The 111,750-nt window shown below is 65.1% G+C and carries 102 protein-coding genes and 4 tRNA genes (1 of these 106 only partly in view); 64 read left to right on the top strand and 42 right to left on the bottom strand.

Annotation, left to right across the window (positions count from 1 at the left end; translation table 11 throughout):
• Nucleotides 1–94 precede the first annotated feature (94 nt).
• From BLR94_RS01980 to BLR94_RS01920, 13 genes are all read left to right on the top strand, one after another.
• Entirely contained in the window at nucleotides 95–1,105 is a 1,011-nt protein-coding gene (locus tag BLR94_RS01980; protein ID WP_084305748.1) for an aspartate-semialdehyde dehydrogenase, read from the top strand.
• Between the two features lie 146 nt (nucleotides 1,106–1,251).
• On the top strand, nucleotides 1,252–4,023 hold the full coding sequence (locus BLR94_RS01975; protein ID WP_084305747.1) for a motility hub landmark protein FimV: 2,772 nt from the start codon (nucleotides 1,252–1,254) through the stop codon (nucleotides 4,021–4,023).
• A gap of 36 nt (nucleotides 4,024–4,059) precedes the next feature.
• Nucleotides 4,060–4,908, top strand: a complete 849-nt coding sequence (gene truA, locus BLR94_RS01970; RefSeq protein WP_090423643.1) for a tRNA pseudouridine(38-40) synthase TruA — start codon at nucleotides 4,060–4,062, stop codon at nucleotides 4,906–4,908.
• Between the two features lie 53 nt (nucleotides 4,909–4,961).
• On the top strand, nucleotides 4,962–5,594 hold the full coding sequence (locus BLR94_RS01965) for a phosphoribosylanthranilate isomerase (RefSeq protein WP_084305743.1): 633 nt from the start codon (nucleotides 4,962–4,964) through the stop codon (nucleotides 5,592–5,594).
• Nucleotides 5,595–5,767: 173 nt separating this feature from the next.
• Entirely contained in the window at nucleotides 5,768–6,652 is an 885-nt protein-coding gene (gene accD / locus BLR94_RS01960) for an acetyl-CoA carboxylase, carboxyltransferase subunit beta (RefSeq protein WP_084305741.1), read from the top strand.
• Nucleotides 6,649–7,956: a bifunctional tetrahydrofolate synthase/dihydrofolate synthase gene (gene folC, locus BLR94_RS01955; protein ID WP_084305740.1), complete on the top strand. Its 1,308-nt coding sequence runs from the start codon at nucleotides 6,649–6,651 to the stop codon at nucleotides 7,954–7,956. The genes accD and folC overlap by 4 nt, the downstream gene beginning before the upstream one ends.
• Entirely contained in the window at nucleotides 7,940–8,596 is a 657-nt protein-coding gene (locus BLR94_RS01950; RefSeq protein ID WP_084305738.1) for an SPOR domain-containing protein, read from the top strand. The genes folC and BLR94_RS01950 overlap by 17 nt, the downstream gene beginning before the upstream one ends.
• Nucleotides 8,597–8,669: 73 nt before the next feature.
• Entirely contained in the window at nucleotides 8,670–9,236 is a 567-nt protein-coding gene (locus BLR94_RS01945; RefSeq protein ID WP_084305736.1) for a CvpA family protein, read from the top strand.
• A gap of 28 nt (nucleotides 9,237–9,264) precedes the next feature.
• Complete coding sequence (purF, locus tag BLR94_RS01940) at nucleotides 9,265–10,770, top strand: amidophosphoribosyltransferase (protein ID WP_084305734.1); 1,506 nt, start codon at nucleotides 9,265–9,267, stop codon at nucleotides 10,768–10,770.
• An 84-nt stretch (nucleotides 10,771–10,854) separates the two neighbouring features.
• Nucleotides 10,855–12,066: an O-succinylhomoserine sulfhydrylase gene (locus BLR94_RS01935; RefSeq protein WP_084305732.1), complete on the top strand. Its 1,212-nt coding sequence runs from the start codon at nucleotides 10,855–10,857 to the stop codon at nucleotides 12,064–12,066.
• A gap of 82 nt (nucleotides 12,067–12,148) precedes the next feature.
• Nucleotides 12,149–12,224 (top strand) — tRNA-Val (locus BLR94_RS01930).
• 35 nt (nucleotides 12,225–12,259) lie between these two features.
• Nucleotides 12,260–12,336 (top strand) — tRNA-Asp (locus tag BLR94_RS01925).
• Between the two features lie 93 nt (nucleotides 12,337–12,429).
• A tRNA-Asp gene (locus BLR94_RS01920) sits at nucleotides 12,430–12,506 on the top strand.
• A gap of 243 nt (nucleotides 12,507–12,749) precedes the next feature.
• Here the strand turns inward: BLR94_RS01920 and BLR94_RS01915 are convergent.
• Entirely contained in the window at nucleotides 12,750–13,679 is a 930-nt protein-coding gene (locus BLR94_RS01915; RefSeq protein ID WP_084305730.1) for a LysR family transcriptional regulator, read from the bottom strand.
• A gap of 122 nt (nucleotides 13,680–13,801) precedes the next feature.
• Between BLR94_RS01915 and BLR94_RS01910 the strand changes: the two genes are divergently transcribed.
• From BLR94_RS01910 to BLR94_RS01870, 9 genes are all read left to right on the top strand, one after another.
• The gene (locus tag BLR94_RS01910) at nucleotides 13,802–15,910 is read left to right on the top strand and encodes an acetate--CoA ligase family protein (protein WP_084305729.1); all 2,109 of its coding nucleotides are present in this window, start codon (nucleotides 13,802–13,804) and stop codon (nucleotides 15,908–15,910) included.
• A 1-nt stretch (nucleotide 15,911) separates the two neighbouring features.
• A complete protein-coding gene (locus BLR94_RS01905) occupies nucleotides 15,912–16,775 on the top strand; it encodes a MaoC family dehydratase (protein ID WP_084305727.1) in 864 nt (287 codons plus the stop codon).
• Between the two features lie 45 nt (nucleotides 16,776–16,820).
• Nucleotides 16,821–17,570: a beta-ketoacyl-ACP reductase gene (locus BLR94_RS01900; protein WP_084305725.1), complete on the top strand. Its 750-nt coding sequence runs from the start codon at nucleotides 16,821–16,823 to the stop codon at nucleotides 17,568–17,570.
• 85 nt (nucleotides 17,571–17,655) lie between these two features.
• The gene (locus BLR94_RS01895; protein WP_084305723.1) at nucleotides 17,656–19,044 is read left to right on the top strand and encodes an MFS transporter; all 1,389 of its coding nucleotides are present in this window, start codon (nucleotides 17,656–17,658) and stop codon (nucleotides 19,042–19,044) included.
• Complete coding sequence (locus BLR94_RS01890) at nucleotides 19,044–19,907, top strand: HTD2 family dehydratase (protein WP_084305721.1); 864 nt, start codon at nucleotides 19,044–19,046, stop codon at nucleotides 19,905–19,907. The genes BLR94_RS01895 and BLR94_RS01890 overlap by 1 nt, the downstream gene beginning before the upstream one ends.
• Nucleotides 19,904–20,755, top strand: coding sequence for an HpcH/HpaI aldolase/citrate lyase family protein (locus BLR94_RS01885; protein ID WP_084305719.1), 852 nt, complete (start codon nucleotides 19,904–19,906; stop codon nucleotides 20,753–20,755). Before BLR94_RS01890 ends, BLR94_RS01885 begins: the two co-directional genes overlap by 4 nt.
• Nucleotides 20,752–21,525 (top strand): enoyl-CoA hydratase/isomerase family protein, encoded by a 774-nt coding sequence (locus tag BLR94_RS01880; protein ID WP_084305718.1) that lies wholly within the window; start codon nucleotides 20,752–20,754, stop codon nucleotides 21,523–21,525. Before BLR94_RS01885 ends, BLR94_RS01880 begins: the two co-directional genes overlap by 4 nt.
• Nucleotides 21,526–21,561: 36 nt before the next feature.
• Nucleotides 21,562–22,758: an acetyl-CoA C-acetyltransferase gene (locus tag BLR94_RS01875; protein ID WP_084305715.1), complete on the top strand. Its 1,197-nt coding sequence runs from the start codon at nucleotides 21,562–21,564 to the stop codon at nucleotides 22,756–22,758.
• A 9-nt stretch (nucleotides 22,759–22,767) separates the two neighbouring features.
• Nucleotides 22,768–23,928, top strand: a complete 1,161-nt coding sequence (locus BLR94_RS01870; protein WP_084305713.1) for a CoA transferase — start codon at nucleotides 22,768–22,770, stop codon at nucleotides 23,926–23,928.
• Nucleotides 23,929–24,166: 238 nt separating this feature from the next.
• Here BLR94_RS01870 and BLR94_RS01865 read toward each other — a convergent pair whose 3' ends face one another.
• Nucleotides 24,167–24,346, bottom strand: a complete 180-nt coding sequence (locus BLR94_RS01865) for a hypothetical protein (protein ID WP_084305711.1) — start codon at nucleotides 24,344–24,346, stop codon at nucleotides 24,167–24,169.
• 306 nt (nucleotides 24,347–24,652) lie between these two features.
• Between BLR94_RS01865 and BLR94_RS01860 the strand changes: the two genes are divergently transcribed.
• From BLR94_RS01860 to BLR94_RS01840, 5 genes are all read left to right on the top strand, one after another.
• Nucleotides 24,653–25,471, top strand: a complete 819-nt coding sequence (locus BLR94_RS01860; protein WP_084305710.1) for an energy transducer TonB — start codon at nucleotides 24,653–24,655, stop codon at nucleotides 25,469–25,471.
• Between the two features lie 86 nt (nucleotides 25,472–25,557).
• A complete protein-coding gene (locus BLR94_RS01855; protein WP_084305708.1) occupies nucleotides 25,558–26,283 on the top strand; it encodes a MotA/TolQ/ExbB proton channel family protein in 726 nt (241 codons plus the stop codon).
• Between the two features lies 1 nt (nucleotide 26,284).
• Nucleotides 26,285–26,686, top strand: a complete 402-nt coding sequence (locus BLR94_RS01850; RefSeq protein ID WP_075929518.1) for an ExbD/TolR family protein — start codon at nucleotides 26,285–26,287, stop codon at nucleotides 26,684–26,686.
• A 143-nt stretch (nucleotides 26,687–26,829) separates the two neighbouring features.
• Nucleotides 26,830–27,762 (top strand): LysR family transcriptional regulator, encoded by a 933-nt coding sequence (locus tag BLR94_RS01845; protein WP_084305706.1) that lies wholly within the window; start codon nucleotides 26,830–26,832, stop codon nucleotides 27,760–27,762.
• Nucleotides 27,759–28,709 carry an alpha/beta hydrolase gene (locus tag BLR94_RS01840; RefSeq protein WP_084305704.1) on the top strand — a complete coding sequence of 317 codons (951 nt, stop codon included), beginning with the start codon at nucleotides 27,759–27,761 and terminating at the stop codon, nucleotides 28,707–28,709. Before BLR94_RS01845 ends, BLR94_RS01840 begins: the two co-directional genes overlap by 4 nt.
• A gap of 3 nt (nucleotides 28,710–28,712) precedes the next feature.
• Here BLR94_RS01840 and BLR94_RS01835 read toward each other — a convergent pair whose 3' ends face one another.
• The 4 genes from BLR94_RS01835 to BLR94_RS01820 form a co-directional block, all read right to left on the bottom strand.
• The gene (locus BLR94_RS01835) at nucleotides 28,713–29,366 is read right to left on the bottom strand and encodes a DUF6250 domain-containing protein (RefSeq protein ID WP_084305702.1); all 654 of its coding nucleotides are present in this window, start codon (nucleotides 29,364–29,366) and stop codon (nucleotides 28,713–28,715) included.
• A gap of 50 nt (nucleotides 29,367–29,416) precedes the next feature.
• A complete protein-coding gene (locus tag BLR94_RS01830; RefSeq protein WP_084305700.1) occupies nucleotides 29,417–32,170 on the bottom strand; it encodes an exo-rhamnogalacturonan lyase family protein in 2,754 nt (917 codons plus the stop codon).
• Nucleotides 32,171–32,262: 92 nt separating this feature from the next.
• Entirely contained in the window at nucleotides 32,263–34,509 is a 2,247-nt protein-coding gene (locus BLR94_RS01825; RefSeq protein WP_084305698.1) for a TonB-dependent receptor, read from the bottom strand.
• Between the two features lie 75 nt (nucleotides 34,510–34,584).
• Nucleotides 34,585–35,619, bottom strand: coding sequence for an ABC transporter substrate-binding protein (locus BLR94_RS01820; protein ID WP_084305696.1), 1,035 nt, complete (start codon nucleotides 35,617–35,619; stop codon nucleotides 34,585–34,587).
• A gap of 397 nt (nucleotides 35,620–36,016) precedes the next feature.
• Between BLR94_RS01820 and BLR94_RS01815 the strand changes: the two genes are divergently transcribed.
• Both BLR94_RS01815 and BLR94_RS01810 read left to right on the top strand, forming a co-directional pair.
• Nucleotides 36,017–37,222 (top strand): MFS transporter, encoded by a 1,206-nt coding sequence (locus BLR94_RS01815; protein ID WP_084305817.1) that lies wholly within the window; start codon nucleotides 36,017–36,019, stop codon nucleotides 37,220–37,222.
• A 241-nt stretch (nucleotides 37,223–37,463) separates the two neighbouring features.
• Nucleotides 37,464–38,531 carry an ABC transporter substrate-binding protein gene (locus tag BLR94_RS01810; RefSeq protein ID WP_084305694.1) on the top strand — a complete coding sequence of 356 codons (1,068 nt, stop codon included), beginning with the start codon at nucleotides 37,464–37,466 and terminating at the stop codon, nucleotides 38,529–38,531.
• A 49-nt stretch (nucleotides 38,532–38,580) separates the two neighbouring features.
• Here the strand turns inward: BLR94_RS01810 and BLR94_RS01805 are convergent, their stop codons facing one another.
• Entirely contained in the window at nucleotides 38,581–39,495 is a 915-nt protein-coding gene (locus tag BLR94_RS01805; RefSeq protein ID WP_084305692.1) for a LysR family transcriptional regulator, read from the bottom strand.
• 300 nt (nucleotides 39,496–39,795) lie between these two features.
• Here BLR94_RS01805 and BLR94_RS01800 point away from each other — a divergent pair, with 300 nt between their 5' ends.
• The 3 genes from BLR94_RS01800 (at nucleotide 39,796) to glpT (ending at nucleotide 43,281) form a co-directional block, all read left to right on the top strand.
• Complete coding sequence (locus BLR94_RS01800) at nucleotides 39,796–40,695, top strand: TauD/TfdA dioxygenase family protein (protein ID WP_084305690.1); 900 nt, start codon at nucleotides 39,796–39,798, stop codon at nucleotides 40,693–40,695.
• Between the two features lie 39 nt (nucleotides 40,696–40,734).
• The gene (locus BLR94_RS01795; protein WP_084305688.1) at nucleotides 40,735–41,634 is read left to right on the top strand and encodes a TauD/TfdA dioxygenase family protein; all 900 of its coding nucleotides are present in this window, start codon (nucleotides 40,735–40,737) and stop codon (nucleotides 41,632–41,634) included.
• A 300-nt stretch (nucleotides 41,635–41,934) separates the two neighbouring features.
• Nucleotides 41,935–43,281 (top strand): glycerol-3-phosphate transporter, encoded by a 1,347-nt coding sequence (gene glpT, locus BLR94_RS01790; RefSeq protein ID WP_084305686.1) that lies wholly within the window; start codon nucleotides 41,935–41,937, stop codon nucleotides 43,279–43,281.
• Nucleotides 43,282–43,515: 234 nt separating this feature from the next.
• Here glpT and BLR94_RS01785 read toward each other — a convergent pair whose 3' ends face one another.
• The 4 genes from BLR94_RS01785 to BLR94_RS01770 all read right to left on the bottom strand — a co-directional run bounded on the left by BLR94_RS01785 (nucleotide 43,516) and on the right by BLR94_RS01770 (nucleotide 48,175).
• Complete coding sequence (locus tag BLR94_RS01785; RefSeq protein WP_084305685.1) at nucleotides 43,516–44,328, bottom strand: ABC transporter ATP-binding protein; 813 nt, start codon at nucleotides 44,326–44,328, stop codon at nucleotides 43,516–43,518.
• Nucleotides 44,325–45,905 carry an ABC transporter permease gene (locus tag BLR94_RS01780; RefSeq protein WP_084305683.1) on the bottom strand — a complete coding sequence of 527 codons (1,581 nt, stop codon included), beginning with the start codon at nucleotides 45,903–45,905 and terminating at the stop codon, nucleotides 44,325–44,327. The genes BLR94_RS01785 and BLR94_RS01780 overlap by 4 nt, the downstream gene beginning before the upstream one ends.
• Before the next feature lie 159 nt (nucleotides 45,906–46,064).
• A complete protein-coding gene (locus BLR94_RS01775; protein ID WP_084305815.1) occupies nucleotides 46,065–47,117 on the bottom strand; it encodes an ABC transporter substrate-binding protein in 1,053 nt (350 codons plus the stop codon).
• Nucleotides 47,118–47,221: 104 nt separating this feature from the next.
• Nucleotides 47,222–48,175 (bottom strand): LysR family transcriptional regulator, encoded by a 954-nt coding sequence (locus tag BLR94_RS01770; RefSeq protein WP_084305681.1) that lies wholly within the window; start codon nucleotides 48,173–48,175, stop codon nucleotides 47,222–47,224.
• A 216-nt stretch (nucleotides 48,176–48,391) separates the two neighbouring features.
• Between BLR94_RS01770 and BLR94_RS01765 the strand changes: the two genes are divergently transcribed.
• From BLR94_RS01765 to BLR94_RS01755, 3 genes are read left to right on the top strand one after another with little or no spacing between them, the layout of a single operon-like run.
• Nucleotides 48,392–50,746 (top strand): TonB-dependent receptor, encoded by a 2,355-nt coding sequence (locus BLR94_RS01765; RefSeq protein WP_084305679.1) that lies wholly within the window; start codon nucleotides 48,392–48,394, stop codon nucleotides 50,744–50,746.
• A gap of 9 nt (nucleotides 50,747–50,755) precedes the next feature.
• Nucleotides 50,756–52,078 carry an arylsulfotransferase family protein gene (locus tag BLR94_RS01760; RefSeq protein ID WP_084305677.1) on the top strand — a complete coding sequence of 441 codons (1,323 nt, stop codon included), beginning with the start codon at nucleotides 50,756–50,758 and terminating at the stop codon, nucleotides 52,076–52,078.
• Nucleotides 52,079–52,130: 52 nt separating this feature from the next.
• The gene (locus tag BLR94_RS01755; protein ID WP_084305675.1) at nucleotides 52,131–53,873 is read left to right on the top strand and encodes an aryl-sulfate sulfotransferase; all 1,743 of its coding nucleotides are present in this window, start codon (nucleotides 52,131–52,133) and stop codon (nucleotides 53,871–53,873) included.
• Between the two features lie 182 nt (nucleotides 53,874–54,055).
• Here the strand turns inward: BLR94_RS01755 and BLR94_RS01750 are convergent, their stop codons facing one another.
• Nucleotides 54,056–55,426: an aminotransferase-like domain-containing protein gene (locus BLR94_RS01750; protein WP_084305674.1), complete on the bottom strand. Its 1,371-nt coding sequence runs from the start codon at nucleotides 55,424–55,426 to the stop codon at nucleotides 54,056–54,058.
• Nucleotides 55,427–55,542: 116 nt separating this feature from the next.
• Between BLR94_RS01750 and BLR94_RS01745 the strand changes: the two genes are divergently transcribed.
• The 7 genes from BLR94_RS01745 (at nucleotide 55,543) to BLR94_RS01715 (ending at nucleotide 62,004) form a co-directional block, all read left to right on the top strand.
• Nucleotides 55,543–56,829: a hydroxymethylglutaryl-CoA reductase, degradative gene (locus BLR94_RS01745; protein ID WP_084305672.1), complete on the top strand. Its 1,287-nt coding sequence runs from the start codon at nucleotides 55,543–55,545 to the stop codon at nucleotides 56,827–56,829.
• Nucleotides 56,826–57,707: a hydroxymethylglutaryl-CoA lyase gene (locus BLR94_RS01740; RefSeq protein ID WP_084305670.1), complete on the top strand. Its 882-nt coding sequence runs from the start codon at nucleotides 56,826–56,828 to the stop codon at nucleotides 57,705–57,707. Before BLR94_RS01745 ends, BLR94_RS01740 begins: the two co-directional genes overlap by 4 nt.
• A gap of 151 nt (nucleotides 57,708–57,858) precedes the next feature.
• Complete coding sequence (locus BLR94_RS01735; RefSeq protein ID WP_084305668.1) at nucleotides 57,859–59,097, top strand: CaiB/BaiF CoA transferase family protein; 1,239 nt, start codon at nucleotides 57,859–57,861, stop codon at nucleotides 59,095–59,097.
• Entirely contained in the window at nucleotides 59,097–59,555 is a 459-nt protein-coding gene (locus BLR94_RS01730) for an FAS1-like dehydratase domain-containing protein (protein WP_084305666.1), read from the top strand. The genes BLR94_RS01735 and BLR94_RS01730 overlap by 1 nt, the downstream gene beginning before the upstream one ends.
• A gap of 14 nt (nucleotides 59,556–59,569) precedes the next feature.
• On the top strand, nucleotides 59,570–59,968 hold the full coding sequence (locus BLR94_RS01725) for a hotdog family protein (RefSeq protein WP_208601321.1): 399 nt from the start codon (nucleotides 59,570–59,572) through the stop codon (nucleotides 59,966–59,968).
• A 117-nt stretch (nucleotides 59,969–60,085) separates the two neighbouring features.
• The gene (locus BLR94_RS01720) at nucleotides 60,086–60,622 is read left to right on the top strand and encodes a hypothetical protein (RefSeq protein WP_090423640.1); all 537 of its coding nucleotides are present in this window, start codon (nucleotides 60,086–60,088) and stop codon (nucleotides 60,620–60,622) included.
• Nucleotides 60,622–62,004: a tripartite tricarboxylate transporter permease gene (locus BLR94_RS01715; RefSeq protein ID WP_084305663.1), complete on the top strand. Its 1,383-nt coding sequence runs from the start codon at nucleotides 60,622–60,624 to the stop codon at nucleotides 62,002–62,004. Before BLR94_RS01720 ends, BLR94_RS01715 begins: the two co-directional genes overlap by 1 nt.
• 46 nt (nucleotides 62,005–62,050) lie before the next feature.
• On the opposite strand, the gene BLR94_RS01710 is transcribed toward BLR94_RS01715, so the two are convergent.
• The 4 genes from BLR94_RS01710 to BLR94_RS01695 form a co-directional block, all read right to left on the bottom strand.
• Entirely contained in the window at nucleotides 62,051–62,749 is a 699-nt protein-coding gene (locus BLR94_RS01710; RefSeq protein WP_084305661.1) for a pentapeptide repeat-containing protein, read from the bottom strand.
• Between the two features lie 127 nt (nucleotides 62,750–62,876).
• Nucleotides 62,877–64,301, bottom strand: coding sequence for an efflux transporter outer membrane subunit (locus BLR94_RS01705; RefSeq protein ID WP_084305659.1), 1,425 nt, complete (start codon nucleotides 64,299–64,301; stop codon nucleotides 62,877–62,879).
• 4 nt (nucleotides 64,302–64,305) lie between these two features.
• On the bottom strand, nucleotides 64,306–67,440 hold the full coding sequence (locus BLR94_RS01700; RefSeq protein ID WP_084305657.1) for an efflux RND transporter permease subunit: 3,135 nt from the start codon (nucleotides 67,438–67,440) through the stop codon (nucleotides 64,306–64,308).
• A 14-nt stretch (nucleotides 67,441–67,454) separates the two neighbouring features.
• Nucleotides 67,455–68,621 carry an efflux RND transporter periplasmic adaptor subunit gene (locus BLR94_RS01695; RefSeq protein WP_084305655.1) on the bottom strand — a complete coding sequence of 389 codons (1,167 nt, stop codon included), beginning with the start codon at nucleotides 68,619–68,621 and terminating at the stop codon, nucleotides 67,455–67,457.
• 188 nt (nucleotides 68,622–68,809) lie between these two features.
• Here BLR94_RS01695 and BLR94_RS01690 point away from each other — a divergent pair, with 188 nt between their 5' ends.
• The 3 genes from BLR94_RS01690 to BLR94_RS01680 all read left to right on the top strand — a co-directional run bounded on the left by BLR94_RS01690 (nucleotide 68,810) and on the right by BLR94_RS01680 (nucleotide 70,174).
• On the top strand, nucleotides 68,810–69,364 hold the full coding sequence (locus BLR94_RS01690) for a TetR/AcrR family transcriptional regulator (RefSeq protein WP_084305653.1): 555 nt from the start codon (nucleotides 68,810–68,812) through the stop codon (nucleotides 69,362–69,364).
• Nucleotides 69,365–69,488: 124 nt separating this feature from the next.
• Nucleotides 69,489–69,812, top strand: coding sequence for a helix-turn-helix domain-containing protein (locus BLR94_RS01685; RefSeq protein ID WP_084305810.1), 324 nt, complete (start codon nucleotides 69,489–69,491; stop codon nucleotides 69,810–69,812).
• Nucleotides 69,809–70,174, top strand: coding sequence for a hypothetical protein (locus BLR94_RS01680; protein WP_084305652.1), 366 nt, complete (start codon nucleotides 69,809–69,811; stop codon nucleotides 70,172–70,174). Before BLR94_RS01685 ends, BLR94_RS01680 begins: the two co-directional genes overlap by 4 nt.
• Here BLR94_RS01680 and BLR94_RS01675 read toward each other — a convergent pair.
• A complete protein-coding gene (locus BLR94_RS01675; RefSeq protein ID WP_084305650.1) occupies nucleotides 70,156–71,940 on the bottom strand; it encodes a bifunctional diguanylate cyclase/phosphodiesterase in 1,785 nt (594 codons plus the stop codon). The genes BLR94_RS01680 and BLR94_RS01675 overlap by 19 nt on opposite strands.
• Before the next feature lie 247 nt (nucleotides 71,941–72,187).
• A complete protein-coding gene (locus BLR94_RS01670) occupies nucleotides 72,188–74,275 on the bottom strand; it encodes a carboxy terminal-processing peptidase (protein ID WP_167359697.1) in 2,088 nt (695 codons plus the stop codon).
• 128 nt (nucleotides 74,276–74,403) lie between these two features.
• On the opposite strand from BLR94_RS01670, the gene BLR94_RS01665 reads away from it, so the two are divergent.
• Nucleotides 74,404–75,369 (top strand): NAD(P)H-quinone oxidoreductase, encoded by a 966-nt coding sequence (locus BLR94_RS01665; RefSeq protein ID WP_084305647.1) that lies wholly within the window; start codon nucleotides 74,404–74,406, stop codon nucleotides 75,367–75,369.
• Nucleotides 75,370–75,454: 85 nt separating this feature from the next.
• Here the strand turns inward: BLR94_RS01665 and BLR94_RS01660 are convergent, their stop codons facing one another.
• Nucleotides 75,455–76,159 carry an SDR family oxidoreductase gene (locus BLR94_RS01660; RefSeq protein WP_084305645.1) on the bottom strand — a complete coding sequence of 235 codons (705 nt, stop codon included), beginning with the start codon at nucleotides 76,157–76,159 and terminating at the stop codon, nucleotides 75,455–75,457.
• Between the two features lie 338 nt (nucleotides 76,160–76,497).
• Between BLR94_RS01660 and BLR94_RS01655 the strand changes: the two genes are divergently transcribed.
• Nucleotides 76,498–77,622 carry a beta-ketoacyl-ACP synthase III gene (locus BLR94_RS01655; RefSeq protein ID WP_084305643.1) on the top strand — a complete coding sequence of 375 codons (1,125 nt, stop codon included), beginning with the start codon at nucleotides 76,498–76,500 and terminating at the stop codon, nucleotides 77,620–77,622.
• A gap of 221 nt (nucleotides 77,623–77,843) precedes the next feature.
• On the opposite strand, the gene BLR94_RS01650 is transcribed toward BLR94_RS01655, so the two are convergent.
• Both BLR94_RS01650 and BLR94_RS01645 read right to left on the bottom strand, forming a co-directional pair.
• Complete coding sequence (locus BLR94_RS01650; RefSeq protein WP_084305641.1) at nucleotides 77,844–78,539, bottom strand: DUF2057 family protein; 696 nt, start codon at nucleotides 78,537–78,539, stop codon at nucleotides 77,844–77,846.
• 157 nt (nucleotides 78,540–78,696) lie between these two features.
• Entirely contained in the window at nucleotides 78,697–79,794 is a 1,098-nt protein-coding gene (locus BLR94_RS01645) for a porin (RefSeq protein WP_084305639.1), read from the bottom strand.
• A 381-nt stretch (nucleotides 79,795–80,175) separates the two neighbouring features.
• Here BLR94_RS01645 and BLR94_RS01640 point away from each other — a divergent pair, with 381 nt between their 5' ends.
• On the top strand, nucleotides 80,176–81,300 hold the full coding sequence (locus BLR94_RS01640; protein WP_084305637.1) for a GNAT family N-acetyltransferase: 1,125 nt from the start codon (nucleotides 80,176–80,178) through the stop codon (nucleotides 81,298–81,300).
• Between the two features lie 45 nt (nucleotides 81,301–81,345).
• On the opposite strand, the gene BLR94_RS01635 is transcribed toward BLR94_RS01640, so the two are convergent.
• Complete coding sequence (locus BLR94_RS01635; RefSeq protein ID WP_084305808.1) at nucleotides 81,346–81,609, bottom strand: DUF2790 domain-containing protein; 264 nt, start codon at nucleotides 81,607–81,609, stop codon at nucleotides 81,346–81,348.
• A gap of 1 nt (nucleotide 81,610) precedes the next feature.
• Between BLR94_RS01635 and BLR94_RS28140 the strand changes: the two genes are divergently transcribed.
• On the top strand, nucleotides 81,611–81,745 hold the full coding sequence (locus tag BLR94_RS28140; RefSeq protein WP_279615834.1) for a hypothetical protein: 135 nt from the start codon (nucleotides 81,611–81,613) through the stop codon (nucleotides 81,743–81,745).
• A 60-nt stretch (nucleotides 81,746–81,805) separates the two neighbouring features.
• Here the strand turns inward: BLR94_RS28140 and BLR94_RS01630 are convergent, their stop codons facing one another.
• From BLR94_RS01630 to BLR94_RS01620, 3 genes are all read right to left on the bottom strand, one after another.
• Entirely contained in the window at nucleotides 81,806–83,641 is a 1,836-nt protein-coding gene (locus BLR94_RS01630; RefSeq protein WP_084305635.1) for an ABC transporter ATP-binding protein, read from the bottom strand.
• Nucleotides 83,642–83,796: 155 nt separating this feature from the next.
• Nucleotides 83,797–84,351 (bottom strand): peptidylprolyl isomerase, encoded by a 555-nt coding sequence (locus tag BLR94_RS01625; RefSeq protein ID WP_084305634.1) that lies wholly within the window; start codon nucleotides 84,349–84,351, stop codon nucleotides 83,797–83,799.
• 85 nt (nucleotides 84,352–84,436) lie between these two features.
• On the bottom strand, nucleotides 84,437–85,363 hold the full coding sequence (locus BLR94_RS01620; protein ID WP_084305632.1) for a LysR family transcriptional regulator: 927 nt from the start codon (nucleotides 85,361–85,363) through the stop codon (nucleotides 84,437–84,439).
• 76 nt (nucleotides 85,364–85,439) lie between these two features.
• Here BLR94_RS01620 and BLR94_RS01615 point away from each other — a divergent pair, with 76 nt between their 5' ends.
• From BLR94_RS01615 to rarD, 3 genes are all read left to right on the top strand, one after another.
• A complete protein-coding gene (locus BLR94_RS01615) occupies nucleotides 85,440–85,754 on the top strand; it encodes a 3-phosphoglycerate kinase (RefSeq protein WP_084305630.1) in 315 nt (104 codons plus the stop codon).
• A gap of 145 nt (nucleotides 85,755–85,899) precedes the next feature.
• Nucleotides 85,900–86,499, top strand: a complete 600-nt coding sequence (locus tag BLR94_RS01610) for an FMN-dependent NADH-azoreductase (RefSeq protein ID WP_084305628.1) — start codon at nucleotides 85,900–85,902, stop codon at nucleotides 86,497–86,499.
• A 253-nt stretch (nucleotides 86,500–86,752) separates the two neighbouring features.
• Nucleotides 86,753–87,655, top strand: coding sequence for an EamA family transporter RarD (rarD, locus tag BLR94_RS01605; protein WP_084305626.1), 903 nt, complete (start codon nucleotides 86,753–86,755; stop codon nucleotides 87,653–87,655).
• Nucleotides 87,656–87,679: 24 nt separating this feature from the next.
• On the opposite strand, the gene BLR94_RS01600 is transcribed toward rarD, so the two are convergent.
• Nucleotides 87,680–88,315 (bottom strand): LysE family translocator, encoded by a 636-nt coding sequence (locus BLR94_RS01600; protein ID WP_084305624.1) that lies wholly within the window; start codon nucleotides 88,313–88,315, stop codon nucleotides 87,680–87,682.
• Between the two features lie 369 nt (nucleotides 88,316–88,684).
• Here BLR94_RS01600 and BLR94_RS01595 point away from each other — a divergent pair, with 369 nt between their 5' ends.
• Entirely contained in the window at nucleotides 88,685–90,037 is a 1,353-nt protein-coding gene (locus tag BLR94_RS01595) for a DEAD/DEAH box helicase (protein WP_084305621.1), read from the top strand.
• Between the two features lie 52 nt (nucleotides 90,038–90,089).
• On the opposite strand, the gene BLR94_RS01590 is transcribed toward BLR94_RS01595, so the two are convergent.
• Together BLR94_RS01590 and BLR94_RS01585 are read right to left on the bottom strand one after the other, a co-directional pair.
• A complete protein-coding gene (locus BLR94_RS01590) occupies nucleotides 90,090–90,377 on the bottom strand; it encodes a hypothetical protein (RefSeq protein ID WP_084305620.1) in 288 nt (95 codons plus the stop codon).
• An 83-nt stretch (nucleotides 90,378–90,460) separates the two neighbouring features.
• Nucleotides 90,461–92,236, bottom strand: a complete 1,776-nt coding sequence (locus BLR94_RS01585; protein WP_084305618.1) for a S8/S53 family peptidase — start codon at nucleotides 92,234–92,236, stop codon at nucleotides 90,461–90,463.
• Nucleotides 92,237–92,417: 181 nt separating this feature from the next.
• Here BLR94_RS01585 and BLR94_RS01580 point away from each other — a divergent pair, with 181 nt between their 5' ends.
• Nucleotides 92,418–92,825, top strand: coding sequence for a PTS sugar transporter subunit IIB (locus BLR94_RS01580; RefSeq protein WP_084305616.1), 408 nt, complete (start codon nucleotides 92,418–92,420; stop codon nucleotides 92,823–92,825).
• Between the two features lie 117 nt (nucleotides 92,826–92,942).
• Entirely contained in the window at nucleotides 92,943–93,668 is a 726-nt protein-coding gene (locus tag BLR94_RS01575) for a substrate-binding periplasmic protein (protein WP_244158048.1), read from the top strand.
• Nucleotides 93,669–93,683: 15 nt separating this feature from the next.
• On the opposite strand, the gene BLR94_RS01570 is transcribed toward BLR94_RS01575, so the two are convergent.
• The gene (locus BLR94_RS01570; RefSeq protein ID WP_090423639.1) at nucleotides 93,684–95,900 is read right to left on the bottom strand and encodes an LTA synthase family protein; all 2,217 of its coding nucleotides are present in this window, start codon (nucleotides 95,898–95,900) and stop codon (nucleotides 93,684–93,686) included.
• Nucleotides 95,901–96,174: 274 nt separating this feature from the next.
• Nucleotides 96,175–96,366 (bottom strand): hypothetical protein, encoded by a 192-nt coding sequence (locus BLR94_RS01565; protein ID WP_175154230.1) that lies wholly within the window; start codon nucleotides 96,364–96,366, stop codon nucleotides 96,175–96,177.
• A 167-nt stretch (nucleotides 96,367–96,533) separates the two neighbouring features.
• Between BLR94_RS01565 and BLR94_RS01560 the strand changes: the two genes are divergently transcribed.
• From BLR94_RS01560 to BLR94_RS01550, 3 genes are all read left to right on the top strand, one after another.
• Nucleotides 96,534–97,373, top strand: coding sequence for a CvfB family protein (locus BLR94_RS01560; protein ID WP_084305613.1), 840 nt, complete (start codon nucleotides 96,534–96,536; stop codon nucleotides 97,371–97,373).
• 70 nt (nucleotides 97,374–97,443) lie between these two features.
• Nucleotides 97,444–97,519, top strand: a tRNA-Thr gene (locus BLR94_RS01555).
• A 348-nt stretch (nucleotides 97,520–97,867) separates the two neighbouring features.
• Nucleotides 97,868–98,131: a hypothetical protein gene (locus BLR94_RS01550; protein ID WP_084305611.1), complete on the top strand. Its 264-nt coding sequence runs from the start codon at nucleotides 97,868–97,870 to the stop codon at nucleotides 98,129–98,131.
• A gap of 107 nt (nucleotides 98,132–98,238) precedes the next feature.
• Here the strand turns inward: BLR94_RS01550 and BLR94_RS01545 are convergent, their stop codons facing one another.
• The 4 genes from BLR94_RS01545 to BLR94_RS01530 form a co-directional block, all read right to left on the bottom strand.
• Complete coding sequence (locus BLR94_RS01545) at nucleotides 98,239–99,165, bottom strand: cation diffusion facilitator family transporter (protein WP_084305609.1); 927 nt, start codon at nucleotides 99,163–99,165, stop codon at nucleotides 98,239–98,241.
• 324 nt (nucleotides 99,166–99,489) lie between these two features.
• Entirely contained in the window at nucleotides 99,490–99,804 is a 315-nt protein-coding gene (locus BLR94_RS01540) for an AzlD family protein (RefSeq protein WP_084305607.1), read from the bottom strand.
• On the bottom strand, nucleotides 99,801–100,511 hold the full coding sequence (locus tag BLR94_RS01535) for an AzlC family ABC transporter permease (RefSeq protein WP_084305605.1): 711 nt from the start codon (nucleotides 100,509–100,511) through the stop codon (nucleotides 99,801–99,803). The genes BLR94_RS01540 and BLR94_RS01535 overlap by 4 nt, the downstream gene beginning before the upstream one ends.
• A gap of 107 nt (nucleotides 100,512–100,618) precedes the next feature.
• Nucleotides 100,619–102,331, bottom strand: coding sequence for an amidase (locus BLR94_RS01530; protein ID WP_084305802.1), 1,713 nt, complete (start codon nucleotides 102,329–102,331; stop codon nucleotides 100,619–100,621).
• A 193-nt stretch (nucleotides 102,332–102,524) separates the two neighbouring features.
• Here BLR94_RS01530 and BLR94_RS01525 point away from each other — a divergent pair, with 193 nt between their 5' ends.
• The 4 genes from BLR94_RS01525 (at nucleotide 102,525) to BLR94_RS01510 (ending at nucleotide 105,777) form a co-directional block, all read left to right on the top strand.
• Nucleotides 102,525–103,097 (top strand): flavin reductase family protein, encoded by a 573-nt coding sequence (locus BLR94_RS01525; RefSeq protein WP_084305603.1) that lies wholly within the window; start codon nucleotides 102,525–102,527, stop codon nucleotides 103,095–103,097.
• Nucleotides 103,098–103,176: 79 nt separating this feature from the next.
• On the top strand, nucleotides 103,177–103,518 hold the full coding sequence (locus tag BLR94_RS01520; protein ID WP_084305601.1) for a hypothetical protein: 342 nt from the start codon (nucleotides 103,177–103,179) through the stop codon (nucleotides 103,516–103,518).
• A 295-nt stretch (nucleotides 103,519–103,813) separates the two neighbouring features.
• Complete coding sequence (locus BLR94_RS01515) at nucleotides 103,814–104,125, top strand: DUF485 domain-containing protein (RefSeq protein ID WP_084305599.1); 312 nt, start codon at nucleotides 103,814–103,816, stop codon at nucleotides 104,123–104,125.
• On the top strand, nucleotides 104,122–105,777 hold the full coding sequence (locus BLR94_RS01510; RefSeq protein ID WP_084305598.1) for a cation acetate symporter: 1,656 nt from the start codon (nucleotides 104,122–104,124) through the stop codon (nucleotides 105,775–105,777). The genes BLR94_RS01515 and BLR94_RS01510 overlap by 4 nt, the downstream gene beginning before the upstream one ends.
• Nucleotides 105,778–105,943: 166 nt before the next feature.
• Here the strand turns inward: BLR94_RS01510 and BLR94_RS01505 are convergent, their stop codons facing one another.
• The 8 genes from BLR94_RS01505 to BLR94_RS01465 all read right to left on the bottom strand — a co-directional run bounded on the left by BLR94_RS01505 (nucleotide 105,944) and on the right by BLR94_RS01465 (nucleotide 110,754).
• Nucleotides 105,944–106,345 carry a GNAT family N-acetyltransferase gene (locus BLR94_RS01505; RefSeq protein ID WP_084305800.1) on the bottom strand — a complete coding sequence of 134 codons (402 nt, stop codon included), beginning with the start codon at nucleotides 106,343–106,345 and terminating at the stop codon, nucleotides 105,944–105,946.
• Nucleotides 106,346–106,418: 73 nt separating this feature from the next.
• Entirely contained in the window at nucleotides 106,419–106,751 is a 333-nt protein-coding gene (locus BLR94_RS01500) for a DUF2025 family protein (RefSeq protein ID WP_084305596.1), read from the bottom strand.
• Nucleotides 106,752–106,850: 99 nt separating this feature from the next.
• Nucleotides 106,851–107,369 (bottom strand): ankyrin repeat domain-containing protein, encoded by a 519-nt coding sequence (locus tag BLR94_RS01495; protein WP_084305594.1) that lies wholly within the window; start codon nucleotides 107,367–107,369, stop codon nucleotides 106,851–106,853.
• Between the two features lie 92 nt (nucleotides 107,370–107,461).
• The gene (locus tag BLR94_RS01490; RefSeq protein ID WP_084305592.1) at nucleotides 107,462–107,716 is read right to left on the bottom strand and encodes a hypothetical protein; all 255 of its coding nucleotides are present in this window, start codon (nucleotides 107,714–107,716) and stop codon (nucleotides 107,462–107,464) included.
• A 121-nt stretch (nucleotides 107,717–107,837) separates the two neighbouring features.
• The gene (locus BLR94_RS01485; protein ID WP_084305590.1) at nucleotides 107,838–108,242 is read right to left on the bottom strand and encodes an NUDIX hydrolase; all 405 of its coding nucleotides are present in this window, start codon (nucleotides 108,240–108,242) and stop codon (nucleotides 107,838–107,840) included.
• Nucleotides 108,243–108,245: 3 nt separating this feature from the next.
• Nucleotides 108,246–108,833, bottom strand: a complete 588-nt coding sequence (locus BLR94_RS01480; RefSeq protein WP_084305588.1) for a hypothetical protein — start codon at nucleotides 108,831–108,833, stop codon at nucleotides 108,246–108,248.
• Between the two features lie 287 nt (nucleotides 108,834–109,120).
• Entirely contained in the window at nucleotides 109,121–109,822 is a 702-nt protein-coding gene (locus tag BLR94_RS01470) for a YebC/PmpR family DNA-binding transcriptional regulator (protein WP_084305584.1), read from the bottom strand.
• A gap of 419 nt (nucleotides 109,823–110,241) precedes the next feature.
• A complete protein-coding gene (locus BLR94_RS01465; RefSeq protein WP_090423638.1) occupies nucleotides 110,242–110,754 on the bottom strand; it encodes a hypothetical protein in 513 nt (170 codons plus the stop codon).
• 514 nt (nucleotides 110,755–111,268) lie between these two features.
• On the opposite strand from BLR94_RS01465, the gene BLR94_RS01460 reads away from it, so the two are divergent.
• Nucleotides 111,269–111,514, top strand: coding sequence for a DUF2789 domain-containing protein (locus BLR94_RS01460; protein ID WP_084305582.1), 246 nt, complete (start codon nucleotides 111,269–111,271; stop codon nucleotides 111,512–111,514).
• A gap of 136 nt (nucleotides 111,515–111,650) precedes the next feature.
• Nucleotides 111,651–111,750: the 5' end (the start) of a dGTPase gene (gene dgt / locus BLR94_RS01455; protein WP_084305580.1), read on the top strand. Its footprint extends 1,373 nt past the window's final position; only the first 100 of its 1,473 coding nucleotides appear in the window; its start codon is at nucleotides 111,651–111,653; its stop codon lies off the right edge, out of view.

Raw genomic sequence — 111,750 nt, 5'->3', positions numbered from 1 at the left:
TGGGTGGTGGTCGCTTGCGATTGCCATCGCCCGCCCCTTTGCTTTTCGGTAGAGTGCCGGGTCTGTTCCGGCTATCGAGCGTCAGGCTCCCCTCATGACTTCTACCTTTGACATCGCCATCGTCGGCGCCACCGGCAGTGTCGGCGAATCCCTTCTGCAGATTCTCGAAGAGCGCGACTTTCCGGTCGGCACGTTGCATCTGCTCGCCAGCAGCGAATCGGCCGGTCGTACGCTAGCCTACAAGGGACGCAACCTGCGCGTGCGTGCCGTGGACGGCTTCGATTTCCGCGTCGTCAAGCTGGTGTTCTTCGCCGCCGACCAGGCCGTGACCCTGGCCCAGGTCGACGCGGTACGCCAGGCAGGTTGCTCGCTGATCGACATGACCGGTGCCTTGCCGTGCGAGCAGGCGCCGCGGGTGGTGCCCGAGGTCAATGCCGATGTGCTGCAGGGGCGCGAGGCGCCGTTCATGCTTACCAGCCCATCGTCGGTGGCGGTTGCGGTAACGCTGGTGCTCGCCGCCTTGAGGGAGCAGGTAGCGGTGCGTCGGTTGGTGATCGACGCCGGGTTGGCGGTCTCCAGCCGTGGACGGCAAGGCGTGTCCGAGTTGGCCAGGCAGACGGCCGAACTGCTCAATGGCCGCTCGTTCGAGCCGCGTCTGTTCGATCGGCAGATGGCCTTCAACGTGCTCGCGCAGGTCGACGAGCCGGACGCGCAGGGGCATGGCCGCCTGGAGCGCCGGGTCAACCAGGACATCAAGGCGCTGCTCGATGATGCTGCGCTGCATGTCGCGGTCAATTGTCACCAGGTGCCGGTATTCTTCGGCGACAGCGTGAGCGTCACGGTGCAGTCTGGTGCACCGGTAGAACTGGATGAGGTGCTCGCCGCGCTGGATGCGGCAGTCGGTATCGAGCGGGTCGATGGAGGGGATTATCCGACCGTGATCGGCGACGCCGTCGGCCAGGATGAGGTGTACGTAGGCCGCGTACGGCGCGGTTTGGACGATCCCTGCGAACTCACTTTGTGGATTGTGTCTGATAATGTGCGAAAAGGTGCGGCTTTGAATGCCGTGCAATTGGCCGAGTTATTGATAAAACACCATCTGTAAAAGATACTTATCGGGAAATTCGAAGATTTATTCGAGCTTGGCAACTACCGAGCACGCTGATGGTTGGCTGGGGGGCCTGTGAAGGGGCAGCCGACGATCACCTATCCTCTCGTTGCGCGAGAGCAGTCAACACAAAGGAAACGGCTATGGTTCGGGTTCGTAAACTGGTACTGGCTATCGCTGCAGCGACGGCGTTGTCTTCCGGTATGGCGCATGCGCTGGGTGTCGGCGAGCTGACGCTGCAGTCGTCTCTGAACCAGCCCCTGGTTGCGGAAATCGAACTCCTCGACGTGCGCGACCTCTCTGCGGCAGAGATGCGCCCGGCGCTGGCCTCGCCGGAAGAGTTCACCAAGGCCGGAGTCGACCGCCAGTATTTTCTCACTGACCTCACCTTCACGCCTGTCGTCAAACCCAACGGCAAGAGCGTGATTCGCGTCACGTCGACCAAGCCGGTGCGCGAGCCCTACCTGAACTTCCTCGTCGAAGTGCTGTGGCCCAATGGCCGCCTGCTGCGTGAATACACGCTGTTGCTCGATCCGCCGCTGTATTCCCCTCAGGCCGCTGCCGCACCGCAATTGCCGGTGGCCACGCCCGCGCCAAGGCCGGCTGCCACGCCGCCACGCCCGGCTGCGCCCTCGACGACCCCGACGGCTTCTCGTGGCGCAGCGGCGGGCCAAGGCGGCGAATACCGTACCAATCGCAACGATACCCTGTGGGAGGTTGCCCAGCGCGTGGGTGGCAATGGCAGTGTCCATCAGGTAATGCTCGCCATCCAGGACCTCAACCCGAACGCGTTCATCGGCGGCAATATCAACCTCATGAAAAGCGGCCAGGTGCTGCGCCTGCCCGATGCAAGCCAGATCGCCAGGCGCAGCCAGGCCGAGGCGTTGGCGCAGGTTGGCGAGCAGAACGGTTCCTGGCGCCAGGCGCGTGGCGCTCCGGCAGCCGCCGGCAGCCGGCAGATCGACGCGACCCGCCGCACCAGCACCGGCGCGGCGCCGGCCGACGCGCCAGCCGCAGACAAACTCAAGTTGCTCGCCGCCGATGCTGGCAAGGCCACGGCGGGCAGCGAAAGCGGTTCCAGCAACAGTGCCGCGCTGAGCAATCAACTGGCGATCACCCAGGAAAGCCTGGATTCGACCCGTCGCGAGAACGACGAGCTGAAAGATCGCATGAACGACCTGCAGAGCCAGCTCGACAAACTGCAGCGCCTGATTCAACTCAAAGACAACCAATTGGCCAAGTTGCAGGCCGATGTCTCTGCACCTTCCGGTCAGGCCGCCGAGCCGTCGGTTAATCCAGGCCAGCCGGCTGCACCCGTTGCCCCGCCGGCCCCCGGTGCTCCTGGCGCTGCGGCCGAACCCTTGGCCGGAGCACCCCAGGCCGGCGGGACTGGCAGCGAGGCGGCACCCGCTGCCTCGGGTGATGGCGCGGCGCCTGCTGCCGACCCCGCTGCGGGCGCTCAGCCAGCCCCCGCCGAACCGCCAGCCCCCGTGGCTGTCCAGCCGGCCGAGCCTGTGCCTGCCGCCCCCGCTCCGGCCGATGAAGACAGTGCCCTCGACAATCTGCTGGCCAATCCGATGCTGCTCGGGCTGATCGGCGGCAGTCTGCTGCTGGCGCTGTTGCTGGTGCTGCTGATCCTGTCGCGCCGCAGCGCACGCAAGGATGCCGAGCAGGAGCAGAGCCTTTCGGTGTACCAGGAAGATACCCACCGCTTCGATGATGACCTGGAGCTGCCTGCCGACAGCCTGGACGATCTGCCGGACGACCTGAGTGCTCCGCAGCCGTCGGCCAGCGAAGAGCGCATTAGCGCGCAGACCGGCGACGCCTTGGGCGAGGCCGACATCTACATCGCCTATGGCCGCTTCAATCAGGCCGCCGAGCTGTTGCACAACGCCATCAACGACGAACCCCAGCGTACCGATCTGCGCCTGAAACTGATGGAGGTCTACGCGGAACTGGGCGACCGCGAGGGTTTCTCCCGCCAGGAAAACGAATTGCGTGAAATCGGGGGTGCCCATGCCGAGGTCGAGCAGCTGAAAAGCCGTTATCCGGCCATGATCATGCTGGGTGGCGGCGCGGGGCTGGCTGGCGTTGCCGCCGCCGATGACCTGGACGCTTTCAGCCTCGACGACCTGACGCTGGACGAGCCCGCTCGGCCTGCGTCGTCCCGGCCGGCCAACGAGGACTTCGATCTCGACCTGGATGCCCTCGAAGCCGAGTTCGCCGCCGATCCGCCGATCCGCCCGGTGGGTACTGATCGCGTCGACCCGCTCGATACGACCCTGGATGCCGATCCGGGCCTGCGGGGCCCCGACCAGCCGGCTGCAGGCAAGGACGACGCGCTGGACTTCGAACTCGACGATCAAACCGACGGCCGCCAGGAACTGGGCGGCGAACTGGCCGACTTCAGTCTCGACCTCGACGCGCCGGCGACGCCGGCCGTTCAGCAGGAGGACGATTTCCTGCTGAACCTCGATGATGATGATGCGGACAAGACAGCGGGCAGCGACGCATCTGCCACCCCCTCGGCTGACAACAACCAGGATGACCTCGGCCTGCCGGCCGATTTCGACCTGTCGCTCAACGACGAGGCGCCGGCTGCGAACTCGGGTGCCAGCTTCGCCGCCCAGCTCGATAATGTGACCGCCGAACTCGACCAGTTGGCGGAAAGCCTCGAGCAGCAAGGTCAACTCGAGCCGAAAGGCCTGCAGGCCGATACCCCATCGCTCGATGACGACGAGGACTTCGACTTCCTCTCGGGCACCGACGAGACCGCGACCAAGCTGGACCTGGCGCGGGCCTACATTGATATGGGCGATACCGAGGGTGCCCGTGACATCCTCGATGAAGTGATCGCCGAAGGTAACGAGGGTCAGCAGCAGGAAGCGCTAGAGCTGATCGGCAAACTGGTTTGATACATGTCTGATGTGCGTACCTCGACGGCAGCCGAAATGGCTGCCGTCGGCATTTACAAGATTGCCCTGGGTGTCGAGTACCGTGGTGCCCGTTACCGGGGCTTCCAGCGCCAGCGTGACGGCGTGCCGTCGATCCAGGCGTCACTCGAGAAGGCCCTTTCCAAGGTCGCCGGTGGCGCGCCCGTGACGCTGAGCTGTGCCGGGCGTACCGATGCTCTGGTGCATGCCAGCGGCCAGGTGGTGCACTTCGACACCAGGGTCGAGCGCTCCATGCACGCCTGGGTGATGGGCGCCAACATGAACTTGCCTGGCGATATCAGCGTGACCTGGGCCAAGGCCATGCCGCGGCACTTCGATGCGCGCTTCTGTGCCATGGCGCGACGCTATCGCTATGTGATCTACAACGATCAGATCCGCCCGGCGCACATGGCCGAAGAGGTGACCTGGAACCATCGGCCGCTGGACGTCGAACGCATGCGCGAAGCGGCGCAGGTGTTCATCGGCACCCACGATTTCAGTGCCTTCCGCGCACGGCAGTGCCAGGCCAAGTCGCCGATCAAGACGGTGCATCACCTGGAGCTGCTGCAGCATGGCCGTTTCATCGTGCTGGATATCCGCGCCAATGCCTTCCTGCACCACATGGTGCGTAACATCGCCGGTGTGCTGATGACCATCGGTGCCGGTGAGCGTCCGGTGGCGTGGGCCGGCGAGGTGCTGAAGACCGGGGTGCGGCGAACGGGCGGCGTGACGGCTCATCCTTATGGGCTCTACCTGGTGCAGGTGGATTACCCCGCCGAGTTCGATCTGCCCCAGCGCTACCTGGGGCCGCACTTCCTTTCCGGGCTGGAAGATGTCGCGGCGCCGGCCGGGCGGCCGGCGCAGTGACCGCAGGGTCACCGATTTGCTACCATCCGGACTTTCCTGGAGAGGGCCGCCCGTTGTCAGTCGTTCGCTGCAAGATTTGTGGGATCACCCGGCCGGAAGATGCCCTGGCAGCCGTAGCTGCCGGGGCCGACGCCATCGGCCTGGTGTTCTATGCGCGCAGCCCGCGAGCGGTGTCGATCGAGCAGGCGCGGGCCATCGTCATGGCGTTACCGCCTTTCGTGACCACGGTCGGTCTGTTCGTCGACATGCCGCGAGCCGAGCTGGACCAGGTGCTGGCTGCGGTGCCGCTGGACCTGTTGCAGTTCCACGGCGATGAACGTGCCGACGAATGCGACGCCGTTGGCCGGCCTTACATCAAAGCGCTGCGCGTACGTGCGCAGGATGACGTGGCGGCCCTGGTGGATGCCTATCCGGGCGCCCGTGCCGTGCTTCTCGATACCTTCGTGGACGGGGTCCCTGGAGGAACCGGGCAAGCCTTCGACTGGTCGCTGGTGCCTGCGCAGCTGAGCAAGCCGGTGGTCCTGGCAGGCGGCCTGACCCCGGAAAACGTCACCGCGGCAATCGCCCGGGTGCGCCCTTATGCCGTGGATGTCAGCGGAGGCGTCGAGGCGGGCAAGGGCATCAAGGATGCCGCCAGAGTAAAAGACTTCGTGCGTGCCGTACGGGCGGTGGGAGACTGTGTGTGACGGCGCTGCTCGGCGAATCGTCCATACTCCTATCGCCGCGACGAATACGCGCCTTTTTCGTGGTCGGGCGAGGTGGCGGCCGTAATGCCGGCCCCCTGCGACGACCCATTCATCAATTCGCTTGTCATGTGCAACAAGCCTGTTGAAGCCTACAGCGTTGGAGAATCGAGAGCATGAGCAACTGGCTGGTAGACAAACTGATCCCATCGATCATGCGTTCCGAGGTCAAGAAGAGTTCGGTGCCGGAAGGCCTGTGGCACAAGTGTCCGTCCTGCGAGGCCGTGCTCTACAAGCCCGAGCTGGAAAAGACCCTGGACGTGTGTCCCAAGTGCAATCACCACATGCGCATCAATGCGCGGACGCGCCTGGGCATCTTTCTCGACGCCGATGGTCGTGAGGAGATCGGTGCCGATCTCGAGCCCAGTGATCGCCTGAAATTTCGCGACAGCAAGAAGTACAAGGACCGCCTGGTCGCTGCGCAGAAGCAGACTGGTGAGAAGGATGCGCTGATTTCCATGAGCGGCACGCTCGAAGGCATGCCCATCGTGGCTTGTGCCTTCGAGTTCTCGTTCATGGGCGGCTCCATGGGCGCCATCGTCGGCGAGCGCTTCGTGCGTGCCGCCAACGTGGCGCTGGAAACGCGCTCTCCGTTCGTGTGCTTCGCCGCCTCCGGTGGTGCGCGCATGCAGGAGGCGCTGATCTCGCTGATGCAGATGGCCAAGACCTCGGCGGTGCTGGCGCGTTTGCGCGAAGAGGGTATCCCGTTCGTGTCGGTATTGACCGATCCGGTCTATGGCGGCGTTTCCGCCAGCCTGGCCATGCTCGGTGATGTGATTGTCGCCGAGCCCAAGGCGCTGATCGGCTTCGCCGGCCCGCGGGTGATCGAGCAGACCGTTCGCGAGAAACTGCCGGAAGGTTTCCAGCGCAGCGAGTTCCTGATCGAACACGGTGCCATCGACATGATCATTCACCGTGCCGAGCTGCGTTCGCGCCTGGCCAGGCTGCTGGCGCAGTTCACCCATCAGCCATCTCCTGCTGCGTTGCCGGTCACGGCATGACCGTGCGCTCCCTGGCCGAGTGGCTGGCGTATCTGGAGCGTTTGCATCCCAGCGCCATCGACATGGGCCTGGAGCGCTCCCGAGAGGTTGCTGCACGCCTTGGCCTGTCCCGCCCAGCCCCACGGGTGATCACGGTGACCGGCACCAACGGCAAGGGCTCGACCTGTGCCTTTCTCGCCTCGCTGCTGCGCGCCCAAGGCCTAAGGGTCGGTGTGTACAGTTCGCCGCACCTGCTGCGCTACAACGAGCGGGTGCAGATCCATGGCGAGCAGGCCAGTGATGCTGACCTCTGTGAGGCGTTCAGTGCCGTCGAGGCGGCGCGCGGCGCCACCTCGCTGACCTATTTCGAAATGGGCACCCTGGCGGCGTTCTGGTTGTTCGAACGGGCCGGGCTGGATGTCGCGGTGCTCGAAGTCGGCCTGGGCGGGCGCCTGGATGCGGTGAACCTGATCGATGCCGATCTGGCACTGATCACCAGCATCGGTGTGGACCATGCCGACTGGCTGGGCGATACCCGCGAGTCGGTGGTATTCGAGAAAGCCGGGATTCTGCGTCCCGGCAAACCGGCCCTGTGCGGCGATTTCGACCCACCGTTGCCATTGCTCGAGCGCGTGCTCGAACTGGATGCCCCCTTCTTCCTGCGTTGCCGGGATTTCGATCTGAGCCTCGCCGACGACGGCTGGAGCTGGTACGGATTGACGCCGAGCGGGCATGTGCTGCACCTCGCCGACTTGCCGCTGCTCGACCTGCCCATGGAAAACGCCGCACTGGCCCTGCAGGCCTATGCCTTGCTCGATCTGCCCTGGGATGCGGCCACCATTGTCGCGGCCCTGGCGGCGACTCGGGTAATCGGGCGTCTCGATCGTCGTCACTTGAACTGGCAGGGCAAGTCCCTCACTCTGTTGCTCGACGTAGGGCACAATCCCCACGCCGCACTGTTCCTTGCCGGTCGTTTGCAGGCGCATCCAGTCGCAGGTCGGCGTTGGGCGGTGTTCGGGCTGTTGGCCGACAAGGATCTGCCTGCCGTGGTGGCGCCGCTGCTGGGCGAGGTGGCGCATTGGGCGGTGGCGCCGCTGCCGAGCGAGCGCTCACGCACTGCGGCCGAGCTGCATGGCCATCTGCTTACCTGCGCTGCGCAGGCCGAGGTGCACGCTGATGTGGCCAGCGCCCTGCAGGCACAATGCGAGCGTGCCGCGGACGGGGATGAAATTCTGCTCTTTGGTTCTTTTTTCTGCGTGGCCGAAGCCTTGATGTGGCTGCAGCGTCACGCCCAGGAGGGTGTGCAGGATGGCAATGCTGGATAGCGGAACGAAGCAACGTATTGTCGGGGCTCTGGTGCTGGTGGCGCTGGCGGTGATTTTCCTGCCGATGCTGCTGTCGCGTCCCGACGAGCTGCGCCATGTAGTGGTCGACGCGCCCGGCATGCCGGGCAAACCGGTGGTGCCGGAAATCGAGATGCAGCCGGTGATCGTCCCCGACCCCCAGGAACTGCCGCAGGAGCCGGTGCCTGGCGATAATGCGGCGTCAGGGCAGGGGCAGATTCCCGTCGAGCAGGCCCAGGCACCCGTCGAGCAGCCGATCAGCGCGTTGCCTGAAGGGCAGGCACCTGCCGCGCCGAGCACGCCGCCACCGGCCGCCAGCAAACAGCCGGAGGTCGCTGCGCCACCGCAAAAGGCACCGGCCGAACGCCTGGACGCCAACAGCCTGCCGGTCAGCTGGTCGGTGCAACTGGCCAGCCTGTCCAGCCGCCCGGGCGCGGAAACCCTGCAGAAAACCTTGCGTGCGCAGGGCTACAACGCCTACATCCGTAACGCCGATGGCATGAACCGGGTGTTCGTCGGGCCGCTGGTGGAGCGGGTCGAGGCCGACCGGCTGCGCGATCAGCTCAATCGCCAGCACAAGCTCAACGGTTTCGTGGTGCGCTTCCAGCCCGAAAGCAACTGACCCGGTATCTGCGCTTAACCGATGGGCAGGGGTCTGCTAAAATGCAGCGCCTCTTCCATCGGTAGCCTGCATCGTGGCATTCACCTGGGTCGATTGGGCGATCATCGCCATCATCGCCGTATCGAGTCTGATCAGCTTGAGTCGAGGCTTCGTCAAGGAAGCCCTGTCGCTGGTCACCTGGATCATCGCTGGCGTGGTTGCCTGGATGTTCGGTGGTGCGCTCTCTGAGCATCTCGGTGCCTATATCGAAACCCCGTCCGCCCGCGTGGTCGTCGCCTGTATCCTGTTGTTCGTGCTGACCCTGCTGGTCGGTGCGTTGATCAATTATCTGATCGGCGAACTGATCCGGGTCACCGGCCTTTCCGGCACGGATCGGTTTCTCGGCATGGTATTCGGTGCCGCACGGGGTGCCCTGCTGGTGGTGGTCGCCGTCGGGCTGTTGAGCCTGGGGCCCGTCGAGCAGGACGCCTGGTGGCAGCAGTCGACGCTGCTGCCACATTTTCTGTTGGTTGCAGACTGGTCGAAGAACCTCATTCTGGGAATGTCCAGCGAGTGGTTGGCCAGTGGTATACGCGAACCGGTCGAACTGCCGTTCAAAGATGTGCTGCAGGGATCCATTCCCGGCAGCGCTGGTAATTAGTCGTCTCACTGAGTAGGGGTTGCGTCACATGTGTGGCATTGTCGGTATCGTCGGTAAATCGAACGTCAATCAGGCGCTGTATGACGGCCTCACCGTCCTCCAGCACCGCGGCCAGGATGCTGCCGGTATCGTCACCAGCCACGAAGGGCGGCTGTTCCTGCGCAAGGACAACGGCCTGGTGCGCGACGTGTTCCAGCAGCGGCACATGCAGCGTTTGATCGGCCACATGGGCATTGGCCATGTGCGCTATCCGACCGCAGGCAGCTCCAGCTCGGCGGAGGCCCAGCCGTTCTACGTCAACTCCCCCTATGGCATCACCCTGGCGCACAACGGCAACCTGACCAACGTCGAGCAGTTGGCCAAGGAGATCTACGAGTCGGATCTGCGCCACGTCAACACCAGCTCCGATTCCGAAGTGCTGCTCAACGTGTTCGCCCACGAACTGGCGGTGCGCGGCAAGCTGCATCCCACCGAGGAAGACGTGTTCGCTGCGGTCAAGGACGTGCACAAGCGCTGCCGTGGCGGCTACGCGGTGGTGGCGATGATCACCGGCTATGGCATCGTCGGTTTCCGCGACCCCAATGGCATCCGCCCGATCGTCTTCGGCCAGCGCCACACCGACGAAGGCGTCGAGTACATGATCGCCTCGGAAAGCGTGGCACTGGACGTACTGGGGTTCACCCTGATCCGCGACGTGGCGCCGGGCGAGGCGGTGTACATCACCGAAGAAGGGCAACTGCACACTCGCCAGTGTGCGCCCAACCCGCAGCTCAAACCGTGCATCTTCGAGCATGTCTACCTGGCTCGCCCGGATTCGATCATGGACGGTGTGTCGGTCTACAAGGCGCGCCTGCGCATGGGCGAGAAGCTGGCCGACAAGATCCGCCGCGAGCGCCCCGAGCACGATATCGACGTGGTCATCCCGATTCCCGATACCAGCCGTACTTCGGCGCTGGAGCTGGCCAACCACCTCGGTGTGAAGTTCCGCGAAGGTTTCGTCAAGAACCGCTACATCGGCCGCACCTTCATCATGCCGGGGCAGGCCGCCCGCAAGAAATCGGTGCGCCAGAAGCTCAACGCCATCGAACTGGAGTTCCGCGGCAAGAACGTGATGCTGGTGGACGACTCCATCGTACGCGGCACCACCTGCAAGCAGATCATCCAGATGGCCCGGGAAGCCGGCGCGAAGAACGTGTATTTCTGTTCGGCCGCCCCCGCCGTGCGTTATCCGAACGTGTATGGCATCGACATGCCGAGCCCCCACGAACTGATCGCCCATGGTCGCTCCACCGAGCAGGTTGCCGAGCTGATCGGTGCCGACTGGCTGGTCTATCAGGATCTCGACGATCTGAAAGAAGCCGTCGGTGGCGGCAAGATCAAGATCGAGGATTTCGACAGTGCCGTGTTCGATGGCCGCTACGTGACCGGCGATGTCGACGAGGCATACCTCAATCGCATCGATCTGGCCCGTAACGATGGCTCCAAGACCAGCAGCCAGGCGGTCAGCGAGATCATCGATCTTTACAACAACTGAGTTGCAAGCGGCCGAGCGCCGAGCGCTGAAATATTGATAACCGGGCCCATGTGGCCCGGACTGGTTTCCGGACGAGGACGCGATATGACACGGGAATGGGATGCAGGTCGACTCAACAGCGATCTGGAAGGTGCAGGTTTCGACACCCTGGCGGTACGTGCCGGACAGCACCGCACGCCCGAGGGCGAGCACAGCGAAGCACTGTTCACCACCTCCAGCTATGTGTTCCGCACCGCCGCCGATGCGGCGGCGCGCTTCGCCGGCGAAGTACCGGGCAATGTCTATTCGCGTTACACCAACCCCACGGTGCGGGCCTTCGAGGAGCGCATCGCGGCGATGGAAGGGGCCGAGCAGGCCGTCGCAACCGCCTCGGGCATGTCGGCGATCCTGTCCATCGTCATGAGCCTGTGCAGTGCCGGCGATCACGTGCTGGTGTCGCGCAGCGTATTCGGCTCGACCATCAGCCTGTTCGAGAAGTACCTGAAGCGCTTCGGCGTTCAGGTCGACTACGTGCCATTGGCCGACCTGCAGGCCTGGTCAGCCGCATTCAAGCCCAATACCAGGCTGCTGTTCGTCGAGTCACCCTCCAATCCGCTGGCCGAACTGGTGGACATCGCCGCATTGGCGCAGATTGCCCACGAGCGTGGCGCGCTGCTGGCCGTGGACAATTGCTTCTGCACGCCCGCGCTGCAGCAGCCGCTGAAGCTCGGTGCGGACATCGTCATGCACTCGGCGACCAAGTTCATCGACGGCCAGGGCCGCGCCATGGGTGGCGTGGTGGCCGGTAGCGCCAAGCTGATGACCGACGTCGTGGGTTTCCTGCGTACCGCAGGCCCGACCCTAAGCCCGTTCAACGCCTGGATCTTCCTCAAGGGGCTGGAGACCCTGCGCATTCGCATGCAGGCTCACTGTGCCAGCGCCCTGGCACTCGCCCAGTGGCTGGAGCAGCAGGACGGTATCGAGCAGGTGTATTACGCCGGTCTCGCCAGCCACCCTCAGCATGAGCTGGCAGCGCGTCAGCAGAGCGCCTTCGGCGCCGTGGTGAGCTTCGAGGTCAAGGGAGGCAAGGAGGGCGCCTGGCGTTTCATCGATGCCACGCGGGTGATTTCCATCACCACCAACCTGGGCGATACCAAGACCACCATCGCCCATCCTGCGACCACCTCTCACGGCCGCCTTTCGCCACAGGAGCGTGCCAATGCGGGCATTCGCGACAGCCTGATCCGGGTTGCCGTCGGCCTGGAAGACGTGGCCGATCTGAAAGCCGATCTGGCCCGTGGTCTGGCGGCGCTGTAAAACCATTATTTTTGAAAAAAATGAAGCGGGGCCTTGACTTAGGTTCGGCCCCCGCGTAAATTTCGCGGCCTCACAAGGCAATGGGTGATTAGCTCAGCCGGGAGAGCATCTGCCTTACAAGCAGAGGGTCGGCGGTTCGATCCCGTCATCACCCACCATTCCCTTGAGAGATCGGACGAAAGTCCACCGACGCGCAGCGGTAGTTCAGTCGGTTAGAATACCGGCCTGTCACGCCGGGGGTCGCGGGTTCGAGTCCCGTCCGCTGCGCCATATTTTCCATGCACGACGTTGTCTGGCATGTGATGCACAAGCATATTTCGCATCTGCGATGCACGAGTTGTCCGGACGCAAGTCCACCGACACGCAGCGGTAGTTCAGTCGGTTAGAATACCGGCCTGTCACGCCGGGGGTCGCGGGTTCGAGTCCCGTCCGCTGCGCCATATTGGCTTCCATGGTGTTCCACCGAACGCCTGGGAGCCGAAGAAAATAGCGGCCTATGGCCGCTTTTTCTTTTTCTGAATTCTACCCAGAACCCTCCCGGCCGCGCTGTTTCAGTACCTCGCTGGCATTCGCTTTTCCAATCCCACCTCACTGCATTTCTACCGTTCGGTGCAGTCCTGACGCATGTCCTTTCCGGATCCAGACCAGGACAGGACTCTTGACAGAGAGTGCGACGGGACAGGTCAGCGAGGGATACGACCGGGTGCTGGCGGTAGCGAGGGTTCGCCTGATTGCGCCTCGGCCAACTCGCGAAAGCGTTTGGCGACGGCCGTCTCGTAGTTCGGGTTGAAGGCCAGCGCCAGGCCGATCGACGCCTGGCCGGGTAGCGGCGCGAGGCTGCGGAAGACCACATTTTCAAGCGAGCGCAAGGCGGCATTGCCGGGAACCAGGGCAACGCCCAGGCCGCTGGCGACGAGAAACAGCACGGTCTGCACCTGCACCGCCTCCTGTGCCACGCGCGGGAAGATGCCGGCTTCCTCGAACAGCAGGCTGACCAGCGAGTGCAGGCCAGGCACGACGTTGGCGGTGTAATGGATGAACGGCTGTTCGGCGAGGTCGGCGAGGGTCAGGTCGTGCTTCGCGGTCAGCGGATGGCGGGCGGGCAGGGCGGCGACGAAGCGATCGCGTTCGATGACCAGGTATTCGATCTGGCTACGCCGGGTCAGCGGTACGCGCACGATGCCGACATCGATGCGGTGCTGTTCCAGGGCACTGATGATCCAGGTATTGCTCTCTTCGGTGCAGGTCATCACCACGTTGGGGTAGTTGTCGCGGAACGACGGCAGCAGCTTGGGCAGTAACGCGTTCTTCGCCGAACCGACGAAGCCGATCCGCAGGATGCCGGACAGCCCGGCCGCGGTGGAACGGGCGATACGCGCCACCTCTTGGGCATGGAATAGCGTCTGCCGCGCCGACTCCAGCACCGCTTCGCCTTCGCGGGTCAATTGCACGGCGTGGGTGGTGCGGCTGAACAGCTTCACGCCGATCTCATCCTCCAGCTTGCGGATCGACACCGACAATGGCGGCTGGCTCATGAACAGCCGTTCGGCCGCCGCGCGAAAGTTGAGCGTCTCGGCGAGCACGACGAATTGCTGCAGCTGGCGAATCTCCACGGTGATACTCCATTCGTATCAGGCAATCAGTATTTAATACTACACAGCCTGTTTCTCCGTGGCAGTCTTTTCCCACAACGAGCCTCGTCGCTCGATACAAAAACAACAATGTGGAGACTGTCATGTCATCAGCTATCGCTGACGCTCTCGAGAAAGTATTCCGCCCGCGTTCCGTCGCCATCCTCGGCGCCTCCAACGACACCGCCCGCATCTCTGGCCGTGCCCTGCATTACCTGCTCAAGGCCGGTTACCAGGGCGCGATCTACCCGGTCAACAACAAGCGCGACGACGTGCAGGGCCACAAGGCCTACGCCTCGATGCAGGCGCTGCCCGACGTTCCCGATATCGCCCTGATCTGCCTGCCTTCGGCGCTGCTCAAGCAGGCCTTGCTCGATTGCATCGCCAAGGGCGTCGGCGCAGCGGTGATCTACGCCGCCGGTTTCGCCGAAACCGGCGAACAAGGCGAGCAATTGCAGCAGGAACTCAAGGCCATCGCCTTGCAGGGCAACTTGCGCCTGCTGGGGCCGAACTGCCTGGGGCTGCTCAACGCGTACAGCGGTTTCGTCGGTACGTTCAGCAGCGCCTTCGACGAGGAACTGCCGACGCCTGGGCCGGTGGCCATCGTCAGCCAGAGTGGTGCCTATGGCGGGCACGTCGCCTACCTCTGTCGCAAGCGCAACATCGGCATCGGCTACTGGATTTCCACCGGCAACGAGATGGATGTCGACGTTGCCGACTGCATCCGCTGGCTGGCCGAGCAGGACGACGTCTCCGTGATCGTCGCTTATGCAGAAGGCGCACGGGATGGTGAAAGCTTCCGCAATGCGCTGCGTGTGGCTCATGAGCGGCGCAAGGCGGTTATCTTCATGAAGGTCGGCGACTCCAGCAAGGGGGCGGTGGCGGCACAATCCCACACCGCCAGCCTGGCGGGCGCCGATACGCTCTACGACGGCCTGTTCCGTCAGTACGGCGTGTACCGCGCGCGCACCACCCAGGAGCAGGTCGACGTGGCCTATGCCGCCAGCCGCGGCAATTATCCGCGCAGCCGCCGCCTGGGCATCATCACCGTGTCGGGCGGCTTCGGTATCCAGCTGTGCGATGCCGCCGAGCGCAACGACCTGGATGTGTCCAGCCTGCCCGAGGGCGCACGGGCCAAGCTGCGTGACATCAACCCCATGGGCAGCGACGACAATCCCTGCGACACCACGGCCGGCTGGCTCAACGACATGAGCCTGATCACCCGCACCTTCGAGGTGATGTACGCCGACGGCGGTTATGACAGCATCATCGGCTCCTTCACCATGCTGCCCGATTCGCCGACCTTCGGCACCCGGATCAAGGCCGCCATCCAGGCTGGCACCGAAGCTTTTCTCGACCGCCCGACCGTGCTGTGCATGGAAGCGCGCCCCGAAGTGGTGAAGGCTTACGAGGATGCCGGCTTCCTGGTCTACGACGACTCCGAGCGTGCCGCCCGGGCCATCGGTGCCCTGGCCAGTTTGCGCGAAGGCTTCGAGCGCCCGGCGCTGGCGACGCAAAATGTCAGTAGCGTCAGGCTGTTGGCCGGGCAGGGCATGCTGTCGGAGATGAGTGCCCAGCGCGTGTTGCGTGAGGTGGGCGTGCCGTTCCTGCCGACCGAACTGGTCGACAGCGCCGACCGTGCGGGCGAAGTGGCCGCCGCCATGGGCTTCCCGGTGGCCATGAAGATCGTCTCGCCAGACATCCTGCATAAAACCGAAATCGGTGGTGTGGTGCTCTCGATCAGCGATACGGCTGCGGCGCGCGATGCCTATGAGCTGCTCCGTGAGCGCGCTGCCCAGGCCTGCCCCGATGCGCGGGTGGAGGGCGTGCTGATCACGCCGATGGCACGCAAGGGCGTCGAGACCATCATCGGCGTCAACCACGATCCGGCGTTCGGCCCGGTGGTGATGTTCGGCCTGGGCGGTATCTTCACCGAGCTGTTCAAGGACGTGTCGTTCCGCGTCGCACCCTTCGACAAGGCCGAGGCGCTGCGCATGATCGGCGAGATCAAGGGCCACGCGCTGCTGGCCGGTTTTCGCGGCAAGCCGGCGGTGGATATCGACGCTATCGCCGAGCTGCTGGTGAACGTTTCGCGCTTCGCTGCGGCCAACGCCGATACCTTGCAGGCCATCGACCTCAACCCGGTGGTGGCGCTGGAGCAAGGGCAGGGTGCGTTTGCCCTGGACGCGCTGCTGATCGGTCGGGAGGCCTGAGATGGCCATCGATTATCAGGCCCTGCTCGACAGGCCGTTCGCCCCTGTCGAGCATCGTTTCACTGCCCGCGACAGCATGCTCTACGCGCTGTCACTGGGTGTCGGCAGCCAGGCCGCCGATCCTCGGCAGTTGCCCTATGTATTCGAAGAGGGGCAGCGGGCGTTCCCGACCTTGCCGATGGTCCTTGGTTATCCGGGATTCTGGGCGCGCGAAGCGGATACCGGCATCGACTGGCGGCGCCTGGTGCATGCCGAGCAATCGATGATTGTGCATCGGCCGCTGCCGGTCGCCGGCACGGTGATCGGTCACAACCGCATCACCCGGATCATCGACAAAGGCCGCGACAAGGGCGCGCTGCTCTATCAGGAACGGCGCGTGGTCGAGGCGACCACGGGCGAACTGCTGGCGACCGTCAACCAGGTCAGCCTGTTGCGCGGCGATGGTGGTTTCGGCGGGCCGAGCGGGCCTGTGCCGGCTCCGTACAGGCTGCCTGAACGGCCGGCCGACGGGGTGTGCGATCTGCCAACCTTGCCTCAGGCGGCGCTGCTGTATCGGCTCAACGGCGACTACAACCCGTTGCATGCCGAGCCCGCCGTTGCCCGGGCGGCCGGCTTCGAACGCCCCATCCTGCATGGCCTGTGCACCCTAGGGGTGGCCGTGCATGCGCTGCTGCGCAGTGTCCTGAGCTACGAAGATGCGCGCGTGCACGGGCTCGGCGTGCGCTTCAGCGCGCCTTTCTATCCGGGCGAGACCCTGCGCACCGAGTTCTGGGTCGATGGCGAGCGGGTGTCGTTTCGCTGCAGCGCCCTGGAGCGCGGTGTGATGGTCCTCAACGCCGGGCACATGACGCTGTCGCCGGGTTGAACCCGGCGGCCTATTCCGAACACGCAAACAACAAGAGGAACGGTTATGGATCTCGGACTCAACGACAAGGTCGCCCTGGTCACCGGCTCGGCGCGGGGCCTGGGCGCGGCCACGGCCTGGCGCCTGGCCCGCGAGGGCTGCAAGGTGGTGATCACCGACATCAGTGCCGATGGCGCTAATGCCACGGCCGAGGCGATCCGCGCCGAAGGCCTGCAGGCCGTAGCGGTCCTCGCCGACATCACCCGCAAGGATCAGGTCGAAGCGTTGGTGCAGCAGACCGTCGAGACCTTCGGCGGCATCCACATCCTGGTCAACAACGCCGGCTTTCCCCGCGATGGCCTGCTGACCAAGATGAGCGAAGACGACTGGGATCAGGTCATCGCGGTGATCCTCAAGGCCGCCTACCTGACCAGCAAGGCGGTGATGCCTCACTTCATCGAGCAGCGCGGCGGGCGCATCGTCAACATCTCCTCGCGTGCCTACCTGGGCAACCCCGGCCAGGCCAACTACTCGGCCGCCAAGGCCGGCATCCTCGGCTTGACCCGGGCGCTGTCCTTGGAGGAAGGGCGCTACAACATCACGGTCAACGCCGTGGCGCCGGGCTTCGTCGAGACCGAAGCCGTTCGCTCCCTCGGCCACTTCGAGAAGATCAAGGAAGCCGCGATCAACGCCTGCCCGCTGCGCCGCACCGGCCAGCCGGAAGACATCGCAGATGCGGTGGCCTTCCTGGCCTCGGAGCGCGCCGGTTTCATCACCGGCGAGACCTTGCACGTGACTGGCGGACGCTACGGTTAAGCCCGTTGTGGCGGTGCCTTCGCCACGCACGGAGGCACCGTTGCAAACGGCTCCAGAACAACAACAAGAAAGCGGAGAAACTCCCATGAAATCATCGAGCACCCCGCTCGGCGAACAAGGCCTCAGCCACGCTGCGGCCGCGACCGGCAAGCGAACCCACACGCGTTACCTGATCGTCGCGATCCTGTTCATCGTGTCGATGCTGAACAATGCCGACCGGGCGATCCTGTCGATCACCGGCACTGAAATCCAGTCCTCCCTGGGCATGGATGCGATCACCCTGGGCTACCTGTTTTCTTCCTTCGCCTGGGCCTACATGCTGGCGCAGATTCCCGGCGGCTGGCTGATCGACCGCTTCGGCTCCAAGCGGGTCTACGGGTTCGCCATTTTCCTCTGGTCGTTCTTCACCCTGATCCAGGGCTTCGTGCCCATTCTCGGGGTCGGCTCGGCCATAGTCGCCCTGTTCGTGCTGCGCATCGCCGTCGGCCTGGCCGAAGGGCCCACCTACCCGAACAACAGCCGCGTGGTGTCGGCCTGGTTCCCGTCGTCGGAGCGGGCCACGGCCTCAGCTATCTTCAACTCGGCGCAATACGCCGCGGCGGTGGTATTCACCCCACTGATGGGCTGGCTGACCCACGCCCACGGCTGGCCGGCCGCTTACTTCGTGATGGGCGTGCTGGGCATCGTCATCGCCCTGGGCTGGATGGCGCTGTTCCATTTTCCGACCCGTCACCCTCGGGCCAGTCAGGCCGAAATCGACTACATCCGCGAGGGCGGCGGCATGGTCGACCTCGACAGCACTCCGGCAACCAAGGCCGAGAGTCCGGTGCATACCTGGGCCTGCCTCAAGGAGTTGCTGGGCAACCGCATGCTGCTCGGCGTGTACGTCGGCCAGTTTGGCATCACCACCATCGTTTATTTCTTCCTCACCTGGTTCCCGATCTACCTGATCAAGGGCTTGAACATGCCGATCATGAACGCCGGCTTCATCGCTGCGATCCCGGCGGTGTTCGGCTTCCTCGGCGGCGTGCTGGGCGGCCTGGTGTCCGACTGGCTGCTCAAGCGCGGACATTCGGTGACCTTTGCCCGCAAGTCGGTGATCGTGGTCGGCATGCTGCTGTCGATGTCCATCGTGCTGTGCAACTGGGCCGACGGCAGCCAGACCCTGGTGGTGCTGTTCATGACCCTGGCGTTCTTCGGCAAGGGGGTCGGCAGCCTGGGCTGGACCGTGGTCGCCGACACCTCGCCCAAGGAAGCGGCGGGGCTCGCAGGCGGCCTGTTCAACACCTTCGCCAACGCCGCCGGCATCACCACGCCCATCGTCATCGGTTACCTGGTGCAGACCACCGGTTCGTTCGACTGGGCGCTGATCTACGTGGCCGCCAACGCGGTGCTGGCGATCTTCGCCTTTCTGTTCATCGTCGGCCCGATCAAGCGGGTCGAACTCAAGCACTCGCTCAAGGGACAGGCCTGATGACTGCCAACCCCCAGACCCTCGATCTCGACTACCTGCGCACCTGGATCGGGCGGCGTGAAACCACGCAGGAAACCCTGGCTACCGCGCCGATGGAGGGCCTGGCCGCCGTGCTGGATCATCCCCGCCGGCCATGGCCGGCGCAGCAGATCGCGCCGCTGGGCCACTGGCTGTATTTCCTGCCCCATGCCCGGCAGAGCGAAATCGATGTCGACGGCCATCCGCAGCGTGGCGGTTTCCTGCCGCCGGTGAGCCTGCCGCGGCGGATGTGGGCCGGCAGCACACTGACCTTCCAGCGTCAGCCGAACATCGGCGAGACGCTGCACAGGGTCTCGACTATCGAGGGTGTACAGGGCAAGTCCGGCAAGAGCGGCCAATTGCTGTTCGTCAGCGTTCGCCACCAGCTGTATGCCGGCGACGAGCCGTTGCTGTCCGAGGCGCAGGACATCGTCTACCGCGAAGCCGCGGGTGCCGTGGCGACCCAGGCGGCGATCCAGGCCGACGTGCTGCCGCCGCTGGATTGGCAGCGTGAGCTGCGCCCGGACCCAGTGTTGCTGATGCGTTTCTCGGCGCTGACCTTCAATGCCCATCGCATCCACTACGACCGCGATTACGCCCGCGACCATGAGGGTTATGCGGGACTGGTGGTGCATGGCCCGCTCACAGCGAGCCTGCTGCTCGACCTGTTCCTGCGCGAACACCCCGGGGCGGTGGTCAGCCGCTTCAGCTTCCAGGGCCGACGCCCGCTACTCGACACCGGGCCGCTGCGCCTGGTCGGGCGTGCCGTCGAGGGCGGCGCGCAACTATGGGCCTTGGACGAGCACGGACGCATCGGCATGAGCGCCGAGCTGGAGGCACGATGAGTACCCGCATACCCGGTTGGCGCTCGCTGCTCTTCGTGCCGGCCGACAAGCCTCGGCTGATCGAGGGCGCACACAAGCGTGGCGCCGATGCGCTGATCCTCGATCTGGAAGACGCCGTGCCCCTGGCGGACAAACCGCTGGCCCGCGAAACGCTGCTCGCCAGCGTCACGCAGCTACGGGCGCAAGGGCTGGAGGTGATCGTGCGGGTCAACGCCGAGCCCGAGCAGTTGTACCAGGACCTGCTGGCCTGTCGCCGCGCCGAGGTGAGCACGCTGATGCTGCCCAAGGTGGAGTCGCCGCAGAGCCTGGCGGCGTTCGAAACGCAGCGCGCGACGGTCGCGCAGGAGGCGGATTTCACCCCCGCGCTGATCGCCCTGATCGAATCGCCGGCTGCGCTATTGCGTGCCAGCGAGATCGCCGCGGCGCCGCAGGTCGCGGCCTTGGCCCTGGGTAGCGAAGACTTCGCCCTGAGCCTGGGCGTGGCGCCGTCCGCCGCTTGCCTGAGCCTACCTTGCCAGTGGCTGGCGCTGGCCGCGGCGGGCCATGGCAAGCGCGCCTATGGGCTGGCCCATTCTCTGGCCGACTTCAGCGATCTGCAGGCACTGGCCGCTGCCGCCGGGCAGGCGAGGGCGACCGGCCTGCACGGTGCGTTGTGCATCCATCCGTCCCAGGTGGCGGTGATCAATCGTGCCTTCGCGCCCTGCGACGCCGAGCTGGACTGGGCGCGCCAGGTGGTCTCGGCCTGGGACGCTGCCGCCGGCGGTGTGGCGCGCCTCGGCGAAAGCATGATCGACCGGCCGGTGATCGAGCGCGCACGCCATCTGTTGAAGCAAGGAGCCCGATCATGAGTGCCACCGTGTATTGCCGTATCGAAGACAAGGTCGCGGTCCTGACCCTGAGCAATCCGCCGCTGAACGTGGTGACCCGTGAGCTGACCCTGGCCTTGCAAGAACACCTGGACGCGCTCGCCCAGCAGCCGCAGGTGCGTGCGCTGGTGATCACCGGCGAGGGCGGCAAGGCGTTCTGTGCCGGCTCCGACATCGCCGAATTCGCCCAGTGGCTCGAGCCGGGGCGCATCGTTCCCGAGAAGCTGGCACTGCAGCATCGGGTATTCGGCCAGCTCGACCACTACCCCAAGCCAGTGGTCGCGGCGCTCAATGGCCTGACTTTCGGCGGCGGCCTTGAGATCGCGCTGTGCTGCGATCTGCTGGTCGCGGAAAGCCAGGTCAAGCTGGCCTTGCCGGAGATCAAGCTCGGCGTATTTCCCAGCAGCGGCGGGCCGCTGCGCGTTGCCCGGCGGATCGGTGAGGCGCGGGCCCGTGAGCTGATCCTGCTGGGCGAACCCATCGACGCCGCCACGGCGCTGCACTGGGGGCTGGTCAATCGGGTGGTCGCCACTGGCGATTCACTGAGCGCGGCGCTGGCCCTGGCGCGCCAGTTGGCCGAACGACCGCCCGTGGCCTATGGGCTGTGCAAGGCGGTGATCAGCGCCTCGCTCGATCGCGACGAAAGCCAGGCCCTGGCCTTTTCCCTGGAGGCCAGCGCCCAGGCGTTCGCTTCCGCCGAGTGTGCCGAAGGCGTGCGCGCCTTCCTGGCCAAACGAACCCCTACGTTCTGACGCGGCCGCCGGTCGCCAACCCAGGAGAACTCAAAGATGAGAAGAGCAGCCATCGTCGCTCCGCTACGCACGCCAATCGGCGCCTTCGGCGGCGCCCTCAAGGGCCTGTCGGTCGAACAGCTCGGTGCCAGCGTCGCCCGCGCGGTGGTCGAGAAGGCCGACCTCGACCCGGCGTTGATCGAGGACGTGATCTTCGCTCACTCCTATGCCAACGGCGAGGTGCCCTGCACCGGTCGTTGGGTCGCCCTGCAGGCCGGCTTTCCCATCGAGGTGGCCGGCATGCAGCTCGACCGTCGCTGCGGCAGCGGTGTGCAGTCCATCGCCACCGCAGCGATGATGATCCAGAGCGGCGTGGCCGACGTGGTCATGGCCGGCGGCGTGGAGAGCATGAGCAACGTGGAGTACTACACCACCGACATGCGCTGGGGTAAGCGCGCCGGCACGGTGAAGTTCCATGATCGCCTGGAGCGTGGCCGCGAGCGCTCCCAACCGGTCGAGCGCTTCGGCGCCATCGCCGGGATGATCGAGACTGCCGAGAACCTGGCCCGGAAATACGGCATCAGTCGCGAAGAGGCCGATGCCTTCGCCGTGCGCAGCCAGCGCAACGCCGCCGAAGCCTGGGCGTCGGGGCGTTTCGCCGAAGAAGTGATCGCGCTCAGCGTGCCGCAGCGCAAAGGCGACGCGTTGATCGTCGACCGCGATGAAGGCATCCGCGTCGACACTACCCTGGAGTCCCTGGCACGCCTCAAGCCGCTGATGAAGGACGGCACCGTCACCGCCGGCAACGCCTGCCAGCAGAACGATGCGGCCGCTGCCTGCCTGATCGTCGCCGAAGACAAGTTGCAGAGCCTGGGGCTGACGCCCATCGGTTTCCTGCATGGTTGGGCCGCCGCCGGCTGTGAGCCGAGCGAGATGGGCATCGGCCCGGTGCCGGCGACCCGGAAACTGCTTCGCAAGCTCGGCCTGAGCCTCGACGACATGGGCCTGGTCGAAGTCAACGAAGCCTTCGCCTGCCAGGTGCTGGCGGTGCTCAAGGGCTGGGACTGGCATGACATCGACCGGCTCAACGTCAATGGCTCTGGGATTTCCCTGGGCCATCCGGTCGGCGCCACCGGGGTGCGCATCATGACCACGCTGCTGCACGAAATGCAGCACCGGGGCAGCCGCTACGGCCTGGAAACCCTGTGCATCGGCGGCGGCCAGGGCATCGCTGCCGTATTCGAGCGGGCGTAGGAGGGCGTGATGAGTACCGACACTGCACCGCTCGCCGGCCTGCGCATCATCGAAATCTCCGCGTTCGTGGCCGCGCCACTGGGGGCCATGACGCTGGCCCAGCTGGGCGCAGAGGTGATCCGGATCGACCCACTTGGCGGCAACATCGATTATCACCGCTGGCCCCTGGCGCCGAGCGGCGAGAGCATCTACTGGGCCAGCCTGAACAAAGGCAAGCGTTCGGTCACCCTGGCCCTCGATACGCCTGAAGGCCAGGCCCTGGCCACGCGCCTGATCTGCGAGCCGGGAGAGGGCCGCGGCATTTTGCTGACCAACCTGCCGGCCCGTGGCTGGATGAGCTATGACGCGCTGTCGGCTCAGCGCGAAGACCTGATCATGCTGCGCCTGACCGGCAACCACGACGGCAGTGGCGCGGTGGATTACACCGTCAATTGTGCCAGCGGTTTCCCCGCTGCCACGGGCGATTCGCCCGAGCCGGTCAACCATGTGCTGCCTGCCTGGGACGTTGCCGCCGGGCTGTACCTGGCCAGCGGGCTGCTGGCTGCCGAGCGGGTTCGCAGTCGCCAGGGCATTGGCCAGGAGGTCACCCTGGCACTCTCCGATGTGATGCTGGCCACGGTCGGCAACCTGGGTTACCTGGGCGATGTGCAGGTCAATGGCGTTTCCCGCGAGGCCATCGGCAATTACCTGTACGGTGCGTTCGGGCGCGACTTCGCCACGGCCGATGGCCGCCGGGTGATGCTGGCGGCGATCTCCAACCGGCAGTGGCGGGCCATCGGCACCGCCACTGGCCTGGCGGAAAAGCTGGACATGATCGGCGCGCTGATGGAGGTCGACATGCGCGACGAGGGCGGCCGTTACACGGCCCGGCATGCCATCGCGGCGGTTCTGGAACCCTGGTTCGCCGCCAGAACGCTGGCCCAGGTCGAAAACCTGTTCGAAGGCCGTGGTGTGCTCTGGGGCCCTTACCGGACTTTTTCCCAACTGCTTGCCGAAGATCGCCGCTGCTCGACGGCCAACCCTTTGTTCGAGACCGTCATGCAGGCCGGTATAGGTGAGCTGCTCACGCCGCGCAACCCGCTTCGTTTCAGTGCCAGCGGTACGCCTGGCGCTGCGGCGTCGCCCATCCTGGGCGGGGATAACCAGCGGGTATTCGGTTGGCCCCGGTGAGCGGCTAACGAATACGTCCCAGGTATTCACGCCTGTCGACCGTCTGGTCACAGGCAGGCCTGGCTCGAGTGGCTGGCCACTGGGGCGGGCCGTGATGAGTTCCAGTACGCCACAGGCATTCGGCGCCGCACTCCACGGGCACTCCTCCTGCGTCTGGCATGGCTAGCGAGTGTTGGGCGGGCCGGGTGTCCGGCAGCGTCGCATTCAGTCCCCGGTCAATCGGCCAGCAATTCGTCCTTCAGCCGATGCCGCTCGGGCGACTGGTGTTCGCGTCGACCTTCACTTCATGGCGGATGCGCCTGGGGCGAGCGTCCATGACGATGACCCGATCGCCGATGTAAAGCACCTCTTCGACCTCATGGGTGACCATGATCATGGTGGTGCGCTGCTGCATCCAGGTGCGTTGCAGTTCGAGCATCAGCTGTTCGCGGGCGTCGCGTGGAGCGCGGCGAAGGGCCCGTCCATCAGCAGCAATTGCGGGTCGTGCAGCATGCGGGCGATGTTCGGCATGCCGGATAACCCGCCGGGCAACTGGCTGGCGCCTACGCGGGCTTCAGCGCTACTCCCATGGTGGGTCTCTATATATTCAAATAAAGAATAACCATCTTAAAAAAAGTGATTTTACGAAATAATCAGTAACCCTCATTCTTGCCCTCACCAGACAACTGGAATTCCGTTTTGCTTAGACCGGCTCTAAGTCGGTACTTCCAGGAGTCTGTTGGTAATGGGTAATCTTCAATCCTCCGTGCGTTCCACTACAGCCTGGCAGCAGGCCCGTGTGCCCGGAGAGGTCTTCGACCTCGGTGTACCCCTTCGCCAGGCGCTGGGTACGCTGCGGCACGCCCCCCATGCCTCGCATCCCGTCCTGGGGCGCCGTGAAGCGATTCTGCTGGGTACGTTCGCGCTGGTGCTGCATGCCGCGGTGCTGGTCTGGCTGAGCCAGCGGCCCGAGCCGGTGTTGCCGGAAGTACCGGTGGAAGTCCCGCCGATGACCATCGAATTCGCTGCCCCGACGCCGCCACCGGAGCCGGTGGTCGAGCCGCCGCCGCCCGAACCTGTCGTCGAGCCACCACCGCCGGTGGTCGATGAGCTGGCGGTAAAGCCGCCTCCCAAACCGGAACCGCCAAAGCCCAAACCGCAGCCGCCGAAACCCAAGCCGGATCCCAAGCCCGTGCCGAAACCGGTCGAGCCTGCGCCTGCACCACCCAAGGCCGAGGCGCCGCCGGCACCGCCTGCGCCTCCGGCACCCAAACCGGTGACCGAGACGCCGCCGTCCGCCAACGCCGCCTACCTGCGCAACCCGGCGCCGGAATATCCCTCCCTGGCCCAGCGCCGTGGCTGGGAAGGCACCGTGCTGTTGCGCATCCGGGTGCTGGCCAACGGCAAGCCGGGCGATATCCAGGTGCAGACCAGCAGTGGCCGTGACGTGCTCGACCAGGCCGCCGTGAAAGCGGTGCAGCGCTGGAGCTTCGTTCCCGCCAAGCGGGGCGATGTCGCTCAGGAAGGCTGGGTCACGGTACCCCTGGACTTCCGCCTGAACTGAAGCGCACGACAACAGCTTTTTCCACGAGTCCGGAAAGCCCGGGCCCGAACCCTGTCATCGACCTACCGTTTTCCGAGGACCGCACCATGAACCTGCTAGTCGATTCCCCCCTGCAATCGGTCGAACATGCCGTCATCTGGCTGCTGATCGGCTTCTCCGTGGTCACCTGGGGCCTGGCCCTGATCAAGGCCATCCAGTTCGCCCGCCAGCGCCATCAGGACCGCAAGTTCCAGAAGCTGTTCTGGTCGGCCACCAGCCTCGATTCGGCCGCCGAACTGGGGCACAACCAGCCTGGCGCGGTGGCCCACGTGGCCCAGGCCGGTTTCGCCGCCATTCAGGTGCCGGACGGCCAGCAGCCGGGTGACCTGAGCCAGGCGATCAACCACCAGGACCGCCTCGAGCGCGCCCTGCGTCAGCAGATCCAGCGTGAGCGTCGCTCCCTGGAATCGGGCCTGGCGGTGGTGGCCTCCATCGGTTCCACCTCGCCCTTCATCGGCCTGTTCGGCACCGTGTGGGGCATCATGGAAGCGCTCAAGGGCATCAGCGCGGCGGGCAACGCCAGCCTGGAAACCGTGGCCGGCCCGATCGGCGCCGCGCTGGTCGCCACCGGTGTGGGTATCGCCGTCGCGGTGCCGGCGGTGCTGGTCTACAACTACTTCCTGCGTCGCCTCAAGCTGACCGCCGCGGATCTCGATGATTTCGCCCATGACTTCTACAGCCTGGCGCAGAAGAGTGCCTTCAAGGTCATCGTCCACCCGGGTGGCAAGCGCGGCGGCATCGTCAGCGGTCAGCCCGTGAAAGAGGCGGTGTGACATGGCCTTCTCGACCCAGGACAACGACGAAGTCCTCAGCGAAATCAACGTCACGCCGCTGGTCGATGTGATGCTGGTGCTGCTGGTGGTGTTCATCGTCACCGCGCCGCTGCTGACCAACTCGATCCCGATCAACCTGCCGAAGACCGAAGCCGTGGCCCCAGCCGATCAGAAGGACCCGCTGGTGATCAGCATCGACGGCGACGGCAAGCTGTTCATCAACAAGGACGAGATCCAGCCGGAACTGCTGGAAAGCAGCCTGATCCAGGCCAAGGCCGACGACGCCGAACTGAAGGTGCAACTGCAGGCCGATGATCAGGTGGACTACGGTTCTGTGGCCAAGGCCATGGCCGCCATCGAGCGGGCCGGCATCACCAAGCTGGCGGTGATCACCGCTCGCTGATTCGGCGCTGACCCGCCCCAGCCGACAAGGGCCTGCAGCGATTGCTCAGGCCTTGTCCGTTTTCGATCCTCCCCAGGGTCTGTTGGCGGTTCACGCGCAGCTCGCGCTGAACCGTCAACAGACCCTAGCCCGACCAGCGTCCCATGCATATCGATCTTCGCCAACTCCGCCATTTCGTCGCCCTGGTCGAGCACCGCAACTTCACCTCGGCCGCCGAGGCGATGAGTATCTCCCAGTCGGCGTTCAGTCGCAGTATCCAGGCGCTGGAGCAGGGCTTTGGCGCACGCTTGGTGGACCGCACCCGCAACCTGGAGCCGACTCGCAAGGGGCGGCTGGTGCTGGAGCATGCCAGGCGGTTGATCGGCGATGCCCAGGCGTTGCTCAACGAGGTTCGCCAGTTCAATGAGCAGGATGCCGGCGAAGTTCGTTTCGCCTGTGGTCCCGCCCCGGCTGCCTGGCTGATGCCTCAGGCCATCGGCCTGTTCAACCGGCGTCTGCCCAAGGTCCGCCTGCGTTTTCAGGTGGATAACTGGCAGGCATTGGGGCAGCGTCTGCTGGCCGAGGAGTTCGAGTTCTTCGTGGCCGACAGCCGTAATGTCGAGATCGACCCGGACTATCAGGTGCAGCCGCTCAGCCAGCACCGCTGGGGTTTCTGCTGCCGTCAGGAACATCCACTCGCCGTGTTCGATGAAGTCACGGTCGAGCAACTGCTCGGCTATCCGGTAGCCGGTACGGTGCGCCCGCCGAACTTGCGCAAGGCGCTGGTCGAACTCAGCGGCAAGCCGGATTTCCAGACCAGCATCGAGTGCGAAAACGGCTACAGCCTGGTGGCCGTGCTGCAGCATTCCGATGCCATCGGCACCACCAACGTCAGCGACAGCAACCCCCACCTCGGCGCTGGCGGTCTCAAGCTGCTCAAGGTAGCCGGCCTGGATATGCAGGGTGAAGAGTTCCATACCCACTACGGCATCATCAGCCGTGCGGGCTATCGTTTGTCCTACCCGGCACAGTTGATGATCGAGAGTTTCCTCGAAGCCGATCGCCAGCTCCAGGCGCGCGAAGGGCGACGACCTTGAGACGAGCGGGGCTGCTGGCCAGCGTGGCGCTGTTCGCCGCCTGTAGCCAGTCGCCGCTGCTCTTCACTGACGGCATCGAGTTGGCCGCCAAGGCCCGGCAGCTCGACGCCTATCCGCTTCGCTCGACCTCCTTCGCGGGCGGTGTACGTGGCCTGGCTGACGTGGTGTATGCCAGGCACGACGGCTTTCGGCCGCTGACCCTGGATCTCTATCTGCCGCCCGAACCGCTGCCCGTTGCCGGTGCGCCGCTGATCATCTATGTGCATGGCGGCGGTTGGGCCGGTGGTCATGCCAGGGCCAGTGGTGCCTTCAGCGACTTTCCCGGGGTGCTGGCCCGCTTTGCGGCCCGTGGCTATGCGGTGGCCTCGATCAATTATCGGCTCAGTGGCGAGGCCCGTTTTCCGGTACCGCTGGACGATGTACGAACGGCCGTGGCCTGGTTGCACAAGCAGGCGTCAACCTATGCCCTGGATACCAGCAGGGTCGCGCTATGGGGCGGTTCCGCGGGCGGGCATCTGGCTGCGCTGGCAGCATTGCAGTGCACCTCCCAGTGTCCGAAGGTGCTGGTCAGCTGGTACGGTGTGCATGACCTGCAGGCGCTGCGTGATACGCCGGATTATCTGGCCATCAGGAGCGCCGCGGGACGGCTACTGGGCTGTGAGCTGACGCATTGCGATCTCGCCGTTCTGCAGGCGGCTAGCCCTGTCGGGCGTTTGCAGGGGCGGGGGCCGGCGACCTTGCTGATCCATGGTGATGCCGACCGCGTCGTGCCCTACGAGCAAACGTTGCTGCTGGCCGACCGCTTGCGTCGACAGGGCGGGATGGTGCGCAGCCTGGTCGTTCCCGGTGTCGGGCACAGCCTGGTTGGCGCTGATCAGGCCGCTACCGCGGCAGGCAACAAGGCCGCCCTCGAGGCGACCCTGGAGTTTTTGCAGCAAAATCTCTGACGCCTACAAACGCACGACTCGAAACTCGCTGATCAACTGGCGTGACCACACCAGGCGAAAGCCAAAATACCCCGGCGGCGGCAGGCCGTCGTGGCGGGCCTGAAAGAAGGTGTTGCCGTCGACCTGATAGCGGGTGCCTCCGACGTCCACCTCAATGGCGATCCCATAGGTGCGGTTGGCTTCCAGCAGGTGCGCAGTGTCCGCATATTCTCCCAGCAGCAGACGCTGGCCGCTGCCGTCGTAACGGCGAAAGCGGGTGGTGCTGTTGTAATTTCCGCCCATGCCCACGTAGTAGAGGTCCAGATCGTCGTAGTCGTCGAGCGCACCGTCGCGGGTGAAGGGGGTGGCCTGCCGTGGATCGCGTGCCGCCCAGAACTGGTTGAGGTCCGAGAGGCGGTCGTTGGGACCGCCTTCGAGCAGCACGCTGCGCCGGAACTCGATGCGGTAGGCGCCCTGCAGCGGCTGCCGCAGCCAGACGGTCACGCCCCTGGGGCTATCGATCAGCAACTGGCCTCGTGCAGCGCTGACGCGGGTGGTCGGGGCCTCGGCCTCGATGTGCCAGCGTTGGGCGCACAGGTGGGTGAAGGGGTCTTCGAACAGCACCTCGGGCGGTTTCGCATCGTCGCTGGAAGGCTCGGTGCAGGCGGGTAGGGGCATGGGCAATTCTCGCAAGGGGGCGGAGGCGCCGGCCGCACCGGCGCCCGTGTTCAGGCGTCTGGCTGCGGCGGGCCGGCCAGGGCCAGCAGGGCCATGGCGGTCAGCCCCCATTGGGCGACGGCATTGGTCGACAGGTTGGCGCTGGCGCTGCTGCCCGAACGCTGGTCGATCAGTGACAGCGGCTCGGCCTCGCGCAAGGGATACAGGTAGGCCGGTGTCGGCACCTGGCGATAGGTGCGGTTGGGCCGTGGGATGCCACCTTCGCCCTTGCGGAATTCCTGCCAGGCACGCCGTTGCAGGGCCGTGTCGTGCAGGTGGTAGCCGGCGAAGGCAGTCAGCCGCGCATGGGCCTGGGCCAGGTTGCTGCGGCCCAGTGCCTGGCCGAGGGCCTGGCGCTGCTCCTCGGCGCTGGCGTTGTACAGGCGGCAATAGTCCAGCCAGGCCCGCTCGAAAGCCGGCTCGGGCAGCAGTTGCAGCAGTTCGGTGCAGATCTCCGCGAGGCCGAACACCGCGCTCAGGTGCAGTACGTAGAGCTGGCCACTGTCGTTGCGCTCGAAGCGACCGCTGGCGATGTGCAGGTCCGCCGAGCCGCTGAAGAAGCCATGGGGCTGGGCGGCGATGCCCTGCATGCTGGTGAGCAGGCGCTGGCGGATCGCCGCGTCGCCGGTGCGCTCCCATTCGGTCAGCCAGGCGGCGGCAATGGCGCCCCAGTCGATGCCGAAGAACAGGTTGACCTTGTCCGGATCCCTGGCCTTGCGCTGGCCGATCTTGCGCGCCGGGACCACGTCGCGCAGGGTGCGCAGGGCCTCGACCTGCTCACGCAGCAGGTCGCCGGTGCGTTCGTCGGCGGTCAGGTAGTAGAGGAAGCGGCGGTTGGCGGCGGTGGAGACGCGCAACTGCTTGGCGCTGTCGCCCCAGTGGCGCACGTTGTGGCGCGAGCCGAGCGGCGCGAACGGGCCGAGGTGGTGCACGTCCACCTCGCCGGTGTGCCGGGTCATGGCCTCGGCCATGCGGAACACATCGGCGCGGCCACTGCGCAGGAAGTAGTACCACAGCCACAGGTCGGTGGAGAGTTCCGAGTTGTCCCAGGCGTAGCCGCCGACGTCGTAGCGCCACACGTGGCGGTCGCCGTCGTAGGTGTGCATGACGTCGCCGTAGTCCCAGAAACCGTACCATTTGCGCTGCTCGACCTCGCTCTTGTAGAAGTCGAAGTACCAGGCCAGTTGCCGCTCCAGTTCGTCCTCGCCCGGGCGTCCGGCGCGCAGCGGCGACCATACCGGACCGAAGGCCCCGGCGGCGTGCAGGCGCTGCGGGCTGGCCAGCAGCAGCGGCGGTTCCTGGATGCGCGCGGCAATGGCCAGCAAGCGTTCGCTCGACGGCGTACCGTCGAGCACTTCCAGTTGCAGTTCGCTGGTCCGCGCCACGCCCTTGGGCGAGCCGAAGCCGGGCTCGTAGTCCTCGTAGGTGATCTCCAGCGCTTCGCGCTGCCGGGCATGGGTGTCCTGGCCGAGACCATCGTGGTAGAAGCGCAGGTCCATCGGCTCGGCCTGCGGTGCCCAGAGCCACAGGGTGACCCGCGCCTGATCGAGATGGGCGTCCTCGATGTCCAGCTGGGCCGGGTAGCTCTGCCAGAAATTGCGCAGGCCGAAGGCCACGCCACCGTTCGGCGTGCCGAGGTAGCCGACGCCGGCGGCGCGGTCGCCGCTGGCCACGTGGACCCAGCCCTGGCCGCTGGCGGTGCGTTTGGCGATGCTGTAGGCGTCGGGATGGGCCTGCAGCAGCCGGTAGCTGCCGAAGGCGGGGATATAGCCCAGGCCTTCGGCCACGGGCGAGACCAGTGGCCCAGTGGCCTGGCCTGCCAGCTGCGCGTCGACCACCCCGGGGCCCGGGTCGCGACGCAAGCCGCTGAGGCCGCGTACCGCTTCGCGCAGCAAGCCGCCATTGGCCGACACCAGGCGCACGTGGCGGTCATGCAGCGGGGCGTTCAGCGGCACGCCGAAGCGCAGGCCGATGCCCTTGATGAAGTCGCGCCGCTCGTCGGCGTCGTAGACGAGGGTGTGCATCAGCCGCACGGCAGCGCAGCCGGCGTAGAAATACAGGCGCACGGTGAACGGCAGCAGCGGCGGCAGGCCCGGCGTGTCGCTGTGGTGGCTGCCGCGCAGGGCGATCACCGCGCGCACCGGGCCACGCTGCTCGATCGTCACCTGGGCGATACGGCTGCGATAGTGTCGCGTCAGCACCTCGTCGCCATCCGGATCGCCTTGTACCTGCAGCATCAGCTCGCCGCCGAGCAGCGCCGGCTGGTCCTGACGCAGGATGCGTTCGATCAGCTGCGCACCGCTTTTGCGCATCACGCAGACCAGGGCGCCAGTGTCGACGGTGATGCTGTCTGCCGATTCGCTGACCAGCGAGGCGTCGCCAGCATTGCGCGCCGGCACCGGTTGCAGGCCATAGTGCTGGCTGGGCGCGGCATGCGGTGCCAGGGCGTGGCCCGACCATTTCAGCGAGCCGTCCGGCCACCAGGCCAGCGGCCAGCTCTGCAGGGGCAGGGCGCGGCCGGCCGCATCGCGGATCTGGAAATCGCTGTCGCCCGGCACCTGGCCCCGGGGCCAGGGTGTGCCCCAGGTGACCCCGGCGAAGGCGCTCGACGGGTTGCCGGCCAGCCAGTGCAGTGAGGCCCCGGCGATGGAGGCCGCGTCCTGCTCGCGTGCGGCCAGGGCGTCGCTCGCCAGCCAGGGTGCGGCCAGGGTGGCCAGGCTAGCGCCCTTGACGAAGGTGCGGCGGGAGAAGGTCAGTTTGTCCATGGTCATTCCGGTTGTCGGCGACACGCTGCAAGCGCCAGGTCAGAAGCGGGCTGCCGTTGCTTGCGCTTGCCGCTCGAGGCTTGCGGCTGTTCTTAGAAGTCGTAGCCCAGGGTCACGCCCAGGGTGCGGGGTTCGCCGCGGTTGCCGTAGACCTCGCCGTAGCTGCCGGCGCTCAGGGTGCGGTAGTAGGTCTTGTTCAACGCATTGTTCAGCCAGACCGAGGCGTTCCAGCGGCCGTCGTCGTGCTGGCCGCCGAGGCCGACCGAGAGGTTGAGCAGGCCGTAGCCGGGGATGCGCGTGTAGCGCGAGTTGTCGACCGTGCCGTAGGCCCAGGAGCGGTACGCCCAGCGAGCCTGGACGAAGGCGTCGAGGCCGTCTCCCACGCCCCAGTCGTAGCGCCCGGTGAGGTTGTAGGTGACCTTGGGTGAGCGGAATACCGTTTCCCCGGACAGGTCGCAGGTGGCCGGGGCGTTGCCGGCCAGGGTCACCTCGGCCGGGCAGCGGGCGTTGTCGAACTCCATGTAGCGGGCGTCGAGCAGCGTGCCATCGAGGTTCAGGCTCAGGCCGTCGACCGGGTACAGGCCAATGGCCGCGGCGATGCCGCGCGAGCGGATGCTGCCGGCGTTGATCAGGTAGGAGGTCTGGAACTCCTCGTCGTAGGCATTGGTCTGGAAGTCCTTCACGCGCGACCAGAACAGCGCCACGTCGGCGCTCAGGCGCTGGTCGAACCACTGGCTCTTGATTCCCAGTTCGGCGCCACGGGTGGATTCGGGGAGGATGAACAGGCTCTCGGTGCCGGCCCGCCCGGCGGCGCCGGAGGAGATGTTCAGGCCGCCGGCCTTCTCGCCGTAGCCCAGGGTCAGGTAGCCCTGCACGTCGGGCAGGAACCAGTAGCTGAAATTGAGCAGCGCCGAGGGCAGGAACTTGCGTTGCACCAGCTCGCCGGAGTCGAAGTCGTTGCGGTTGACGCGCACGAACGAGCCCTGCTTGCGCTGGTGGGTGCCACGCACCCCGGCGGTGATGTCGAACCGGTCGGTGACGTGCCAGGTGCCCTGGGTGAACAGCGAGAAGATACGCTCGTCGATCTCGCCCCAGCGCTGCACCAGCTTGCCGTTGAGGGCGCGGTTGCCGTACCAGGTAGCGGCCTGGTCGTTGTCGGCGTAGTAGTCGTGGGCGTAGGTATCGAGGTTCTCGCCGAAGTAGAGCACGCCCAGGGCGTAGTCGAAGTGTTCGCCACGGGGCGAGTCCAGGCGGATTTCCTGGGACCAGATGCGGTCGCGCACGTCGGCGCCGCTGTTCGCGTACAGCGGGATGTCCAGGGTGTCGGTGGTGCTGGGCTTGTAGCCGAAGTAGCGGAACGCGGTGGTCGAGCGCAGGTTGTAGCCGCCGTCCAGGATCCAGTTGGCCTCGGCGGACACGCCGCCCTGCTGCAGGCGGGTGTGGTTCTCGTCGTCGGTATTGACGCCGCCCACCACCGGGCTGGCCCCGGCCCGCGCGGCGCGTTCGAGGAACAGGTCGCGGCCATTGGTCAGGTGGGTGGATTCGAGAACCGACACCGGCGCGTTGCGGGCGTCGTTCCAGTCGGCGATCAGGCGCAGGCTGAAATCCTCGGCCGGCACCCAGAGCAACTGGCCGCGCACGCCGTCCTTGATGCTGCCGCCCAGCTCATGGCCGCTGTACTGGTTCTTGACGTAGCCGCCACGCTCGCTGTGGGACAGGTTGATACGCCCGGCCAGGGTCTCGCTCAGGGGGCCGGAGAACATCGCCTGGGTCTGGGTCAGGCCGCGCTGGCCGAGCGACTGACGGATCGAGCCCTCGGGCGTGAAGCTTGGCTTGCGCGAGCGGATGTCGATGGCGCCGCCGGTGGTGCTGTAGCCGTACAGCGTGCCTTGCGGGCCGGCCAGCACGGTCGCGCTTTCGATATCCAGCAGGTCGTTGGAGAGCATGCCCGGGCGACTGAGGTAGACGTTGTCGAGGAACAAACCGACGCTGCTGGGCATGCCGATGTTGATCTCGGTACCGCCGCCATCGCCGATGCCGCGCACGGTCAGGCGCGTATCGAAGGGGTCGACCACCGCCACGTCCAGGCCGGGCGCCAGTTGCGGCAGGTCTTCCAGGGATTGGATGCCCTGGCGCTCGAGTTCCTTGCCATCGATCAGCGTGGCGGCGCTGGGCGTGCGCTGCGGGTCCTGCTGCAGGCGCTGGCCGTCGACGCGCACGCTGTTCAGGCGCGGCGTGTCCGCACTGCCGTCACGGGTTTGCGCCAGGAGCAGGCCCTGGGGCAGGGTCAGGGCCAATGCCAGGGCGATGCGGGAAAGCGGGTAGGGCAGGTGCTTCATGTCGTTTCCTTGCTGCGTGCATGTGTCGCCCGCCGCCGGGCGTAAGGGCGGTGGGGCAGGCAGGGGTGAAAAAACTCAGGGTCTTACGGCGGAGCGTTCGAGAAAACGTCGGTCGAGCCAGTCATCGAGGTCCACGGGACGGCGGATCAGCCTGGCCTGCCGGGCGATGCGGATAGCGTCGCGCAAGTGCCCGACGAAGGCGTCGTCCAGTTCCGGGGACAGCAGCTGGGCCAGGTCGGCGCCCTCCAGCTCGGCGCGCACCAGGCTCTGCGGATAGCCGCTCTGGTCGGCCTGCAATTGGATGTAGGCCTCGCGGTTGGCCGGGTCGGCGGCCCAGCGCACGGCCTCGCGTTGCACCGCGACCAGGCGTTGCAGCCAGTGCGGGTGGCGGCTGGCGAAGCGCTCGCTGGCCAGTACCAGGCCGCTCAACTGGCCAGCGCCATGGGCTGTGTCCCGGGTCGACACCGGCAGGTCGGCCAGGCCGCGCTCGGCCAGCGCCAGGGCGTTGTGCCCGCCCCAGGTAGCGTCGATGTGGCCGGCGGCGAGGGCGGCGCTGGCAGCGGCGAAGTCCAGGTTGATCACCTGCAGGTCGCGTTCCTCGAGGCCGCTGGCGTGCAGGGCGCTGATAAACGACAGCTGCGCCGCGGTGCCGCGGAACAGGCCGACGCGCTTGCCCTTGAGGTCGGCCAGGGTGTGGATCGACGAGCCCGGGCGCACCGCCAGGTAGTGGTTCACACCGCGGGCGGCTGCGGCGATCACCCGGGTATCCAGGTTGCCCGCCTTGCCGACGATGCTGGCCAGGTCGCCGAGGAAGGCGACATCCACCTGGCCATTGGCGAACGCCTCGTTGATCACCGGGCCGGCGCCCTTGACGAACACCCACTGCACCTCGACGCCCTCGTCGGCGAACGCCCGTTCCAGGCGTTGCTGCGCGTGCAGCACATCGACCAGCCCGCCACCCGCCGGCCTGCCGCCCGCACCGATGTCGGACACCGCGATGCGGATCTGCCCGGCCGCCAGCACGCCCTGTGCCAGGCACAGCAGCGCCAGCAGGGCGACAGCGGCGGGCAGGCGGCGCAGCAGGTGGGGACGGCGTCGGAAGACGGCCATGGTCGATACTCCGTGAACGAGACGACGCCGGGGCGGCGATGGGCACGGACGATCAGGCAAAATGCCTGGGTAAACTAATAATAAAAAATGATTTATCCAGTCTCGAATGGCATAAGCGTGGGGGCACGTGGCCTGCCGCCATTATGTGCGGGCAGCAAAAAAACTATGCCCGAAATGCATTGGCGCCAACTTTGTCGGCAGCGTTGAATGCCCGCCGCTCTCGCTTCGCCCGCGCCGGGCCGAGCCGGCCGGTGCCACTCGGGCCGGGCATTCCGGTCGCCGCTGCAGCGCGGCTTGATCCGCGCAATTGGCGTGCGACGCGGTACGTCGCCCGGGCGCTCCTGTGCAGCGCAGAAACCTGATGGCCGGTTACATTGGCACGCCTTTCGGATCGTTCATGTCCAATTTGCCTCTCCACGCTGTTTCCCGGGAGCGCCCGGCCCTGGCCCTGTTGTCGTGGATCAGCCTGGCCCATCTGCTCAACGACCTGCTGCAGGCGGTACTGCCAACGCTGTACCCGACGCTGAAAGCCGAGCATGGCCTGAGCTATGGGCAACTGGGCCTGCTGACCCTGGTGTTCCACCTGGTCGGCGCCCTGGGCCAGCCACTGATCGGCTACTGGGGGGATCGTCGCAGCCGACCCTGGCTGCTGCCATCGAGCATGTTGTGCATGGCCGCCGGCCTGTGGCTGCTGGCCGGGGTCGGCTCCTTTGCCGGGCTGGTGGCAGTGGCGGCGCTGGTCGGGCTCGGCTCGGCGATCTTCCATCCCGAAGCGGTCCGTGCCTGTCGCCAGGTGGCGGCCGGGCGTTTCGGCCTGGCGCAGTCGTTGTTCCAGGTGGGCGGCAATATCGGCTCGGCGCTGGCCCCTTTGCTGATCGCCCTGGTGCTGCTGCCCGCCGGCGCAGACGGCCTGCGTGGGCTGGCGCTGCTGGCCTTGCTGGGGTTCATCCTGCTGCTGTGGGCCAACCGTGAACTGGGCCGCCAGCTCGACGCCCGCTCCCATCGGCCGCCGGCCGGCGTCGCGGTGTTGGCGATGGCGCGTCGGCGCCTGCTGCCGGCGATGCTCCTGCTCAGCCTGATGATCCTTTCCAAGTATGCCTACCTGGCGGCCATGGCCAATTTCTACAGCTTCTACCTGATCGAACGCTTCGCCCTGAGCGTGGCCGCGGCGCAGGTGCAGCTGTTCCTGTTCCTCGCCGCGGTGGCCGTGGGGACGCTGCTGGGCGGCCCCCTGGGCGACCGCATCGGCCAGCGCCGAGTGATCCTCCTGTCGCTGCTCGGCAGCGCTCCCTTCACCCTGCTGCTGCCGCATGTCGGATTGGCCGGCTGCACGGCGGTGTCGATGGCGAGCGGCGTGCTGCTGGCCTCGGCCTTCCCGGCGATCATCGTGTATGCCCAGCAACTGTTGCCGGGGCGGGTTGGCCTGGTGGCCGGCTACTTCTTCGGCCTGACCTTCGGCATCAGCGGCATCGCTGCGGCGGCCCTCGGCCTGCTCGCCGATCGCTGGGGCGTTCAGGCATTGTTCCTGACGGTGGCCTGCCTGCCGCTGTGCGGCCTGCTGGCGCTGTGGTTGCCGCGAGCGCCGGGCGACGGCGAGGGATAATCGCGTCCGGCCACACCAACCCGTCATTACAGGCCGGCGCGCAGTGGCCGTCCAATGCCTTCGGCTCATGGTTTTTATGCCCACGGTGTATGCTGCGCCAACCCGCGTGACGGGTGATTTATTCCAGAATGTCGCTGGGAAACCGATTTTTATTATTTAAGTGACAGATGCTTCCTGTGTCTTCATGGCCAGCCACGGCGCCACGCGTCGCTGGCCCCGAACAACCTGGAGCATCGATACCATGAAGCGTGCATTGACCATCCTCCTGCAACGTGCAGTGCTGCCGGGCCTGCTCGGCCTGCTCGGCCTGCTCGGCTGCCTCGCCGGTAGCGGCGCCCTGGCGCAAGCGCCGCTCAAGGAAATCCGCATCGCCGTGCCGGACCTGAGTACCGGCAATACGCCCAGTGGCGGGGGCGTGGTGGACGTGCTGCGCGCCCAGCAGATACTCGAGCGGGAATTCGCTGCCGACGGCATCGCCATCCAGTGGCGTTTCTTCAAGGGCGCCGGGCCGGTGGTGAACGAGGCCCTGGCCAACGGCCAGGTGGATTTCGCCTATCTGGGTGATCTCGCGGCGATCATCGGCAAAGCCAATGGCCTGGACACCCGCCTGCTGAGCGCTACCGCCCGCGATATCCGCCTGTATCTGGGCGTGGTGCCGGGCTCGACGGTGAAGACCCTGGCCGACCTCGAAGGCAAGCGCGTGGCGATCTTCCGCGGCACCGCCTACCAGTTGTCGTTTGCCCAGGCGTTGGCCAGCCAGGGGTTGCGCGAGCGCGACCTGCAGGTGGTCAACCTGGACGGCAACGCCGCCTCGGCCGCGCTGGCGGCACGGCAGATCGACGCCACCTGGGGCGGCGCCAACCTGATTTCGCTGCAACAGCGCGGCCTGGCGCACTTGCCGCTGAGCACCGACGACCTTGGCGGTGCGGGCAGCGTGCAGGCCATGCTGGTGGGCACGGGGGCCTTCGTCGACGCCCATCCCGAGGTGGTCGAGCGTTTGCTGCGGGCCCAGCAGCAGGCGGTGCGGTGGCTGCGCGACAGCGCCAACCAGCAGGCCTATGTGGCGCTGCTCGCGGATCTTTCCGGCTACCCACGCACCCTGCTGCAGCGTGATCTGGAGCATAGCGACGTGCGGCGCATGTTCGACCCGCGCCTGGATGCCGACTACCTGGCGCGCCTGCAGGCCGGGGTCGACCTGGCGGTGCAGCAGCGCCTGGTGCGCAAGGGCTTTGCGGTGGCCGAATGGGCCGCGCCGGGCTTTCTCGAGGCAGCATTGCGCAGCGCACCCGGGGTCACCGCGCAGCGCTGAGCAGAGGGCCGGCTGCCATACGCGCAGCCGTCGAGCGGGCGGTCGCCAGCTAAGCCGCCACCGCCGCGGCCTGGTCGCATTGCTTGACCAGGTCGATCATCGCCCGGGCTGCCGGTGACAGCCGGTAGCCGGTGCGGGTAACGATGCCGCAGTGGGCCTGCAGGGTCATGCTCGGGGGCAGGTTGCGCAGTTGCAGGCGCACCAGTTCGCCTTGCGCCAGAGCCGCGCCCAGCGCCTCCAGCGGACCGACGCCGATGGCATCGGTCTGGCGCACGATCTGCTCCAGCAGCGGGAAATGCTCGCACTCGATGTGCTGTTCGAAACTGGCCTTGCCACTGAGGTTGGCCAGGGCCTTGCGTGTTCCCACGGGAATGCGCACGGCGGCCAGGGGGTAGTCGAACAGGTCGTTGGTCGACAGGCTCTCCTTGGCCACCAGCGGGTGCGTGGCGCGGCAGAAGAACGCGGTCTGGCGGGGCGTCAGGGCGTGGGTCTGGAAGTTCGGGTCGGCGAGGAAGGGGCGGATGTCGGCCAGGAAGAACTCGATCTCCGCGCGGCTCAGGCTGCGCCCCAGGCTTTCCCAGTTGTTGACCAGCAGGCGGGGGCGAATGCCCGGGTAGCGGGCCATGAAGCGCATCAGGCTGTCCGGCACCAGCCGCGCGGCCGGTACCGGGCCGGAGCCGAAGTGCAGCTCGCCGGCGTCGAGCTGGCTCATCTGGCTGACTTCGTTGGCCAGGTTGCTGGCGCCCTGCACCAGCGCCAGGGCGTGCTGCAGCACCACCTGGCCCTCGGGCGTCGGTCGCAGGTCCTTGCTGCCGCGATCGACCAGCTGGCAGCCGAACTCGTGCTCGAGCCCCTGGATGCTGCGGCTGAACGCCGGCTGGGTAATGTTCATGGCCTCTGCCGCACGCACGAAGCTGCGGTGCTGCGTGAGGGCGATGAAGTAGCGGAGCTGGCGCAGATCCATGATGCATTCCCGGCATGTGAAAAATAGGTTTTAGGCATTTGCGGATGCCCAGGGCGCTGGTTTTAAATGCAAGCTCTTATTCCGTCAAACGCATTTAAATTATTTATATAGAACTCTATTGAATATGTCCCGTCAGCGATTCACCAGGACGCATCCATGAACATCCCGACCCGCGAGTCGCCGCCGGTCGATCCGCTGCCGATGAGCGCGCTCCCGTCAAGCCCCTTTCCGAGCGCCTTCGCCTTTTCCAGTGGCGCGGCCTGACCCCGCGCTACGACTTCCGAACCCGGAGATCACACCATGAGCCAGACTGCCATCGCCCCCGTACTTGACCACTCCCTCGACCTGATTCCCGCCGCCGGCCGCATCGGCGCCGAGGTACGTGGCCTGCGCCTGTCCGCCACCCTCGACCCGGCCAGTGTGGCGGCGATCGAGCGAGCGCTGTTGCGCTACAAGGTGCTGTTCTTTCGCGACCAGACCCTGGATGACGCGCAGCAGGAAGCCTTCGCCAAGCGCCTCGGCGACCCCGTGGCCCACCCTACCGTACCGGTGCGTGATGGCAGCAGCTATCTGCTCGAACTCGATGCTGCGCGTGGCGAGAGGGCCAATACCTGGCATACCGACGTGACCTTCGTCGATGCCTATCCCAAGGCTTCGATCCTGCGCTCGGTAGTGGTGCCGGCTGTGGGGGGCGATACCGTATGGGCCAATACCAACACAGCCTACGAGGATCTTCCCGGCGCGCTGCGTGCTCTGGCCGATACGCTGTGGGCGGTACACAGCAACGATTTCGACTATGCGGCGAAACGTCCGGATGCAGACCCGGTACGTCTGCAGCAGTACCGCAAGGTCTTCGCCTCGACGGTTTACGAGACCGAACACCCGCTGGTACGCGTGCACCCCGAAAGCGGTGAGCGCAGCTTGCTGCTCGGTCATTTCGTCAAGCGCATCAAAGGCCTCTCCCAGGGCGATTCGCAACGCCTGTTCGAGGTGTTTCAAGGCTATGTGACTCGCCTGGAAAACACCGTGCGCTGGCGCTGGCGCACTGGTGACGTGGTGATCTGGGACAACCGCGCGACCCAGCACTACGCGGTCAACGACTACGGTGACCAGCCTCGCGTGGTGCGCCGCGTGACGCTGGCCGGCGACGTACCGGTGGGCACGGACGGCCAGCGCAGCAGAACCATCAGCCAATCCTGATCCCTGCCTGTCAGGACAACTCCCCCGAGGCCGACGACCATGACCCAGACCGCCCACGTGCCGCTGCCGGCAGCCAGCCCTGAAGATTTCCGTATCGAACCGCAACAGGCCCCGCTGGGCGCCGTCGTGCACGGCCTGGATGCCCGCCTGGCACCAAGTGCACAGCAGATCCTGCAACTCAAGCAGGCCCTGCGCGATCACCACATCCTGATCTTCCGTGGCCAGCGGCTCGACGATGGGCAATTCCTGCAATTCAGTTCCTGGTTCGGTTCGGTATTCCAGCCCCATGTGGATTTCCCGGTGCTGTCTTCCGGGGCCGACGGCAAGGCGCCGGAGATCGTCAAGGTGGCCAATGCCGAAGATGGCGAACTGGGCAACGGCGAGCTGTCGGCCCACTCCGACCATCAGTGGACGCCCACCCCGTCGAGCGGCTCGCTGCTGTACGCCCTGGAGGTGCCGCAGCAGGGTGGCGAGACGGTATGGACCAACCTGGCCCTGGCCTACACCACCCTGGACGCCGCGACCCGTGCCGAGATCGATGGGTTGCGCCTGATCAACTACAACCCCTTCGTGCGCCTGCGCAGCGGCGATTACGGACGCATGGGCGCGATCACCTACCGCACGCCGGACATCCAGCCGATCCAGGGCACCGAGCACCCCCTGGTGCGCACTCACCCGGAGAGCGGCAAGCGCCTGCTGTTTCTCGGTGCGCGCACGGAAGTGGAGCTGGTCGGCGTCGAGGCGGAGCGGGGGCAGGAACTGATCGCCCGCCTGCGCGAGCACCTGGCCGGGCCGGCGCTCTCCTACACCCATCGCTGGCAGGTGGGCGACATCGTCTATTGGGACAACCAGGCCACCCTGCATGCCCGCAAGGCGTTCCCGGCCGAGCAGCGCCGGCGCCTGCTGCGCGTCAGCCTGGCCGGCAGCCGGCCGTTCTGAAGTTGCCGCGGCGCGGGCGAGGCTGGCCAGGGCCCTGGCACTTTCACCCGCTGCGTTCCCGTCAGGTGCCGATCGAGTCGCGAATGGCACTGCTCCTTCGGGGCGCGAATAAGGCACGACGCCGCCGTTCGTGCCGGCAGGCTTGCGCCGACGAAGCCTTTGGTCAGAAGGGGGCGATTGGTTCGGATTACGACAGCATGTGACCTTTACCGCTTCACTAGCGAATGCTAGTTTTCGGTTTGGAAAATGTCACATAACTGTCACATTCGCGCTGCCCATAACAACAACAGGAGTTCCTGGATGTTCGCCTTCTTCCGTCCTGCCGCGCATCGGCAGCCCCTGCCCGATGACCAGATAGACAGCACCTACCGACGCCTGCGCTGGCAGATCTTCGCCGGGATATTCATCGGCTATGCCGGCTATTACCTGCTACGCAAGAATTTCTCCCTGGCGATGCCCTACCTGATCGAGGAACAAGGCTACAGCCGTGGTCAGCTTGGCGTGGCGATGTCTGCCATCGCCATCGCCTACGGGCTGTCGAAGTTCCTCATGGGCCTGGTCTCCGACCGCTCCAACCCGCGCTATTTCCTGCCGTTCGGTTTGCTGGTGTCGGCAGGCGTGATGTTCGTTTTCGGTTTCGCGCCCTGGGCGACGTCCAGCGTGACCATGATGTTCATCCTGCTGTTCATCAATGGCTGGGCGCAGGGCATGGGCTGGCCGCCCAGCGGACGCACCATGGTGCACTGGTGGTCGCAGAAGGAGCGCGGCGGGGTGGTGTCGGTGTGGAACGTCGCCCACAACGTCGGCGGTGGGCTGATCGGGCCATTGTTCCTGGTCGGCATGGGCCTGTTCAACGATTGGCATGCGGCGTTCTACGTGCCGGCGGCGGTGGCCCTGCTGGTGGCGTTCTTCGCCTTCGCCACCATGCGCGATACCCCGCAGTCGGTGGGTCTGCCACCCATCGAGCAGTACAAGAACGACTATCCCGAAGGCTACGATGCCAGCCACGAGCAGGAATTCAGCACCCGTGAGATCTTCGTCAAGTACGTGTTGCGCAACAAGATGCTGTGGTTCATCGCCCTGGCCAACGTGTTCGTCTACCTGCTGCGCTATGGTGTACTGGACTGGGCGCCGACCTACCTGAAAGAGGTCAAGCACTTCACCGTCGACAAGACCTCCTGGGCGTATTTCTTCTACGAGTGGGCGGGTATCCCCGGCACCCTGTTGTGCGGCTGGATGTCGGACAAGGTGTTCCGGGGCAACCGTGGCCTGACCGGCGTGGTGTTCATGGGGCTGGTGACGGTCGCCACCGTGGTGTACTGGCTCAACCCACCGGGCAACCCGGCGATCGACATGGCCGCGCTGTTCTCCATCGGCTTCCTGATCTACGGCCCGGTCATGCTGATCGGCCTGCATGCCCTGGAGCTGGCACCGAAGAAGGCGGCAGGTACCGCCGCAGGGTTCACCGGCCTGTTCGGTTACCTGGGGGGCTCGGTCGCCGCCAGTGCGGCCATGGGCTACACCGTCGATCACTTCGGCTGGGACGGCGGCTTCGTGTTGCTGGTCGGCGCCTGTCTGCTGGCGATCGTTTTCCTCTTGCCGACGCTGTGGCACAAGCAGACGCCGAGCAAAGCACGCGTCGATTAGGCGCTGTTCACGCTCTTTGCAGGCCAGGGCAACAGATGACGGTGATGGTCTTTCGTGGGAGCGCGCCATGCGCGCGAAATCGCGGGCGTGGCGCGCTCCCACAATGGGTCATCGAACGGCCGCTTTCGCCCCCCTTTGCCGCCATCGCCGGCCATCTATCGCCTAAGGATCATGAACAGCTTCTTACAACGGCGCTGGCGGCCACGAGGCTAGGCCCGGCCTCCGGCTCGAGCGCTACCAGGCGATGGAGGCCAGCGGCAGGTCTTCCACCCGGGGCGCCGGCGCGCGGTACTCGCCGTCGCCGGTGAGCTGGAACAGCAGGTCTTCGCGCAACTGGTGGAAGTCGTAGCTGCTGCGCTGGCGCGGGTGCGGCAGGTCGATGTCGACGATGCGCTTGATCCGCCCTGGCCGCGGTTCCATGACCACCACGCGGTCGGCGAGGAAGATCGCCTCCTCGACGTCATGGGTGACCAGCAGGCTGGTGATGCCGGCGCGGGCGCGAATGGTCAGCAGCTCTTCCTGCATCTGTTGGCGGGTCAGTGCGTCGAGGGCCCCGAACGGTTCGTCGAGCAACAGAATGCGCGGGCTGCACACCAGGCCGCGGGCGATGGCCACGCGCTGCGCCATGCCGCCGGAGAGCTGGTGCGGGTAGGCGCGCTGGAAGCCATCCAGGCCGACCAGCTGGACGAACGCCTCGACCCGGCGCAAGCGCTCGGCCTGGGTCAGGCCTTCATTGACCAGGCCCAGTTCGACGTTCTGCTGCACGGTCAGCCAGGGGAACAGGCGGTGTTCCTGAAAGACGATGGCGCATTCGCTGCCGATGCCGTCTACCGCCTTGCCGTCGACCTGGATACTGCCTCGGAACTGCCGGTCGAGGCCGATCAGCAGGCGCAGCAGGGTGGACTTGCCACAGCCGCTGGAGCCGAGGATGGCGATGGATTCGCCTTCGGCGATCTGCAGGCTGAATTCACGGATCGCTTCGAGCTCGCCGCCGTTCACGGGAAACAACTTGCCGACGTTGTCGAAGCTGACGATGGGGGCGGTCATGCGGTTCTCCAGCGCGTGGCTCGCGCTTCGATCAGGTGGCCGAGGTGGTTGAGCAGGGCGCCGGTGATGCCGATCAGCAGCATGCCGGCCATCACCTGGTCCATGCGGAACAGCTGCTGGGCACCGATCATCAGGCTGCCGATGCCGCCGTTGGAGGGCATGAAGTACTCGGCGCCGATGGTGCTCAGCCAGGCGAAGATCAGCGCCAGTTTCAGCCCGGCGAAGATCGCGGGCGCGGCCCCGGGCAGCACCAGCCGCAGCAGGCGCTGGCGGGCGTTCAGGCGCAGGGTGCGGGCGGCCTCGTCGAGTTGCGGCGACAGGTTGGCCACGCCGCGCTGGGTGGCGATCAGCAGGGGGAAGAAGGTGGCCAGGCTGACGAATACCACCTTGGCCAGTTCGCCGAGGCCGAACCAGGCGGTGAGCAGCGGCACCCAGGCGAAAATGGCGATTTGCCGCAGGGCGCTGAGCGTTGGCCCGAAGAGCCGTTCGGCCGGGCGCCAGAGGCCGAGCAGCAGGCCGCCGAGCAGGCCCAGGCTGGCGCCCAGCAGCAAGCCGCCGAGGGCGCGGCCGAGGCTCTGCGCCATGGCCTGGGTCAGGCTGCCGTCGAGCAGGCCCTGCCAGGTGGTACGCAGCACGTCGAGCGGGGCGACCAGAATGTTCGCGTCTACCCAGCGCGCCATCACGGCGGCTTGCCACAGCGCGGCCAGGCCGAGTGGCAACAGCCAGGCCTGCAGGCGCGCCCAGCCCTTCGCCCGGCCGTGCAGGCGCAATTCCGCCGCTGCCGGGTGCGGCCAGTGGATCAGGCGCACGTCGAGCCACTGCACGCCGCGGTCGAGGACGATGCCGAACAGGCCGATCACCAGGATGCAGACGAACACGATGTCGAGCATGAACAACTGGCGTCCCCACACCATCAGGTAGCCGATGCCCTCGCTGGAGGCCAGCAGTTCGACCGCCAGCAGCGACGACCAACCGGTGGCCAGGGCCAGGCGCAGGCCGGCCATGAACGAGGGCAGGGCGGCGGGAATCACCAGCCGGGTGACGCGCAGGTGCCAGGGCAGGCGCAGCACCGCCGCCGCCTCGCGCAAGCGTGGCTGGGCGTCGCGCACGCCGACCAGGGTGTGCACGGTGATCGGCACGATCACCGCCTTGATCAGCACCACCAGCTTGAGCGCTTCGCCGATGCCGAACAGCAGCATGAACAGTGGGATCCAGGCCAGGGTGGGAACCTGCGCCAGGGCGGCGAAAGTCGGGTAGACCAGGCGCTCGGCCCGCGCACTGGTGCCTAGCAGGGTACCTAGCAGTATGCCGGCGCCGACCCCGCCGAGCAGGCCATAGGCGAGGCGTTGCAGGCTGATGGCGAGGTTGAACCAGAGCTCGTCACGCGCCAGTTCCAGCAGGGTCTGCCAGACCAGCGCCGGGGTCGGCAGGATCTGCTCGCTCATCCAGCCGAACCGGCTGGCCAGGTACCAGAGCAGCAGCAGCCCGGCCGGCAGCAGCCAGGGCAGCAGGCGCTCGGCGGATAGGCGCGGGCGCCGGGCATCGGCCCGGGACAGGCTCAGAGCGGGGGCGCTCATGGCAGCCTTGCGCCGGTGCGGGTGGTGTCAGGACGGAGAGTTATTTTCTGCATAAAGGCCGGAATATAAATTCGATCGAGATATATGAGGTGCTATTAAAGGAACCCCGTCCCGCCGCGGCCAATGCATTCGCCACATAGTTTGCATGCCCCGTGTGCATCACTCGGCCTTGCCCGTGGCGTCGTAACGCGGCCAGCGGGCCTGCAGGTTCTGGCGCTCGATGGCCTGTTCGACGAAGCGTGGCTCGAACCAGCCATCCACCTCGAAGCCACGGCGAACCAGGCCCAGGGCCTTGGCCTTGTCGACGCTGTCCTGGTAGCTGTGGCGCAGGAACGCGTCCAGGCGCGGCGAGGCGCGGAACGCCAGGTCATCGTCGCGGTACTCGCGAAGGTACAGTTCGGCCGGCACCGCGCTCTGCTGTGCCAGCAGGTCGACGTAGGCCTGCAGGTGGGCCTCGTCGGCGATCCACGCAGCGTTTTCCACCAGCACGTCGACCAGTTTCTGGGTCGCCTGCGGGTAGCGCTCGATGAACGCCTGGCTGGCGACGATGCCGGTCTGGGTGGTGGCGGTGACCGGCAATTGTTTGGTGCTCACCGGAAACTCGATGCCCTGTTTGCCCAGTGCCAGGATGCCCATGCCCGACCAGGCAGCGTCGATCTGCCGGCCCGCCAGGGCCGCCCGGGCGGCGCTCCAGTCCAGGCTGACGATGCGCAGATCGCGCTCCTTCAAGCCGGCGGCGGCCAGCACCCTGGCGAAGGACAGCTGGTCGGCGGTGCCGCGGTATACCGAGACGCGCTTGCCCTTGAGGTCCTGCAGGCTCTTGATCGCCGACTCCGGAGTGGCGGCCAGGTACATGTTGGCGCCCCGGCCACCGAGGATCAGCCGGGTATCCAGGCCCGAAGAGCGGCCGATGATGGCCGCCAGGTCACCGAGCCCGGCGACGTCCAACTGGCGGTTGGCGAAGGCTTCGTTGACTGCGGGGCCGGCGCCCTTGAAGAAGTGCCACTCGACCTTCACCCCGTCGGCGGCGAAGGCCTGCTCCAGTTGCTGGCGGATATGCGCCAGGCCGAGCACGCCGGAGGCGAAGGGTTTGTCGCCAGCGCCCTGGTCGGGGGCGCCGATACGGATCACCGTCGGCTGTTCGGCGGCCTGGGCGAAGCAACTGGCGGTGGCCAGCAGGGCGGCGCACAGGAGGGTGGTCAATCGGCTCATGAGGTGTTCTCGGCTGGTGATCGTGGCGGTCATTTCACGAATCCCCCGGGCGGCTGGCAAACGCAAAGGGGGAATACTTCGTATGCATGGCGTGCAAGCAGTCCCTATACCCCCAGGCGCGTCAGCGGCAGCCCGGCGATCTGGTCGGCGAGCTGGGCATCGCTGCGCTCGATCTGCTCGACCATGGCCCGCGCCAGGGGAGACAGTGCCCGGCCGACACGACTGACGATGCCGTAGCGGGTGTTGTGCTCGTCCAGGTGGCTGGGCAGGTCATGCACCGTGAGGACCTGCAGCGCTTCGCCGAGCAGGTAGTCCTCCAGGTTGACCGGGTTGGCGATGCCGATGGCATCGGAGTGCCGCACCAGGGTGAGCAGGGCATGGCTGCATTCTGATTCCACCGCCGGGGTGAAGTCGCGCCGGCCGCTGTATTCGCTGAGTACCTTGCGGATGTTCGGCGGCCGGAAGGTGGTCGCCAGCGGGTAGCTGAACAACTGCGCGCAGCTGACGCTCGGCTGGCTCGCCAGGGGGTGGCCGATGCGGCAACAGAAGTGCCATTTCTGTGGCCGCAGGCGAGTGATGCGGTAGTCCGGGTCGGCCTCGAAGCGGCGCGTGTCGGCAACGAAGAATTCGATCTCCTCGGCGATCAGGCGCTTGTTCAGTTCCTGCCAGTTGTCGACCTGGAATTTCACCCGGGCCCTGGGGTAGTCGCCGATGAAGCGTGCCACCGCCCGCGGGATCAGCTGCGCGGCCGGCGCCGGGCCGCTGCCGAACAGCAGGGCGCCGGTGTCGGCGTCGCTGAAGCGGCTGATTTCGTTGTTCAGGTCATGGGCGTCGCGCAGCAGGCGGCGGGCATGTTCCAGCACCACCAGGCCCTGTTTGGTGGGCGGCAGCTGCTTGCTCGCCCGGTCCACCAGCTGGAAGCCCGCCGCGTGCTCCAGGGCCTGGATGCTACGGCTGAAGGCCGACTGGGAAAGGCTCACCGCCTCGGCCGCAGCAACGAAGCTGCGGTGCTCGGCAAGGGCGACGAAATGGCGGAGTTGGCGAAGATCGATATGCATGTTCTACATCGAAAGATTCGGTCGAATGCAATTGCTGCAACGGCTCGTGGCTCTTTATAAAGGGTGGCGCTTATTACGAAAACTTCGAATTAAGCATAAATAAATACCTTTAAAGAATATAAAAGGTCCGCCCGCGCTCGATTCGCCTCCGCCATACGGCAGCGCTCACGGCAACGCAGCTCGCGTTGAAGCGTAAACAGACCCTAGGAGCCACACATGAAATCCACTCATCCCGAGCGCGTCGCCGTCCCATCGATTGTCCTTAAACCCCTGGTCGCCGCCCTGCTGCTCGGCTCCGCCGGCCTGGCCCTGCAAGCGCGTGCCGACGACGCCGCCAGTGGCAGCGCCCAGACCTCGGCCGAGAATGGCACGGCCCTCGGCACGGTCACCGTCAATGCCCGGCGCCGCGAGGAAAGCGCCCAGTCGGTGCCGACGCCGATCAGCGTGCTCGGCGGCGAAACCCTGGAGAACCAGCGCATCTACCGGGTGCAGGACATCCAGCAACTGGTGCCCAGCACCAGCGTCGCCTACGTGCATGCGCGGCAGTCGAGCATTTCCATCCGTGGCCTGGGCAACAACCCGGCCAGCGACGGCCTGGAAGGCAGCGTCGGGGTGTACTTGGACAACGTCTACCTCGGCCGCCCCGGCATGGCCGTGTTCGACCTGCTCGATGTGGAACAGATCGATGTACTGCGAGGGCCCCAGGGCACGCTGTTCGGCAAGAACACCACCGCCGGCGTGCTCAACATCACCACCCGCAAGCCGACCTTCACCCCGGAGCGCAGCATCGAGACCTCGCTGGGCGAAGACGGTTATTTCCAGACCAAGGGCAGCCTCTCCGGGCCGTTGAGCGACACCCTGGCGGGGCGCTTTTCGGCCTACCGCACCCGCGATGACGGCTACGTGGACAACCTGTACAACGGCGACACCCTCAACGGTGGCGCCCGCCAGGGCTTTCGCGGGCAACTGCTGTTCGGGCCCAGCGACACCTTCAACCTGCGCTGGATCGGCGAATACAACGAAGAAGATTCCAACAACGGCATTCTCTCGCTGTACAGCACCGGCCCGACCATCAACGGGGTGAATCGCTATGAGCAGCGCGCTGCCGCGGCCGGCGCGACCCTGGTCTACGGCAAGGATGGCAAGGTCAACCTGGATTCCGACCAGCAGGTCACGGTGTTCCAGGGCGGCACCTCGGTGGAGGCCAACTGGACGTTGCCCAACGATTTCACCCTGACCTCCATCAGCGCCTACCGCTGGTGGGACTTCACCCCGCGCAACGACGATGGCCTCAACGTATCGGCGTCGATCAACGCCGGTGTCGCGGTGCGTGACAAGCAGTATTCCCAGGAAATCCGCCTGGCATCGCCGAGTGGCGGCGCCTTCGACTACGTACTGGGTGCCTACTACTTCAAGCAGGACCTGGATAACCGCTCCTTCAACCAGTACGGTCCGCTCGCCGACATCTGGAACGGTACCGCCAGCGGCGCGCTGGCCAATGTCAGCAGTGTCGGCAAGGGGCATATCGATACCGACAGCTATGCGCTGTTCGCCCAGGGCACCTGGCACCTGACCGAGCGGCTCGACTTCACCGCCGGCATCCGCGGCACCTACGAGGAGAAGCAGGCCTGGGTCACCCGTGACGCGCCCACGGGCGGCGCGGCGGTCAGTGGCGCGGCGGCCGCGCAACGCCAGGCGCGGCATGGCGCGTTCGATTCCGGCGACCTGAGCCAGCACAGCTTCAGTCCTTCCGGCCTGCTCAGCCTGAGCTACCAGTTCAATCCGCAACTGCTCGGCTATGCCTCGCTGTCCCACGGTGAAAAGTCGGGCGGCGTCAACCTCACCGTAGGGGCCGCGCCAACCGCCGGTGTCGACTCGTTGCTGGTCGGCACCGAACGGGCCAACAACGCCGAGCTGGGGTTCAAGAGCACCCTGCTCAACAGCAGCCTGCTGCTCAACGCCAACCTGTTCTGGACCGAGGTCAATGGCTACCAGGCCAACGCCTATGATCAAGTGACCCGTACCCAGTACCTGACCAATGCCGGCTCGGTGCGCTCGCGGGGCGTCGAGGCCGAGGCCACCTGGAAGCCGCTGCGCGGGCTCACCCTGAATGCCAACGGCTCGTTCAACGACGTGCGCTACACCGACTACGAGGACGCGCCGTGCGCGCCGGAGGTGGCGTTCCAGGCCGGTGCGCCGGCGTCCTGCGACCTGACCGGCCACCAGGTGGTGGGGGCCTCGAAGTGGATCGCCAACCTCAACGGCAGCTACCAGTGGAACCTGGCCAACGGGCTGCAACCCTACGTCAACGCCAGCTACGCGTTCCGTTCCCGGGCCGTGGGCACCATCGATGACTCCGAGTACGGGCAGATCCCCAGCTATGCGCTGATCAACCTGTCCACCGGCCTGCGCGGCGACCTGGCCGATGGGCAGTGGGACCTGTCCCTGTGGCTGAAGAACGCCGGCGACAAGACCTATTTCACCAGCCTGTGGAACAGCGCCAACGGCGGCTATGCCGGCGTACTCGGTACCCCACGCACCCTGGGCGTGACCGCTCGCTACGATTTCTGAGGACGAACCATGAAGACCCTCACGCTGGCGTTCGCCGGCCTGCTGCTCGCCGGCGCCGCGTACGCCGCGCCCAGTGTCTACCCCACCGGGGTCACCCGCTATGACCCCCAGCGGGCCTGGAACGGCTACCTGATCTTCAGCGCTGCCGACCAGCAGACCCGCCTGATCGACATGAACGGCAACCTGGTGCGCCACTGGCCCCATCGCGGTTTTCCCGCCGCGGTGATCGACCCGGCGGTCAACCACGGGCGGCGTGGCGATGTACTGCTGCAGACCGCCGAAACCGCGAAGAAAGATCCGCGTGCCTTCGGCAACGGCCTCAACAACCAGGCCATCGGTGTGCTCGACTGGGATGGCAAGCTGCGCTGGCAGTGGTCGCAGCAGGCCCCCGGTGGCGCCGCACAGCAGCACCATGACTGGCAGCGGCTGGCCAACGGCAACACCCTGGTGCTGGCCAACACGCTGCATCGCATTGCCGGCTTCAGGCTCGACGAGTCGATCGACGACGTGATCTACGAAGTCGATCCGCAGGGCAAGGTGGTTTGGCGCTGGCTGGCCTCCGAGCACCTCGAGGAGTTCGGTTTCAGCGAGCAGCAGCTCGCGCTGGTGCGCGCCACCGACAAGGCCGATGTGCTGCACCTGAACAACCTCAAGGTGCTCGGCCCCAATCCCTGGTACGAACGGGGCGACCCGCGTTTCCACCCGGACAACCTGATCATCGATTCCCGAGAAGCCAACTTCATCGCCATCATCGACAAGCAGACCGGCAAGGTGGTGTGGCGGCTCGGTCCGAACTACCCGAAGCTGGATCCTCGCAACACCACGCTGCCACGCCCCGTGGACCAGTTGGCGGGCTTGCACGATGCCAACCTGATCGGCAAGGGCCTGCCCGGCGCCGGCAATATCCTGGTGTTCGACAACCAGGGCGGTTCCGGCTACCCACCGGTGGCGGCCAGCGTCATCAGCGGTTCGCGGGTGGTGGAAATCGATCCGCAGAGCAAGCGCATCGTCTGGCAGTACAGCGCCGCCGATTCGGCGCAGCCGCTGTGGGCCTTCAACAGCACCTTCATCAGCAGCGCCCGGCGCCTGCCCAACGGCAATACGCTGATCGCCGAAGGCATGTTCGGGCGTTTCTTCCAGGTCACCCCGAGCGGTGACATCGTCTGGGAATACGTCAGCCCCTACTTCGGCGCCGCACCCGGCTCCAGCGCCCGCTCGAACTGGTCCTACCGCGCCACCCCGGTGCCCTACGACTGGGCACCGGAGGGCACGCCACGCAGCGAGAAGCCTGTCACCGCGCCTGCCCTGAGCGATTTCCGCATTTCCCACTGACCCCACCATGGTGGACGGCGCCTAGGCGTCGTGCGCCAGTTCCGGAGACTCCATGAGCCAGCATGATCGATCCACTGCCCAGCAACCCGACGCCGCGCTCCCCGAGGGCGCCTGCCTGACCGCCGGCATTCCCGACACGACGGTCAGTCGTCTCGGCGCCATCGTTCTCAACCCCTACGGCATCGCGCCGCTCACCGCGCTGATCCGCGACGGCGGCCAGACCCTGCGCGATGCCCGGGTGCGGGTGCTTGGCCGCGGCGAGCACGGCGTCGACATCCACTACCCGGTCAGCGACAAGGCGCTGTGGACCCACGGTGGCATCCCGGTGTTCGGGCTCTACCCCGAACACCGCAACGAGGTAGAGGTGGCCTACACCCTGGGTGGCGAGCGCATCCGCGAGCGCTACACCCTCTACGCGCCGGCCGTGCGCCTGCCTGCCGTGGCGTCCCAGCAGGCGGCGCTGCCGCAGGTCGAGCCGGTTCAGGTGGACGCCGCACTGAAGCAGCGCCTGTACCTGTTCAACCACCTGCTCACCGAGTTGCCGGGGGTCAACCGCCAACTGAAGTGGAACGCCCAGGGTGGCGCCGCCGAGTGGGATTCGGTGGGCATCAACTGGATCACCGACAGCCAGGGCGAGGTGCGCTGGTACCTGGACATCGAGCGCCTGCACGACTCGACCCGGATCGACGGCCTGGGCGCCAGCATGGGCTTCCAGCAGACCGCCGACGGCAAGCTGATTTGGGGCCAGGGCCAGCGCTACTTCAAGCATGATCTGCTCGGCCGGCCGGTGTGGGAGCGGCGCCTGCCGGGCAAGTTCGCCGATTTTTCCCATGAGATCCGCCAGACCGCCAAGGGCACCTACCTGCTGCGCGTCGGCAGCAGCGACTACCGCCGCGACGACGGCAAGCAGGTGCGCTCGGTGCGCGACCAGATCATCGAACTGGATGAATCCGGCGAGGTAGTGGATTTCTGGGACCTGGGGCGAATCCTCGACCCGTATCGTGCCCAGCTCCTGCATACCCTGGGCAAGGCCGCGGTATTGCTGCCCGAAGACGTACGCGCGGGCGACAGCCTTGCCGCCAACGAGGCGCTGGAAGGCGACGGCCTGCCATTCGGCGACGTGCCGGGGGTGGGCATCGGGCGCAACTGGGCCCACGTCAATTCCATCGCCCATGACCCGGTGGACGACGGCATCATCGTCTCGGCGCGCCACCAGGGGGTGGTGAAGATCGGCCGCGACAAGCAGGTCAAGTGGATTCTCGCCGCCCCCCAGGGCTGGCGCGCCGGCCTGCAGGACAAAGTGCTGACGCCGGTCGATGCCCAGGGCCAGCCCCTGGCGCAGGACGCGCAGGGTCGCTACGCCGGGGGCTTCGACTGGTCCTGGACGCAGCACACCGCCTGGCTCAGCGGCAAGGGCACGCTGACCGTGTTCGACAACGGCTGGGGCCGCGATTTCGCGCCGACGCGCCTGGAAGGCAACTACAGCCGCGCGGTGGAATACCGCATCGACGAGGCCCGGGGCACCGTCGAGCAGCTCTGGGAATATGGCAAGGAACGCGGCGACGACTGGTACAGCCCGATCACCTCGGTGGTGGAGTACCGCGCCGACAGCGACACCCAGCTGATCTACTCGGCCTCGGTCAGCTACCTGACCCGCGAGAAGCTGACTCGCCCGGTGCTCAGCGAGGTGAAGTACGGCACCCAGGAGGTCCTGGCCGAATACCGGGTCACCAGCCTGCAGCCGGGCAACGTCGGCTACCGGGCCCTGGTGATCGACCTGGACAGGGCCTTCTGAAGCTGTTGGCGATCTTCGTGCGGCACCTTGGCCGCAATGGCCCCGCCCGTTGCCACGGGCGGTTGCTGACCAGGATCGTGAAGCGCTTGTGAGAGCGAGCAGGGCGGACAACGCCTCTCTGCCCACCACGGCGAACACCGCCCGTAGCCCGTGGTCTGGCCGGGGAATGGCCCCTGCGCCGTTCAAGGCATCAGGCTGCGGCGAAACGCCGGGTCGTCCAGGTAGGCGACGTTGAGCCGCGTCCAGGGCACCGGGGTGCGGCGGTCGACGGCGAAGATCGCGCCCGGCGCGAGCATCACGCCCTGGGCCAGGCAGTGCCGGGTCAGGGCATTGGCGTCGTCGATGCCGGGCAGGCGTGCCCACAGGTAGAGGCTCTGCTGCGGCCGGCAGAATACCTCGGCACCCAGTTCGTCGAGCACCTCGAGCCCGCGTTGCGTGGCGGCGCGCAGGCGATCCTGAAGGCGTGACAGGTGACGCAGGAAATGCCCTTCGCCGAGGATCACCTCGATGGTGCGCTCGCTGTATTCGGCGCCGCTGTTGTGCAGCAGCATCTTCAGGTCGGCCAGTTCCTCGATACGCTGTTTGCTGCCGGCGATGAAGCCGACGCGCAAGGCGGCGGAAATCGACTTGGAGAAACTGCCCAGGTACAGGGTGCGCTCGCACTGGTCCAGCGCCGTGAGTTTCATCGCCGAGCTGGGCTTGAAATCGGCCATGGCGTCGTTCTCCACCAGCAGCAGATCGTGGGCCTCGGCGATTTGCAGCAGGCGGTGGGCCTTGGCCGGTGACAGGTCCGAGCCGGTGGGGTTATGGCCCACCGACTGCAGGAAGAACAGCCTGGGCTTTTCTCTTTTCAGCAGCCGTTCCAGTGCATCCAGGTCCGGGCCGTCGGCCTCCCGCGGTACGCCGAGCATGCGTGCGCCCTGCAACTGCAATTTGCCGAACAGCGGGTAATAACCCGGGTCTTCGACCAATACCGGGTCGCCGGGAATGACGTAGCGGCGGATGATCAGGTCCATGCCGTGGTTGGCGCCCAGGGTGGTGACCAGTTGCCGCGGCGAGACCGCGATGCGGTAGTCCGCCAGCTTCTGCGCCAGGCGCTGGCGCAGGCCAGGGTTGCCCAGCCGCGTGCCGTAGCGGAACAGGGTGGCGACGCCGCCGCGCACCACCTGGCGGTGGAATTTGTCCAGGCGCATGTCCATCAGCCATTCCACCGGCGGAAAGCCTTCGCCCAAGTGCGAATGGCCGGGGTCGCGGACGAACTGCTGGCGCATCATCCAGATGGTGTCCAGGGCCCGGGTATAGGGCTGTGATTCGTCTTCCTCGACGCTGACGCTGACGCTCCCGCAGACGAAGAACCCCTTGCCGTGTCGGGCCTCCACCAGCCCCTGTGAGGCCAGGTGCTCGTAGGCGGTGATCACCGTGTTCTTGGAGTGTCCGTGCAGACGCATGTACTCGCGCAGCGAGGGCAGCTTGCTGCCCGCCTGCAGGGCACCATCGGCAATCTGCCTGGCGATGGCATCGGCGACTTTCTGGGCGAGGGTCTGTCTGGGCATGGCGCAAATCCTGGGTACAGGAATGAAGTGTCCGGGCAAACTGTACCTTCTTTCAGGGATACAGTGAGGCTAACGTTCGCCTCAACCAAGAACAAACGACTCCCCGAGGAGCGCCCATGTCGATCGATTCCCGCCTGCCCGATTTCCGCAACCTGTCCCCCTCGCAACGTCTCGAGCAGGTGCAGCGCCTGCTCGGCCTGTCCGCCATCGACACGGCGCTGCTCAGTGCTCCCGGTGCGCTGCCACTGGAGATCGCCGACGGCATGATCGAGAACGTGATCGGCACCTTCGAGCTGCCCTATGCGCTGGCCAGCAACTTCCGCATCAACGGCCGGGAGATGCTGATCCCGCTGGTGGTGGAGGAGCCTTCGGTGGTCGCCGCGGCCTCGTTCATGGCCAAGCTGACCCGCCCGGCAGGTGGCTTCCAGACCTCCAGCAGTGCACCGCTGATGCGTGCTCAGGTGCAGATCATCGGTGTCAGCGACCCCTGCAACGCGCGCCTCAGCCTGCTGCGCAACAAGGACGAGATCATCACCCTGGCCAACAGCAAGGATCAGTTGTTGAACAGCCTGGGCGGTGGTTGCCGTGACATCGAGGTGCACACCTTCATCGACAGCCCTCGCGGGCCGATGCTGGTCGCGCACCTGATCGTCGATGTGCGCGACGCCATGGGCGCGAACACGGTGAACACCATGGCCGAGGCGGTGGCGCCGCTGATGGAACAGCTCACGGGCGGCAAGGTGCGCCTGCGCATCCTCTCCAATCTCGCCGATCTGCGCCTGGCCCGTGCCCAGTTGCGGATCGCCCCGGAACACCTGGATACCGCCAACTACAAGGGCACGGAGGTCATCGAGGGGGTGATCGATGCCTATACCTTCGCGGCTATCGACCCGTACCGCGCCGCGACCCACAACAAAGGCATCATGAACGGCATCGACCCGCTGGTGGTGGCCACCGGCAACGACTGGCGGGCCGTGGAGGCGGGTGCCCATGCCTATGCCTGCCGCAATGGCCATTACGGCTCCCTGACCACCTGGGAGAAGGATCGCGACGGCCACCTAGTGGGCACCCTCGAGATGCCCATGCCGCTCGGCCTGGTCGGCGGCGCCACCAAGACCCATCCACTGGCGCAGCTGTCGTTGCGCATTCTGGGCGTCAAGAGTGCCCAGGAATTGGGCGAGATCGCCGTCGCCGTCGGCCTGGCGCAAAACCTCGGGGCCTTGCGCGCCTTGGCCACCGAAGGCATCCAGCGCGGCCACATGGCCCTGCATGCGCGCAATATCGCGCTGTCGGCCGGTGCCCGTGGCGATGAGCTGGACTGGCTGGTCAAGCGCATGGTCGAGACCCGGGACGTACGTGCCGACCGCGCCGAGGCGTTGTTGCGCGAAAAGCGCGGGCAATGAGCATGCGTGCGGTCAGGCTGGTGGAGGTCGGCGCTCGCGACGGCCTGCAGAACGAAGCCCTGACCCTGCCGGTCGAGGTGCGCGTGGCGCTGATCGAGCGGCTGGTCGCGGCCGGTGCCTTCGTGTCGCCGCGCTGGGTGCCGCAAATGGCCGACTCCGATCAGGTGCTGCGCCGCCTCGGCCAGCGCCCGGGGGTGACCTATACGGCGCTGGTGCCCAACCTCAAGGGGCTGGATGCTGCACTGCAGGCAGGGTGCCGGGAGGTGGCGGTATTCGCCGCCGCTTCCGAGGCGTTTTCGCAGAAGAACATCAACTGCTCCATCGCCGAAAGCCTGCAGCGCTTCGAGCCGGTACTGGGCAAGGCGCTGGAACAGCGCGTGGCGGTACGCGGCTATGTTTCCTGCGTGCTGGGTTGCCCATTCAGTGGTGAGGTGCCGGTGGCGGAGGTGGTGCGGGTCGCCCGCGAGCTGCATGCCATGGGTTGCTACGAGATCAGCCTGGGCGACACCCTCGGCACGGGCACGCCAGGCAAGGTCCGGGCGTTGATCGACGCCTGCGCCAGCGAGGTGCCGATCACGGCACTGGCCGGGCATTTCCACGACACTTACGGCATGGCGGTAGCCAATGTTCAGGCCGCCCTGGAGGCCGGCGTGCGGGTGTTCGACAGTTCGGTTTCCGGCCTGGGTGGCTGCCCGTATTCGCCCGGCGCCTCCGGTAATGTGGCAACCGAGGAGCTGGTTTATCTGCTCGAGGGCCAGGGCCTGGCAACCGGCGTGGATCTGCCGGCACTGCTCGAGGCCGGTGCTTTCATCGACGCGGCGCTGGGCAAACCGTCGGCTTCGCGGGTGGCCAATGCCCTGCGTAAAAGGGCGCATTGACCGAACAGGACAACAACCCGGAAAGGGTACGGCCAGCCGCGACAGCCATCAGGTCGCATTGCCCGGATCACTCCGTCAACTCACTGTCCCAGCGTACATAAGCTGTCCCATGGCGGCGCCCCGGCGGCGATGTACCGACACAGGAGAACCCATGAATTCACTGACCGATGCACTGGCGAGCTTCGCCAGAACGGCCGGCCCCCTGAAGGGCGTGACCATCCTCGACCTGACGCGCGTCGTCGCCGGCCCCTACTGCGCCATGCTGCTGGCCGACATGGGCGCCACGGTGATCAAGATCGAGAACCCCGCCGATCCCGACCTTACCCGAGAGTTTCCGCCGCTCAACCGCAATAGCGGCGAGCCAGTGAGTGGATTCTTCGCCCAGTTCAACCGCAACAAGATGGCGGTCGGTCTGGACCTGAAGAAGGCCGAGGGAAAGGCCACCTTCCTGGACATGGTGCACAAGGCCGATATCGTCATCGAGAACTTTCGGCCCGGCACCATGGCCAAGCTGGGGCTCGGCTACGAGGTGCTCAGGGAGATCAACCCCGCCATCGTGTTCACCGCCATCAGTGGCTTCGGCCAGTACGGCCCGAACTCGCTGCGGCCAGCGTTCGACAGCAGTGCTCAGGCCAGCGGTGGGCTCTGGTCCATGAATGGCACGGTGGAGGAACCGATGCGCGTGGGCACGGTGCTGGGTGATCTGTCCGCTGCGCTGTATGCCGCCATCGGTACCCTCGGTGCGCTGCGTGAAGCGGAGCGCACCGGCCTCGGCCAACTGGTCGACGTATCGCAGCAGGACTCGATCGTCTCGCTCACCGAGAACGCGCTGGTGACCTTCACCGAAACCGGCAAGGTCACGGTGCCCGAGGGCAATGGCCATCCGTTCGTGCGCCCCTACGGGCGCTACGCCTGCAAGGATGGCTACGTGTTCTTCGGTGCCTACACCGACAAGTTCTGGCGCGAGGCCTGCCTGACCTTCGGTGACCAGGCGCTGGCCAGCGACCCCGAGGTCGACAGCATGGCCAAGCGCTTCGAGACCGACGTCTACCTGCGCAAGGTCAAGCCTGCCGTGGAGCGCTGGCTCGGCGCCCACACCAAGGCCGAACTGGAAGCCATGACGGGTGATCGTTTCCCATTGTCGCCAATCAAGAGCATCGATGAAGTGGTGGCCGATCCCCACCTGCGCGAACGCGACATGGTGGTACCCGTCGACTGCCAGGGTGCCCGCTTCGAGGTCTTCGGCAACCCGATCAAACTCTCCGGTGGCACCCTGGAGCGCGGTGCCAGCGCACCCTCGGTCGGCCAGCACAACGCGTCCATCTATCGCCAGTGGCTGGGCCTGGATGAAGCCGAATACGCCGAGCTGGTCCGGCTGGGGGTGATCTGATGGCGGAGCTGATCAGCGATGCGGCGCGGCGCAGTATCGGTACCTCGCTGCCGCCGTCGCGTTTCGAAGTGAACCGTAACGACATCCGCAAGTACGCGGTGGCCACCGGGCAGCGCCAGCGCCGTTATCTCGATGGCGACGAAGCGCCGCTGCTGTTCCTGTTCAGCGCGACGATGCCGGTGCTGCCACTGGAGCAGCTGCTGGAAGACGGACACAAGCCCGACGACCCGCTGATTCCCGAGTTGCCGCTCAAGCGCATCATGGCTGGCGGCAGCGAATATCAGGTGCACCGCAGGATCTTCGCCGGCGACGTGCTGCTGTGTCGGCAGACCCTGCTGGACATCTACCAGAAACAGGGCGCCGAAGGGCCGCTGATCTTTCTGGTGTTCGAGAACCGTTTTGAAACCGAATCGGGCGAGCCGGTCGTGACCGAACGCCTGACCCGGATCGCGAGGTGAGCATGGCCAGGCAGATGAGCAAAGCAGGCCAGCGGCTGCCCGAGCGCGAGTACCGGCCCGGCACCGTGCAGCTGTTTTTGTACAACGCGGCCATCTGGAATGCCCACCGTATCCACTATGACCTGCCCTATGCCCAGCACAGCGAGGGGCATCCGGCGCTGCTGGTGGACGGCCCGTTGCAGGGCGATTGGCTGACCCAACTGGTGTACGACTGGATGGAAGAAGACGACGAACTGCTGAGCTTCCAGTACAGCAATCGGCGCGCCGGTTACGTCGGCGATGTGCTGACCGCCGGCGGCGAAGTCGTCGCGGTAGAGACAGGGCGAGTGATCCTGGCGCTGCGCCTGACCAATCAGGCGGGCCAGGTGATCACCCAGGGAAGCGCCAGCCTGCGCCTTGCCGGCGCTGCATGAACAGGAGCGACGACGGGCGCCATGGCCGGTACCTGTAGTGCAAACGAACCCGACCTTGCGGTCGCCAACCCGCTGCTTCCTCAATAACAACAAGAGCCCGAAAGGGCGGGGGACACCATGAGCCAAGAGCTTGCCAGACCGGCCGCGACACCGCCCAGCGCGGACGCGGCGCGCAACACCGACAACCTCTACGAGGTATGGGGCGACACCGTCGATGCCAGGCATCTGGTGCTGGCCATCATCGTCAGCGCCATCGTCAGCCTCGGTGCCTACGGGCTGGCGTTGTTGATACTCGCTGGCCTCGTAGAATCCGCGCAGATGGCCAAGGCCTACGCCATGCTGTTCGGCATTCTCGGTTGCCTGGGCGGTGGTGCGATCGGCGCCATGCTGTTCAAGCCCAAGCGCGATGTGATCGAGCACGTGGCGGATCCGGTCTTTCGCGAGCAGGTGGTGGGTGACCTGCTCAAGGAATACGGCAGCCTTGGCCGCCTCGAGGACACTTCCCCCGAGGTGGTCGCCGAACTCCACGAGCTCGGCCTCTACGAGTTGTTTCGTGATGCCCAGACCCGTGAAGAACAGGCACGCCAGCAGGGCGCTGCCGAGGCCGATGTGGATACGCGGGCATCCCTGGCGCTGAGCGGAGGGCGCTCGTGATGGAAGGCCTGCTCTACGACATACTCATGGCCCTGGCGCTTGGCCTGTTCGGCGCGGTGCTGTTCGCCGCCATCGGGCTGGTATCGGGAACCGACGAAACCACCACCCTGGCGCCGCTGACCCTGCTGGTGGTGCTGCTCGGCGCGCCGCCCGCCGGCATCCTCACCTTCTTCCTGGCCGGCGCGGTGGCCAAGCACATGACCCATGCGGTGCCCACCGCCCTGCTGGGTATTCCCGGTGACACCTCGGCGACCGCACTGATTGGTGACGCCAACCACCTGCGCCGCCTCGGTGTGCCCCACGTGGCGCTGCGCAAGATGATTTCCGGTGGCGCGGTGGCGGCCGTCATCGCGGTGCCGCTGGCGGTGCTGTTCGCCGTACTGCTGGCGCCGTTCGGCGAGGTCATCAAGCAGTTCGCCCCCTGGGTGTTCCTCTGCGCCGCCTTCACCATCGCCTATTTCTCGGCCGGGCGCTGGGCCTCGGTGCTGGCCCTGCTGCCGTTCGTCCTGGTGATCGTCGCCCTGCAGACCCTCACCGCGCAGCACGGCGTCAAGCTGGCGGTCAGCTACTTCCTCGGTATCGCCGTGGCACCGCTGATCGCCTCGCTGTTCTCGCTGTTGGCGCCAGCCGAGCGTGAACGCATGCGTCGCGACCAGTATCGGGTGTTCTCCCTGGCGCCGGACATGAAGGGCTGGCGCGGCTACTTTCCCAACCCGCTGCGGGTGATCAACAAGCGGCAGACGCGCATGACTGCCATGGCGGCGAGCGTGACCAGCGCCACCTTCGTGTTCAGCCCGGTGGCCATGACGGTGATCATGGGCGAGCTGATCGGCGCACGCATCAAGCAGGCCTACGAGCGCCTGACCACGGTGATCACCGCGCGCAACGGGGTGACCGAATCGACCTACATCGCCGAGGCGCTGATCCCGCTGATCGCCTTCGGCCTGCCGCTCAGCCCGGTGGCCGCCGGGCCGGCCGCGCCGCTGTTCAACGCGCCGCCACGCTTCAGCGTCGACAGCGCCAGCGGCGAGGTCAACAACCTGCACAACCTGCTGAACAACTGGGAGTTCCTCGGCTACGGCATGCTGGCGGTGGTGGTCGCCATCCTCGTCGCCTATCCATTCACCATGAACTTCGCCCACCAGGCCGCGTCCTTCGTGGCGCGCAGGATCAGCCACGAAGCGGTGATCGCCACCTTCATCGGCCTGGTGCTGGTGGTGGGGATCTGGGAAGGCGGCCTGCTCGGCCTGCTGGTGATCGTCACCGTCGGCCTGCTCGGCGGCTTTCTGGGGCGCTTTCTGGGCTTCAACATCGGCGTGCAGTTCATGGGCTACTACACGGCGGTGCTCAGCGTTCCCGCGTTGGTCGCGCTGTTGAACTGAGGCCCTAGGCTGGAGCGGCAGCTGGCGTCGAGACGGTTGCCGCTGTTCAGAGTACCGTCAGGCCCAGTCCGGCCAGCAGCATCGAGGCCTGCGCCCGCGAGATGATCGCCCCCTTGAACAGCTTGGCGTCCACCAGGCGCAGCCCGTCCAGGCTGGCCTCGCGCAGGTCGGCCTGGTCGAAGCGGGCATCGTTGACCCGTGCCAGGGACAGGCTGCCGCCGTCCAGGAAGACCGCTTTGCGGAAGTCGCAATGGCTCAGGTCGGCCTCGGCGAAATCCAGGCTGCGCAGCTCGCTCTTGTAGAAGGACATTCCCGAGAGACAGGCGCTGCGCAGCACGCAGTCGTCGAAGCTGATGCCCAGGGAGGCGCTGTCGGCGAAGTTGGCGCCGGTGAGCTTGCAGCCTGTGAATGACGCTTGGGCCAGCTTGCTGCGTTGCCACTTGCTGTTGTTGAGGTCGCAGCGCGAAAAATCGGCGTCCACCAGCGTGGCCGAGACGAACACCGCCTCGGCCGCGCGGCAGCCGAGCCACTGGCTGCCGTCCAGCTTGGCAGCGGTGAGGTCGCTGCTGGCGAACAGGCAGCGTTCGAAGCGCGCGTTGCGCAAGTCCAGTCGCGATAGATCCCGAGCGCTGAAATCGACGCCGCTGAACGCCAGCGGACCGGGCCGGGAGGCGATCAGCTCGGCCAGATCGCAGCCTTCCATCTGCTCCTGGTCGATAAGGAAACGGTCACTTTCGTTGGGCATTGGTTTCTCCGTGAGGGTCGATTGCAAGCCCTGCGCCACAGGCCGCCGACGAGCAGGCCTGGCGAAGGGCAGGTGAGAGAGGGTTGGGAGACCGGCAGCGTACGGGGCTGTCGTATCGCCGTATACCTCAGCGGTTTGCCAGGCTGCCCGGGGCGTGTTTCCAGCCACCGCCCAGGGCCCGGAACAGATCGGCCAGGGCGAATTGCCGCTCGGTGCTGATCTGGATCAGGCTGGTCTGGTCGTTGAAGGCGCTGCGCTGCGCGTCGAGGTAACGCAGGTGGTCGTCCACGCCGCCTCTGTAGCGCGCCTCGGCCAGGCTTTCCGCGGCCCGGCTGGAGTCGGCCAGCGCACGCCGCGCGGCTTCCTCGCGGCGCAGCGTGTCGGTGGCGGCCAGGGCGTCGGCGACTTCCCGGAAGGCGGTCTGGATGGTGCCTTCGTAATCCGCCACCGCAGCGTCCTGGCGGACTTCGGCGAGGTCCAGGTTGGCGCGGTTGCGGCCTCCTGCGAAAATCGGCAGCGACAGGCTCGGCGCGAAGCTCCAGGCCCGCGAGCCGCCCTCGAACAGCCCCGACAGTTCGGTGCTGGAACTGCCCACCGAGCCAGTCAGGGTGATGCGCGGGAAGAACGCCGCACGGGCGGCACCGATATCGGCATTGCGCGCCTTGAGGCGATGCTCGCGGGCCAGAATGTCCGGGCGCCGCTCGATCAGTGCCGAGGTGGTGCCTGGGGCGATGTCCTGCAGCACCATCAGGTTCTTGCGTGGTCCGGCGGGCAGCAAACGCTCCACGTCCTGCGTGCCGAGCAGCAGCACCAGGGCGTTATCCGCCTGGCGCAGCTGGCGCTCGGTACTTTCCCGCTCGGCCTTGGCCTGTTCGGCCAGGCCGACCGCTTCCTGATAGTCCAGCGCCGTGGCGGTTCCGGCTTCGCGGCGTCTGCTCACCAGGTCCAGGGAGGCCAGTCGGCTGTCCAGGGTCTGTTCGACCAACGCCATGCGGCGCAATGCGCCGTCGCGGGTCAGGTAGGCCTGGATCACTTCGGCGATCAGGCTGATCTGCGTGGCGCGGGTCGCTTCCTCGGTGGCCAGGTAGGTTTCCAGGGCCGCCTCGGAAAGATTGCGCACGCGGCCGAACAGGTCGACTTCGTACTCTGCCAGGCCCAGGCCAACCTGATAGACGCTCGTCACCTCGGAGCGTCCGGTCTGCGACTGATCGGCGGGCAAGCGCTGGCGGTTGCCGGTGGCGTTGGCGTTGATCGACGGCAGGCGGTCGGCGCGCTGGATACGATACTGGGCGCGCGCCGCCTCGATATCCAGCAGCGCCTGGCGCAGGCTGCGGTTGTTGCTCAGGGCGGTGTTCACCGCACGGCGCAGGTCGGCATCGACGATGAAGGTCTGCCAGTCCAGCGCGTCGGCGCGGGTGCCGGCCGTGCTCGCGGCCGTCCATTGCTCGGCGACCGGTGCATCAGGGCGCTCGTAATGAGGGGCCAGGGAGCAGCCGCCGAGGGTGATGGCCAGGGCCAGCAGGGCGGGGCGCAGCATGATGTGGGAAGTCATGGCATTACTCCGCTTTATGCAGGGGGTGATTGTCGGTCTGCTTCGGCTTGGTGCGCAGCAGCGAAAGCAGCCAGACGAAGAAGATCGGCACGAAGATCACCCCGAGCAAGGTTGCGCTGAACATGCCGCCAAGTACCCCGGTACCGATGGCGCGCTGGCTGGCAGCGCCGGCGCCGCTCGCGATCACCAGGGGGACCACGCCGAGCATGAAGGCCATGGAGGTCATGATGATCGGCCGGAAGCGCAGGCGTGCGGCTTCGATGGCGGCATCGCGCAGGGAATAACCGTCTTCCCACAGATCCTTGGCGAACTCGACGATGAGGATGGCGTTTTTCGCCGCCAGGCCGATCACGGTGATCAGGCCGACCTTGAAGTACACGTCGTTGGGCAGGCCGATGGCCGTCACCGCAAGTACCGCGCCGAGGGCGCCGACCGGCACGATGAGCATCACCGTCAGCGGAATCGCCCAGCTCTCGTAGAGGGCGACCAGCAGCAGGAACACCACCACGATGGCCAGGGCGAAGAGCATCACCGCCTGACCGCTGGCGACCTTCTCCTGGTAGGACAGGCCCGTCCATTCGTAGCCGATGCCCTCCGGCAGTTCGCCGGCGATACGCTCCAGCTCGGCCATGGCCTCGCCGGTGCTGACGCCCGGGGCGGCGTCGCCGGAAATGCGGATCGACGGGTAGCCGTTGTAACGGGCCACCTGGGTCGGACCTTCTTCCCACTGGGTGGTCACGAAGGCGCTCAGTGGCACCAGGCTGCCGCTGTCGTTGGGTACGTGCAGCTTGAGCACGCTGTCCGGTGTCATCCGTGCGCCTTGCTCGGCCTGCACGACGACGCGTTGCTGGCGGCCGGCGTTGGCGAAATCGTTGATCACCGATGAGCCGAACGCGGTGGACAGCGCACTGCTGATCGACTCGAAGGCGACGCCCTGGGCACGTGCCTGATCGCGGTCGATGACCAGACGCAACTGCGGCGCTTCGGGCAGGCCCTCCATCATCCCGTAGAGGAACAGCGGATTGCCGTTGACCTTGCCCAGCACTTCGTCACGGGCTGCGAGCAGCGCTTCACGGCCAAGGCCGCCGCGGTCCTGCAGGCGCAGGGAGAAACCACCCGAGTTGCCCAGCCCTTCGATAGGTGGCGGTGGCACGGCCATCATGGCGCCGTCGTCGAGGTTGGCGAAGCGCCCGTTGACCGCAGCGGTCTCGGTTTGCACGGATTGCTCGTCGTTTCGTTCGGACCAGTCCTTGAGCAGCGGGAAGGCGATGGCGGCATTCTCGCCCATGCCCGAAAAGCTGAAGCCCAGCACCACGAACGAGGTGGCCACGGCCTCGCGGGTGGCGAGGAATTCCTCCAGCTCCCTGGCGGTCGCCGAGGTACGCTCGCGGGTGGCCCCCGGCGGCAGCTGGATATCGACGATCATGTAGCCCTGGTCTTCTACCGGCACGAAGGATTCCGGCAGGCGCAGGTAGAAGAAACCCATCAGAATCACGATGCCCAGATAAACGAGCATGAAGCGCCCGGCGCGCGGCACCAGCTTGCTGTTGAGCTTCGTGTAACGCCCCGTCAGCCCGGTGAACTTGCGGTTGAACCAGCCGAAGAAGCCGGTCTTCTCGTGATGACCCTGGGGAATCGGTTTGAGCAGGGTGGCGCACAGTGCCGGGGTGAAGGTCAGGGCGAGGAAACCCGAGAACAGGATCGACACCGCCAGCGACAGCGAGAACTGCTGGTAGATCACGCCCACCGAGCCGGCCATGAAGGCCAGTGGCAGGAACACCGCCGACAGCACCAGGGTGATGCCGAGGATCGCTCCGGACACCTGGCCCATCGCCTTGATGGTCGCCGGCAGGGGCTCCAGGCCTTCTTCGGCCATGATCCGTTCGACGTTTTCCACCACCACGATGGCATCGTCCACCAGAATGCCGATGGCCAGCACCATGCCGAACATGGTCATCATGTTCACCGAGAAGCCGAGCAGGTACATGAAGGTCAGCGTACCGAGCAGGCACACCGGCACCACGATCCCCGGAATCAGGGTGTAACGCACGTTCTGCAGGAACAGGAACATCACCAGGAACACCAGCACCATGGCTTCGATCAGGGTCATGATGACCTTGTCGATGGCCACGTCGACGAACCGCGAGGTGTCGTACGGCGTGGAAAACTGCACGTTGTCCGGAAAGTTGACCGACAGCTCGGTGAGGCGCTGCTTGACCGCTTCGGCAGTCTGGATGGCGTTGGCGCCCGGCGCCAGTTGCACGGCGGCGGCAACCGCCGGCTTGCCGTCCTGGCGTGAGCCGAAGTTGTAGTCCTGGCTACCGACTTCGATACGTGCCACGTCGCCCAGGGTCAGCCGCGAGCCGTCCTGGTTGGCGCGCAGCACGATGGCGGCGAACTCTTCCGGATTATCCAGAGTGCCCTTGACCGCCAGGGTCGCGGTCAGCTCCTGCTCCGCCGTACCCGGCGTGCTGCCGAAGGCGCCCGCCGGTACCTGTACGTTCTGGGCGCGAATGGCGTTGTTGACGTCGTCGATCGACAGGCCGTAACCGACCAGTTTCTGCGGGTCGATCCACACGCGCATGGCGGCTTCGGAGGCGAAGAACTGCAGCTTGCCGACGCCCGGCACACGGCGGATCTCGTTGTTGATGTTGCGCGCCGCATAGTCCGCCAGTGCCGTGGTGTCGTCGTTGGCGCTGCCGTCCTTGTAGCTCAGCGCGTAGATCAGCAGAAAGCCGGCAGTGGCCTGCTCGGTCTGGATGCCCAGGGTGAGAACGGCTTGCGGCATGCGAGCTTCGGCCTTCTTCAGGCGGTTCTGCACGTCGACCTGGGCCAACTCGGGATCGGTGCCGGGCTGGAAGGTCACGGTGATTTCAGCGATACCGTTGGCGTTGCTGGTGGACTCGAAGTACAGCAGGTTCTTCGCACCGTTGAGCTCTTCTTCGATCACGCTGGTGACCGAGTCGGTCAGCACCTGTGCCGAAGCGCCCGGGTAGGTCGCGGTGACGGTGATCTGTGGCGGCGCCACGTTGGGGTATTGCGCCACCGGCAGAAAGGGGATGGCCAGCAACCCGGCCATGGTGATGAACAGGGCGACTACCCAGGCGAAGTTAGGGCGCCGGATGAAAAACAAGGACATGTCGTTGCTCCGGCTTATTGCGCCTGGGGAGTGTTGTCGTTCTGCGCTTCAGCGCCCGGCTGGCGTGGTATGACCTTGGCGCCCGCTCGGATCGAGGTCAGGGAGCTGGTGATGATCTGCTCGCCGGCTTTCAGCCCTTCGGTGATCTGCCAGCGTGCGCCCTGCATGGCCCCGGTGGTGACCGGGCGCGCTTGCACGGTGTTCTCGGCGCCGAGCAGCATCACGCTGGCCTTGCCGTCCGCCGAGCGCTGCACGGCGCGCTGGGGCACCAGAATGGCCTGCTGGTCGAGCCCTTGGGGGGTACGCACGCGCACGTACATGCCCGGCAGCAACACGCCATTCGGGTTGTCGAAGCGCCCACGCAGGGCGATCTGGCCGGTACTGCGGTCCACCGAGATATCGGTGAACAGCAGGGTACCTTTGCTCTCGATATCGGTGCCGTCGACCCGCAGTGACAGCGTTTTGTCGCCGTCACCGGATACCTTGCCGTCGGCGATGGCGGCGCGCAGGCGCAAGGCATCGGCGGCCGGCTGGGTGAAGTCGGCGTACACCGGGTCGAGTTGCTGGATGCGTGCGAGCAGGGTGGTTTCGCCCTGGCCGACCAGGGCGCCCTCGGTGACTTGCGCGCGCCCGATACGCCCGGCGATGGGCGCACGCACCTGGGCATAACCCATGTCCAGCTTGGCAGTTTCCACGTTGGCCTGAGCCGAGCGCTTGTCGGCCTGAGCGCTTTGCAGGGCCGCGCGGGCGACGTCGAAGTCCTGCTGGCTGACCGCGTCGATCTTCACCAGCGGCTCGTAGCGCTTGACCGTGGCCTGGGCCTGGAACAGCTGCGCTTCGGCGCGGGCCAGTTCGCCCTGGGCGCGGGACAGTGCGGCCTTGAAGGGGGCTGGGTCGATCTGGAACAGCAGGTCGCCGGCCTTGACGTCGGCGCCTTCCTCGAAGGTGCGCTTGAGCACGATACCGGCGACCCGGGCGCGCACTTCGGCGACGCGCACCGGTTCGATACGGCCCGGTAGTTCGGCGACCACGGTGAACGGCTCGGTCTTGACGGTGAGCACCTCGACTTCGCGTGGCGGCGCTTCCCCCCAGCCTTGCTCGCCTTTGTCACAGCCGGCGAGGCTGATCGCGACCAAAAGGCTTATCGCCGAAAACACACAACGTTCGCGAATCCTGCTCATGCTTCACCTGGGGCGCTGCCCATTATTAGTTAGTTCTCGAAAGGCGCGAATGATCATCCGATAATGCAAATGAGTCAATATTGACTCATTTGCATTTTTTGTGACTAAAATTGACCGTCATTTTGAAGAAAAAGGTTTTTCCTGCACAATGGCGCGCCTTTGCCGATGGCCTAACGAAGACTGGATTGATGGATAGACCCGCTGCTGAAGAGAAACTGCTCAAGGCCCTGGCGGTCGCCATCGTCGAGCACCCACGCGGCACCTTCAAGGAAATAGCCCAGGCTGCCGGTGTGAGCAAAGCAACCTTGAATCGTTTCTGTGGAACCCGTGACCACCTGATCGACATGCTCTTCGATTATGGCTCGCTGGTCATGGGCCAGGTCATCGCCGACGCCGACCTGCAGCAGGCCCCACCGCGCGAGGCGCTGCAGCGTCTGGTAGACGGGCACCTGGCCCACCGTGAACTGCTGGTGTTTCTGATCTTCCAGTGGCGGCCGGACTCCCTGGACGAATGCGGCGACGACCCGCGATGGCTGCCCTACACCAACGCCCTGGACAGGTTCTTCCTGCGTGGGCAGCGGGAAAGCGTGTTTCGCATCGACATCGGTGCGCCGGTGTTGACCGAGTTGTTCGCCTCGCTGCTGTTCGGCCTGGTGGACGGCGAGCGGCGTGGAAGGGTGGCACGGTCCGGCATGGCCGCCTCGTTGATGCAGTTCTTCATGCACGGGGCCGCCGCACCCTGAGTGCAGCGACGTGGCGGTCGCATGACGAGCGTTTCGCGCATAAGATAATGCGAACAACGCGGCAGGCGGGTTGCCCCAGGCCGGATTACGCACAGGGATGCTGCGCCTCGCGGAGAAACCAAGCATGAATGTACAAGTGATCGAGCGTGACGGTGAGCCGGAGTACGCCGTGCTGCCCTGGGCCGAGTACCTGGCGCTGCTTCAGGCCGCCGGCAAGCCCGTCGCCGCGGCACCGCCGCCGCCCGTCGCCGATGCGCCCCAGCCGCTCGCGCAGCTGCTGCAATTGCGCGAGAACAAGGGGTTGAGCCGCGATGAGCTGGCCCGTGCGGTGGGCATCAGCCCGCATTACCTGAGCATGATCGAGCGTGGCGAGCGGCAACCCGATGCGGCGATCCTGCGTGCCCTGGCCTGGGTGCTTGGCATCTCCGGCTGGGAGGCGCATGCATGAGCGTGCGCATCAGTCGTGGGCATTGGCAGGCGCTGCTGATCGCTCTCGACGATGCCCGTCGGCAGCGCCATTTGCTGACTTACCGCGCGTTGATCGAACGCCTGGCGCTGCCCGCGCCGGCCATGCAGACCCTGGCCGCCGCCCTGGAACACCTGGCGGCGCTGGATGCGCGCGCTGATCGCCCGCTGCGCAGTGCGTTGGTGATCAGCCAGGGCGCCAGTCGACTGCCGCGCACCGGTTTCTTCGAATGCGTCACCCGCCTGGGGCGCTTCGACGGTGCCTCCGACGGTGTGGCCGCCGCCTCCTGGCACGCCGCCGAAGTGGCCCGGGTGTTCGAGTTCGACTACCCCGCGGAGCCCTGAGCGCGCGCGCCCTGTAGGGTGTGCGTATCGATCACGTGCAGGCTGTAACCGGGTATCGCCTTGGCATGGCGCTTGGCTTCCGAGGCCAGGCCGGCCAGCTCGCTGGCGTCCAGCAGCGCGCAGTGTTGCGGATGCAGATGAACCACACCGAGCGACAGCGACAACAGTGCAAACTCCTCCCGTTGCCCCTGGCGGTTGTGGCTGACGAAACAGCCGGCATCCAGATGCTCGTCCAGGTAGAAACGCCGGCATTGGCCCTGGAAGTCCTCCTGCAGCCGGTTCAGGCGCACACGCCAGTCCTTCGAGCCGAACACCAGCAGGAAGTCGTCGCCACCGATATGACCGACGAAGTCGCGTGTCGGGTCGATCCGCTCGTTCAGGCAATGCGCCAGGCACAGCAGCACCTCATCGCCCTTGGCGTAGCCATAGAGGTCGTTGAAGGGTTTGAAACTGTCGATATCGACGTAGCAGATCACCGCTTCACGGCTCTGCTGCAACAGCCGGGTCAGGCACTGCTGGATCGGCACGTTGCCGGGAAGCAGGGTCAACGGGTTGGCGTAACGGGCCTGCTGGATCTTCAGTTCGGTGATCAGCTTGAGGACGTCGATCACCCGGCCCAGCCCCAGGTAGCGACCGTCCACGGTTATCACGAAATCCTCTTCGATACGCTGGCGCGCGCGGCTGGTCAGCAGGCGGCTGACGGTCTGCAGCGACTGGCCGATCTCCACGGCGAGAAAGTCGTTGCTCATCAGGCGGCTGATCGGCTTGCGGGCGAACAGTTCGGTAGCGAAGGGTTTGAGCAGCACCTCCGCCAGTGAATGGCGATGCACGATGCCCGCCGGGCGTTGCTGCTCGTCCAGTACCGCCAGCGAGTTGAGGTTGGCCTGGACCCGGAAGGCTTCGAGCACTTCGGCGGTGGACGTGTCGATGGACACGGCCGGATGCTCGTTGATCAGGGCGGTGAGGTCGCTGCCTTCCTCGCCGAGGGAGGTCGGCGGCGTGCCCTCTGCCGGCAGCAGTGCACGGGCATCTGTCGGCGGCTGATCCTGGGGGCGACAGAGCAGGTAGCCCTGTAGCAGGTCCACGCCCATTTCGCAGAGCACGGCGAGTTCTTCCTCGAGTTCGATGCCTTCGGCGATCACTTGGGCACGAGAGGCCTTGGCCATCTGCAGGATGGAGCCGACGAACTCGCGCTTGACCGCATCCTGATGGATGCCGTCGATGAAATGGCGGTCGATCTTCACGTAGTCGGGGCGCAGCTCCGACCACAGGCGCAGGCTCGAGTAGCCGGCGCCGAGGTCGTCCAGGGCGATGGAAAAGCCCATGTCGCGGTAGTGGTGCAGGGCGGTGTCGAGCAGGTTGAAGTCATCGGTGGGGGACTGCTCCGTCAGCTCGATCACCACCCGGTTCGGCGCAATGCCATAGGCCTGCAACAACTGCAGCGTTCGCCCCGGCTGATGGCGGGCGTCGAGCAGCAAATCCGGCGATACGTTGAGAAACAGCAGGCCGCCCAGGTTCAACTCGCTGAAGCGGCGGCAGGCATTCTTGCGGCAAGCCAGTTCCAGCTCGTTGAGCAGGGCGGTCTGGCGTGCGGCGGCGAACAGGGTGATCGGTGAGTGCAGCGGGCTGTTGGACGGGCCGCGGGTGAGTGCTTCATAGCCAAGAATGCGCCGCTCGGAGAGCGACACGATGGGCTGAAACAGGCTATGCAGGTCGCCGTGCGCGAGGATCTGGCCCAGCGCGCTCAATTGCTCGGTGACGGTCATGGCAGGTCTCTGTGCGAATCGGGGAGCGAGCGCATGGCGCGGGCGCCGCACGCGGATAAGTACCGCTGGATGCTCGCTATTTCACTACAGATTGATGACGGTTTGATGAAGTGCGGAGGCTGTCAAAAAATATCTCAAGAATTTTTGACGTTCCTGGGGTCGGCTTGAGTACTCTGCGCCAAGAGCCCAGGGCAAAAAAAGGGGCGCCGTTTTCACGACGCCCCTCCCGGTGGTGACTACCTGCTCGTCATTGCTTGGCCAGGCGGGTATTGAGCTGTAGATAGTCGATCAGGATATGGCCGGTTTCCGACAGGTAGGCGTCGTCCTCCGGTTTGCTCTTTTCGTCTTCGCTCTGTGCCAGGGCGTCGTCCTCGTCTTCCTTCTTCAGCTCGCTCAGGGGTTCTTCACCCTTGGCGCTGCGGCGTGCGTTCTCGATCGCCAACTGGCGCTTCTCGATATCGGCCTGCTGGGTGCGGCGCTTGTTCTCGTTGAGGCTGACGGTCTTCTCGGCCATCAGCTCGCGGGACAGGGCCAGGCGCTCGCGGGCGAAGTTGAAGTCCGGGTTGTTCGCCGTGCGGCTGTCGTAACGATTCTTCAACTCGGTGAGGAAGGGCTTGATCGGATCCAGTTCGGGCTTGATCGCCGGCCGGATGCTATCCCACGGCATGGCCTCGGGCAGGGCGCTTTCGCCGATTTCCTTGTTGTCCATCACGTCGGGGTAGGCGATGTCAGGCACCACGCCCCGGTGCTGGGTGCTCTGCCCGGAAACCCGATAGAACTTGGCCAGGGTCAGCTTCAGTTCGCCATGGTTGAGCGGCTGGATGGTCTGCACGGTACCTTTGCCGAAGGTCTGCCCACCGAGAATCAGCGCGCGGTGATAGTCCTGCATGGCGCCGGCGAAAATCTCCGAAGCCGAGGCGGACAGGCGGTTGACCAGCACCGCCATGGGCCCTTTGTAGAAGGCGCCGTCCTGCTCGTCGGCCAGCACGTCGACGCGGCCATCGCTGTTGCGCACCAGCACCGTCGGGCCCTTGTCGATGAACAGCCCGGTCAGCTCGGTGGCCTCCTGCAACGAGCCACCACCGTTGTTGCGCAGGTCGATGACGATACCGTTGACCTTCTCGGCCTGCAGCTCGGTGATCAGCTTCTTGACGTCACGGGTGGTGCTCTTGTAGTCCGGGTCGCCAGCGCGGAACGCCTTGAAGTCCAGGTAGAAGGCCGGGACTTCGATTACCCCCAGGCGGTAGGGGCGCCCGTCCTGCTCGATGTTCAGAATGGATTTCTTGGCCGCCTGTTCTTCCAGCTTGACCGCTTCTCGGGTGATGTTCACCACCTTGCTGGTCTGGTCATTCGGCGCATTGCTCGCCGGAATCACTTCCAGGCGCACGCGCGAGCCTTTGGGGCCGCGGATCAGTTTGACCACTTCATCGAGACGCCAGCCGATCACGTCGACGATCTCGTCGTCGCCCTGGCCCACCCCGACGATCTTGTCGGCCGGCGAGATCTGCTTGCTCTTCTCGGCAGGGCCGGCTGGCACCAGACGCACCACCTTGACGTGTTCGTTGTCGCTCTGCAGCACGGCGCCGATGCCCTCCAGGGACAGGCTCATGTTGATGTCGAAGTTTTCCGCGTTATCCGGCGACAGGTAGTTGGTGTGCGGGTCGTAGGTCATGGCGAAGGCGTTGATGTACGCCTGGAACACGTCTTCGCTACGAGTCTGCTGCAGGCGGGCCTGCTGGGCCTTGTAGCGCTTGGTGAGCAGCTCCTGGATGGCCGCAGGCTCCTTGCCGGCCAGTTTCAGGCGCAGCACTTCGTCTTTCAGGCGTTTGCGCCACAGCTCGTCCAGCTCGGCGACGTCCTTGGCCCAGGGTGCCTTTTCACGGTCGACCAGAAGATCTTCGTCGACCGTGAAGTCGATCTTGCCGATGCCTTTGGCCAGCAGCCCCTGAACGTAGTTCAGGCGACTCTGCTGGCGCTCTAGCTGACGCTTGTAGATATGGAAGCCGGGTTCGAGGTCGCCCTTCTTGAGCAGGTCGTCGAACTTGTCCTTCCAGCGGTCGAACTCGGCGATATCCGCTGCGGTGAAATAGCTGCGCGCCGGGTCGAGCATCTTCAGGTAGCCCTGGTAGATCTTCTCCGAGCGCGCATCGTCGAGCGGTGGCTTGCTGTAATGATGACGCTGCAGCAATTCGACGACATTGAGGCTGGCGATGACCTGATCGCGATCAGGCTGCAGGTATTCCCACGGATCGGTCTGGCTGGTTTTGGCGGCGAGGGGCAATGCGCCCAGCCCGAGAACGAGGGCCAGGGTGGCGCTGATGAGAGATCGCTTCATGCTGATTCGACGTGGGGACAGTTGATAACGCATATTAGGCCGTCTTTGAGGGCGCCAGGTTCCATCGGCGCAATGCAAAAGCCCAGCGCTGAGCGCTGGGCTAGGTTCAAATGCACTATGGAGGCAGCGTGAAAGCATTGCAAGGCGTGGAAGGGCAGGTGGAATGGGTGCAACGTCCCACTCCTGCCTGTGATGTGGGGGAAGTGCGCATTCGCGTGGCGGCGGCGGGGCTGAACCGTGCCGATCTGTTGCAACGGGCCGGGTTGTACCCGCCACCACTGGGGGCCAGCGATATTCTCGGCCTGGAATGCGCCGGTGTCGTCAGCGAAGTGGGGGCCGGTTGCGACTGGCAGGTGGGGGACCGGGTCTGCGCCTTGCTGGCCGGCGGCGGCCTGGCGGAGGACGTGGTGGTCGACGCACGCCACGTACTGCCCGTGCCGGAGGGTCTATCTCTGCACGAAGCGGCGGGCCTGCCCGAGGTCTACGCCACGGCCTGGCTCAACCTGTTCCAGCTGGCTGGTCTGAAACCCGGTGAGAAAGTGCTGCTGCACGCCGGCGCCAGTGGCGTTGGTTCGGCGGCGATCCAGTTGTGCAAGGCATTCGGTAGCGCCTGCTGGGTTACCGTGGGCTCGGCCGACCGGCTTGCCTATTGCGAGAGCCTGGGCGCGTCGGGAGGCGCCATTCGGGGCAGCGACGGGCTGGATGTGCCGGACGATTTCGGCCCCTTCGAAGTCATTCTCGACCCGGTCGGCGCCAGCTACGCCGCGCTCAATCTGAAGCTGCTGGTAATCGATGGCCGCTGGGTGAACATCGGTCTGATGGGCGGGCGCAAGGCTGAACTGGATATGGCACTGCTGCTCGGCAAGCGCATCCAATTGATTGGCTCGACACTGCGCAACCGTGACGATCTGTTCAAGGCCGAGTTGCTGCGCGACTTGCGTCAGCACGTATGGCCGTTGTTCAGCGAAGGCCGGCTCAAGCCGCAACTGGCCAGACGCTTTCCGATCGCCGAGGCCCAGGAGGCTTATGCCACCCTGGAGGGCAACCAGGTCAACGGCAAGCTGGTGCTGGTGATCGACGACAGCCTGAGCTGAAATCCCGCCACGAGCGCCGGTTGATCCTCGGGGCGCTCGTGGCTGTCACGTCTCGATGCTAGCGGCTCATGCACGATCCGCACGATCAGACGGCGCGGGTGATGCCGCCATCCACGCGAATGTTCTGCGCGGTGATGTAGGCCGCTCCCTCCGAGGCCAGGAAGGCGATGGTCGCGGCCACTTCCTCGCTGCTGCCATAGCGCTGCAGCGGCACGCTGGTTCTGCGCGCTTCGCTGGCCGGCAGGCTGTCGATCCAGCCCGGCAGGACGTTGTTCATGCGGATGTTGTCGGCGGCATGGGTGTCGGCGAATATCTTGGTGAACGACGCCAGGCCGGCGCGGAACACCGCCGAGGTGGGGAACAGCTCGCTGGGCTCGAACGTCCAGGCGCTGGAGATGTTGATGATCACCCCGGCCTTTTGCCGTTGCATGACCGGCGTGACCAGGCGGGTGGGGCGAATCACGTTGAGCAGGTAGGTATCCAGGCCGCGGTGCCAGTCTTCGTCGCTGAGTTCCAGAACCGGCCCACGGGGCCCGTGGCCGGCGCTGTTGACCAGCACATCGATCCGTCCCCAGCGCGACAGCGTGCCTTCGACCAGCCTGGCGAGATCCTCGGCGGACTGATTGCTGCCGGTGATCCCGAAACCGCCCAGCTCTGCGGCCAGTGCCTCGCCCTTGCCCGACGAGGAAAGGATGGCGACCGCGAAGCCATCCGCATGCAGACGACGTGCGGCCGCGGCGCCCATGCCACTGCCTCCCGCGGTGATGATCGCTACTTTTTCTACAGGCATCCTGAAGTCTCCGTTGTGGTCATGGTGATACCAGGCTAGCAGCTGCGCGCCCGGAACCTCCACTTCGCCTGGGTGATCTGCTCGGTTGTCTTGGCTCGACGCAACCCCGGGGACGGATGCGGTATCGACGCTGCCATACGGCGGCCGATAGCCGCGGCCTACCATGGCCGGCCAGCGCCGGTTTATCTGCCCAATGGGCGTGAACCCCGAGCCTGTGGCACACTTGAGAGCCAGTCAAAGCGGGTTGTCCAGCGACACCCATCGCCCGCCCATGCACCGGTGCCGTCGGCTGCCTGCCACGGCCTGCCCGGCAACAGCCCCGAACAAGAGGAAACAGCGTGCATAACGTCGTCATCAGCGGCACAGGCCTGTACACACCGGCCAACAGCATTTCCAACGACGAGTTGGTGGCGTCTTTCAATGCCTACGTGCAACAGTTCAACAGCGAGAACGCCGAGGCCATCGAGCGGGGTGAAATCGAGGCGCTCAGCGAGTCGAACAGCGCCTTCATCGAAAAGGCCTCGGGTATCAAGAGCCGCTTCGTGATCGACAAGCAGGGCATCCTCGACCCGCAACGCATGGTGCCGTACATCGCCGAGCGTGATAACGAGCAGTGGGGCATTCTCTGCGAGATGGCCGTGGCCGCCGCCGAGCAGGCGCTGGCCCGTGCCGGTAAGACTGTCGCAGACATCGATGGCGTTATCGTCGCCTGCTCCAACCTGCAGCGCGCCTATCCGGCAGTGGCTATCGAAGTGCAGGCGGCGCTGGGCATACAGGGTTTCGGTTACGACATGAACGTCGCCTGCTCCTCGGCCACCTTCGGCATTCAGGCGGCAGTGAACAGCGTGCAACTGGGGCAGGCGCGGGCGATCCTGATGGTCAACCCGGAAATCTGTACCGGTCACCTCAATTTCCGCGACCGTGACAGCCATTTCATCTTCGGTGATGCCGCCACGGCGGTGATCATCGAGCGCGCCGATCTGGCGACGTCCGAGTACCAGTTCGAGGTGGTCGGCACCAAGCTGCTGACCCAGTTCTCCAACAATATCCGCAACAACTTCGGCTTCCTCAATCGTGCCGCGCAGGACGGCAGCCAGGCTGCCGGCGACAAGCTGTTCGTGCAGGAAGGGCGCAAGGTGTTCAAGGAAGTCTGCCCGATGGTGGCCGAGCTGATCGCCAGCCATCTGCAGGAAAACCAGTTGGACGTGGCCGATGTGAAGCGTTTCTGGTTGCACCAGGCCAACCTCAACATGAACCAGTTGATCGTTCGCAAGCTGCTCGGCCGTGATGCCGAAGCCCACGAGGCCCCGGTGATTCTCGACACCTACGCCAACACCAGTTCGGCCGGTTCGGTGATCGCCCTGCACAAGAATCAGGACGATCTGCCGGCAGGCTCCCTGGGGGTGCTCAGCTCCTTTGGCGCCGGCTACTCCATCGGCAGTGTGATTCTGCGCAAGCGCTGACCGCTGTGCCGAGCAGCAACCGAGAGGATCGTCGCGCTGCCATGCAACTAAGCGGGGTGCCGGTTCGGCGGAGGTTGCTCCAAGCCGGGGCCGTTCAGGCATGCCGTGTGGTCGAGGCGTTAGGGGAGAGGCAGGCGCTTGCAGGGATGTGAGGGGCGGACGCTTTGCGCTGCCCGCCTCGCGATTGGGCCCCTGGCTGGTGCAGGAGCCTTGGCGGATGGTTACTGCCGGGCCCACTTCAGGAAGGCACTGCGGCTTTCCGGGGTCAGCAGGTTCCACATCTGTTGCAGGGTGGTCAGGGTGGCATCGTTATGGGGCAGGGCGGCGGCCTGGGCAGGTGCCGGATGCAGTGCCACCGGCTGGGCCGCTGCGGCGCTGGCCGTACCAAGCGGTGCAACGGTGGTAGCTTGCGGGGCGATTTCGCTGGAACCCATCAGGGCCGCGAGTGCCGAGACGTTACGGTTGCCGGCTTGTGCCTGCTCACGCTCACCGGTCCGGGTGTTCACAGCCCAGGCGGTAAATTCTTCCTCGAATTTTTTGGCTTCGGTCAGGTTGCTCGGGCGGTCGAACTCGATGCGCCACAGATCCCCAGCCTTGCCGTCGATGTTGAAGATGGCGGTGCGGCCTCGTACCACTTCATGGCTGATGCCACCGGCTACGTCGAAGCCGTTCTTGTAGAACGCCTGCAACTGATAGGCGCCTGGTTCGAGGAGCAGTTGCTTGTCGTCCAGGCCATAAGCAGCGTTTGCGGCGGAGTAGGGTTGGCCGTTGATGCTGCGAATTTCCAGTTCACCGGGCACCACGACGGTCAGCACCTTGCTCTGTGGCTGCGGAGCGCCGGAATACAGTTGGACTTTTGGTTGCTGGGCACAGGCGGCCATCAAGCAGGCCATGGTGATAACGAACAGGCGGCGCATGGAAACTCCTAGGAGTGAAGACCCGCCGACGGCCGGCGGTCTGGGGACAGTTACATTCCGGAAACAAGAATAAGACTGATAGGTGTCATTTAAATGACAAACCGGGCTGTCCAAAGGGAGCAGCCCGGTTTGTGTTCCTTCCAATCCGCTAGCGGGATCAGAAGTCGTAGCGCAGACCCACGGTGAAACCAGAGGCTTTTTCACCCAGCGCTTCGTTCACGCCGTTGACGACCGACTGGCCGGTCGGGTTGGCGGTACGGGACTGGCTCCACGGCGTGTAGGCAACGTTTTCGTCGTTGTCGACCACGGCGTAGTTGGCGTAGACGCGCACGGCCTTATCCAGTTTATGTTCGATGCCCATCACCCACATATCGGCGTCTGCATTGTCGGCGTCGCTGTCGTTGGTCATCCAGGTAGCTTTCAGAGCAGTGTTCTTGGCAATCGCAAACTCGCCACCCAGACCGTAGACGTTGAAGGTACCGGCATCGCGTTGAGCACTGGTAGTGGTGCTGAAACCGCTGAAATCGGTGGTTTGGTAGAAGCCGACCAGCTTGAAGGTGTCGGTGATCTTGTAGGCGGCAGCGGCGCGAATGGAATCAGCCTCGCCGCGCAGGGTGTCTTCTTCTACCTGCTCGTAGGCCAGGGAAGCTTCCAGCGGGCCACCGATGTAGTTCAGCGACACACTGAAGGCATCGCTGTCTTCGTTGTTGGCGGCGGTATCGGTGATGTTGAGCGATTGACCTTTGTACATCGAGTAGGCCACTTTGGCGTTGAAACCGCTGAAGTCAGGCGTGGTGTACTGGATGGTGTTGTCATAACGCTCGTCGAGGCGACCGGCAGTGACGCGTGCCAGGTTGTTCATGTCGCCGACCTGGTCGCCGAACAGGTTGAACGGGCCACGAGCGACCTTGAACGGGCTGTCGAAACGACCGACTTGAATGGCGCCGAAGTTGCCGCCCAGACCAACGAAGGTGTCACGGGTGGCGAAGCTGGTGCCGCCGTCCGAAGAGCCGGTGGTGAAGTTGATCTGTTGTTCGATCTGGAAGAAGGCTTTCAGGTCCGGGTTGATTTCATGGTCACCTTTGAAACCCAGGCGGGACGAGTTGCTCGACAGGTTGGTTTCGGAGTACTTGGCACCGTCGTCGAGGTAATCAACCGATACGTGCGCGCGGCCGTAGATGCTCACGTCTGCCATTGCTGCACCAGGTACCGACAGAGCAGCGCCAACAGCAACCGCAATCAACTTCATCTTCATTGAAAAAAGCTCCTTCGTTTATGAAACGCCGTCAGTGCCGGTGGCATGACATCGTCTGTTTGGACGGAGGCGATTATGGAAATCGGATGTGACAGAAGGCTTGCTGGCGTGTGACGTTTTCGAGTCAGGGGAACTTTTTTAGAATCAAGTAGTTGCACTGAATATCAAGGATTTTTGGCGGGTGTTCGAGGAGGGATCGAAGCGGCGTAATCACGCGGCCGAACCTTATAGATCGATTATTAAAGTTTGAGGATCACTGCGGTTGTGGCGGCCGGCATGCGACGGCATCATGCCTGGCAACCGTCAGCACCTGCTCCGCTTCGCTGGCACCTGCGCAAAGTCGCAGCAGTCCCTGGGCATATTTTTTGTTGGAGCCTTGCCATGACCCTTGTCCTCGCAGATTCCCTGAGCCGCGTGTCGGCTGCGAGTTGGGACGCGCTGTCGACCAGCGCCCAACCCTTCGTGCGCCATGCCTTTCTCGCGGCGCTCGAAGACAGCGGCAGTGTCGGCGGGCATAGCGGCTGGCAGCCGGCGCATCAGTTGTTGCTGGACGAGCAGGGCCAGCCACTTGCTGCCATGCCTGCCTATGTCAAATACCACTCTTGCGGCGAATACGTGTTCGATCACGGCTGGGCGGATGCCTGTCGCCGGGCCGGCATCGCCTATTACCCCAAGCTGTTGGGTGCCATTCCGTTTTCGCCGGTAACCGGCCAGCGGCTGCTGGGCGACCCGGCGGCGGCGGGACAACTGCTCGATACACTGACCGCTTCTCTCGACGAACAGGGGCTCTCCAGCCTGCATGTGAATTTTACCGACGCTGCTGGTGATGCCGTGCTGCAGGGGCGTGACGGTTGGTTGCAGCGTCTGGGCTGTCAGTTTCACTGGCATAACCGTGGCTATCGGGATTTCCAGGATTTTCTCGACACCCTCAGCTCACGCAAGCGCAAGCAGATGCGCAAGGAACGCGAGCAGGTGGCGGGGCAGGGTATCCATTTCGAGTGGCGCGAGGGACAGCAGTTGAGCGAGGCGGAGTGGGACTTCGTCTACCACTGCTATGCCAATACCTACCACGTTCGCGGTCAGGCACCTTACCTGACCAGGGCTTTCTTCAGCCTGCTGGCCGAGCGCATGCCCGGGGCCATTCGCGTGGTGCTGGCCCATCGCGGCGCGCAGCCGGTGGCCATGGCGTTCAGCCTGCTTGGCGGCGACAGCCTGTATGGCCGTTACTGGGGGTGCCTGGCCGAGTTCGACCGGCTGCACTTCGAGACCTGTTTCTACCAGGGCATGCAGCAGGCGATCGCGCTGGGCCTGCAGCGCTTCGATGCGGGTGCCCAGGGCGAGCACAAACTGATTCGCGGTTTCGAGCCGGTGATCACCCACTCCTGGCACTACCTGGCGCATGACGGGCTGCGTGACGCGGTGGCAGGGTTTCTGCGGGAGGAGCGCGAGGGCGTGCTGGCCTACGCCGAGCAGGCGCGGGAGATGCTGCCGTACCGGCAGGCCTGAGCCGGCGCGGTGGCCTGCGGCGGGGAGCCGCAGCGCCGCGACCGATCAGCCGTCGTACCGCCCGCCCCACTCGAGGAAGCGCATCTTGTGGGTTTCACCCTGGCTGTCGGTGTAAACCATGATCACCGGCACGACGCCACGCTTGTCGGAGACGTCAGTGCGGTAGAGGACTTTCTGCACGTCGACTTTCATGCCGTAGTGATAATCCTCGGTCGGCAGGCCGGCGCCCGGTTTGCTCTGAACGTCGGCGGCGAATACGGCTGGAGCGAGGCTGGAAAGCAGAACGGTGACAGCGGTTGCGATTTTCATGATGAGCTCCTCGATCATTTCGATGACAGGCAGCCTGGCCGATACGCTCGGACCGTTGCCTGGTGAGGCTCATATGACCAGCAAAGCCGGCTCGGCAAAAATCGATGCGCTCGTTAGTGTTCATCACGAAAAATGATTATGTTAGCAAGCTAACTATGTAGCTGGTTCGCAATGCGCGGATCACGTCTCGCCAGCGTCAATCGACGCCCACGAAGCCTCCGGTCTGGTGCTGCCACAGGCGCGCATAGAGGCCGCCGCGTTCGATCAGTTCGGCGTGGGTACCGGTCTCGATCACCTGGCCCTTGTCGATCACCACCAGGCGATCCATGCGCGCGATGGTCGACAGCCGGTGTGCGATGGCGATCACCGTCTTGCCGTCCATGAGGTTGTCCAGGCTTTCCTGAATGGCCGATTCGACTTCCGAATCCAGCGCTGAAGTGGCTTCGTCCATCACCAGGATCGGCGCGTCCTTGAGCAGTACCCGGGCGATGGCGATGCGTTGCCGCTGGCCGCCGGACAGCTTGACCCCGCGCTCGCCGACCTGGGCCTCGAAACCGAGGCCGCCCTGGCCGTCGTCCAGCGTGGCGATGAAACCATCGGCACGGGCCTTGCGTGCGGCGACCCAGAGTTGTTCGTCGCTGGCGTCGGGCTTGCCATAGCACAGGTTTTCACGGATCGAGCGGTGCAGCAGGGAGGTGTCCTGGGTGACCACGCCGATGTTGGCGCGCAGGGTTTCCTGGCTGACAGCGGCGATGTCCTGGCCATCGATGAGGATGCGCCCGCTTTGCAGGTCATAGAGGCGCAGCAGCAGGTTGACCAGGGTCGACTTGCCGGCGCCTGACGGGCCGACCAGGCCGATCTTCTCGCCAGGGCGAATGTCGATGCTCAGGCCACTGAGCACACCGCCTCTCTTGCCATAGTGGAAATGTACGTCATCGAAGCGCACGCCGCCTCGTTGCACCTGCAGGGCGGTGGCACCTTCGCGGTCGAGCACGTCGCGCGGCTGGACGATGGTCTGCATGCCGTCCTGCACGGTGCCGACGTTTTCGAAGATGCCGTTGACCACCCACATGATCCATTCGGCCATGTTGTTGATGCGGATCACCAGGCCCAGCGCCAGGGCGATGGCACCGGTGCTGATCAGCGACTCGCTCCACAGCCACAGGGCCAGGGCGCCGGTGCCGACGATCAGCAGGCCGTTCATGCAGGTGATCAGGAAGTCCAGGCTGGTGATGGTGCGCGACTGCAGGCGGAATTTGTCGAGCAGTTCCTGCATGGCCTCCCGGGCGTAGGTTTCTTCCTCTCGGGAGTGGGCGAACAGCTTGAGGGTGGCGATGTTGCTGTAGCCGTCCACCACCCGGCCCATGACCTTGGAACGCGCTGCCGAGGCGGCGGCCGAGCGGGCCTTGATGCGCGGCACGAAGTACCAGAGCGCGGCGCTGTAGCCGATGATCCACAGTGACAGCGGCACCACCAGGCGCAGGTCGGCAGCTGCGAACAGGTACAGTGCGCTGCCGGCGTACACCACCACGTGCCATAGGGCGTCGATCACCTGCATGGCCGAGTCGCGCAGCGATGGCCCGGTCTGCATGACGCGCTGGGCGATACGTCCGGCGAAGTCGTTCTGGAAGAAATTCAGGCTCTGCTTGAGCACGTAACGGTGATTCTGCCAGCGAATCAGGTTGGTCAGCCCCGGGTTGATCGCCTGGTGGGTAAGCAGATTGTGCAGGCCGAACACCAGCGGTCGGATGATCAATGCCACCAGCGCCATCCACAGCAGTTGGTTGCGGTGTTCGGCGAAGAAGGTGCGCGCATCGCTGGTCGCCTGGGCCATGTCGATCAACTGGCCGAGAAAGCTGAACAGTGCCACTTCGATCAGCGCCGCGAAGAAGCCGATCACCAGCACGGCGATCATCAACGGCCACACCTGCTTGAGGTAGTGGGCGTAGAAGCGCAGCATGCCGTCGGGCGGTGCTACATCAGGGCTGGGCTTGAAGACGTCGATCAGATTTTCGAAGCGGCGGAACAACATGGGGCACAGTCTGCTCTGGCGGGTGGGCGGGTGTTTCACGTGTTGCTACCGACAGGCGTGACCGGCCGGCTGGAATGCTGAAAGGCGTGAGCGCTCGGCTCGGGGGGCAACCCGCACGCTCTGGCACGCGGGTTCACCCGCAAAGGGTAGCAGTATCAGAGGCGCTTGGCGTCGAGAATCACCACCGGGTCAACCGGTACGTTCTGCTGACCAGCGCGGTTGGCCGTACGCACCTGGGCGATGCGGTCGACCACTTCCATGCCGCGGGTCACCTTGCCGAAAACGGCATAGCCAAAGTCACGCGAACCGTGGTCGAGAAAGGCGTTGTCGCTGTGGTTGATGAAGAACTGGCTGGTCGCCGAATCCCGTGCCTGGGTGCGTGCCATGGCCAGTGTGCCGCGCACGTTGTGCAGGCCGTTGTCGGCTTCGTTCTTGATCGGCGCACCGGTGTTCTTCTGGCGCATGCTCTCGTCGAAGCCGCCGCCTTGCACCATGAAGCCCGGGATCACGCGATGGAACTGGGTGCCTTTGTAGAAGCCGCTATCCACGTAGGCGAGGAAGTTCTTGGTGCTGATCGGTGCTTTCTGCTCATCGAGCTGAACTTCGATTTCGCCCAGGCTGGTGGTCAGCAGCACCACCGGGTTTTCGGCGGCCATGAGCTGGGCGGTGAACAGCAGCGAGCAAAGGGTGAGGGCGAGTTTCTTCAACATCGTGGTCGAGTCCTAGGGTGAGGTGACTGCAGTGTTTTCGACTTCATACAGAAAGGCAAGCGAGCCGGGGACAAGTGCCCCCTGATCAGGCCAGCGCTGGCGGCGAGGCGAAGGCCGCATTGAGCGGGGCCGCGTCGAAGCGTTGAATCAGGTCGGTGAGGATCTGCGTGGCCGGTCCCAGGGCCTTGTCCTTGCTGGCATAGAGGAAGAACACCGGGCTGCGGCTGCCGCCTTTTTCCAGTGGCAGGGGCTTGAGCAGGCCATCGCTCAGTTCACGCTCGATCATGTGACGTGGCAACCAGGCGAAGCCCAGGCCGTTGCCGACGAAGGTGGCGGCGGTGGCCAGGCTGCCCACCGTCCAGCGCTGTTCGGCACCAAGCCAGCCGACATCACGGGGTTGATGGCGCCCGGAGTCGCGGATTACCACCTGCATCTGGGTTTCCAGGTCCTGGAAATTCAGCTGGCGTTGCAGGCGGTGCAGGGCGTGATCGGGGTGGGCCACCGCGATGAACTCGACCGGGCTCATTTCCGAACCGAGAAAACCGGGAATGTTGTAGCCGCTGATGGCCAGGTCGGCGACACCTTCCTTGAGCACTTCCTCCACCCCTGAGAGTACCTCCTCGCGCAGCCGCACGCGGCAGCCACGGCTCTGCGGCATGAAGGCGGTGAGGGCCCGCACCAGTCGCGCGTTCGGGTAGGCGGCATCGACCACCAGGCGAACCTCGGCTTCCCAGCCCTGTTCCATGTGGTGGGCAAGGTCTTCGAGCTGGCTGGCCTGCTTGACCAGTTGTCGGGAGCGACGCAGCAGCACGTCACCGGCCTCGGTCAGCACCGCCTTGCGCCCATCGATACGCAGCAGCGGTACGCCGAGCTGCTCCTGCATGCGGGCCACCGTGTAGCTGACCGATGACTGAGAACGGTGCAGCACTTCGGCGGCCTGGGCGAAGCCGCCGTGGTCGACAACCGCTTGCAGGGTGCGCCACTGATCGAGGGTTACGCGTGGGGCCTTCATTTCATCTCCTTCGCCGGTCCCTGTGCACGGGGTGGGGACTGGCCCTAAACTGGCCGCTCGTCATTGGAGGCTGGCCATGAGAACACTCTGTTGCGCGCTGATCGCCCTGCTGCCGCTGGCAGCCCAGGCCTATCCCATCGAACTCGAGAAGCAGCTCAATGGCGCCGAGGTATCGGCCAGCTCCCAGGAAATCGACCACAACATGGCAGCGGTGCGGGTGCAGAACTACGGCGAAACGGCAGCGTCCTGCAAAGCGGTATTTCGCAACGGCCCGGAAGCGCCAAGAGCGCGTAGCGTGAACCTGGCAGCAGGGCAGAGCGGCAACCTGACGGTGAAATTCGCCCGCAGCATCATCCGTCTGCGCGTCCAGCTGACCTGCGAGCCACAGTGATCCACGGCTTGGCAGCCTAGGGGCTGCGTTCGAACAAATCAACTTCATCGATATTTAGTGGTGGATATTTACGCTTTATTATCGAGCCTCGTTTATCTAGCCTCGCCTTCATCGTTCGATTTCCGCCTATCGATGGAGCCATCCCATGGCCGGACTATTGGTGATTGAAAGCAGTGCGCGGCAGTGTGGTTCGGTGTCACGGCGCCTCACCGAGGACTTTCTGGCGCGCTGGCGGGAGAGGCGTCCAGGCGATCCTGTCTGCCGTCGTGATCTGGGCATGGAACCGCTGCCCCATCTCGATGCCAGCCTGCTCGACGCCTGGACGCAGCCGGTTGAAAACCATGGTCCCGGCGAGTGCGCGGCGCTGCAGCGTGCCAATCGGCTGAGCGATGAGCTGCTGGCTGCCGATGTACTGGTGTTGGCCGCGCCGATGTACAACTTCGCCATTCCCAGCACGCTCAAGGCCTGGTTCGACCATGTGGTGCGCGCCGGGGTGACCTTTCGCTACAGCGAAAACGGTCCGCAGGGCTTGCTGCATGGCAAGCGCGCGTTCGTGCTCACCGCCCGTGGCGGCCTCTATGCGGGCGGCGGCCAGGATCACCAGGAACCCTATCTGCGCCAGGTGCTGGCGTTCATGGGCATCCATGACGTCACCTTCATTCATGCCGAAGGCCTCAACCTTGGCTCCGGGTTCCTGGACAAGGGCCTGGGCGACGCCGAACGGCGCCTCGACCAGGTTATCTGACGTCAACCTCCACCTGCACGCAGTGCCCAGAGTGCCCGTAGAGAACAGCTGCCTGCGAGCCCAGGCCACCCGTGCGCCGCCTGGTTCGCGATTGGGCTGCGCGGGTGATTGTTTGCCGGGCGCTGAACCGTTATGGTGCGCCGCCGTTCGTGGCGCGTCGCTGACGTGTCCGCCTGCGCCATGCCGGCGCCGTTGTCGCGGCTGCCTGATAGGCTGAGCGGGGCGGGCGATTTTCTTTTCTTCGAGGTGCGCGATGACGCTTTCCGGACGTGGTGTGGTGTTTTCTGTCGGCGCCTCGATCCTGTTCGCCCTGATCCCTGGCTACGTACAGATGCTCACCCCCCTGGATGGCTACCAGGTATTCGCCCAGCGTGTACTCTGGTCGATTCCGGCGGTGTTGCTGCTGGTCACCGTGTTGCGCCAGTGGCCGGTACTGGCCGCCGTGCTGCAACGGCTGCGCAACGAGCCGCTGCTGCTGGCCGCCTTGCCGCTGTCCGCCGCGCTGATTGGCGTGCAGTGGTTCCTGTTCGTGTGGGCGCCGCTCACCGGGCACATGCTGGATGTTTCGCTGGGTTATTTCCTGCTGCCGCTGGTCATGGTGCTGGTCGGTCGGCTGTTCTACGGCGAGCGCCTGCGCCCCTTGCAAAGGATCGCCGTGGCCTGCGCCCTCGCCGGGGTCGTGCATGAGCTATGGCGTTCCCAGGCGTTTTCCTGGGTGACGCTGGTCACCGCGCTGGGTTACCCGCCGTATTTCATGCTGCGCCGCTGGATGCGCCTCGATGCCCTGTCCGGGCTGATCCTGGAGATGCTGATGCTGGCGCCACTGGCGATCTGGATGATCCTGCAGTGGGCGCCGGACAACGTATTCGGCGAATTCCCGCGACTGTGGTGGCTGGTGCCGGGCATGGCGCTGCTGGGCACCATCGCGCTGGCGGCCATGATGGTGTCGTCGCGGCTGCTGCCGCTGGGGCTGTTCGGCATCCTCAGCTACGTGGAACCGGTGCTGTTGTTCATGGTCACGCTGCTGTTCCTGGGCGAGCAGTTCGACGCCGAGCAGTTCTTCACCTACCTGCCGATCTGGTTGGCGGTAGTGCTGGTGGGCTGGGACAGCGGGAGATTGTTGATCAAGCAATGGCGCATGCGCCCACCGGCCTGAGGTGTGGCCAGCGCGGGACTGTCTTCAGCGCCGCTCCTCGACAGCCATGCGCACCGCCAGAGTCGCCAGCACGGTTCCCATCAACCAGCGTTGCACGCTCTGCCACAGTGGCTTGTTGACGAAGAATACCGCGATGGAACCCGCCATGATGACGATCAGCGCGTTGACGCTCACGCTGATGACGATCTGCGTGAGGCCAAGCAGCAGCGACTGCGTCAGCACGCTGCCATGGCCGGACGGTTCGATGAACTGTGGCAGCAGCGACAGGTACATGACGGCGATCTTGGGGTTCAGCAGGTTGGTCACGAAGCCCATCATGAACAACCTGCGCGGGCTGTCCTTCGGCAGGTCGCGTACCTGGAACGGCGAGCGGGCGCCTGGCCTGAGCGTCTGCCAGGCCAGGTAAAGCAGATACAGCGCACCGCCGATCCGTAGCACATCGTATGCGTAGGGAACCGCGAGCAGCAGCGCGGTGATGCCCAGCGCCGCGCACAGCATGTAGAAGACGAAGCCCAGCACCACGCCGCCCAGCGACATCAGCCCGGCCATTCGCCCCTGACAGATCGAGCGCGAAATGAGGTAGATCATGTTCGGGCCGGGCGTCAGCACCATACCCAGCGAAATCAGGGCATAGGCAAGCAGGTTGGACGCTTCGGGCATGATGCAACTCCTGGGATTTCTTGGCGGCCGGGTGGTCAGGACGTGCCTGCGCGAGTCGCCGCTCCTGACGGCCATGGTAGGCCGTCAGGAGCGGCTCGGTTAGATACAGATCGGCGAGCAAACCGGCATACACACGGGGCGCCGAGCGGTTGATCGGCCCGCAAGCGCCAGTTGCAGGCGGGTCGGCCGTTGATTGCCGTGAAGGCAGGGGCTAGGCGTGCCGGCTGGCAGACACGTCGGTTCGGCCTCGCCGGTCTGCCGGTGGGCGAAAGACGCTTTTCAGCCATCGGTTGGGAGAAAGCATTCGGCCCCGGGGCGCGAACGCGGTACCCTATGCGGCTGATTCGACATTTGCATCGAGGTTGCCCCGTGTTTGCCCAATTCACCCTGCATGAACGCCTGCTCAAAGCCGTGGCCGAGCTTAATTTCGTCGAGCCGACCCCGGTACAGGCGGCGGCGATTCCGCCTGCGCTGCAGGGCAAGGATCTGCGCGTGACCGCCCAGACCGGTAGTGGCAAGACCGCTGCCTTCGTGCTGCCGATGCTCAATCGCCTGCTCGGCGACGGTAATTCCAGGCAGCGCCTGAGCGTACGTGCACTGATTCTGCTGCCGACCCGCGAGTTGGCCCAGCAGACCCTCAAGGAAGTTGAGCGCTTTGCCCAGTACACTTTCCTCAAGGCCGGTCTTGTCACGGGCGGCGAAGACTTCAAGGTGCAGGCCGCCATGCTGCGCAAGATCGACATCCTGATCGGCACCCCGGGGCGTCTGATCGAGCACGCCAATGCCGGCAATCTGCTGTTCGAGGACGTGGAAATGCTGGTGCTGGACGAAGCCGACCGCATGCTCGACATGGGCTTCGCCGAAGACGTGCTGCGCCTGGCCGAACTCTGCGGCAACGAACACCAGACCCTGCTGTTCTCCGCCACCAGTGGCGGCGCCGGCCTGCGTGAAGTGGTTGGCAAGGTATTGCGCGAGCCGTTGCACCTGCAGCTCAACCGGGTCAGCGAACTGGCCGAGGGCACCCGCCAGCAGATCATCACCGCCGACCACAACTACCACAAGGAACAGTTGGTCGAGTGGCTGCTGAGCAACGAGGCCTACGACAAGGCGATCATCTTCACCAACACCCGCGCCCAGGCCGATCGCCTGTACGGCAAGCTGGTGGCCAAGGAATTCAAGACCTTCGTGCTGCACGGCGAGAAGGACCAGAAGGATCGCAAGCTGGCCATCGACCGCCTGCGTCAGGGGGCCGTGAAGGTGCTGGTCGCCACCGATGTGGCCGCCCGTGGTCTGGACGTCGATGGGCTGGACCTGGTGATCAACTTCGACATGCCGCGCTCCGGCGACGATTACGTGCATCGGGTCGGGCGCACCGGGCGTGCTGGCAGCGAAGGCACTGCGATCTCGCTGATCACTCACAACGACTGGAACCTGATGTCGAGCATCGAGCGCTACCTCAAGCAGCGTTTCGAGCGGCGCAGCATCAAGGAGCTGAAAGGCACTTACCAGGGGCCGAAGAACCTCAAGGCGTCCGGCAAGGCCGCCGGGCCGAAGAAGAAAAAGGTCGACCCGAAGACCGGTAAGAAGCTCGCCAAGAAACCCGCTGCGAAAACCCCGGCCAAACGCAATACGGTCAACAAGCCGAAGAGCGATGCGCCGACCCTGGTCAGCCAGGACGGTTTGGCGCCGCTCAAGCGCAAGGCACCTTCCGCGGACGCCTGATCCGCGGGCCCGCCGCCGGCGCCTTACCTGTCGTGCCGGCGGCTGGCCAGCCTCATTGCATCTGTTCCTCGACCTCGCCGCCGATCGCTTCCAGCTCGCGCAAGCGCTGGTCGTACGCCTCGCAATCGGTGGCCAACCTGTCCGCCGCGGTGTCCGGCTCGGCTTCCTTGAGTTCCTGGCGCAGCAGCGCGGCCCGCTGGGGATCGCGCTGGGTGATTTCCTCGACCTTGGCCGCCAGTTCCTGGGCCTTGGCGGCGGCTTCGTCGGCGGTGCAGGCCTGGGCCAGGCCGACGTCGACCGCAAGGGCCAGGCAACAGAGTGACGCGACATGCTTGATCATGCTCAAGTCCTCACATTCAGCAGGGTCATGTCCTGCGGTTGAGTCGCTGTCGAGTGACAAGGTTCAGGCTTTCGAACGCTATGTCACTTGCGCTGATCCAGGCTCCTGACTGTCAGGTCCAGCGCCTTCTGCATGTCCAGCCTGGCCGAGCGCCCGATGTCCTTGTCGTTCAGGTCGAAGCCGCGTTCGGACGGCAGGATGGGCGCCGTCAGGTCGTCGGCATCGGTAGGCTCGAAGTCGAATTCTTCGCCGATGGTCATCGCGCTGCGGCGTAACAGCATGCGCAACTGGTCGGGGTGCAGGGCAGGGTTGATCGACATCATCGCCGCGACCACGCCCGCCACCAGGGGGGTGGCGTAGGAGGTGCCGCAATGCACGCTGCCCTGCTGGTTTTCAGCGGCGCTGGAGGCCCGTACGCAGGCTGTCGCGGTGATGTCGACGCGGGTATCGATATTCGAGGAGCTGCGCCGAGTGACGTAGGCCGGGTCGTCCACCGCGACGTCCTTGCGCTCGCTGCGCTGGTGGCCACCGACCACGAACAGTTGCTCGGTGACGAAGGAGGAGGGCAGGCGGTAATCGTCGGCGCCGGAGAAGGACGCACCGTTGCCGGCGGAGTTGATCACCACCACATCCGGGTGTTCGCGACGCAGCCACAGGAAAAACTCCTCCAGCAGTTCCTCGTAGCCGCTCATCGCGATGCCCGAGCGCACCAACGAGTCTATCTCGTCGCCATGGATGTTCTTGGCGCCGACGCGGTGGATACCCCAGCTCCAGTTGAGCACCCGCACGCCGTCTTCGACCAGGTTGACCGACGCAGCGATGTTGGCAGTGATGCCTGCGTCCGAGTTGCGATCGACGATCACCTCGAAGCCCGGGCCGGCACCGTCGAGGCCACGCAGGAAACCGGTGTTGCCGCCCTTGTCCCAGCGTGCGGCGAGAATGCCCGCCACGGTGGAGCCGTGGCCATCCGCCTTGTCGGCATCACGGCTGTACAGACGGGTATGGGGGGCATTGCCCTCGCGTTCGGCAGCACCAAGGTAGTCCTTGAAGTCGGGCGCGTCGAAGTCGACGTTGCGTTCGATCAGCCCGATGCGCACCGGTTTGCTGTCGATGGGCGAGCGCTTCGACGCAATGCGTCGTTGGTAGTAGTTCACCGCATCGAGAAAACGATTCGCCGCCCATTCCTGTTCGTCGAGATGATCCGCCGCGGACTCGCCTGCCGGTGCTTCCTGCTCTTCCGCCGAGGACTCCTCGATCACCACGGCATCCACGCTCAGCTCGCTGCCCAGGCGCAGCACCAGGGCGTCGCGCTGGACAAGATCCTTGGCGGGCAGGCGCAGCTGGAAGGTATTGAGCGGGGGAATCGCGCCGACCACTTCAGCGCCATATTTCTTGGCCAGCGCCTTGACGGTGTCGAGCCCCTGCGCATCCTCCTCGATGACCACACTGACCAAGTCGACATAGGTGTTCAGGCCATCCATGTTCTTGGCCACCTCACCAGGCTTGGCTGCCAGCACATGGCTGCCGGCCATGGACAGCCACACCGGATTGCTCACTGCGTCACCCTGTTGCAGCCATAGCGGGCCGCTGCGGTAGCCGTCGCTGTCCAGGTTGATACGCAGGCCATCGCGGCGGTCCACTGCACTGGCGGGCAGCGGCTTGCCATCGAGCAGCACCTGCAGCTCGCCGTCGGCCATGCCTCGGGCATCGAGGCAGAAGGTCTGGCGCTGGCGATCCTGCACGTCTTCACAGCGGTACAGATGCTTGAGCCGCAGCGGCTCGGCCGCCGGTACCGACGGCGCGATGGTTGCCAGAAGCAGGGCGCTGAGAACGGGGCGCAGCGGTGGCCGGCGGAGCATGGGTGAGTCCTTTGCGAAGGGGGCGATGCGCCTCAGACTGGTGCCGTTTGCCTTGGTTCAGGCTGCGTTTGGGCAGATAGGGCGAACCTTGCTCTACGCCGCGACGTCACAGCTTCACAGGCGCCCGCGTGCGCCGCATCCGATAGTCCCATCGGGTGCCGGAATGCTGGGAGACGATGCGATGACCACTCAAGGCAAAACCCACAACTGGGATCTTATCGAGCGCATGTTGCACGCCGTGCAGAACAGCGCAGGGCAGGCGTTCGTCCCGCGCCGCTGTGCCGAGGAACTGGCCGAGGCCCTGCAGCAGGCCGGCCAGCAGGTGCAGGACGTCGACGGGCTCAAGGCCCAGGCCGACCGCTACGAAGCCTCTCTGCTCGCTGCCGGCTTCATCGAAGCGCGCCCGGAGGGCGAGGGCGGCAATGGCGAAAACTTCGTTCTCACCCCGCGCGGTTCCCAGTTGCTGAGCATGATCGACAGCACCTTCCCCGGTGAGCAGCACCCGCGCGAGGTGCTCGACCAGTACGGGCTGGCAGCGCTGACTCCTGAAGTGTTCGATGGGCTGGGGCCGGAGGCGACGCGGGTCTGAACACGCGCAACCGTTGGGCCGGCTCATGGCAGCGGATGCCAGGAGCCGGCGACCGTGGTGGACAGGCCGTATCACTACCGCTATACCAACTGGCTACGGAGGCAACGGGTGGCCACTATGCGCATGATGGGCTGGGTGTTGGGATTGGTGCTCGTCGCATGCGAGGGTGTGGCTGAAGAGCTCAGGGTCGGTTTCGGTACTCACAAGCCACCTTATGTATTCGAAAGGCAGGGCAGGGGGCTCGAATACGACGTGGTCGTCGCTGCGGCGCGGGCCGCCGGCCTCACCATCAGGCCTTATTACTCGCCCATGGAGCGCCTGCAGCGGTCGTTCAGCCTGGGAGAGATCGATGCCATGACCACCACCAATGCCCAGGGCGGCGCGGCACCTTTCTATTCGCAGCCGTACATCTACTACCAGAACGTCGCCATGTCATTGGCGGCCCGCGACTACCGTATCGAGCGCATCAGTGACCTGCGCCACTATTCGGTTCATGCCTTTCAGCGCGCGCGCTTCCTGCTCGGCGACGAGTTTCGCAAGATGGCCGAGGGGAACCCGCGCTATCACGAGGAGGCCCAGCAGATCGCCCGTAACCGGCTGCTCTACAGCGGGCGCGCGGATGTGGTGATTGGCGACCGACGCATCCTGCGTTACTTCAACCGCGAGGTGTATGCCCAGGTGGATGTCGGCCAGCCCGTCATCGAGTACCGGCTCTTTCCTGCCACGGCCTACCACCTGGGGCTGCATGACGAGGCAATGCGCGACCGTTTCGACCAGGGGCTGGCAGCCATTCGCGCCAGCGGCGAATACGCCGAGATCGAGCGACGCTACGCGATGTATTGAGCCTGGCCGCGTCGTTCACTGGGCCAGCTCAGCGCTGTCTTCCTCTGCCTGGGCCGCCAGCAGCTCGGCTTCCATCGGCCGGGTCTCGACCCTGAAATCGGTGATTTCGATGGAGCCTTTACCTTCGCCCAGCAGATGAAAGGAAAACGCCTTGCGCGTATCGAGGTTGTCGAAGGCGAAGCTGAGCGCCACTGGCTGGCCTTCCTTGAGCAGGGGAATGTCCGGGATGTTGATCAGCACGTCGCGGTCGAACTCCTTGGTCTTCAGGTGCAGCGATGCGCCTGACTCGGCCATCTTCAGGGCGTTGATGCTCAGGGTCACGGTCGTCTGCGTGCCTTTCGGCAGCTCCAGGTACTGCGCGCCAATCAGGTTGTCGGCCCAGTCGTCGCCGGGCGTGCTACGCAGGCGAATACGCTGGTTGCTGGCGAACTGCAGCGATTGGTCGCCCTGGCCATCGCTGAGCGAAGCATCCAGCAATTGCGCGCGCTGACTCACCAGGCGCGCCGCCTTGCCGCTGACGTGGCCCAGGTAATCGGCGTGATCACTGATGAAGCCGTGGCTGGCATAGCGGCGGCAGACCTGCTGGAAATTGCATTCGATGAGTGTGCCGCGACCGTCGTGCTCACGCAGCAGGCCGTTGGTGTAGGAGATGATCTCGCGGCCCTGGGCATAGTCACGCAGCATCGAGCGACCGGCGATATCCGCAGGCAGTGGCAGGGCGAAATAGTCGAGCACCGAGGCGGTAAGATCGACGTGCCCGTACACGCCTTGCTTGAGCGATGGCAAGCGCGAGCGCTCCGGCGCGAGCATCAGGTTGAAGCCCCAGGCCGAGGCCAGGCGCACGTTCTCGATGCCGTGTGACTCATCTGAGGTGACGATCACCAGTGTGTCGTCGAGCACCCCGCGTTGCTCCAGGGCATCGAGGAAATCGGCAATCGCGTCGTCCAGGTAGGCGATCGCGGCCTGCTTGGCGGTGGGGTGACGGTCGAGGTAATCGACAGGGGCCGAATAGGGCTGGTGGGTACCGACGGTCAGCAGGGTCAGCATCCACGGCGCATTCCGCTCACGCAGGCCATCGAGATAGGACAGTGCCCCTTCGAAGTAGGAGCGATCATCCATGCCCCAGGCGAAGTCGAGGTAGGGCGTGTTGCGGAACCAGTCGCGGCCCAGCGTCTTCTCGAACCCCATGCGCGGCATGATCTGGTCCTTGGCCATGAAGCGCAGCCCGGCCCCCTGCAGGAAATGCGTGCTGAAACCCTGTTCACGCAATTGCGCTGGCAGGCACTGGGCGCTGCGCTCGGGGTTGGTCAGTAGTTCGAGGCCTTTCGGCGTCCCCGAAGCGAGCTTGTCGTAGTCACCACAGAGCATCGCGTAGAGTCCGCGAATGGTCTGGTGGCCGTGCAGCACGTAATCACTGGTCAGCATGCCGCGCTCGGCCCACCCGCTCAGGCGCGGCATGGGATCGGCCCGGTAGCTGCTGCCGATGGCCTGGCGACTGGCGGCGATATAGGCGCCGGGAATGCCCTCGAGGGTGATGATCAGTACGTTGCGCGCTTGCCCGGGTTCGCTCAGCAACGGCATACCGTCCATGTCCAGCCGGGTCAGGCCGGTGATGTCTGGCGGGCTGCCCGGCTGGCCCCTGGCGCTCCACTCCTCGATGCCGACGCGGGCGCTGCTGATGCCCTCTGCCAGCCACTTGTGCGGCAGGTTGAACTGCAACCACTGATCCGCTTCGCTGGGGCTGCGGTACTGATAGATAGCATGGGCCGCCAATAAGCCGAGCGGCAGGAGCAGCCAGGCGGGCGATGGTTTGCTGACGCGCCGTTTGCGGCCGATGGCCAGGAGCACGAAGAACGCCAGGGCAGCGGAGATCAGCCCGCCAGTCAGCCAGGGATGGGTGAGGCCGCCACCTTGGGTCGAGTGGCTGAGGAACTGTGCATCGGTCAGGTAGTGCAGGTCTGCCGGTTCCGGCATGCGGCCCACGGCACTGACCAGCTCGATGGTGCCGAGGTTGAGCGTCACCCAACCGATAATCAGCGGGATGCCCAGCAGCAGGCCGCGGCGCAAGACCAGCCACAGCAGCAGGCTGCCGACGGCCAGGTCCGAGAGATAGCCGAAGGGGTGCGACCAGCCCAAGGTGTAGCGACTGACAAGCGGAAGCACGATGAACAGGACAACCAGCGCCGCCGGGGCACTGACAGGCCGCTGCAGCCATGGGCTGGAAAAACGCACGTATATTCCTCAGGCAATTGCCGGTGATCGACATGCCCACTGGGCCCTGTCACATCGATTTACTGCGTGGCAATCGGAAACGACATCGGGTCGGTGAGGACCGACTGCGCGAAATGCAGGCTGACATCATTCTGAAACATGCGTGTGTTGACCGCTAGCGGTAAGCGTTCGAGGCGAGAGATAAGTCGTTCAAATCATTGCCCGGGCGGGCGAGGGGAAGGGTTGCCGACCTGGCGCCTGGCATGCAGGCGCTGCAGGTCGATACAAACCGCTGTCACTTCTTGGCGATGGTGATGTGGCGGCTAGCCGGGCCGTTGGTCTGGCCGCTCACGCCTTTGGCGATCTCCTGGATCTTGCCACCGGACTGGAGAAACGCCGCTATCTGGGCGTTGATCGATTCGCTGGTTTCGACAGCTGGGGCGGGTTTAGCTTTGCTCTGGGATGCTTTGACGCGCATGACGGCCATTTAACCTACTCGAGAAATCAAGATGGCCGCCTATCATACCACCGCGAGGCCCTTCGCTGTTCACTCATTGACCAATGGGCAGAAAATACCGCCGACCCCGACTGCGCGGCAGAGAATACGCCGGGCGAGTCGGGTAGACTGCGGCCCTGGAAATGAGAGTGGGCACCATGGCTGTTATCGGACGTATGAATTCCCTGCAGGTGGTCAAACACACCGACTTCGGTTTGTACCTGGACGGTGGGGCGGATGGCGAAATCCTGCTGCCCAAGCGTTACATCCCCAAGGAGACGCCGAGCGAGGTGGAGGACTGGCTCAACGTGTTCGTCTACCTGGACAGCGAAGACAAGTTGATCGCCACCACCGAGAAACCCAAGGTACAGGTCGGCGAATTCGCCAGCCTCAAGGTGGTCGATATCAACCGCGTCGGCCTGTTCCTCGACTGGGGGTTGCCCAAGGACTTGCTGCTGCCGCATTCCGAAGAGAAGCGCCCGCTGCAGATCGGCGATTACTGCGTCGTCCACGTGTTCGTCGACAAACGCAGCCGCCGTCTTACCGCGACCGCCCGCCTGGATCGCTACCTGGACAAGCTGCCAGCCACCTACCAGGTGGGTGAAAAGGTCGATCTGTTGGTGGTCGAGGCTACCGACATGGGTTTCAAGGCGATCATCAACGGCAAGCACTGGGGGCTGATCCACAAGAACGAAGTGATCGGTTTCATGCGTGCCGGCATCCGCCAGCCAGGCTTCATCAAGGAGATGCGCAGCGACGGCAAGATCAGCCTCAGCCTGCAGCCGATCGGCCAGCAGGCGGCAAACGGCCTCAGCGAGCAGATTCTCGATCGCCTGCGCGAAGGCGGCGGGGTTCTGGAACTCAGCGACAAGAGCTCGCCGGAACGTATCAGCGCCATGTTCCGGGTCAGTAAAGGAAACTTCAAGAAGGCCATTGGCGGCCTCTACAAGCAGGGGCTGATCCACATCCACGAAGACCGCATCGAACTGGTCGAGTGACCGCCCTGTGCCGTGACGGGTCAAAAAGCGCTTGAGCGGCGCGCTTCGCTTGCTGAATAATGCGCGTCACGCCGGTGTAGCTCAGTCGGTAGAGCAGCGCACTCGTAACGCGAAGGTCGTAGGTTCGATTCCTATCTCCGGCACCAGTCAAGAAACGCCATTGAAACCCGCATCAAGCGGGTTTTTCTGTTTCCGGGTCTCGCCCGAGTGGCCGGGTAACCCTGAGGTCCACGCTGCGCCTGTGGATTGCCTGTGGAACGGTTGCGGCAGTGGCCTGCCGGGCCGCGGGTGCGAAGAGTGCAGTGGGTTCCGGGGCAGTCCGGCACCATGCTTGCAGTGCGACGCTACATATGTCGATACAAAGCCAGGCCCTTCAGGCCGGTTGTTTTGACGAATTTTTTACATGTGCCATCGCCATAATCGCGTCGTTTTCAGCGGCTGCGAGGGCAGCCCCGTTTCGGTTGTCGATGAGTGAGGCGTACATGAAGTCTGCAATGAAGTACCTGGCGATCGGCGCTCTCGGTGTCATCGTCCTCAGCGGTTGTGATGCTGCGCAAGACGCGGCGAACAAGGCCGTCGAGGAGGCCAAGGAAAGTGCCACGCAAATTGCCAAGGATGCGTTCAGCGATTCGGCGAAGCAGCTCAGCGAGCAGATCGACGATGCTCAGGAGTCCACCCGGTCCTGGATCGATGGCGAGAGCGACGAGGATGAAAAGTCCACGGACGAAGCCGATGCAGCGCGGCGCGATGAGGCCTGAGCGCCGCAGATGATCGAGCGATGACGGCGATGCTCGCGCTGGATGGCCATGGGCGATTCGCTTCCGTCGTCTGCGGCGCCTTCGCGTGCAGGGACGTCACTACGTCACTACCGGGCCCATTGCGGGTCGGTGGTGAAGGCGATGGTCAGCCAGCGGTTGGGGCCTTCGTCGCCAATCGCTTCGCCGATGGCGTCGCGCAGCCGATCCCAGTCGTCCAGGGTCTGGGCTGGCCAGTCGGCAGGCACGATGAAGTACAGTTCGACCTGCAGTGCGCGGCCCACCTTGGCGACATAGGCCTCATAGCCGACGAAGCCCTGCTGGGCCACCACGCCGGAGGCTACCTCGTCGACGTGCATCTTCAGCGCTGGCGGCGTGACGAGCAGGATATCGGCCATTGCCTGGCGGATCGTCAGCAGTGGCATGGGCAGAATCACCAGGCAGATGATCGCCAGTACCGCCGGGTCGATGTAGGGGCCAAGCCAGCCATAGGTGGTCGAGGCGGTAACCTCGCCCAGCATGAAGGCGATCAACAATGCCAGCGAGATGCTCCCGGACATCACCCAGGCCTTGGCATCCAGGGCCACGAAGTCCGAGCGGATGAGTGTGTTGGCGCGGAACTCCAGGGCGGCCAGGCTGAAGCAGGCGATGGTTGCCACGAGCGCGTAGATGATCGCGAAGCCGAAGTCGAGGGGTTTGCCGCCTGCCAGCAGACTGCCGAGCGCATTGATCAGCGCATACAGCGTCACCCCGCACAGCAACGTGCCGTTGAGCGCCAGCACCATGGGCTCCAGGTGCCAGAAGCCCATATTGAAACGTTCGGCAAGGCGTCGGTTGGCGTCGCTGTTGGACGTGTGCTTGCGGATCAGCGTGGCGACGATCAGTGCCAGGCCACTCATGCTGGCATCGGCGAGCGAGTAGACGCCGTCGAAGACGATGGAGAAGGACCCCGACAAGAGACCAAAGAGGATACCGCCACCCGCCAGCAGCAGGGTGACGGCGATGGATAGGCGCAGGATGCCTTGTTCTGTTTTCATGATCGATTACCGGGTACAGGGGCGAACTGCCAGGCATGGCCCGGCATTTCGAGCAAACTCGAAAACGCTATCTTTCGGCTGGTCGGTGCTCTGGCAACGAGCGCCTGGAGCAGGGGGCGAGTCGTCTGACTACGGGTTCTGAAAGTCGGTTTCGCCCAGGCAGTGCGCAAGCCCGAGGGCGGAACTGGCCAGCTCGATGGATAGCCGCCAGCCAGTATAGGTTAGCGTCAATGCATGAAAAATTGGCGAAGTAGCAAGCCTTCTATGCGTTGGTGCAATGTCGGCGTACGTTGAAACGGGGGCGGGCAGTCTGATCCTGCGCTGTCACAGCCCCGTTTGCCTGACCAGCGCAGCGACCAGAATCCCAGCGGCAATCGCCGGCAGTGGCTTCTTGACCAGCAGCATGACGACTGCCGTACTCAACAGTGCCAGACGTGCGCCGTTGTCGCCCTCCAGCGCCAGGGGCGCCAGCAGTGCCACCAGTACCGAGCCCGACATGGCACTGATGAACTGCTGGGTTCTGAGGTTTATCGGCACGAACGACATGACGAAAATCCCGCCCCAGCGGGTGGCGAGCGTCACCACCGCCATCACGATGACGACGATCATGGCACCGGAACCCGTCGATTCGATCATCATGCTTTCTTCTCCATCCACAGGGCACCGAGCACGCCGCCCGCCAATGCGCCGACGACCACATGGCTGTTGCTGGGTAGATACCAGTAGGCCAGCAGCGAGGCGCCCGCAGCGATCGTCCAGATGATCAGGATCCGCAGGTCCTTCTTGCCGCCGACCACCATGGCCAGCAGAAAGCAGCCCATGACCATGTCCAGGCCGAAGCTCACGGGGTCGTCGATCGCACTGCCGAAGTAGATGCCCAACCAGGTGCCAAGCAGCCAGGCCAACCACAACGCTGTACCGCCGCCGAGCAGCAGCCCCAGTCCTGGCTTGCCAGCACCGAAGGCCTGCATGGACATGGCCCAGTTGGCATCGGAAGCGACCAGCATGACGCCGTAGCGCTTGGCTGGCGGCAGGTTGCTCAGCCAGGGGTACAGGGTTGCGCCCATCAGCAGGTGGCGGGCATTGATGGCGAACACCGTCAGTGCCAGCGGCACCAACGGTATGCGCGCGCCCCACAGATCCAGCGCGGCGAACTGTGACGCTCCGGCGAAGACCAGCGCGCTCATGGCGAGGCTGGTCTCGGTGCTCAACCCCGTCTGCGTGGCGGCCAGCCCGAAAGCCAGCCCGAACAGCACGACGAAGGCTGAAATAGGCAGGAATGCCTTGAATCCATGCCAGGCGATCGAGGCATCGATCGCTTCCAGGTTCTTATCGCTGCTGGACAACCCAGTGCTCCTTTTCTATGTATCCGTGGCGCTCGTGAACGGCGCTCCCTCTGCTATCCGGGCGTGCCGTTCAGGCAGACTGTCGGGCAGTCGGTGATGGAAGAGGGTTACCAAGCGTTCGCCAGCGGCGGGGTACGCGGTGGGATCTGGCGTTTCGAACCGGTCGCCTCGTAGGCGCAGGCCAGTCGCAGCAGCGCCGAGTCATCGTAGGCGCGGCCGGCGAAGGTCAGCCCCACGGGCATGCCGATATCCGCCATCACACCCATCGGCACGGTCACCGTGGGCACGCCGAGGTGGCGAATGGCGAGGTTGCCGTTGGCGACCCAGATGCCGTTACTCCAGGCGATATCGGCGGAAGCCGGGTTGATGTCGGCATCCGCTGGACCCACGTCAGCGACGGTAGGGAAGAGCACGGCGTCGAGCCCGAGCGTGTCCATCCACTGTTCGAGATCGATCTGCCGGGTCTTCTCCAGCCCGCGCAGGCCATCGGGCAGCGTGGCGATCTCGTGCCACGGGGTGATGCCGCGTTCGGCCATGCGCACGTACTCCTCCATCCCGGCGGCCAGACCGTCCTCGCGGTTGGGCAGGGTGCCTGGATCGTGGGGGAAAATCTGCGGCCCATCGACATCCGCCAAACGGTTCAATTTCGGATCGCCATTGGCACGCAGGAAGTCGTCGAAGGCCCAGGCTGACAGTTCCCAGAGTTCGTCATGCAGAAACTCTTTGGAAACCAGGCCACGGTTGAACACCGTCGAGGCGCCAGGGCGGTCGCCCTCGCAGTTGGAAACCAGCGGGAAGTCCACCTCGATCACTTCGGCACCGGCACTTTCCAGCGCCTTACGGGCGTTTTCCCACAGCGCGATCACCGAGGCACGGGTATTGATCCGCTGCCCGGTTGGCCCGCCGATGCCTGGCGACTCGCTGGTGCCTGCGTCCGGGTCGGCATTGATGAACATGCGTGGCACGCCGAAGCGTTTTCCGGCCAGTGCGTCCGCACCCACAGCCAGTGCCTGATAGCGGTCGGGTCTTACCGAGGAGGCGGCGGGGATCGGCACCCAGGGCTGCAGGCGCCACAGATCGCCACGGGGTTCGGGGTCATCGGCGACGACCACGTCCAGCACTTCGAGCAGATCCGCCATGCTCCGCGCGTAGGGCACCACCACGTCCATGGTCGGTGTCAGCGGCCAGTTGCCGCGCACCGAGATCACCCCCCGCGACGGCGTATAGGCGCACAGGCCGTTGTTGGAAGCCGGCCCGCGGCCGCTCGACCAGGTTTCCTCGGCCAGGCCGAAGGCGGCGAAGCTGGCGGCCGTCGCAGTGCCAGCCCCGTTCGAGGAGCCCGAGGCGAACGGTGCGGTCAGGTAGCTGGCGTTGTACGGGCTTTCGGCACGACCATAGACGCCACGCTGCATGCCGCCGTTGGCCATGGGTGGCATGTTGGTCTTGCCCAGGCAGATGGCGCCGGCAGCGCGCAGGCGTTCGACGGTGAAGGCATCGCGGTGAGCGAGCAGATCCTTGAAGGCCGGACTGCCCGAGGCGGCGGTCAGCCCCTTGACCAGGTAGCTGTCCTTGGCCGTGTAGGGGATGCCGTCGAGTGGGCCGAGCATCTCGCCACGGGCGCGGCGGGCGTCGGATGCCTCTGCCTCGAGCAGCGCGTCCGGGTTGCGCACCACCACGGCGTTCAGCGCGGTAGCCGTGTGCGGGCCGTCGTAGGCGTCGATCCTGGCCAGGTAGGCCTTGAGCAAGTCGACTGCCGTGGTGCGGCCTGCCTCGAGCGCGGCGCGCAATTGGGCGATGGACGCTTCTGTTACCTCGATCATGGTGTCACCACTGGTTGCTGACAGGTGGGCGTGCACCTGCATGGGAAGGAGGGCTCGAGCAAAAGCCGGCACGGCCGTCGATTCTAGTGCACTCGGGGCCGTCAGGGCGATTGAGTCGATGGCGATGCGGGCCCGGGCTGGATTGCGTGCGATGTTGTACATTGCCGTTTTCGATCTTCGGTGAGGCACCGCGATGGACAACCCGATCAAGCCCGTGAGCCTGGACAAGGCCTACCGACTGCTCAACCACGGCCCCACGGTGCTGGTGTCGGCCCGCCATGACGGCGTCGACGGCGTGATGGCCGCCGCCTGGGCCTGCGCCCTGGATTTCGATCCGCCCAAGCTGACCGTGGTACTGGACAAGATCACCGCCACCCGTGTGCTGGTCGAGCGCAGCGGCCAGTTGGTCATTCAGGTACCCACGGTCGCGCAACTGGAGCTGACCCATCAGGTGGGCTCGCGCAGCCTCAACGACGAGCCCGGCAAGCTGGCCAATGCCGGCGTGCAACTGTTCGCTCTGGGCGATGAGGATCTGCCTTTCGTCGCAGGCTGCTCGGCGTGGCTCGCCTGTCGCCTGATCGTCGAGCCGCACAACCAGCAGACTTACGACCTGTTCATCGCCGAAGTGACCGAAGCCTGGGCCGATTCGCGGGTGTTTCGCGACGGCCGCTGGCACTTCGAGGACGCCGATCCCGCCTGGCGCAGCATCCATCACGTAGCCGGCGGTCACTTTTATGGGATCGGCGAGGCGCTGAGCCACAAATGATCCGCGCTGCGTGCTGTCTCAGCCAAACGTGGCGAGAAGACGCCATTACCTGGCGCCTGAACGGCTATCGGAGTTCGCGATGAAATCACTGATCGGTTTTACCCTGATGCTGGCTGTGCTGACCGCCACCGACGCATCCGCCGACGAGCGCGCGCCGCAGACCATCCGCGTGATTTCCAAGGCTTACGTCAGCCCGGGCGCCAGCGGCAGCGTCGACACTTACGAGCGTCAGGAGCGGTACAACCTTTATGGCGGTCAGCGCATACCGCAAGGCATCGATTCAAACCGTTATGAAAGTGGCCAGCGCAGTTCGACCATTGAAACCCGGGGCGGGATTCGCCAGCGTATCGAATACCCGAACGGCCAGGAGGTTCAGCGCTATCCGGGGCAGGACAGTCAGCAGTACCAGCAGCGCCGCTGAGCAGCGGCCGTTAGGCTCTGTCCGAAAAGTACCTGCGCTCGGTGATGCTTCGTTAAAGATCGGCTGGAATGCCAGCCCAGCCAAAATGCTCATTTACAGCTCGTAAACTCGAATGCGAGCCCAGTCCGTTCCTCACCGATTTTTGCCTCGCCTGACCTTCGCTCGGAGACTGTTCAGACAGAACCTAGACTTTGGTCTAAAAGGCGGGGAGGTTCGACTAAGGTCGTCTGTCGCAAGCTGAAGGCTGACATACAGTTATTCACACCAGCATCCTGCTGTGGAGGATAACAATAATATGAACGACAGCATTTATCGGCGGATCGAGCAGAGTCCGCACTTCAAGGAGCTAGTAGCCAAGCGCGAGCGATTCGCCTGGATACTTTCCGCCATCATGCTCGGCATCTATGTCGGCTTCATTCTGCTCATTGCCTTCGTGCCCACCTGGCTTGGAACCCGCATCACCGACGGCTCACCGATCACTTGGGGGATTCCCGTAGGAGTCGGGGTGATCCTCTCGGCCTTCGTGCTGACCGGTATCTACGTGCGCCGTGCCAACAGCGAATTCGACAACCTGAACCAGGTCATCCTGGATGAGGTGGGCAAATGATCAGTCGTATCCTCTGCACGCTGGCCCTGATGGCCATGGCCCCCAGCTTGTGGGCCGATGCTCTGACCGGCGACGTACAGCGCCAGGCGGTCAATACGCCCGCCATCCTGATGTTCCTGGTCTTCGTCGGTGGCACGTTGTGCATCACCTACTGGGCCTCCAAGCGCAGCAAGTCGACCGCTGATTTCTATACCGCAGGGGGCGGTATCACGGGCTTCCAGAACGGTCTGGCAATCGCCGGTGATTACATGTCGGCGGCTTCCTTCCTGGGGATTTCCGCACTGGTCTTCACCTCGGGCTACGACGGCCTTATCTACTCCATCGGCTTCCTGGTCGGCTGGCCGGTGATCCTCTTCCTGATCGCCGAGCGCCTGCGCAACCTGGGCAAATACACGTTTGCCGACGTGGCTTCCTACCGTCTCAAGCAGAAGGAAATCCGCACCCTGTCGGCCAGCGGCTCGCTGGTGGTGGTGGCCTTCTACCTGATCGCGCAGATGGTCGGCGCCGGCAAGCTGATCGAGCTGCTGTTCGGCCTCCAGTACCATGTAGCGGTGGTGCTGGTCGGCATCCTGATGGTGATGTATGTGCTGTTCGGCGGCATGCTCGCCACCACCTGGGTGCAGATCATCAAGGCCGTGCTGCTGCTCTCCGGTGCCTCGTTCATGGCGTTCATGGTGATGAAGCACGTTGGCTTCAACTTCAATACCCTGTTCACCGAAGCCATCAAGGTTCACGCCAATGGTGAAGCCATCATGAGCCCCGGCGGCCTGGTCAAGGATCCGATTTCGGCGATTTCCCTGGGCCTGGCGCTGATGTTCGGTACTGCGGGCCTGCCGCATATCCTCATGCGCTTCTTCACCGTCGGTGACGCCAAGGAAGCCCGCAAGTCGGTGTTCTATGCCACCGGCTTCATCGGCTACTTCTATATTCTGACCTTCATCATCGGTTTTGGCGCGATCCTGCTGGTCAGCACCAACCCGGTCTTCAAGGATGCCGCTGGCGCATTGCTGGGCGGTAACAATATGGCGGCGGTGCACCTGGCTAACGCCGTGGGCGGCAGCATCTTCCTGGGCTTCATCTCGGCCGTCGCGTTCGCCACCATCCTCGCGGTGGTGGCGGGGCTGACCCTGGCGGGTGCCTCGGCGGTGTCCCACGACCTGTACGCCAGCGTGATCAAGAAGGGCAACGTCAACGAGAAGGATGAGCTGCGCGTATCGAAGATCACCACCGTGTGCCTGGGGGTACTGGCCATTGGACTGGGGATTCTCTTCGAGAAGCAGAACATCGCCTTCATGGTGGGCCTGGCGTTCTCCATCGCGGCGAGCTGCAATTTCCCGGTGCTGTTCCTCAGCATGTACTGGAAGAACCTGACCACCCGGGGCGCCATGATCGGCGGCTGGCTGGGCCTGATCACCGCGGTGGTGCTGATGGTGCTCGGTCCGACCATCTGGGTCACGGTACTGGGCCACGAGAAGGCGATCTTCCCATACGAGTACCCGGCACTGTTCTCCATCATCGTGGCTTTCCTCGGTATCTGGTTCTTCTCCACCACCGACAAGTCCGAATCGGCAGCGGAAGAGCGCGCGCTGTTCCTGCCGCAGTTCGTTCGCTCGCACACCGGTCTGGGCGCCAGCGGCGCATCGGCTCACTGATCGAACTGGTTGCAGGGAAAAGGGCGGCCTGCGGGCCGCCCTTTGTTTTTTCGATCCCGTAACCTGGGCGGTTCCACCCCAGCTCTCCGCATTGCTGGCGCGCGTCACGGGTGCTCTGCCCGGCGCTTATCAGCCGGCAGCGATGAGGCTCGGCACGCTGGCAGCTTCAGCGCACCATGGCGTCCAGCGTCTTGGTCCGCCGGTAGCGAGCCAGGCGTTCGGCCAGCGCCGATGGCAGCTCTTCGACGCAAGGCCGGAAACCCTGCTGGGCATAGAGGGGTTGCAGGTCAGGGCGACAGAACAGCCAGGTAGGCGTGGCTGTTCCACTCAGGGCGGCAGCGATCAGGGCACTGGCCAGGCCCCGTTGGCGCAGGGCTGGCGCCACCAACAGGCTGGTCAGCCACTGGCCATGGGCTGTCGCTTGCAGGCAGAGGGCAGCAACGATATCGGTGTCCCTGGCGACCCAGACGCGATGATCGCTACGGGTACGCATGGCGGAGCGGTGGCTGGAGTAGAACTTGTCCGCCAGCGGACGCAGGTGATCGGGCAGCAGGCAAAACACGGGCATGGCAGTCGGCAAGCGCTGATGGGCCTGCCAGTCTAGTGGGCAGGCGCCGGTGAAACCAGCGCCTTGCGCCCGATCAGGCTCTCGGTTGCAGGTGCCGCTGCGCACTGATTTCCGGTAAGTCCTCGCGGCGCAGGTAGAGACGCAATGCTTCGCCAATGTTCAGGCGTTCGTCGATATGCAGCCCGACCAGCAGGTCCAGGCGGTCGCGTTTCAGGGTCATCACATCGGGCACTGTGCCGACCGCCCAGACGTACTCGCAGGTCGGTGTGATGCTGTCTTCGGCGATGTCGAGGCCGAAGGCGTCTTCGCTGAAACGCACGATGTGCTGGCCGGTCTTGACGTTGAAGCCGACGAACCCTTGCAACTGGTCGGCGGCGGCGCAAATGTCGGCGGACGTGATCGCCATGGTGAACCCTCATGCATACGGAGTGGATCACCGCAGGCTACGGGCTGGAAAAGCAGCGGTCTTGCCGCAGATCAACGAATGGTAGTGCCAGGGCCGGGCTCAGTGGATGCCTTGTCGCAGGCGTTCGGCGGCACGAGTGGCGCCCATGCGTTCTGCCGCAGCCAGTGCCGTGATGCCGCTGGCATCCCGGCTGGTCGGGTCGGCAACGTGGCGCAGCAACAGTTCGATCACCTCCAGCTTGTCGAACATCGCGGCCATCATCAGCGCGGTCTTGCCGTCGGCGCTGGCGCTTTCCACGTCGGCGCCGCCTTCCAGGAGGAGCTGCAGCATGTCCAGGTCACCCTTGAAGGCCGCACCGGCCAGTGGTGTCTGGCCGTTGTTGTTGCGCAGCTGTGGGTCAGCCTGGTGAGCGAGCAACACACGCACCGTTTGCAGATGGCCGTGGTAGCTGGCCAGCATCAGCAGGTTGTCGCCCTTGTGATTCTGCAGGTTGGCGGGCAGGCCGCGCTGCAGCAGGCCATTGAGGGCCTCGGCATTACCCTGGCGGGCGAGGTCGAAGACCTTCTCGGCGAACGCCAGGGTATCGTCATTGGTTATGGGGGAGGTCTGCTCGCTCATCGTGGATCTCGCTCAGGTGGCTCGACGGTTGGGGGAGCATAGAGGCGAAGGCCGCCGCCGTGTCATTGAGTCTGTCGATCAGCCTGATGCACTCAGCCTTCGGGGTCGATGTCGCGCGTTGGGCGGACATCGCGAATCGAGTTGGACACCCGGTAGTCGGGGGCTTGCAATGCGTGACGGATCTTTTCGTAATCGTCGTAGGGCAGGCCACTACGGCTGAGCATCTCCAGGGCGAACTGCTTGACCTCGGCGTCCGTGTAAGGTCGTTCGGCGGCTGCTTGCGGGGCGGCGCAGCCAGTCAGAAACAGGGCGAAAAGCGTGAGCGGAAGGAACAGGGAGCGTTGCATGCAGAACACCCGTGAGCGAGGTCGTTTGGATGAGCCACAGGTTAGTCACTGGCCGCTGCAGGCAGAAATCATTCGCTTCGATAGTGCCTATCGCCGCTTCCGTTCTCGGCGGCGGGCAGGTTCAGGCGCCTGGCCAGATCAAGGGCAGCACCTGATGGCGCAGAAGTGGCGCCAGGTCATCCGTCCGTGGCTCGCAGGCGTTCAGCCAGCGTAGCTCTTCCAGCTCGGCAGCGGGCTGCACCGGGTGTGGGAGCGGCGCCCTGAACAGATCGGCCTCGATCCGGGTATTCGCTTCGTTCGCAGCGGCCGCGCTGAAATGGCCCAGCGCGGTGAACGCCGATTCGGGCAGTTGCAGGCCCAGTTCTTCGTGAAGTTCGCGCAGCAGCGTCTGCATCGGTGTTTCACCCTTGTCGCTTTTGCCACCTGGCAGCATGAACATGCCGGTACCGCGCTTGCGTACCAGCAACAGCCGGCCCGCCGCATCGAAGAGGAGGGCTGCGGCGATGTGCAGGGTGTTCGCTTTCATGGTTCAGTAAAGCTTCCTGGGTTGCCGGAAATCGTCGAGCATGCCGACTTTCACTGCCATCAACGGCGAGTTGTTGATCCACACGTCGTCGATGACGATGGTGCGACCGATGTCTTGCTTGTCGGCAGCCACAAGGAGGTAGTAGGTGCCGTCCTCCGGTGCTTCGCCGTCCCAGCCCAGGCTGGTCATGCCTATCACGCTGGCCGGGCGGAGGGGCTTGTTGGGGATCAGCGTGCCATAGGTGTCCATCAACACCGCCCGCGGTTTCAGGACGAAGGGGTTGATACCCATGCAGGTGTGGTCGCAAAACGAATTGACGTTGAGGCGATAGCGCTCGCCCTGCTTCAACTGCAGTGAGTACACCCGGTAGTTGGACAGCGAGCTGCCGAGCTGCATGTTCGTCGTGCCGGCCTTGCCACGCCTCAGGCTGGCGTGCGGGTTGAGTGGCAGCGGTACGACCTGGGCGTGGTGGATCGCCTCCAGGTTGCTGCGAGCGCCGCCGTTGGGGGCGGTGGCGGCGGGCGACGACTGAGGCCCGCTGCTGCAAGCGCCGAGCGTCAGGCAGGCGGCAAGGATGAGTGACTTGTGCACGATACGGCTCCAGTACGGCAATGCTCCATTCTGCGATGGATCCGCGAGGAAGGTAGCGGGGCAGTATACCGGGTTATCGCGGCAATACCGTGATGGGATGCCGCAACTCTGCGCAGACCCTAGGAATCTGTTCGAGGCCTTTGTGTTCTGGCACAAAGCAGAAGCGGGTGGTATCGAGGCGCCTGGCCAAGGCTTTTAATCCGCCCCCCTGATCGCGGCGAGGCGGAACGGGCCAGGCACGGGACAATCCCGTCGCGTCGGCGTCAGGACCGGCCGTGAGCAGGCTCTCAGCCAGCCAGACCCACGTAGACGTTCTGTACGTCGTCATGGTTATCGATGGCCTCGAGGAAGGCTTCGACTTCCTCGCGCTGCTCGGGCGTCAGGTTGGCGACCGGGTTTTTCGGACGGTAGCCGAGGTTCGCCGAGTTCACCGTGAAACCCTGTTCCGGCAGAGCACGGCTGACCAGGTCGAGATCGGTCGGTTCGGTGATGAACAGGGTGTTGCCTTCGTCGGCTTCGTCGAAATCCTGAGCGCCGGCCTCGATCGCCGCCAGCTCCGGGTCGGCGCCGCTGTCACTGGCGGCCTCGATCAGCCCGACATGGTCGAAATCCCAGGCCACCGAGCCGCTGCTCCCGAGCTGGCCCTTGCGGAACAGCACGCGGATCTCCGCCACGGTACGGTTCACGTTGTCGGTGAGGCACTCGACGATCAGCGGCACCTGGTGCGGCGCGAAGCCTTCGTAGGTGGTACGTTCGAAGTTGACCGTCTCGCCGCTCAGGCCGGCGCCTTTCTTGATCGCCCGATCCAGGGTTTCCTTGGGCATCGAGGCTTTCTTGGCCTGGTGGATGGCCAGGCGCAGCTTGGGGTTCATGTCCGGGTCGGCACCGTTACGGGCACAGACCATGATCTCCTTGACCAGGCGACCGAAAATCTTGCCCCTGGCATTGGCGGCGGCTTCTTTAGGTTTGGCTTTCCACTGGGCGCCCATGTCTGCTCTCTCGGCTCTGCGGATGATGGATAGGCGCAGCCTTTGGTTGGCTGGACAGGGCTGCGCGGCGGATCTGGTGGCGGATTTTAATCCGTCACCGCGGCGCTGGCACCCTGTAATTGCTCCGGCCGTGTCAATGCTCGCGGCAGCGCGGCTTGCGCCGAAACGTCAACAGCCCCTAAGAGCCTGTTCACGATCTTGCGACGAGACTCCACACGCAATGGCAGCAAAAAGGCGTAAGTAGCCGTAGGGTGGATCGGGGCGCGTAGCTGACGCTCTTTTCATCCACCATCGCGCTCGCAGAGCGGTGGACGGATGAAGCGTCGTCCACCCTACAAATGACCGCTAACGCCACTTTGCCGCCGATCTATAGGAATACGGGTTCCGGTTTGCCAAGTGCACAGAATCGTGAACAGGCTCTAAGGCGTCTGTACCAGCCGATTGACCAGTTCCAGCGCCTTTTCGAAGGACGGGTAACCGCTCTTGGCCACGTCCAGTTCGGCGTAGCCGGCGCGATACTCCTCGGCGCGAATGAGGTCTGCCTCGTCGACCAGATAAGGTTCCGACCAGATCTTGTAGAGCAGCGCCACCGCATAGGGTTGCTGCTGCGCGGCCGCAGCCTCCAGCTTGCTCAGTACCTCGTCGGTTTGGGGGCCCTCGCGGATCATCAGAATCGCCTGGTAGAAAGCCACTTCGCCGAATGCATCGTCGCGTTCGGCCCGGCGCAGCAAGGCACTGGCCAGCTCATGGTTATCCATGTCGCCGGACACCACCAGTATCTTGGCCTGCAGCATGTCGTTCTGGTAGAGCAGTTGGCGGTCTCGGCAGCTGTCGCCGCTCAGCGGCTCATCGCAGGACGGTGAAGAGGAGGCGCAGCCGCCGAGCATCAGGCTCAACAGCAGGCAGCCAACGCCATGTCGGCAATCAATCATAGGTATCCCTCAGGCAAATCTGATGTATCGACCCGTACCGCGTCGCCGGGTTCGCCCGATCGACGATCTTTGTGGAGCCTGCGGCCGACCCACTCGACGCGATGCCATGCGCCGGCCGGGCGTGATGAGATCGACTGCGATCGCGCAGGGACGATCCCGCAGGTGCTGGCGTCGTCAGCCATGGCGCAGGTCGTCTTTCTCGATGATCTGCGGGCCGCTGCGCGGATTGCGCCACAGGTAATGCCTCGCCGCCAAGTGGTAGGCCGTCCACAGGCTGCCGCACCGGCCTTATCGCCGGTATTCGGCGGCAGGGCGGAAAAGGCGCGTTGCCGGTTGCCACGTGCCGCTCTGCTCATGGGACGTCCCCCGGTAATCGCCGTTGGCTTCAACCATAGCCGATAACCGCTCCGAGAGCCCGCGAACCATGGGCCGGCCGGAGAGGTTGAACTGTCGGTCGTCAACGTCGCTCTACTCACCATAGCCATGAAAACCGGCCAACCTGATGGAGACCCCCATGGAACTTCCCAACAAAGACCTCGGTACCTTGTTCGAGCAACTGGGCCTGGACTCCGAGCCGGCCAGCATCGACGCTTTCATCGCCGAGCACTACCCGTTGGCCGACGAGGTCAAGGTGTCCGAGGCGCCGTTCTGGACCGAATCCCAGGCCGCTTTCCTGAAAGAGCAACTGCTGGAAGATGCCGAATGGGCACCCGTGGTCGATGAGCTCAATGCGCGCCTGCACGAGGGCAAGCAGGTCTAGGCGAATACTACCGCCCGCGACTGGTCATCCTGCAGCAGGCGCCGCGATCGCCCCTCGGCGGTACGCACAGGTGCTTGGTAAACGGTGCCGTGCGCGTTAGTCTCGCGGTTTTCCGTGTCAGCCCGAGACTCTGCCGATGTCCCCACTGGTGAATTTCAAGGATCGGATTCGCGCGCTGCGCCCTGGTGACCAGGCTGACAGCGTGGCCGAGACGGATCTGCTCTATGCCTTTGAAA

Origin of the sequence: Phytopseudomonas flavescens (assembly GCF_900100535.1) — a bacterium.
In the GTDB taxonomy this organism is placed as follows: Bacteria; Pseudomonadota; Gammaproteobacteria; order Pseudomonadales; family Pseudomonadaceae; genus Aquipseudomonas; species Aquipseudomonas flavescens.
Note: the sequence above shows the minus strand (reverse complement) of the source record. Positions and strands in the feature narration are given on the sequence as shown.

What these genes read in the sequence shown, in the direction of transcription:
- BLR94_RS01980 (WP_084305748.1), top strand. Translation starts at nt 95, where the DNA reads ATGACTTCTACCTTTGACATCGCCATCGTCGGCGCCACCGGCAGTGTC.
- BLR94_RS01975 (WP_084305747.1), top strand. Translation starts at nt 1,252, where the DNA reads ATGGTTCGGGTTCGTAAACTGGTACTGGCTATCGCTGCAGCGACGGCG.
- truA (WP_090423643.1), top strand. Translation starts at nt 4,060, where the DNA reads ATGGCTGCCGTCGGCATTTACAAGATTGCCCTGGGTGTCGAGTACCGT.
- accD (WP_084305741.1), top strand. Translation starts at nt 5,768, where the DNA reads ATGAGCAACTGGCTGGTAGACAAACTGATCCCATCGATCATGCGTTCC.
- folC (WP_084305740.1), top strand. Translation starts at nt 6,649, where the DNA reads ATGACCGTGCGCTCCCTGGCCGAGTGGCTGGCGTATCTGGAGCGTTTG.
- BLR94_RS01950 (WP_084305738.1), top strand. Translation starts at nt 7,940, where the DNA reads ATGGCAATGCTGGATAGCGGAACGAAGCAACGTATTGTCGGGGCTCTG.
- purF (WP_084305734.1), top strand. Translation starts at nt 9,265, where the DNA reads ATGTGTGGCATTGTCGGTATCGTCGGTAAATCGAACGTCAATCAGGCG.
- BLR94_RS01935 (WP_084305732.1), top strand. Translation starts at nt 10,855, where the DNA reads ATGACACGGGAATGGGATGCAGGTCGACTCAACAGCGATCTGGAAGGT.
- BLR94_RS01910 (WP_084305729.1), top strand. Translation starts at nt 13,802, where the DNA reads ATGTCATCAGCTATCGCTGACGCTCTCGAGAAAGTATTCCGCCCGCGT.
- BLR94_RS01905 (WP_084305727.1), top strand. Translation starts at nt 15,912, where the DNA reads ATGGCCATCGATTATCAGGCCCTGCTCGACAGGCCGTTCGCCCCTGTC.
- BLR94_RS01900 (WP_084305725.1), top strand. Translation starts at nt 16,821, where the DNA reads ATGGATCTCGGACTCAACGACAAGGTCGCCCTGGTCACCGGCTCGGCG.
- BLR94_RS01895 (WP_084305723.1), top strand. Translation starts at nt 17,656, where the DNA reads ATGAAATCATCGAGCACCCCGCTCGGCGAACAAGGCCTCAGCCACGCT.
- BLR94_RS01890 (WP_084305721.1), top strand. Translation starts at nt 19,044, where the DNA reads ATGACTGCCAACCCCCAGACCCTCGATCTCGACTACCTGCGCACCTGG.
- BLR94_RS01885 (WP_084305719.1), top strand. Translation starts at nt 19,904, where the DNA reads ATGAGTACCCGCATACCCGGTTGGCGCTCGCTGCTCTTCGTGCCGGCC.
- BLR94_RS01880 (WP_084305718.1), top strand. Translation starts at nt 20,752, where the DNA reads ATGAGTGCCACCGTGTATTGCCGTATCGAAGACAAGGTCGCGGTCCTG.
- BLR94_RS01875 (WP_084305715.1), top strand. Translation starts at nt 21,562, where the DNA reads ATGAGAAGAGCAGCCATCGTCGCTCCGCTACGCACGCCAATCGGCGCC.
- BLR94_RS01870 (WP_084305713.1), top strand. Translation starts at nt 22,768, where the DNA reads ATGAGTACCGACACTGCACCGCTCGCCGGCCTGCGCATCATCGAAATC.
- BLR94_RS01865 (WP_084305711.1), bottom strand. Translation starts at nt 24,346, where the DNA reads ATGCTCGAACTGCAACGCACCTGGATGCAGCAGCGCACCACCATGATC.
- BLR94_RS01860 (WP_084305710.1), top strand. Translation starts at nt 24,653, where the DNA reads ATGGGTAATCTTCAATCCTCCGTGCGTTCCACTACAGCCTGGCAGCAG.
- BLR94_RS01855 (WP_084305708.1), top strand. Translation starts at nt 25,558, where the DNA reads ATGAACCTGCTAGTCGATTCCCCCCTGCAATCGGTCGAACATGCCGTC.
- BLR94_RS01850 (WP_075929518.1), top strand. Translation starts at nt 26,285, where the DNA reads ATGGCCTTCTCGACCCAGGACAACGACGAAGTCCTCAGCGAAATCAAC.
- BLR94_RS01845 (WP_084305706.1), top strand. Translation starts at nt 26,830, where the DNA reads ATGCATATCGATCTTCGCCAACTCCGCCATTTCGTCGCCCTGGTCGAG.
- BLR94_RS01835 (WP_084305702.1), bottom strand. Translation starts at nt 29,366, where the DNA reads ATGCCCCTACCCGCCTGCACCGAGCCTTCCAGCGACGATGCGAAACCG.
- BLR94_RS01830 (WP_084305700.1), bottom strand. Translation starts at nt 32,170, where the DNA reads ATGGACAAACTGACCTTCTCCCGCCGCACCTTCGTCAAGGGCGCTAGC.
- BLR94_RS01825 (WP_084305698.1), bottom strand. Translation starts at nt 34,509, where the DNA reads ATGAAGCACCTGCCCTACCCGCTTTCCCGCATCGCCCTGGCATTGGCC.
- BLR94_RS01820 (WP_084305696.1), bottom strand. Translation starts at nt 35,619, where the DNA reads ATGGCCGTCTTCCGACGCCGTCCCCACCTGCTGCGCCGCCTGCCCGCC.
- BLR94_RS01815 (WP_084305817.1), top strand. Translation starts at nt 36,017, where the DNA reads ATGTCCAATTTGCCTCTCCACGCTGTTTCCCGGGAGCGCCCGGCCCTG.
- BLR94_RS01810 (WP_084305694.1), top strand. Translation starts at nt 37,464, where the DNA reads ATGAAGCGTGCATTGACCATCCTCCTGCAACGTGCAGTGCTGCCGGGC.
- BLR94_RS01805 (WP_084305692.1), bottom strand. Translation starts at nt 39,495, where the DNA reads ATGGATCTGCGCCAGCTCCGCTACTTCATCGCCCTCACGCAGCACCGC.
- BLR94_RS01800 (WP_084305690.1), top strand. Translation starts at nt 39,796, where the DNA reads ATGAGCCAGACTGCCATCGCCCCCGTACTTGACCACTCCCTCGACCTG.
- BLR94_RS01795 (WP_084305688.1), top strand. Translation starts at nt 40,735, where the DNA reads ATGACCCAGACCGCCCACGTGCCGCTGCCGGCAGCCAGCCCTGAAGAT.
- glpT (WP_084305686.1), top strand. Translation starts at nt 41,935, where the DNA reads ATGTTCGCCTTCTTCCGTCCTGCCGCGCATCGGCAGCCCCTGCCCGAT.
- BLR94_RS01785 (WP_084305685.1), bottom strand. Translation starts at nt 44,328, where the DNA reads ATGACCGCCCCCATCGTCAGCTTCGACAACGTCGGCAAGTTGTTTCCC.
- BLR94_RS01780 (WP_084305683.1), bottom strand. Translation starts at nt 45,905, where the DNA reads ATGAGCGCCCCCGCTCTGAGCCTGTCCCGGGCCGATGCCCGGCGCCCG.
- BLR94_RS01775 (WP_084305815.1), bottom strand. Translation starts at nt 47,117, where the DNA reads ATGAGCCGATTGACCACCCTCCTGTGCGCCGCCCTGCTGGCCACCGCC.
- BLR94_RS01770 (WP_084305681.1), bottom strand. Translation starts at nt 48,175, where the DNA reads ATGCATATCGATCTTCGCCAACTCCGCCATTTCGTCGCCCTTGCCGAG.
- BLR94_RS01765 (WP_084305679.1), top strand. Translation starts at nt 48,392, where the DNA reads ATGAAATCCACTCATCCCGAGCGCGTCGCCGTCCCATCGATTGTCCTT.
- BLR94_RS01760 (WP_084305677.1), top strand. Translation starts at nt 50,756, where the DNA reads ATGAAGACCCTCACGCTGGCGTTCGCCGGCCTGCTGCTCGCCGGCGCC.
- BLR94_RS01755 (WP_084305675.1), top strand. Translation starts at nt 52,131, where the DNA reads ATGAGCCAGCATGATCGATCCACTGCCCAGCAACCCGACGCCGCGCTC.
- BLR94_RS01750 (WP_084305674.1), bottom strand. Translation starts at nt 55,426, where the DNA reads ATGCCCAGACAGACCCTCGCCCAGAAAGTCGCCGATGCCATCGCCAGG.
- BLR94_RS01745 (WP_084305672.1), top strand. Translation starts at nt 55,543, where the DNA reads ATGTCGATCGATTCCCGCCTGCCCGATTTCCGCAACCTGTCCCCCTCG.
- BLR94_RS01740 (WP_084305670.1), top strand. Translation starts at nt 56,826, where the DNA reads ATGAGCATGCGTGCGGTCAGGCTGGTGGAGGTCGGCGCTCGCGACGGC.
- BLR94_RS01735 (WP_084305668.1), top strand. Translation starts at nt 57,859, where the DNA reads ATGAATTCACTGACCGATGCACTGGCGAGCTTCGCCAGAACGGCCGGC.
- BLR94_RS01730 (WP_084305666.1), top strand. Translation starts at nt 59,097, where the DNA reads ATGGCGGAGCTGATCAGCGATGCGGCGCGGCGCAGTATCGGTACCTCG.
- BLR94_RS01725 (WP_208601321.1), top strand. Translation starts at nt 59,570, where the DNA reads ATGAGCAAAGCAGGCCAGCGGCTGCCCGAGCGCGAGTACCGGCCCGGC.
- BLR94_RS01720 (WP_090423640.1), top strand. Translation starts at nt 60,086, where the DNA reads ATGAGCCAAGAGCTTGCCAGACCGGCCGCGACACCGCCCAGCGCGGAC.
- BLR94_RS01715 (WP_084305663.1), top strand. Translation starts at nt 60,622, where the DNA reads ATGGAAGGCCTGCTCTACGACATACTCATGGCCCTGGCGCTTGGCCTG.
- BLR94_RS01710 (WP_084305661.1), bottom strand. Translation starts at nt 62,749, where the DNA reads ATGCCCAACGAAAGTGACCGTTTCCTTATCGACCAGGAGCAGATGGAA.
- BLR94_RS01705 (WP_084305659.1), bottom strand. Translation starts at nt 64,301, where the DNA reads ATGACTTCCCACATCATGCTGCGCCCCGCCCTGCTGGCCCTGGCCATC.
- BLR94_RS01700 (WP_084305657.1), bottom strand. Translation starts at nt 67,440, where the DNA reads ATGTCCTTGTTTTTCATCCGGCGCCCTAACTTCGCCTGGGTAGTCGCC.
- BLR94_RS01695 (WP_084305655.1), bottom strand. Translation starts at nt 68,621, where the DNA reads ATGAGCAGGATTCGCGAACGTTGTGTGTTTTCGGCGATAAGCCTTTTG.
- BLR94_RS01690 (WP_084305653.1), top strand. Translation starts at nt 68,810, where the DNA reads ATGGATAGACCCGCTGCTGAAGAGAAACTGCTCAAGGCCCTGGCGGTC.
- BLR94_RS01685 (WP_084305810.1), top strand. Translation starts at nt 69,489, where the DNA reads ATGAATGTACAAGTGATCGAGCGTGACGGTGAGCCGGAGTACGCCGTG.
- BLR94_RS01680 (WP_084305652.1), top strand. Translation starts at nt 69,809, where the DNA reads ATGAGCGTGCGCATCAGTCGTGGGCATTGGCAGGCGCTGCTGATCGCT.
- BLR94_RS01675 (WP_084305650.1), bottom strand. Translation starts at nt 71,940, where the DNA reads ATGACCGTCACCGAGCAATTGAGCGCGCTGGGCCAGATCCTCGCGCAC.
- BLR94_RS01670 (WP_167359697.1), bottom strand. Translation starts at nt 74,275, where the DNA reads ATGAAGCGATCTCTCATCAGCGCCACCCTGGCCCTCGTTCTCGGGCTG.
- BLR94_RS01660 (WP_084305645.1), bottom strand. Translation starts at nt 76,159, where the DNA reads ATGCCTGTAGAAAAAGTAGCGATCATCACCGCGGGAGGCAGTGGCATG.
- BLR94_RS01650 (WP_084305641.1), bottom strand. Translation starts at nt 78,539, where the DNA reads ATGCGCCGCCTGTTCGTTATCACCATGGCCTGCTTGATGGCCGCCTGT.
- BLR94_RS01645 (WP_084305639.1), bottom strand. Translation starts at nt 79,794, where the DNA reads ATGAAGATGAAGTTGATTGCGGTTGCTGTTGGCGCTGCTCTGTCGGTA.
- BLR94_RS01640 (WP_084305637.1), top strand. Translation starts at nt 80,176, where the DNA reads ATGACCCTTGTCCTCGCAGATTCCCTGAGCCGCGTGTCGGCTGCGAGT.
- BLR94_RS01635 (WP_084305808.1), bottom strand. Translation starts at nt 81,609, where the DNA reads ATGAAAATCGCAACCGCTGTCACCGTTCTGCTTTCCAGCCTCGCTCCA.
- BLR94_RS28140 (WP_279615834.1), top strand. Translation starts at nt 81,611, where the DNA reads ATGAGCTCCTCGATCATTTCGATGACAGGCAGCCTGGCCGATACGCTC.
- BLR94_RS01630 (WP_084305635.1), bottom strand. Translation starts at nt 83,641, where the DNA reads ATGTTGTTCCGCCGCTTCGAAAATCTGATCGACGTCTTCAAGCCCAGC.
- BLR94_RS01625 (WP_084305634.1), bottom strand. Translation starts at nt 84,351, where the DNA reads ATGTTGAAGAAACTCGCCCTCACCCTTTGCTCGCTGCTGTTCACCGCC.
- BLR94_RS01620 (WP_084305632.1), bottom strand. Translation starts at nt 85,363, where the DNA reads ATGAAGGCCCCACGCGTAACCCTCGATCAGTGGCGCACCCTGCAAGCG.
- BLR94_RS01615 (WP_084305630.1), top strand. Translation starts at nt 85,440, where the DNA reads ATGAGAACACTCTGTTGCGCGCTGATCGCCCTGCTGCCGCTGGCAGCC.
- BLR94_RS01610 (WP_084305628.1), top strand. Translation starts at nt 85,900, where the DNA reads ATGGCCGGACTATTGGTGATTGAAAGCAGTGCGCGGCAGTGTGGTTCG.
- rarD (WP_084305626.1), top strand. Translation starts at nt 86,753, where the DNA reads ATGACGCTTTCCGGACGTGGTGTGGTGTTTTCTGTCGGCGCCTCGATC.
- BLR94_RS01600 (WP_084305624.1), bottom strand. Translation starts at nt 88,315, where the DNA reads ATGCCCGAAGCGTCCAACCTGCTTGCCTATGCCCTGATTTCGCTGGGT.
- BLR94_RS01590 (WP_084305620.1), bottom strand. Translation starts at nt 90,377, where the DNA reads ATGATCAAGCATGTCGCGTCACTCTGTTGCCTGGCCCTTGCGGTCGAC.
- BLR94_RS01585 (WP_084305618.1), bottom strand. Translation starts at nt 92,236, where the DNA reads ATGCTCCGCCGGCCACCGCTGCGCCCCGTTCTCAGCGCCCTGCTTCTG.
- BLR94_RS01580 (WP_084305616.1), top strand. Translation starts at nt 92,418, where the DNA reads ATGACCACTCAAGGCAAAACCCACAACTGGGATCTTATCGAGCGCATG.
- BLR94_RS01575 (WP_244158048.1), top strand. Translation starts at nt 92,943, where the DNA reads ATGCGCATGATGGGCTGGGTGTTGGGATTGGTGCTCGTCGCATGCGAG.
- BLR94_RS01565 (WP_175154230.1), bottom strand. Translation starts at nt 96,366, where the DNA reads ATGGCCGTCATGCGCGTCAAAGCATCCCAGAGCAAAGCTAAACCCGCC.
- BLR94_RS01560 (WP_084305613.1), top strand. Translation starts at nt 96,534, where the DNA reads ATGGCTGTTATCGGACGTATGAATTCCCTGCAGGTGGTCAAACACACC.
- BLR94_RS01550 (WP_084305611.1), top strand. Translation starts at nt 97,868, where the DNA reads ATGAAGTACCTGGCGATCGGCGCTCTCGGTGTCATCGTCCTCAGCGGT.
- BLR94_RS01545 (WP_084305609.1), bottom strand. Translation starts at nt 99,165, where the DNA reads ATGAAAACAGAACAAGGCATCCTGCGCCTATCCATCGCCGTCACCCTG.
- BLR94_RS01540 (WP_084305607.1), bottom strand. Translation starts at nt 99,804, where the DNA reads ATGATGATCGAATCGACGGGTTCCGGTGCCATGATCGTCGTCATCGTG.
- BLR94_RS01530 (WP_084305802.1), bottom strand. Translation starts at nt 102,331, where the DNA reads ATGATCGAGGTAACAGAAGCGTCCATCGCCCAATTGCGCGCCGCGCTC.
- BLR94_RS01525 (WP_084305603.1), top strand. Translation starts at nt 102,525, where the DNA reads ATGGACAACCCGATCAAGCCCGTGAGCCTGGACAAGGCCTACCGACTG.
- BLR94_RS01520 (WP_084305601.1), top strand. Translation starts at nt 103,177, where the DNA reads ATGAAATCACTGATCGGTTTTACCCTGATGCTGGCTGTGCTGACCGCC.
- BLR94_RS01515 (WP_084305599.1), top strand. Translation starts at nt 103,814, where the DNA reads ATGAACGACAGCATTTATCGGCGGATCGAGCAGAGTCCGCACTTCAAG.
- BLR94_RS01510 (WP_084305598.1), top strand. Translation starts at nt 104,122, where the DNA reads ATGATCAGTCGTATCCTCTGCACGCTGGCCCTGATGGCCATGGCCCCC.
- BLR94_RS01505 (WP_084305800.1), bottom strand. Translation starts at nt 106,345, where the DNA reads ATGCCCGTGTTTTGCCTGCTGCCCGATCACCTGCGTCCGCTGGCGGAC.
- BLR94_RS01500 (WP_084305596.1), bottom strand. Translation starts at nt 106,751, where the DNA reads ATGGCGATCACGTCCGCCGACATTTGCGCCGCCGCCGACCAGTTGCAA.
- BLR94_RS01495 (WP_084305594.1), bottom strand. Translation starts at nt 107,369, where the DNA reads ATGAGCGAGCAGACCTCCCCCATAACCAATGACGATACCCTGGCGTTC.
- BLR94_RS01490 (WP_084305592.1), bottom strand. Translation starts at nt 107,716, where the DNA reads ATGCAACGCTCCCTGTTCCTTCCGCTCACGCTTTTCGCCCTGTTTCTG.
- BLR94_RS01485 (WP_084305590.1), bottom strand. Translation starts at nt 108,242, where the DNA reads ATGAAAGCGAACACCCTGCACATCGCCGCAGCCCTCCTCTTCGATGCG.
- BLR94_RS01470 (WP_084305584.1), bottom strand. Translation starts at nt 109,822, where the DNA reads ATGGGCGCCCAGTGGAAAGCCAAACCTAAAGAAGCCGCCGCCAATGCC.
- BLR94_RS01465 (WP_090423638.1), bottom strand. Translation starts at nt 110,754, where the DNA reads ATGATTGATTGCCGACATGGCGTTGGCTGCCTGCTGTTGAGCCTGATG.
- BLR94_RS01460 (WP_084305582.1), top strand. Translation starts at nt 111,269, where the DNA reads ATGGAACTTCCCAACAAAGACCTCGGTACCTTGTTCGAGCAACTGGGC.